This window comes from Rhizobium sp. 10PS4, from assembly GCF_032464805.1.
GTDB lineage: Bacteria > Pseudomonadota > Alphaproteobacteria > Rhizobiales > Rhizobiaceae > Rhizobium > Rhizobium laguerreae.
In genome coordinates this window covers 1-114709 of the sequence record NZ_JAWDIW010000007.1, presented here as the reverse complement: position 1 = coordinate 114709, position 114709 = coordinate 1, and the positions used below count along the sequence as shown (strand labels likewise).

General features: G+C 60.8%; 107 protein-coding genes, 1 tRNA gene and 1 pseudogene (1 of these 109 cut by a window edge). 81 read left to right on the top strand and 28 right to left on the bottom strand.

Annotated elements, in window-relative coordinates; genetic code table 11:
• From cheR to visR, 8 genes are all read left to right on the top strand, one after another.
• A protein-coding gene (gene cheR, locus RWJ89_RS15050) for a protein-glutamate O-methyltransferase CheR (RefSeq protein WP_168304739.1) crosses the window boundary here: on the top strand, positions 1-658 show its 3' portion. Its footprint begins 251 nt before the window's first position; only the last 658 of its 909 coding nucleotides appear in the window; its start codon lies beyond the left edge, outside the window; it ends in the stop codon at positions 656-658.
• On the top strand, positions 655-1695 hold the full coding sequence (cheB, locus tag RWJ89_RS15045) for a protein-glutamate O-methylesterase CheB (protein WP_064248882.1): 1041 nt from the start codon (positions 655-657) through the stop codon (positions 1693-1695). The genes cheR and cheB overlap by 4 nt, the downstream gene beginning before the upstream one ends.
• Positions 1696-2085, top strand: coding sequence for a response regulator (locus RWJ89_RS15040; RefSeq protein ID WP_003545503.1), 390 nt, complete (start codon positions 1696-1698; stop codon positions 2083-2085).
• Positions 2082-2636, top strand: a complete 555-nt coding sequence (gene cheD, locus RWJ89_RS15035; protein WP_003545509.1) for a chemoreceptor glutamine deamidase CheD — start codon at positions 2082-2084, stop codon at positions 2634-2636. Before RWJ89_RS15040 ends, cheD begins: the two co-directional genes overlap by 4 nt.
• Before the next feature lie 16 nt (positions 2637-2652).
• Positions 2653-3042, top strand: coding sequence for a chemotaxis protein CheT (gene cheT, locus RWJ89_RS15030; RefSeq protein ID WP_017958978.1), 390 nt, complete (start codon positions 2653-2655; stop codon positions 3040-3042).
• A gap of 208 nt (positions 3043-3250) precedes the next feature.
• Positions 3251-4942: a flagellar basal-body MS-ring/collar protein FliF gene (fliF, locus tag RWJ89_RS15025; protein WP_316031079.1), complete on the top strand. Its 1692-nt coding sequence runs from the start codon at positions 3251-3253 to the stop codon at positions 4940-4942.
• 447 nt (positions 4943-5389) lie between these two features.
• Positions 5390-6136, top strand: a complete 747-nt coding sequence (visN, locus tag RWJ89_RS15020) for a transcriptional regulator VisN (RefSeq protein WP_024320948.1) — start codon at positions 5390-5392, stop codon at positions 6134-6136.
• 8 nt (positions 6137-6144) lie between these two features.
• A complete protein-coding gene (gene visR / locus RWJ89_RS15015) occupies positions 6145-6891 on the top strand; it encodes a transcriptional regulator VisR (protein ID WP_131664711.1) in 747 nt (248 codons plus the stop codon).
• 202 nt (positions 6892-7093) lie between these two features.
• Here the strand turns inward: visR and RWJ89_RS15010 are convergent, their stop codons facing one another.
• The 6 genes from RWJ89_RS15010 to motA all read right to left on the bottom strand — a co-directional run bounded on the left by RWJ89_RS15010 (position 7094) and on the right by motA (position 12503).
• Positions 7094-7537, bottom strand: coding sequence for a hypothetical protein (locus RWJ89_RS15010; protein ID WP_018072559.1), 444 nt, complete (start codon positions 7535-7537; stop codon positions 7094-7096).
• Between the two features lie 5 nt (positions 7538-7542).
• Positions 7543-8622: a flagellar biosynthesis protein FlhB gene (gene flhB, locus RWJ89_RS15005; RefSeq protein ID WP_131664712.1), complete on the bottom strand. Its 1080-nt coding sequence runs from the start codon at positions 8620-8622 to the stop codon at positions 7543-7545.
• A 335-nt stretch (positions 8623-8957) separates the two neighbouring features.
• Positions 8958-9998 (bottom strand): flagellar motor switch protein FliG, encoded by a 1041-nt coding sequence (gene fliG, locus RWJ89_RS15000; protein WP_131664713.1) that lies wholly within the window; start codon positions 9996-9998, stop codon positions 8958-8960.
• A gap of 28 nt (positions 9999-10026) precedes the next feature.
• Positions 10027-10614 carry a flagellar motor switch protein FliN gene (gene fliN / locus RWJ89_RS14995; RefSeq protein WP_131664714.1) on the bottom strand — a complete coding sequence of 196 codons (588 nt, stop codon included), beginning with the start codon at positions 10612-10614 and terminating at the stop codon, positions 10027-10029.
• Between the two features lie 65 nt (positions 10615-10679).
• Positions 10680-11630, bottom strand: a complete 951-nt coding sequence (locus RWJ89_RS14990) for a FliM/FliN family flagellar motor switch protein (RefSeq protein WP_131664715.1) — start codon at positions 11628-11630, stop codon at positions 10680-10682.
• Positions 11631-12503, bottom strand: a complete 873-nt coding sequence (motA, locus tag RWJ89_RS14985; protein WP_011650470.1) for a flagellar motor stator protein MotA — start codon at positions 12501-12503, stop codon at positions 11631-11633.
• A 254-nt stretch (positions 12504-12757) separates the two neighbouring features.
• Here motA and flgF point away from each other — a divergent pair, with 254 nt between their 5' ends.
• From flgF to fliP, 13 genes are all read left to right on the top strand, one after another.
• Entirely contained in the window at positions 12758-13492 is a 735-nt protein-coding gene (gene flgF, locus RWJ89_RS14980) for a flagellar basal-body rod protein FlgF (RefSeq protein ID WP_131664716.1), read from the top strand.
• A 14-nt stretch (positions 13493-13506) separates the two neighbouring features.
• Complete coding sequence (fliI, locus tag RWJ89_RS14975; RefSeq protein WP_003545525.1) at positions 13507-14907, top strand: flagellar protein export ATPase FliI; 1401 nt, start codon at positions 13507-13509, stop codon at positions 14905-14907.
• Positions 14908-14909: 2 nt separating this feature from the next.
• Complete coding sequence (locus RWJ89_RS14970; protein ID WP_020048479.1) at positions 14910-15452, top strand: hypothetical protein; 543 nt, start codon at positions 14910-14912, stop codon at positions 15450-15452.
• A 234-nt stretch (positions 15453-15686) separates the two neighbouring features.
• On the top strand, positions 15687-16079 hold the full coding sequence (flgB, locus tag RWJ89_RS14965) for a flagellar basal body rod protein FlgB (RefSeq protein WP_017958990.1): 393 nt from the start codon (positions 15687-15689) through the stop codon (positions 16077-16079).
• Between the two features lie 4 nt (positions 16080-16083).
• A complete protein-coding gene (flgC, locus tag RWJ89_RS14960) occupies positions 16084-16500 on the top strand; it encodes a flagellar basal body rod protein FlgC (protein ID WP_003545531.1) in 417 nt (138 codons plus the stop codon).
• Between the two features lie 2 nt (positions 16501-16502).
• Positions 16503-16844: a flagellar hook-basal body complex protein FliE gene (locus tag RWJ89_RS14955; protein WP_020048480.1), complete on the top strand. Its 342-nt coding sequence runs from the start codon at positions 16503-16505 to the stop codon at positions 16842-16844.
• 19 nt (positions 16845-16863) lie between these two features.
• Positions 16864-17652 carry a flagellar basal-body rod protein FlgG gene (flgG, locus tag RWJ89_RS14950; protein WP_003545534.1) on the top strand — a complete coding sequence of 263 codons (789 nt, stop codon included), beginning with the start codon at positions 16864-16866 and terminating at the stop codon, positions 17650-17652.
• A gap of 16 nt (positions 17653-17668) precedes the next feature.
• A complete protein-coding gene (flgA, locus tag RWJ89_RS14945; protein ID WP_131664717.1) occupies positions 17669-18151 on the top strand; it encodes a flagellar basal body P-ring formation chaperone FlgA in 483 nt (160 codons plus the stop codon).
• Positions 18148-19269, top strand: coding sequence for a flagellar basal body P-ring protein FlgI (locus RWJ89_RS14940; protein ID WP_003545536.1), 1122 nt, complete (start codon positions 18148-18150; stop codon positions 19267-19269). The genes flgA and RWJ89_RS14940 overlap by 4 nt, the downstream gene beginning before the upstream one ends.
• The gene (locus RWJ89_RS14935) at positions 19266-19808 is read left to right on the top strand and encodes a MotE family protein (RefSeq protein WP_012756064.1); all 543 of its coding nucleotides are present in this window, start codon (positions 19266-19268) and stop codon (positions 19806-19808) included. The genes RWJ89_RS14940 and RWJ89_RS14935 overlap by 4 nt, the downstream gene beginning before the upstream one ends.
• Positions 19805-20521: a flagellar basal body L-ring protein FlgH gene (gene flgH / locus RWJ89_RS14930; protein WP_011650477.1), complete on the top strand. Its 717-nt coding sequence runs from the start codon at positions 19805-19807 to the stop codon at positions 20519-20521. The genes RWJ89_RS14935 and flgH overlap by 4 nt, the downstream gene beginning before the upstream one ends.
• Before the next feature lie 12 nt (positions 20522-20533).
• On the top strand, positions 20534-21040 hold the full coding sequence (locus RWJ89_RS14925; RefSeq protein WP_168283530.1) for a flagellar basal body-associated FliL family protein: 507 nt from the start codon (positions 20534-20536) through the stop codon (positions 21038-21040).
• Positions 21037-21774: a flagellar type III secretion system pore protein FliP gene (gene fliP / locus RWJ89_RS14920; protein WP_168283531.1), complete on the top strand. Its 738-nt coding sequence runs from the start codon at positions 21037-21039 to the stop codon at positions 21772-21774. The genes RWJ89_RS14925 and fliP overlap by 4 nt, the downstream gene beginning before the upstream one ends.
• Before the next feature lie 142 nt (positions 21775-21916).
• On the opposite strand, the gene RWJ89_RS14915 is transcribed toward fliP, so the two are convergent.
• Entirely contained in the window at positions 21917-23833 is a 1917-nt protein-coding gene (locus RWJ89_RS14915) for an O-linked N-acetylglucosamine transferase, SPINDLY family protein (protein ID WP_131664720.1), read from the bottom strand.
• Positions 23834-24290: 457 nt separating this feature from the next.
• Here RWJ89_RS14915 and RWJ89_RS14910 point away from each other — a divergent pair, with 457 nt between their 5' ends.
• The 26 genes from RWJ89_RS14910 to folD all read left to right on the top strand — a co-directional run bounded on the left by RWJ89_RS14910 (position 24291) and on the right by folD (position 49943).
• Entirely contained in the window at positions 24291-25196 is a 906-nt protein-coding gene (locus RWJ89_RS14910) for a flagellin N-terminal helical domain-containing protein (RefSeq protein WP_131664721.1), read from the top strand.
• Positions 25197-25475: 279 nt separating this feature from the next.
• Entirely contained in the window at positions 25476-26387 is a 912-nt protein-coding gene (locus RWJ89_RS14905; RefSeq protein WP_131664722.1) for a flagellin N-terminal helical domain-containing protein, read from the top strand.
• A 247-nt stretch (positions 26388-26634) separates the two neighbouring features.
• Positions 26635-27546, top strand: coding sequence for a flagellin N-terminal helical domain-containing protein (locus RWJ89_RS14900; protein ID WP_168256644.1), 912 nt, complete (start codon positions 26635-26637; stop codon positions 27544-27546).
• Between the two features lie 299 nt (positions 27547-27845).
• Positions 27846-28808 (top strand): flagellin N-terminal helical domain-containing protein, encoded by a 963-nt coding sequence (locus RWJ89_RS14895; protein ID WP_026264919.1) that lies wholly within the window; start codon positions 27846-27848, stop codon positions 28806-28808.
• 202 nt (positions 28809-29010) lie between these two features.
• Positions 29011-29640 (top strand): hypothetical protein, encoded by a 630-nt coding sequence (locus RWJ89_RS14890; RefSeq protein ID WP_131664724.1) that lies wholly within the window; start codon positions 29011-29013, stop codon positions 29638-29640.
• Positions 29637-30968, top strand: a complete 1332-nt coding sequence (locus RWJ89_RS14885) for a MotB family protein (protein WP_131664725.1) — start codon at positions 29637-29639, stop codon at positions 30966-30968. The genes RWJ89_RS14890 and RWJ89_RS14885 overlap by 4 nt, the downstream gene beginning before the upstream one ends.
• Positions 30969-30972: 4 nt before the next feature.
• Entirely contained in the window at positions 30973-32265 is a 1293-nt protein-coding gene (gene motC / locus RWJ89_RS14880; protein WP_222062367.1) for a chemotaxis protein MotC, read from the top strand.
• Positions 32262-33695: a flagellar hook-length control protein FliK gene (gene fliK / locus RWJ89_RS14875; protein WP_131664727.1), complete on the top strand. Its 1434-nt coding sequence runs from the start codon at positions 32262-32264 to the stop codon at positions 33693-33695. Before motC ends, fliK begins: the two co-directional genes overlap by 4 nt.
• Positions 33643-34200, top strand: coding sequence for a transglycosylase SLT domain-containing protein (locus RWJ89_RS14870; protein WP_222062404.1), 558 nt, complete (start codon positions 33643-33645; stop codon positions 34198-34200). The genes fliK and RWJ89_RS14870 overlap by 53 nt, the downstream gene beginning before the upstream one ends.
• Positions 34201-34480: 280 nt before the next feature.
• Positions 34481-35152 (top strand): transcriptional activator Rem, encoded by a 672-nt coding sequence (gene rem / locus RWJ89_RS14865; RefSeq protein WP_003545558.1) that lies wholly within the window; start codon positions 34481-34483, stop codon positions 35150-35152.
• A 125-nt stretch (positions 35153-35277) separates the two neighbouring features.
• Positions 35278-36585, top strand: coding sequence for a flagellar hook protein FlgE (locus RWJ89_RS14860; protein WP_025393171.1), 1308 nt, complete (start codon positions 35278-35280; stop codon positions 36583-36585).
• 19 nt (positions 36586-36604) lie between these two features.
• Positions 36605-38092: a flagellar hook-associated protein FlgK gene (gene flgK / locus RWJ89_RS14855; RefSeq protein ID WP_131664728.1), complete on the top strand. Its 1488-nt coding sequence runs from the start codon at positions 36605-36607 to the stop codon at positions 38090-38092.
• Between the two features lie 3 nt (positions 38093-38095).
• A complete protein-coding gene (locus tag RWJ89_RS14850; protein ID WP_131664729.1) occupies positions 38096-39148 on the top strand; it encodes a flagellar hook-associated family protein in 1053 nt (350 codons plus the stop codon).
• A gap of 34 nt (positions 39149-39182) precedes the next feature.
• Positions 39183-39530 (top strand): flagellar biosynthesis regulator FlaF, encoded by a 348-nt coding sequence (flaF, locus tag RWJ89_RS14845; protein WP_003556569.1) that lies wholly within the window; start codon positions 39183-39185, stop codon positions 39528-39530.
• Positions 39527-39976 (top strand): flagellar biosynthesis repressor FlbT, encoded by a 450-nt coding sequence (flbT, locus tag RWJ89_RS14840; RefSeq protein ID WP_017959009.1) that lies wholly within the window; start codon positions 39527-39529, stop codon positions 39974-39976. The genes flaF and flbT overlap by 4 nt, the downstream gene beginning before the upstream one ends.
• Positions 39967-40410 carry a flagellar hook assembly protein FlgD gene (gene flgD, locus RWJ89_RS14835; protein WP_017959010.1) on the top strand — a complete coding sequence of 148 codons (444 nt, stop codon included), beginning with the start codon at positions 39967-39969 and terminating at the stop codon, positions 40408-40410. The genes flbT and flgD overlap by 10 nt, the downstream gene beginning before the upstream one ends.
• A 99-nt stretch (positions 40411-40509) precedes the next feature.
• Positions 40510-40776 (top strand): flagellar biosynthesis protein FliQ, encoded by a 267-nt coding sequence (gene fliQ / locus RWJ89_RS14830; RefSeq protein WP_009992823.1) that lies wholly within the window; start codon positions 40510-40512, stop codon positions 40774-40776.
• 215 nt (positions 40777-40991) lie between these two features.
• On the top strand, positions 40992-43079 hold the full coding sequence (flhA, locus tag RWJ89_RS14825) for a flagellar biosynthesis protein FlhA (protein ID WP_025393174.1): 2088 nt from the start codon (positions 40992-40994) through the stop codon (positions 43077-43079).
• Complete coding sequence (locus RWJ89_RS14820; RefSeq protein WP_129417947.1) at positions 43076-43828, top strand: flagellar biosynthetic protein FliR; 753 nt, start codon at positions 43076-43078, stop codon at positions 43826-43828. Before flhA ends, RWJ89_RS14820 begins: the two co-directional genes overlap by 4 nt.
• Before the next feature lie 7 nt (positions 43829-43835).
• The gene (locus RWJ89_RS14815; protein ID WP_003545570.1) at positions 43836-44249 is read left to right on the top strand and encodes a hypothetical protein; all 414 of its coding nucleotides are present in this window, start codon (positions 43836-43838) and stop codon (positions 44247-44249) included.
• A 32-nt stretch (positions 44250-44281) separates the two neighbouring features.
• Positions 44282-44845, top strand: a complete 564-nt coding sequence (locus tag RWJ89_RS14810; RefSeq protein ID WP_020048494.1) for a rod-binding protein — start codon at positions 44282-44284, stop codon at positions 44843-44845.
• A 121-nt stretch (positions 44846-44966) separates the two neighbouring features.
• Positions 44967-45332, top strand: a complete 366-nt coding sequence (locus tag RWJ89_RS14805; RefSeq protein WP_003545575.1) for a hypothetical protein — start codon at positions 44967-44969, stop codon at positions 45330-45332.
• On the top strand, positions 45332-45871 hold the full coding sequence (locus RWJ89_RS14800; protein WP_027666408.1) for a hypothetical protein: 540 nt from the start codon (positions 45332-45334) through the stop codon (positions 45869-45871). Before RWJ89_RS14805 ends, RWJ89_RS14800 begins: the two co-directional genes overlap by 1 nt.
• Before the next feature lie 290 nt (positions 45872-46161).
• Positions 46162-47001 carry a WecB/TagA/CpsF family glycosyltransferase gene (locus RWJ89_RS14795; protein ID WP_131664731.1) on the top strand — a complete coding sequence of 280 codons (840 nt, stop codon included), beginning with the start codon at positions 46162-46164 and terminating at the stop codon, positions 46999-47001.
• Positions 47002-47157: 156 nt separating this feature from the next.
• Positions 47158-48924, top strand: coding sequence for a succinoglycan biosynthesis protein exop (locus RWJ89_RS14790; RefSeq protein WP_316031078.1), 1767 nt, complete (start codon positions 47158-47160; stop codon positions 48922-48924).
• A gap of 119 nt (positions 48925-49043) precedes the next feature.
• Entirely contained in the window at positions 49044-49943 is a 900-nt protein-coding gene (gene folD / locus RWJ89_RS14785; protein WP_131664733.1) for a bifunctional methylenetetrahydrofolate dehydrogenase/methenyltetrahydrofolate cyclohydrolase FolD, read from the top strand.
• Between the two features lie 846 nt (positions 49944-50789).
• Here folD and RWJ89_RS14780 read toward each other — a convergent pair.
• The 5 genes from RWJ89_RS14780 to RWJ89_RS14760 all read right to left on the bottom strand — a co-directional run bounded on the left by RWJ89_RS14780 (position 50790) and on the right by RWJ89_RS14760 (position 55415).
• Positions 50790-51791, bottom strand: coding sequence for an NADP-dependent oxidoreductase (locus tag RWJ89_RS14780; protein ID WP_131664734.1), 1002 nt, complete (start codon positions 51789-51791; stop codon positions 50790-50792).
• Positions 51792-51938: 147 nt separating this feature from the next.
• The gene (locus RWJ89_RS14775; protein ID WP_131664735.1) at positions 51939-52520 is read right to left on the bottom strand and encodes a TetR/AcrR family transcriptional regulator; all 582 of its coding nucleotides are present in this window, start codon (positions 52518-52520) and stop codon (positions 51939-51941) included.
• A gap of 220 nt (positions 52521-52740) precedes the next feature.
• The gene (gene acuI / locus RWJ89_RS14770) at positions 52741-53727 is read right to left on the bottom strand and encodes an acrylyl-CoA reductase (NADPH) (RefSeq protein WP_131664736.1); all 987 of its coding nucleotides are present in this window, start codon (positions 53725-53727) and stop codon (positions 52741-52743) included.
• Positions 53728-53766: 39 nt separating this feature from the next.
• Positions 53767-54555: an SDR family NAD(P)-dependent oxidoreductase gene (locus tag RWJ89_RS14765; RefSeq protein ID WP_131664737.1), complete on the bottom strand. Its 789-nt coding sequence runs from the start codon at positions 54553-54555 to the stop codon at positions 53767-53769.
• Positions 54556-54596: 41 nt separating this feature from the next.
• Positions 54597-55415, bottom strand: a complete 819-nt coding sequence (locus RWJ89_RS14760) for an oxidoreductase (RefSeq protein ID WP_168283538.1) — start codon at positions 55413-55415, stop codon at positions 54597-54599.
• A gap of 310 nt (positions 55416-55725) precedes the next feature.
• On the opposite strand from RWJ89_RS14760, the pseudogene RWJ89_RS14755 reads away from it, so the two are divergent.
• Positions 55726-56261, top strand: a pseudogene (locus RWJ89_RS14755) (IS5 family transposase); the annotation flags it as partial.
• Here RWJ89_RS14755 and RWJ89_RS14750 read toward each other — a convergent pair.
• A complete protein-coding gene (locus RWJ89_RS14750; protein ID WP_168283539.1) occupies positions 56258-57283 on the bottom strand; it encodes a LacI family DNA-binding transcriptional regulator in 1026 nt (341 codons plus the stop codon). The pseudogene RWJ89_RS14755 and the gene RWJ89_RS14750 sit on opposite strands and share 4 nt — an antisense overlap.
• Before the next feature lie 309 nt (positions 57284-57592).
• On the opposite strand from RWJ89_RS14750, the gene RWJ89_RS14745 reads away from it, so the two are divergent.
• The 6 genes from RWJ89_RS14745 (at position 57593) to RWJ89_RS14720 (ending at position 64649) form a co-directional block, all read left to right on the top strand.
• Positions 57593-58954 carry an ABC transporter substrate-binding protein gene (locus tag RWJ89_RS14745; protein WP_011650499.1) on the top strand — a complete coding sequence of 454 codons (1362 nt, stop codon included), beginning with the start codon at positions 57593-57595 and terminating at the stop codon, positions 58952-58954.
• 188 nt (positions 58955-59142) lie between these two features.
• Positions 59143-60156, top strand: a complete 1014-nt coding sequence (locus RWJ89_RS14740; RefSeq protein WP_025393183.1) for a carbohydrate ABC transporter permease — start codon at positions 59143-59145, stop codon at positions 60154-60156.
• A gap of 1 nt (position 60157) precedes the next feature.
• Entirely contained in the window at positions 60158-61321 is a 1164-nt protein-coding gene (locus RWJ89_RS14735) for a carbohydrate ABC transporter permease (protein ID WP_168283540.1), read from the top strand.
• A 34-nt stretch (positions 61322-61355) separates the two neighbouring features.
• Complete coding sequence (bglA, locus tag RWJ89_RS14730; RefSeq protein WP_221953984.1) at positions 61356-63008, top strand: beta-galactosidase BglA; 1653 nt, start codon at positions 61356-61358, stop codon at positions 63006-63008.
• A 22-nt stretch (positions 63009-63030) separates the two neighbouring features.
• Positions 63031-64119 carry an ABC transporter ATP-binding protein gene (locus RWJ89_RS14725; protein WP_077977651.1) on the top strand — a complete coding sequence of 363 codons (1089 nt, stop codon included), beginning with the start codon at positions 63031-63033 and terminating at the stop codon, positions 64117-64119.
• Between the two features lie 176 nt (positions 64120-64295).
• Positions 64296-64649, top strand: a complete 354-nt coding sequence (locus RWJ89_RS14720; RefSeq protein ID WP_077977652.1) for a hypothetical protein — start codon at positions 64296-64298, stop codon at positions 64647-64649.
• Between the two features lie 80 nt (positions 64650-64729).
• On the opposite strand, the gene edd is transcribed toward RWJ89_RS14720, so the two are convergent.
• The 5 genes from edd to RWJ89_RS14695 form a co-directional block, all read right to left on the bottom strand.
• Positions 64730-66553: a phosphogluconate dehydratase gene (gene edd / locus RWJ89_RS14715; protein ID WP_077977653.1), complete on the bottom strand. Its 1824-nt coding sequence runs from the start codon at positions 66551-66553 to the stop codon at positions 64730-64732.
• Positions 66554-66632: 79 nt separating this feature from the next.
• Positions 66633-67331 carry a 6-phosphogluconolactonase gene (gene pgl, locus RWJ89_RS14710; protein WP_151520231.1) on the bottom strand — a complete coding sequence of 233 codons (699 nt, stop codon included), beginning with the start codon at positions 67329-67331 and terminating at the stop codon, positions 66633-66635.
• Positions 67332-67341: 10 nt separating this feature from the next.
• A complete protein-coding gene (gene zwf, locus RWJ89_RS14705) occupies positions 67342-68817 on the bottom strand; it encodes a glucose-6-phosphate dehydrogenase (RefSeq protein ID WP_168256658.1) in 1476 nt (491 codons plus the stop codon).
• Positions 68818-68951: 134 nt separating this feature from the next.
• Positions 68952-70250, bottom strand: coding sequence for an NAD(P)/FAD-dependent oxidoreductase (locus tag RWJ89_RS14700; RefSeq protein WP_316031077.1), 1299 nt, complete (start codon positions 70248-70250; stop codon positions 68952-68954).
• 9 nt (positions 70251-70259) lie between these two features.
• Positions 70260-71696, bottom strand: coding sequence for a glutamine synthetase family protein (locus tag RWJ89_RS14695; RefSeq protein ID WP_017967073.1), 1437 nt, complete (start codon positions 71694-71696; stop codon positions 70260-70262).
• An 88-nt stretch (positions 71697-71784) separates the two neighbouring features.
• On the opposite strand from RWJ89_RS14695, the gene RWJ89_RS14690 reads away from it, so the two are divergent.
• The 4 genes from RWJ89_RS14690 to RWJ89_RS14675 all read left to right on the top strand — a co-directional run bounded on the left by RWJ89_RS14690 (position 71785) and on the right by RWJ89_RS14675 (position 78230).
• Positions 71785-73005: an NAD(P)/FAD-dependent oxidoreductase gene (locus tag RWJ89_RS14690; protein WP_077977657.1), complete on the top strand. Its 1221-nt coding sequence runs from the start codon at positions 71785-71787 to the stop codon at positions 73003-73005.
• Positions 73006-73220: 215 nt separating this feature from the next.
• On the top strand, positions 73221-73364 hold the full coding sequence (locus tag RWJ89_RS14685) for a hypothetical protein (protein ID WP_165503813.1): 144 nt from the start codon (positions 73221-73223) through the stop codon (positions 73362-73364).
• Positions 73365-73676: 312 nt separating this feature from the next.
• Positions 73677-76208, top strand: a complete 2532-nt coding sequence (locus RWJ89_RS14680) for a methyl-accepting chemotaxis protein (protein WP_316031076.1) — start codon at positions 73677-73679, stop codon at positions 76206-76208.
• A 174-nt stretch (positions 76209-76382) separates the two neighbouring features.
• Positions 76383-78230, top strand: a complete 1848-nt coding sequence (locus RWJ89_RS14675; RefSeq protein WP_316031075.1) for a methyl-accepting chemotaxis protein — start codon at positions 76383-76385, stop codon at positions 78228-78230.
• Here the strand turns inward: RWJ89_RS14675 and RWJ89_RS14670 are convergent.
• Entirely contained in the window at positions 78203-78439 is a 237-nt protein-coding gene (locus tag RWJ89_RS14670) for a hypothetical protein (protein WP_168283547.1), read from the bottom strand. The genes RWJ89_RS14675 and RWJ89_RS14670 overlap by 28 nt on opposite strands.
• A gap of 90 nt (positions 78440-78529) precedes the next feature.
• Between RWJ89_RS14670 and RWJ89_RS14665 the strand changes: the two genes are divergently transcribed.
• Complete coding sequence (locus RWJ89_RS14665; protein WP_020048519.1) at positions 78530-79399, top strand: LysR family transcriptional regulator; 870 nt, start codon at positions 78530-78532, stop codon at positions 79397-79399.
• A 141-nt stretch (positions 79400-79540) separates the two neighbouring features.
• Here the strand turns inward: RWJ89_RS14665 and RWJ89_RS14660 are convergent, their stop codons facing one another.
• Complete coding sequence (locus tag RWJ89_RS14660) at positions 79541-79777, bottom strand: SMc00767 family acetate metabolism repressor (protein WP_077977662.1); 237 nt, start codon at positions 79775-79777, stop codon at positions 79541-79543.
• 21 nt (positions 79778-79798) lie between these two features.
• Positions 79799-81088, bottom strand: coding sequence for an isocitrate lyase (gene aceA / locus RWJ89_RS14655; protein ID WP_316031074.1), 1290 nt, complete (start codon positions 81086-81088; stop codon positions 79799-79801).
• Positions 81089-81278: 190 nt separating this feature from the next.
• On the opposite strand from aceA, the gene RWJ89_RS14650 reads away from it, so the two are divergent.
• The 5 genes from RWJ89_RS14650 (at position 81279) to RWJ89_RS14630 (ending at position 86881) form a co-directional block, all read left to right on the top strand.
• A complete protein-coding gene (locus RWJ89_RS14650) occupies positions 81279-82688 on the top strand; it encodes a helix-turn-helix domain-containing protein (RefSeq protein ID WP_316031073.1) in 1410 nt (469 codons plus the stop codon).
• A 126-nt stretch (positions 82689-82814) separates the two neighbouring features.
• A complete protein-coding gene (locus RWJ89_RS14645) occupies positions 82815-83912 on the top strand; it encodes a polyamine ABC transporter substrate-binding protein (protein ID WP_316031072.1) in 1098 nt (365 codons plus the stop codon).
• An 89-nt stretch (positions 83913-84001) separates the two neighbouring features.
• Entirely contained in the window at positions 84002-85144 is a 1143-nt protein-coding gene (locus RWJ89_RS14640) for an ABC transporter ATP-binding protein (RefSeq protein ID WP_316031071.1), read from the top strand.
• A 4-nt stretch (positions 85145-85148) separates the two neighbouring features.
• Positions 85149-86060 carry an ABC transporter permease subunit gene (locus RWJ89_RS14635; RefSeq protein WP_131664763.1) on the top strand — a complete coding sequence of 304 codons (912 nt, stop codon included), beginning with the start codon at positions 85149-85151 and terminating at the stop codon, positions 86058-86060.
• Between the two features lie 2 nt (positions 86061-86062).
• A complete protein-coding gene (locus RWJ89_RS14630) occupies positions 86063-86881 on the top strand; it encodes an ABC transporter permease (RefSeq protein ID WP_131664764.1) in 819 nt (272 codons plus the stop codon).
• Positions 86882-86911: 30 nt separating this feature from the next.
• Here RWJ89_RS14630 and RWJ89_RS14625 read toward each other — a convergent pair whose 3' ends face one another.
• A complete protein-coding gene (locus RWJ89_RS14625; protein WP_131664765.1) occupies positions 86912-88801 on the bottom strand; it encodes an AsmA family protein in 1890 nt (629 codons plus the stop codon).
• A 275-nt stretch (positions 88802-89076) separates the two neighbouring features.
• On the opposite strand from RWJ89_RS14625, the gene RWJ89_RS14620 reads away from it, so the two are divergent.
• On the top strand, positions 89077-91029 hold the full coding sequence (locus tag RWJ89_RS14620; RefSeq protein ID WP_131664766.1) for an acetoacetate--CoA ligase: 1953 nt from the start codon (positions 89077-89079) through the stop codon (positions 91027-91029).
• 215 nt (positions 91030-91244) lie between these two features.
• Here the strand turns inward: RWJ89_RS14620 and RWJ89_RS14615 are convergent, their stop codons facing one another.
• Complete coding sequence (locus tag RWJ89_RS14615) at positions 91245-95117, bottom strand: ATP-binding protein (RefSeq protein ID WP_316031070.1); 3873 nt, start codon at positions 95115-95117, stop codon at positions 91245-91247.
• Between the two features lie 212 nt (positions 95118-95329).
• Here RWJ89_RS14615 and RWJ89_RS14610 point away from each other — a divergent pair, with 212 nt between their 5' ends.
• The 4 genes from RWJ89_RS14610 to RWJ89_RS14595 all read left to right on the top strand — a co-directional run bounded on the left by RWJ89_RS14610 (position 95330) and on the right by RWJ89_RS14595 (position 96748).
• Entirely contained in the window at positions 95330-95779 is a 450-nt protein-coding gene (locus tag RWJ89_RS14610) for a phasin (protein ID WP_003545621.1), read from the top strand.
• Between the two features lie 130 nt (positions 95780-95909).
• A tRNA-His gene (locus RWJ89_RS14605) sits at positions 95910-95986 on the top strand.
• Between the two features lie 95 nt (positions 95987-96081).
• Entirely contained in the window at positions 96082-96525 is a 444-nt protein-coding gene (locus RWJ89_RS14600) for a DUF4174 domain-containing protein (RefSeq protein WP_168324211.1), read from the top strand.
• Positions 96526-96580: 55 nt separating this feature from the next.
• Positions 96581-96748 (top strand): hypothetical protein, encoded by a 168-nt coding sequence (locus RWJ89_RS14595; protein WP_168324212.1) that lies wholly within the window; start codon positions 96581-96583, stop codon positions 96746-96748.
• Here RWJ89_RS14595 and RWJ89_RS14590 read toward each other — a convergent pair.
• Positions 96745-97626: a LysR family transcriptional regulator gene (locus RWJ89_RS14590; protein ID WP_131664769.1), complete on the bottom strand. Its 882-nt coding sequence runs from the start codon at positions 97624-97626 to the stop codon at positions 96745-96747. The genes RWJ89_RS14595 and RWJ89_RS14590 overlap by 4 nt on opposite strands.
• A complete protein-coding gene (locus RWJ89_RS14585) occupies positions 97623-97937 on the bottom strand; it encodes a putative quinol monooxygenase (RefSeq protein ID WP_222010043.1) in 315 nt (104 codons plus the stop codon). The genes RWJ89_RS14590 and RWJ89_RS14585 overlap by 4 nt, the downstream gene beginning before the upstream one ends.
• 193 nt (positions 97938-98130) lie before the next feature.
• On the opposite strand from RWJ89_RS14585, the gene RWJ89_RS14580 reads away from it, so the two are divergent.
• From RWJ89_RS14580 to RWJ89_RS14545, 8 genes are all read left to right on the top strand, one after another.
• Positions 98131-99627 (top strand): CoA-acylating methylmalonate-semialdehyde dehydrogenase, encoded by a 1497-nt coding sequence (locus tag RWJ89_RS14580; protein ID WP_020048532.1) that lies wholly within the window; start codon positions 98131-98133, stop codon positions 99625-99627.
• A 338-nt stretch (positions 99628-99965) separates the two neighbouring features.
• The gene (rirA, locus tag RWJ89_RS14575; RefSeq protein WP_017959053.1) at positions 99966-100448 is read left to right on the top strand and encodes an iron-responsive transcriptional regulator RirA; all 483 of its coding nucleotides are present in this window, start codon (positions 99966-99968) and stop codon (positions 100446-100448) included.
• Between the two features lie 339 nt (positions 100449-100787).
• On the top strand, positions 100788-102383 hold the full coding sequence (locus tag RWJ89_RS14570; protein WP_017992988.1) for an ABC transporter substrate-binding protein: 1596 nt from the start codon (positions 100788-100790) through the stop codon (positions 102381-102383).
• An 87-nt stretch (positions 102384-102470) separates the two neighbouring features.
• Positions 102471-103475, top strand: a complete 1005-nt coding sequence (locus RWJ89_RS14565; protein ID WP_017959055.1) for an ABC transporter permease subunit — start codon at positions 102471-102473, stop codon at positions 103473-103475.
• Positions 103476-103484: 9 nt separating this feature from the next.
• Positions 103485-104375 (top strand): ABC transporter permease subunit, encoded by an 891-nt coding sequence (locus RWJ89_RS14560; protein WP_131619305.1) that lies wholly within the window; start codon positions 103485-103487, stop codon positions 104373-104375.
• Positions 104375-105391, top strand: coding sequence for an ABC transporter ATP-binding protein (locus RWJ89_RS14555; RefSeq protein ID WP_025393213.1), 1017 nt, complete (start codon positions 104375-104377; stop codon positions 105389-105391). Before RWJ89_RS14560 ends, RWJ89_RS14555 begins: the two co-directional genes overlap by 1 nt.
• Positions 105388-106341: a peptide ABC transporter ATP-binding protein gene (locus tag RWJ89_RS14550; RefSeq protein ID WP_316031069.1), complete on the top strand. Its 954-nt coding sequence runs from the start codon at positions 105388-105390 to the stop codon at positions 106339-106341. Before RWJ89_RS14555 ends, RWJ89_RS14550 begins: the two co-directional genes overlap by 4 nt.
• Positions 106342-106368: 27 nt before the next feature.
• Positions 106369-106908: a gluconokinase gene (locus RWJ89_RS14545; RefSeq protein ID WP_316031068.1), complete on the top strand. Its 540-nt coding sequence runs from the start codon at positions 106369-106371 to the stop codon at positions 106906-106908.
• Here the strand turns inward: RWJ89_RS14545 and RWJ89_RS14540 are convergent.
• The 3 genes from RWJ89_RS14540 to RWJ89_RS14530 all read right to left on the bottom strand — a co-directional run bounded on the left by RWJ89_RS14540 (position 106898) and on the right by RWJ89_RS14530 (position 109774).
• A complete protein-coding gene (locus RWJ89_RS14540) occupies positions 106898-108145 on the bottom strand; it encodes an NAD(P)/FAD-dependent oxidoreductase (RefSeq protein WP_316031067.1) in 1248 nt (415 codons plus the stop codon). The genes RWJ89_RS14545 and RWJ89_RS14540 overlap by 11 nt on opposite strands.
• 76 nt (positions 108146-108221) lie before the next feature.
• Positions 108222-108725, bottom strand: coding sequence for an isoprenylcysteine carboxyl methyltransferase family protein (locus tag RWJ89_RS14535; protein WP_316031066.1), 504 nt, complete (start codon positions 108723-108725; stop codon positions 108222-108224).
• On the bottom strand, positions 108722-109774 hold the full coding sequence (locus RWJ89_RS14530) for a type III polyketide synthase (protein WP_316031065.1): 1053 nt from the start codon (positions 109772-109774) through the stop codon (positions 108722-108724). Before RWJ89_RS14530 ends, RWJ89_RS14535 begins: the two co-directional genes overlap by 4 nt.
• A 168-nt stretch (positions 109775-109942) precedes the next feature.
• Between RWJ89_RS14530 and RWJ89_RS14525 the strand changes: the two genes are divergently transcribed.
• From RWJ89_RS14525 to RWJ89_RS14510, 4 genes are all read left to right on the top strand, one after another.
• Positions 109943-110479, top strand: a complete 537-nt coding sequence (locus RWJ89_RS14525; RefSeq protein ID WP_222062394.1) for a tetratricopeptide repeat protein — start codon at positions 109943-109945, stop codon at positions 110477-110479.
• A 47-nt stretch (positions 110480-110526) separates the two neighbouring features.
• On the top strand, positions 110527-111132 hold the full coding sequence (locus RWJ89_RS14520) for an RNA polymerase sigma factor (RefSeq protein WP_316031064.1): 606 nt from the start codon (positions 110527-110529) through the stop codon (positions 111130-111132).
• A complete protein-coding gene (locus RWJ89_RS14515; RefSeq protein ID WP_316028822.1) occupies positions 111129-111932 on the top strand; it encodes an anti-sigma factor family protein in 804 nt (267 codons plus the stop codon). The genes RWJ89_RS14520 and RWJ89_RS14515 overlap by 4 nt, the downstream gene beginning before the upstream one ends.
• A 575-nt stretch (positions 111933-112507) precedes the next feature.
• A partial coding sequence (locus RWJ89_RS14510; protein ID WP_316031135.1) for a M10 family metallopeptidase occupies positions 112508-114709 on the top strand: 2202 nt, incomplete at its 3' end.

The window sequence follows — 114709 nt, the reverse complement described above, 5'->3', positions numbered from 1 at the left end:
CCGCGAGATGCTTTCGCATCTGACGACCAATTTTACCCGTTTCTTCCGCGAAAACCACCATTTCGACCATCTGCGCGACCATGTCCTGCCGGAGCTTCTGCAGCGGGCGAGATCGGGCGGCAGGGTGCGCATCTGGTCGGCCGCCTCCTCCGACGGGCAGGAACCCTATTCGATCGCGCTGACGGTGCTGTCGCTGATGCCGAATGTCGCGGATTACGACTTCAAGATCCTGGCAACCGACATCGATCCGAAGATCCTCGCGATCGCCCGGGCCGGCGCCTATGACGAGAGCGCGCTAGAAACCGTATCGCCCGCCATGCGCAAGCAATGGTTCAGCGAAGTCGAGGTGCAGGGCCGCAGGAAGTTCCAGGTCGACGACCGCGTGAAGCGGCTGATCACCTACAACGAGCTGAACCTGATGGCGCAATGGCCGTTCAAGGGCAAGTTCGACGTCATCTTCTGCCGCAACGTCGTCATCTATTTCGACGAGCCGACGCAGATGAAGATCTGGCAGCGTTTCGCCGGCCTGCTGCCGGAGGGCGGGCATCTCTATATCGGCCATTCCGAGCGTGTTTCGGGCGAGGCAAAACACGTCTTCGACAATATCGGGATCACGACCTATCGCTATACGGCCAAAGGTCTCGGGAGGAAGGCATGAGCGCTCCGGCAAGGGTTCTCGTTGTTGACGACTCGCCGACGATGCGGGGGCTGATCACCGCCGTCTTGAGTTCCGATCCCGAGGTCAACGTCATCGGCCAGGCCGGCGACGCGCTGGAAGCGCGCGAGGCGATCAAGCGGCTGAACCCCGACGTCCTGACGCTCGACATCGAGATGCCGAACATGAACGGCCTCGATTTCCTCGAAAAGATCATGACGCTGCGTCCGATGCCGGTGATCATGGTATCCACGATGACTCATCGCGGCGCCGAGGCGACGCTTGCGGCGCTGGAGATCGGCGCGTTCGACTGCGTCGGCAAGCCGGCGCCGGGCGAACTCAGGCCTTTCGGCGACCTCGCCGAGAAGGTCAAGGCCGCCGCGCGCACGCAACGCCAGTATTCCCAGCCTGTTGCCGCCGTGCCACCACCCTCGGTCGCCGATTTCCGCGTCGGCCGCAAGATCGTCGCGATCGGCTCGTCGACCGGCGGCGTCGAGGCACTCATTGCCGTGCTGCAGAAATTTCCGGCGAATTGCCCGCCAACCGTCATCACCCAGCATATGCCGCCGACCTTCACCAAGAGCTTCGCCGAAAGGCTGAACCGCCTCTGTGCGCCGGTGGTGCAGGAAGCGACCGACGGCGCCCGGCTCGAAATCGGCAAGATCTATCTGGCGCCCGGCGGCGAGCGGCACCTGCAGGTCAGCGGCGCCTCGGCGCCGTGCTGCCGTCTCATTGACCGCGCGCCGGTCAACGGTCACCGCCCTTCCGTGGACGTGCTGTTCGATTCGGTCGCGGAACTGGCGGGCCGCAACGCTGTCGGCGTGATTTTGACCGGAATGGGCCGCGATGGCGCTGCCGGATTGTTGAAAATGCGCCACGCCGGCGCCAGAACGCTCGGCCAGAACGAAAAAACCTGTGTCGTTTACGGAATGCCAAGGGTTGCTCACGAACTTGGCGCCGTTGAGCAGCAGCTGCCGCTGTCTGCCATCGGTGAAGAAATATTGAAAATGACAGCCGCCCGAAAGGAAGGGACCGAATAAATGTCGCTCGCGGAGAAAATCAAAGTACTGATCGTTGATGATCAGGTAACGAGCCGGTTGCTGCTCAGCGACGCGCTGACCCAGCTCGGTTTCAAGCAGATCACGTCGGCCGGCGACGGTGAGCAGGGCATGAAGATCATGGCCGAGCAGCCGCACCACCTGGTGATCTCGGACTTCAACATGCCGAAGATGGATGGCATCGGCTTCCTTCAGGCGGTGCGCACCAACCCCAACACCAAGAAGGCGGCCTTCATCATCCTGACCGCCCAGGGCGATCGCGCACTGGTGCAGAAGGCGGCCCAGCTCGGCGCAAACAACGTGCTCGCCAAGCCGTTCACGATCGAGAAGATGAAAGCGGCCATCGAAGCCGTGTTTGGAGCCCTGAAATGATCACTGAGGGGGCAGCCCGCCGCGTGCACATCATTCAGGGCGAGTATAAGGTTCTGAACGATCCGAATGCGGTCCTCTCGACCATTCTCGGTTCGTGCGTGGCTGCATGCCTCAGAGATCCTGTCGCCGGTGTCGGCGGCATGAACCACTTTCTGCTGCCCGGTTCGGCGACGTCGCCGACATCAGGCGGCGATGCCACGCGGTACGGCGTGCATCTGATGGAACTGCTGATCAACGGTCTCCTGAAGCAGGGCGCCCGGCGCGACCGGCTGGAGGCAAAGATCTTCGGCGGCGCGAAGACGATCTCGACATTCTCCAATGTCGGTGAGCAGAACGCGGCCTTCGCCGTGCAGTTCCTGAGGGATGAAGGCATTCCAGTGGTCGGTTCCTCGACCGGCGGAGAGCATGGACGCAAGCTTGAATATTGGCCGGTCTCCGGTCGTGCCCGGCAATACCCCTTGACCGGCGCCGAAACGCAGAGAACCGTCGCTCTCGAGCAGCGTCCCGCCGCTCCGCAGAAGCCCGTCGAAACCAGTATCGAATTTTTTTGATGGCGAGGATTTTCATATGACATTTACCCAGATGATGGAGCCGCCTGCGCCTGTCGAAGCGCTGAGCGACATCCTGATGCGCATCGTTTCCGAACTGCACGATGTCGCCTATCTCATCGAGCGTATCGAGCCGCAGCTTCTCGACCTCGGCGGCGCCGAAATCCTGAATTCGCCGGATGCCATGAAGGTCATGCAGGGCATCGATCTGGCTGTGCAGAAATCACGCGGCCTTGCAGAATTCATCGACACCATCACCGGCGAAATCCCGCACGGCTGGGCAGTCGACGTCGCAACCGCGCTCAGCCTCGTCAAGCTGGCGGAGATGCAAAAGGCATTGGGCGGCGCCACACGCCACGGCCACTCCCAGCCATTGAGCAAGGCAGCCGGCGACTTCGATTTCTTCTAGAACGACCCCGTTTTTTCCGAGTCACGGAAACGCTCTCTCTTTGTTCTAGCGCAATTCCGGACGCAAACCGCCGCGCATTTTTGCTGGAATTACCTTAGGCCTTTTCGCTCCCGCATACTCTCACGAAACGCTCGCACAAGTTTCGCCGACTATTCGTCTGATGAGGCAATAAGCCTGCTTTGTCTTTGACGGATCGTGCGAGAACAGAATGAATCTGTTAAATCAATTAGTTCAGATCTTTAAGAACTTCGGTTCCCTGGGCCGAACACGCCTGATGATTCTCGGAGGCGTCGGTGCCGTCTCCATCGCAATCGTCCTTGCGGCCGCCCTTTTCGTCAACAAACCGGCACAGGAAACGCTCTATGTCGGTCTGGACTCGCCGGATCTCAACCAGATCAGCATGGCGCTTGCCGAAGCCAACGTCGATTTCCAGGTTGGCACGGACGGCTCCAGCATCAGTGTTCCCACGGGGATGACGGGCAAGGCCCGCCTGATGCTTGCCGAGCGCGGCCTGCCGAACAGCGCCAATGCCGGTTACGAACTCTTCGACAATGTCGGCTCCCTCGGCCTGACCTCCTTCATGCAGGAGGTAACGCGGGTTCGAGCGCTGGAGGGCGAAATCGCCCGCACCATCCAGTCGATCTCTGGTATCACCGCCGCGCGCGTCCATATCGTCATGCCGGAGGTCGGAAACTTCCGGAAGGCGGAGCAAAAACCGACCGCATCCGTCATGATTCGCGCGAGCGCCACCACCGGGCGGAGCGCGGCGACCTCGATCCGCCACCTCGTCGCCTCGGCCGTGCCGGGGCTTGATGTCGATGACGTGACGATCCTGGATTCCGCCGGCCAACTGCTCGCTTCCGGCGACGAGGCGAGCAACAGCTCGCTGAACCGCTCGCTCAACATCGTGCAGAACGTTCAGCAGGAAGTCGAATCCAACATAGACAAGGCGCTGGCACCCTTCCTCGGCATGGACAACTTCCGCTCCAGCGTCACCGCCGATCTCAACACTGACGCCCAGCAGATCCAGGAAACGGTTTTCGATCCTGAATCCAAGGTCGAACGCTCGGTCCGCTCGACGAAGGAAGCCCAGCAGTCGCAGCAGAAGCAGTCCGATAGCGCGACGACGGTCGAACAGAACATTCCGCAGGCGGCTCCCGAGGCCGGCGGCTCCGCCGGGCCTGAATCGCAGGACAAGTCCGACAAGCGCGAAGAGCAGACCAACTACGAAATCAACAGCAAGACGACGGCGACGACCCGCAGCAGCTATAAGGTCGAAAAGCTTTCGATCGCCGTGGTGGTCAACAAGGGCCGCATCGCCAAGATGGTCGGTGAACCCGCCGATCAGACCAAGGTCGACGCCTATCTTGCCGAAATGCAGAAGATCGTCGCTTCAGCGGCCGGCATCGACGCCAAGCGCGGCGACGTCGTCACCGTGACGGCCATGGACTTCCTCGAGAACCAGTTGCTCGAAGACGCCACCGGCGGTGTCCGCGTCATGGACATGCTGAGCCGCAACCTTGCCGGCATCATCAACTCGCTGGCCTTTGTCGCGGTCGCTTTCGTAGTGGTCTGGATGGGCCTGCGGCCTCTGGTGCGCAGCATCAACGGCAACGGCAGCTCCGCGGCTTTCGGCGACGCGACGCCGGAAGCGGCTGGCCTCGAGCTTCCGGACTTCGCGCCTGCATCGGGAGCACCCGGCGGCGCTCTCATGGACGGCTTCGGGTCCGACTTCGGCTTCGACAGTACCGAGGACCTGCTCAGCCTCGGCGACGACGATGGAAACTTCAATCGTCGCGTCAAGGAAGGCCCGGAACGCAAGCTTTCCCGTATGGTCGAGATCAACGAGGAACGCGCCGCGAAAATCCTCAGGAAATGGGCGATCGACGAAGCAGCGTAAAGGAAAGGCCGGGCAACCGGCCTTTTTTCATATCGGTACAAAAGCTGGATTTCCTGACCGCTGTTGCTGAAAACCATGACCGGCTATGTGAGAGACTTGGGGCATGACAATCAGGGTTGGGAATTCGAACAACACTATAGACCCGACTCATTAAATGCGGCTGTAACGCGACATGATGAGAGGGGTTCGCGTAAAACGCGAAGCTGGTTGCGATACCGCCAGAATCACCTTAGCCTCCTTAGATCTTGAAGGCTGGAACGACTGGTCGAATCAGTGCATTGGCGACAGCGAAAGTAAATCCCTAGAAGTCGGAGATGGTGATTTGCATCGGCTGGCTTACCCTTAGGTGATTCGAAATGGGATTCGAGCGGGACTTGACCTGAATCCTTTACAGAAAAATTGCTGTTGCACCGAGTTCGATCGTTTCTCAGCCGCAGGACATTGCCAATGGATATGAATGTAATTCAGGCGAGCAAAGGCGAGAGGCATATGGCGAATTTCGCGAGTGCGGTGGTGCCGGATCTGTTGCCGCGCGATGAGCTGCTCCAGCGCCTCCACGGCGTCGCCAGCACCGGCAGGTTGCAGTCTGGTCTGCGCGCTCTGACGGACTACGTGGGTGCTTCGCACTACCTTCTGGCGCGCTGTGATCTCCTTCAGGAAAGTGGCCTCGATTTCATCGTTTCGTCGGACTGGCCTTTCGATCTGGTCAGGGACATCGCCAATGATCTGGTCCGCGGCTATGCCCGCTCGACGGAGCTGGAAAAATGCATGCAGGTCTTCCAGCCGAATTTTGCTCTTCTGCCTGACAGTGCCGAAGTTCCGGACGGCGCCAGCCGCCAATATTGTTCGGTGACCTTCAATGTCGGCCGGTCGCGACTGGCCTTGATGTTCCTGTTCGGCGAGGGGTTCATCCTTTCGCCGGAGCGCCTGCGGGACGTAGGCCTGCTTGCAGGTTATGTCGCGAGCTTCCTGCGCTGCGGCGGTACGAAGGTCGATCGTGATTTCGAATTGACCGACCGCGAGCTGGAATGCCTGTTCTGGATCGCCGAGGGCAAGACCAGCGACGAGATCGCCATGATCCTCGGAATCTCCCGCAACACCATCAACAACTACATCACCAGCGTGATGCGCAAGACGGCGACCAAGACCCGGTCCGAGGCCATTGCCTTCGCCGTCCGCAATAATCTCGTATAGGGGGATCTATGGGCTATCCAGCAGGCAGGACGATGAGCAGCGCCGAGCAGCTGCGCACGGTGCGTGTGAACAGGATTTCCAGCCGGTCCGACCTTTTTCCGCGGCTGATCGCGATGCAGAAGCTCGCCGATGCGCAAGGCTTCGCGATCTTCCGCGTCAGCGGCTCGGGCCTTCCGGCAAAGCAGAGGCTTGTCTGCGAGCTTGAGAACTGGGGTTCTTCCAATGCCGGTTTCGGCAAGGCCTTCACGGATGCCTACGGCGATATTCTTCTCGATCATATCGACAAGTCGCTGCTGCCGCTCTCATGGGCCGGCGGTTACGACCGCGCGGCACCCGGTCCGGCAGACTTCTCGCCGTTCATGACGCGACTGCAGGACGGTATTCTGCCCTTCTCCGGACTTGCCTTACCGGTGCGGCTCGGCGCCGTCGGCAATGGTTTCATCCTTTTCACAGGCGATGAGATCGATCCTTCGAGCGATACCATCGTCGAGCTGCACGGTCGCTGCTGCCATATCATGATGGATCTGCTCTCGCTCGACGAACGCCGCACGGCTGCCGCTGAGGCGCTCAGCGAACGCGAGATCGCCTGTCTGCAGCTTGCCGGCGACGGCCGCATCAGCGAAGAGATTGCTGACAAGCTTGGACTGTCGGTGCACACCGTGAACGCCTATCTCGGCTCGGCAACCATCAAGCTCGATTCCGTCAATCGCATTCAGGCGATCGCCAAGGCAATCCGGCTCGGTTATATCAGCTGAACCCGCGCAGTCCCTTACAGCGTCGCGCGTCCTTTCAGCGAGAGCATATCGCGCAAAAGTGTGCAGCGGCTTTGCGATATCGACAGGCGTAAAACAAAGACCTAAAGCGCGACAAGCGAATCTGAAAGATCGCGATGCGCTTTAGGACGCTGTAACGCTTTGAATTGCAAGGCGAATGAAAGCTTGGTTGTCTTGAAAGAGGTTAGCCGGCCAGCGCCTGAGGCGGCTGGTTGACGCTGTAACGCGCTTCCCGAAGGCTCTTTTTGAGGAAGATGGTGTTCTCGTCGGGATCGGCCGAGGGATCCTGGAAAGCGATATGATTGATCTCGATGCCGGCGTGATCTTCGGCAAGGGTGAGCTGCGCGTAGACGGTGACACCGCGCGGCTTGATTTCCAGATCGAGAACGACTTCGGGCTTGCCGCCCCACTCCAGAGTATAGTTGCCGCCCAAGCCGAAATTCACCGTGCCCGGATGAAAGAAAAGCTCCGCCGCCGAAGCGACGAGATCGGAAAGGTTGCCGTAATACTCGAAGCGCAGCAGTGAAATAAGGTCAGAAGCATCCAGAAGGCGCAGTTCAGTAGCGACCGGGCTGATCGCGTCTGCGAGGATCTTTTCACGCTGGGTAGAGTGGGGGCATTTTTTCATTCGGCTTATCTTACCCGTTTGTTCTTGGCGTCCGCAGCGTAGACCCGGTGGATGAGCTCCGCTACCGCCTTATAGAAGACTGACGGGATGACACTATCGATCGAGACTTGCGCAAACATGGAGCGCGCAAGTGGCGGATCTTCGAACACCGGTATGCCGTTCTTCTCGGCGATCTCCCTGATTTTGAGCGCAATCAGGTCCTGGCCCTTGGCCAGCACCACCGGCGCGTCGTTCTCTTCACGCGCATAACGCAGCGCCACCGCATAGTGCGTCGGGTTTGCAATCACCAGCGTCGCGCGGTCCACGTTGGCGATCATGCGCCGGCGCGCCCGGTCGCGCATCAGCGAGCGCTGCCGGCTCTTGACGAAGGGATCGCCCTGCGCCTGCTTGTTTTCTTCCTTCACCTCGTGCCGCGTCATCTTCAGTTCGGTGAACCAGTGATGGCGCGTCCAGAAAAGATCGGCGATCGCCACGATAGCCGTGGCGATCAGCATGACGATGATGATCTTGCGCATCGCCGCCGTCACGCGCACGAGGATCGTTTGCGGATCGGAGAACATCGCGTCGATTGAGCCGAAATATTCGCTCCTGAGCACGAAGAACAGGATCACCCCGACGACGACCACCTTGAACAGCGACTTTCCGAATTCGACCAGGCCGGGCACGCTGAAGAGCCGTGACCAGCCTTTGATCGGCGAGATACGCGAGGCCTGCGGGCGGATGCGTTCGAGCACCAGTGTCGGCAGATTCTGGAAGACGGAGGAGGCGACGCCGAACACCATGAACAGGATGAAGGCGGGCGCCAGCAGCGCGGCACTTGCCCAGCCGATCCGGACGAACAGCGCCAGGACATCCGGTCCCGTCTCGATCTTCCACTGGTCGGGCTGTTCGAAGATGTCGCGCAGCATTTCACTCATGCGCCCGACGCTGTCGGGAAGGAAGAATACGAGGTAAATGAAGGTCGCAAGGATGGTCGCAAAGATAGAAAGTTCGCGCGAAGACGGCACGTTGCCCTTTTCCGCGGCATCGCTTTGCTTTTTCGCGGTTGGGGCTTCTGTTTTGCTGTCCTTGTCATCGTCTGCCAAGTCGCGGCCCTCCGTCAAAGAAATAGGCCGCGCGTAATGCATGTCGCCCAAAAACGTGCAGCGCTTTTGGGGTGACGACATGCATCAGAACAAAGACCTAAAGCGCGTCGCAAGAACCGGGTTCTATGCGACGCGCTCTAGAGCACGGTCTATTGTCGGAAGGGTAGTCGTCTGTGGCACGGCGATCAACAGCCGCCTTTCGGCATGCCGGATTTGTCAACAGTCTCGAGCGCCAATCATGTCGCGCAAAAGTGTGCAGCGGTTTTGCGATAACGACATGGATAAAAACAAAGAGCTAAAGCGCGAAGAGCGAATCTGAAAGATCGCGACGCGCTTTAGGCGGCCGCCGAAGCGTCGCCTTCCTTTTCCTTGAGCTCGATCTGGCCGGAATTGGCCAGCCGAATCGCTTCCTGCGCCACGGCGCGGCGGGCAATCGCGATCTCGCGCGGATTGACGCCGCCCATGCCGCTCTGCAGATCCGATTCGATCATGCGGCGCTGGCGTGGGCTGATGGCGGAGAGAACCGATTCGCGGATCTCGGGCGGCGACCCGCGCAGCGCGACGGTGAGCACGTCCGCCGATATGTCGTTGAGCAGCATGACGCGGCTGCGCTGCGGCATGTACATGAGGTCCTCGAACAGGAAGATCTTCGGGCGAACCTTGTTGACCGACTCGCGGCTGATCGATTCGAGCGAGCTGAGCAGCGTGTCGACCTGCGGCTTGTCGAGTTCGTTCATGAGATCGGCAACCTTCGTCGAGCCGGCCGCATTGCGCTCTGCCTCAACCTCGGCAAGCAGCGTCATGACCTGGTTTTCGATGATCTGCGCAGCCTTCGGGCTGACCGCCTTCATGTTGACCGTTCTGTTCATGATGTCGGCGCGGCGGTTGTCGGGAAGCTGCAGCAGCACTTTGGCGCCGAAGGAGGAGGGCATCATCGAAAGAATATAGGCGACGGTCTGCGGATGTTCGCGCAGAAGGAACTGTGCGATGAATGTCGGCTCCGCCTCACTGAGGCGATCCCAGATCGAGGTTTCGTAGGCCTGGAATGCGGTGCGGCGGCCGAGCAGGCTGTCGACCTCGTCGGGCGTCAGGCCTTCTTCAAGAATGGCCTCGATCGCCTTGGCGTTGTCCATCAGTCCGGCGCCCTCGGTGAAGAGGTCTTCGAACTCGGAGACGAGCAACAGGAGCTCATCCGGCGGAATAGCGCGCAGCGACTGGGCGGATGAGATAATGGTCTGCAGTTCGGCCTGGGTGAAATATTTCAACAGCCGGCCGGCGACGCCCTTTCCCATAGCGAGAAGAACAGCCGCCGCCTTTTCAGCCTGGGTCAACGGTTTCCCGGCTAGTGCGCCGCCGAAATCGTCAAAGTCCATCATGGTCTAACCTCTCCGTCCCACACAGGGATCAGGCTTTTTTCGTACTCAAAACTTCAATCAGTTTTACACCGAATCGCGTGTCGTCGTTATCAAGCACCGTAATTTCGCCGCGGGCAATCCTGCGGCCATTCACCATGATCTCGACCGGTTCACCGATTTTCTTGTCGAGGGCGATCGTCGCCCCTTCATTGAGGTTCATCAGGCCGGAGACCTGCATGCGGCTGGTGCCGAGCATGATCTGGACGTCGATCGGGATGTCCATGATCAGGTCGAAGTTGGAATTCAAAGCGCTGCCGAGCGGAGCCGGCGATGCCTCGAACGAGGGGCTGCTGCCGAAATCCATGCCGGCCGCCGGGCTGGCATTGCTAGCGCCAAAATCGCCGCCGAAATCGTCGCTGCCGAAAGGACTTTCCGAAGCCTCGCCGCCAAAGGCGGCCAGGTCCGTTCCTGCTGCGAAGGGGTCGCTCTGCAGGTCGTCGCCAAACTGCGACAGGTCGCCATCGGCATCCTGCTTCAGCACGCCACGCAGATCGTCGATCGCCTGGTCGAGATCGGCTTCGCTGCCCGGAAGATCCAGGGAGAGGTCGCTGTTCTGCTGTGTTTTCTTCGTAGCCATGAAATCACTATTCCAGTTGAAACTTGCCTCAAACTGCCTTTGCAGCCCAAAAGCCAGAGAACCGATTAATTCATTAAATGACGGATGAGTTCGTCATCCGAGTTCATCGTATCCTTGACGCGGACCATGTAGTTTTCACCTGAACGCCCGAACTCGCACACATACAATTCCTTGCTGTTGGCGCTGACCTCGACGCGCACCTCGCCGTGGTCGCGGAACGGAATGACGTCGCCGACCATCAGCTTCGATATGGTGCGCAACGTCAGGTCCTGCAGCCTGATCTTGGCCTCGAGCGTGACATGTGAGCGGCGGACCTGGTCGCCAAGCTGTTCGGTCCATTCCGCTGAGTTGCTGCTGGCCTGGCGTTTCGGCTTCGGCGGCGTTACCTTGGTCTTGAGCAGTGCCGTCTGCGGAACGATCAACGTAAATTCCGAAACGATGCCGGCAAGCGTGATCGACATGTTGATGGCGGCGGCGAATTCGTCCGGACGATCCTCCTGCGGCCGGGCGCGCATGTCATGGGCGTACGGAGCCGAAAGGCTCGGTTCGAAACCGCCCGGCGCGTTGACGGCCGAGCGCAGCACCTTGGCGATCTTGTCGAAGACCATGACCGCCAGATCCAGCTCGATGATCGACAGCAGCCGGTCGGCCGGTTCCTCGATCGTATCGGCTGTGGCGCCGAGCAGATGCTCCATCAGCGTGATGACGAAGCCGTTGCCGCAGGCAAGCGTAATGTTCTGCGACCAGTTGCGCAGCGTCGCGTCGACGAGTGTGACGTTCGCGCTCAGGTCTTCGATGAGGTGGTTCTTGTAGCCGATATCGCAGCCGAGATAGTTGACCGTCACGTCGAGGCCAGTCTCGCTTTTGATGACGTCGAGAAAGAATTCGCTGTAGATTTCCCCGAAGGAGCTGCAGATCTTAGCGACCCTGCCTCTGTCGCCAAGCCCGCCTGTCAGCTTGGCGAGGAGGGTAGGATCCATTGCCGGTTTGTCGTGCGAAGCATTGCTCATAGTCATTTAAGCCGCCTTGTTTTCGCCACCTGGGTTCATCATTTCCTGCTCGACCGCATCGATGGACGGACGCTCGTAAGCCGAGATCGTCTTGCGACCGTATTCGAGAGCGACCTGCGGTACCGAGCCGTTCATATAGGCAAGCAGCGTCTGCTTGACGATGACGTAGAGGCGGTGCTGCTTGTTGCGCACGACCTTGATCTGGGAGACCAGCGGCGAGCAGACGCAGTAGGACAAGAGAATGCCGAGGAAGGTGCCGACGAGCGCCGAGCCGATCAGGTGACCGAGCACTTCGGGCGAATCGTTGATGTGGGCCATCGCCTTGATGACGCCGAGAACGGCCGCGACGATACCGATCGCCGGGAACGAATCGCCCATGATCTGGATCGCGTGGTAGGGTTTCATCTTGTCGTGCATGATGGTGTTGAGCTCTTCATCCATCAGCGCCTCGATCTCGTGGCTGCGGGCGTTGCCGATGATGATCAGGCGCACGTAGTCGCAGATGAACGCCGTCAGTTCCTTGTTCTTCAGAACGGTCGGAGCCGATTGAAAGATCGTCGATTCGGCCGGATTGTCGATATGGGCTTCGATTTCGTTTCGCGACTTGGTGCGCAGATCGCGCATCAGCGAATAAAGCACGCCGAGCGTATCGAGATAGTTACGTTCCTTCGGCACGGCATGCTTGAAGGCTTCGCCGAGTGCCTTGCCGGAATCCTTCACCACCTTCATCGGGTTCGCCATGATGAAGCTGCCGAGACCGGCGCCACCGATGATGACGAATTCGAAGGGCTGGAACAGAGCGTTCACGTCGCCGCCCATCGCCATGAAGCTGCCGATGACACAGCCGCAAGTCACTATAAATCCGATAATGATGTTCATCGTCAGCCCAATCTGAACGTTGCTTTTCATTGAGACCGATAGGGTTTCTGCCTTGCGTGAGGCTGATGAAAGGCCCGCTCGCGGGGCATTTCCGCGTGCCAGCTTCGCGCAAGCATCTGCCGTCAGTCTAAAGGGGACGAATGGGTGTCCGCGCCCGTTTCTGAGATGCCGCCTCAGCGAAATCCCGGCCGAACCACATAAGACGACGCCCGGCTTTTCGTTCCGTTCATCGCCAATGCTTGGAGCTTACCGACATGCAATCCGGTCTTTATGTTTCTCTGTCGTCGCAGATGGCCCTCGAAAAGCGCCTGACCACCATCGCAGACAACATGGCGAACGTGAACACGACCGGTTTTCGCGCCACCGAGGTGAAGTTCGACGAGATGGTGGCAGCCACCAAGAACAAGCTGAACACCAAGGTCGCCTTCGTTTCCCAGGGCAACGACTACCTGAACGAGGGAAATGGCGAGTTGCAGCACACCGGCAACATGCTCGATTTCGCCGTCAAGGGTGATGCCTGGTTTGCGCTCGACACGCCGGCCGGCCAGGTTCTGACGAGGGATGGCCGCTTTACGATCAAGGATACCGGCGAACTCGTCTCGATCCGCGGATACCCGGTTCTTGACGCCGGCGGCGCACCGATCCAGCTCAACACGACAGGCGGCGAGCCGGCCGTCGGCACCGACGGCATCATCTATCAGGGCGGCCGGCAGATCGGCTCGCTCGGCCTGTTCGAGGCCGATGTCAGCAAGGGTTACCTGCGCTACGAAAACAGCGGCATCATGACCACCGACCAGCCGCGCGCTGTCGTCGACCGCTTCAATGTCGGTGTCGAGCAGGGTTATCTCGAAAACTCCAACGTCAATGCCATGCGCGAGATCACCCAGCTGATCGAAGTCAACCGCGCCTTCGAAAGCGTCTCGTCGCTGATGCGCGACAGCGAGGATTCTTTCAAGGAAGCCGTCCAGACGCTTGGGGGCAGCCGCTAGGCTAGAGTTAAAGCATGAGCACCACATTACTGTCTGAGGACGGCCTTTCCCCGAAGCTGGCGCATCTGGCGGGCCTCGTCGACCGATACGCATCGCCGGAGTTTGCGGTTGCCCATGGCGGCCGCGTGCAGACCATCGCTGCCGGCCACTACACGGTTCACGGTCTCTCCCGCCATGTTCGTCTGGGCGAGTTCGTGGCCCATAAATCGGCCACCGGCATCCATCTCGGCGAGGTCGTGCGCGTCGAGCCGGAACTGATCTATGTCTGCCCGATCGAACCCGGCGAACCGATCGGCATCCACGATACCGTCATCCGCAAGGGCGCCTTCCGCATTTCACCGACGGACAGCTGGTGTGGGCGCACCGTCAACTCGCTCTGCGAGCCGATCGACGGGCTGGGCCCGATCACCGAGGGCCTCGATCGCCGCTCGATCTCGAATACCGCGCCGCCCTCGATGACCCGCAAGCGTGTCGAGACCGGCTTCAAGACCGGCGTGCGCGCGATCGACATCTTCTCGCCGCTCTGCCTCGGCCAGCGCCTCGGCATCTTCGCCGGTTCGGGTGTCGGCAAGTCGACGCTTCTGTCCATGCTCGCCCGCGCCGATGCCTTCGACAAGGTTGTCATTGCGCTCGTCGGCGAACGCGGCCGCGAAGTGCGCGAATTCATCGAGGATACGCTCGGCAGCAATATGAAGAAGGCGATCGCCGTCGTCGCCACCAGCGACGAGAGCCCGATGCTGCGCAAGATGGCGCCGCTGACGGCGGTCACCATCGCCGAGCATTTCCGCGACAAGGGCGAGAACGTCCTCTTCATCGTCGATAGCGTCACGCGTTTCGCCCATGCGATCCGCGAGGTGGCGACCGCCTCCGGCGAACCGCCGATCGCGCGCGGTTATCCCGCCTCCGTTTTCACCGAGCTGCCGCGCCTCCTGGAACGCGCCGGTCCCGGTCCCGAAGGCGCCGGCACCATCACGGCGATCATCTCGATCCTCGTCGACGGCGACAATCACAATGACCCGATCGCCGATTCGACCCGCGGCATCCTCGACGGACATATCGTCCTGCAGCGCAGTCTCGCCGAAGAAGGGCGGTATCCCCCGATCGATCCGCTCGCCTCGATCTCGCGTCTCGCCCGCAAAGCCTGGACGCCGGATCAGGAAAAGCTGGTATCGCGGCTGAAGGTGCTGATCCATCGTTTCGAAGAGACGCGCGACCTGCGCATGATCGGCGGTTACCGCCAGGGTGCTGATCCCGATCTCGACATGGCGATCAAGCAGGTGCCGATTATTTACGACGTCCTGAAGCAGTCTCCGGGCGATCGCGACTCGCTCGACGCTTTCGCCGATCTCGCCGGCGCGCTCAAGGCTGCAGCCGGCATGGGCAATCAGGGCGCCCCTATTCAGAGGAGAGGCTAGACGTGGCTGATTTCGACGACGAACGTATCGCTTCCCTGAAGCAGCGCAGGAAAGCCGCCATCCTGGATCGGTTTCTGACCTTCTCCGGCCTGGCGCTTGCCGGCGCCTCCGCCTTCTTTCCCTGGTACGTCTTCTTCAATGCGGACAAATTCGGCATCAATGTCGCCGCCAGCGAGAATTCGCGTGAACTGCCGGATTGGCCGGCCCGCAACGTCTTCAGCGTCTCGCCACTTGCCATGGTCAACAAGAACGAGGCGGACAAGAAGGCCCCGCCGATCGATCCGCTGACGACGGCGACGGTCTCCGATCTCGGCAAGGAGCGCGATGGCCGCGCCATACAGGAAGATCAGCCTTTCCCCGGCAAATCTTCCTTCCGCCTGCTGCATGTTTCCAACGGCCGGGCGCTGATCGAGGATCCCTCGGGCATGTATGTGGTGCGCATCGGCTCGATCCTGCCCGACGAAAGCCGTCTTGCGACACTCGAGCAGCGCGACGGCAAATGGGTGATCGTCACCTCCAAAGGCGAGATCTACCAGAACAATTGAAGCTGTCCGTAAACGCCGAAGGCAACAGGAGCTCCGCCGTGAACCGGCCGGAGCCCCTGTTTTTTATTCCGTCATTTCTTGGATCGATTCCGATTTATGGAATGACGCAGCTATTCAAAGAGTTACAGCGTCGCGGCGGCGTTCCCCCGAAAACCGCCTCGACGCCTGAATTCCCCGTAAGTCCCACGCAAGATTACCGCACTAGGTTCGGGACAGTAAAAACGGAGAGTTCTCATGCAACCGATCCAACTTTTCGACTTGGCTTCGCGGCAGGCGGAATGGCTGACGATCCGTCAGCAGGTTGTTGCCGGCAACATCGCGAATGCCAATACCCCGAAGTTCCGCGCCAAGGACGTTACGCCCTTTGATGCGGTGCTCGACAATTCCGATATCAACATGGCGCGCACCAATCCGGCGCATCTCAGCGGCAACGATTTCAGCGACAGCGGCGATATCGACGTCAAGGACGCCGCGCTCGATCAGGAAATCGGTGTCCAGGAATCCGGCAATACGGTCGGTTTGGCCGAGGAGCTCTCCAAGTCGGGCGATATCAAGCGTCAGTACGATCTGAACACCTCGCTGGTCAGTTCCTTCAACCGCATGATGTTGATGACGGTCAGGAGGTAAAGTCATGGATCCGCTTTCAGCAGCAATGAAAATCGCCGGTTCCGGGCTCGAGGCGCAGTCGACGCGCCTGCGCATCGTTTCGGAAAACATCGCCAATGCCCGCTCGACCGGCGACACGCCCGGCGCCGATCCCTATCGCCGCAAGACGATTACCTTCGGCCAGCAGATGGATCGCAGTAACGGCGTCGAGACTGTCGGCGTCAAGAAGGTCGGCGTCGACGAAGGCGACTTCAGCACTGAATTCGACCCCAGCAATCCGGCTGCGGACCAGAAGGGCGTCGTCAAACTGCCGAACGTCAATATCCTGGTCGAGATGGCCGACATGCGCGAAGCCAACCGCTCGTATGACGCCAATCTGCAGACCATCAAACAGACCCGCGATCTCATCTCCTCCACGATCGACCTCCTGAAGAGCCAATAAGAATGATCAGCAGCGTCCAGAATGTCAGCAACCTTTCGATGACCCGTGCGCTCGGCGCCGTCGACACCGAAAATTCCGCCTCCTCGTCTGCCGCCACCATGTCGGGCGCCGCAGGAGCGGCCAACGGCATGAGCTTCGCCTCTGTCATGGGCAACATGGCGAGTGAGGCGGTCAACAGCCTGAAGGGTGCGGAAAGCATGTCCTTTGCCGGTATCAAGGGCACGGCGACGACGCGTGAAGTCGTCGATTCCATGCTCCAGGCCGAGCAGACGCTGCAGACCGCGATTGCCATCCGCGACAAGGTCGTCTCGGCCTTTCTCGAAGTCACCAAGATGCAGATGTAACTGATTTGAGGACGAACACATGAGAGCGCTCGCCATCGCAGCAACGGGCATGGATGCCCAGCAGACCAATCTGGAAGTCATCGCGAACAACATCGCGAACATCAATACGACCGGTTTCAAGCGCGCCCGCGCCGAATTCTCGGATCTTCTCTACCAGACCGAACGTGCCAAGGGTGTCGCCAACCGCGCCAACCAGGCCGTCGTTCCGGAAGGTGCCAATATCGGCCTCGGCGTCCAGACCTCGGCGGTTCGCAACCTGCATCTCCAGGGCGAACTGACCCAGACCGGCAACGATCTCGACGTAGCGCTGATCGGCAAGGGCTTCTTCCAGATCCAGTCGACCGACGGTACGACGCTTTACAGCCGCGCCGGCGCCTTCAACAAGAACGACCAGGGCCAACTCGTCACCATCGACGGCTACGAGGTCCTTCCCGGCATCACCATTCCGACGGGCTCGACCGAACTGACGATCAGCCGCTCCGGCCAGGTCTCGGCCAAGCTGCCGGGAGCGACGGAGGCGACCGAGCTCGGCCAGTTGACCCTTGCCGACTTCGTCAACGAGGCGGGTCTCCAGCCGCTCGGCGACAATCTCTTCCAGGAAACGCCGGCCTCCGGCGAAGCCGTCATCGGCAATCCTGACGAGGAAGGTTTCGCCTACATGAAGCAGGGTTACCTGGAATCTTCCAACGTCGACCCGGTGAAGGAAATCACCGAGCTGATCTCGGCCCAGCGCGCTTACGAAATGAATTCCAAGGTGATCACCACCGCTGATGAAATGGCCTCCATCGTCAGCAAGAACCTGAAGTAAAGGGAAGGGCCGAAACATGATGTTTTGCCGGGCAGGACACATCGCAGGATGGGTGGCGGCAGCCACGATCGCAGTCGCGGGCATTTTCCTGCCCGCGGACGTGGATGCCGGCATGGGTTATGCCGTCGTCCCGACGACGATCATCTATCCCGGCGACACATTGTCGTCGAGCCAGCTTCAGGAGGTCGAGGTCACCAACCCCAACCTCGCCGGCGATTATGCCAAATCCATTTCGCAGGTCGAAGGCATGGTCTCCAAGCGCACGCTGTTGCCGGGCCGCACGATTTCGGTTTCGGGTCTGCGCGAGGCCTATACGGTGACGCGCGGCTCTTCGATCCGCCTGGTCTTATCGCTCGGCGCGATGACGATCTCCGCCGCCGGCACGCCGCTCGAAGACGGCACGATCGGGCAGGTCGTTCGCGCGCGCAATATGGACTCCGGCGTCATCGTCAGCGGCACTGTGCTTGCGGACGGCACGGTCCATGTGAGGGCAAAATGAAATTGTTCTTCCGTTTCGTCACCCTTGTCGCGGTTCTCGCCATGAGTTTGGCTGATGTCGCGCCCGCCTGGGCGCTGACCTCCCGCATCAAGGACATCGCCTCCCTTCAGGCCGGGCGCGACAACCAGCTGATCGGTTATGGCCTGATCGTCGGCCTGCAGGGAACCGGCGACGGCTTCCGTGCCTCCCCCTTCACCGAGCAGTCGATGCGAGCGATGCTGCAGAATCTCGGCATCTCGACGCAGGGCGGCCAGTCCAACGCCAAGAATACCGCGGCCGTGATGGTCACCGCCAACCTGCCGCCCTTCGCAAGTCCCGGCAGTCGTATCGACGTGACGGTGAGCTCGCTCGGCGACGCGACGTCGCTGCGCGGCGGCACGCTCGTCATGACCTCGCTTTCCGGCGCCGACGGGCAGATCTATGCCGTCGCGCAGGGCGCTGTCATCGTCTCCGGTTTCCAGGCGCAGGGCCAGGCGGCGACCGTGACCGAAGGCGTCACCACCGCAGGCCGCGTGCCCGGCGGCGCGATCATCGAACGTGAACTGCCGTCCCGCTTCAAGGACTCGGTCAATCTCGTCCTGCAGCTGCGCAACCCAGACTTCTCGACGGCGATCCGTATCGCCGACATCGTCAACGGTTATGCCTCGGCGCGCTTCGGCGGCCCGGTCGCCGAAGCCAAGGATTCGCAGGAAGTCGTGATCCAGAAGCCGCGCGCGGCCGATCTCACCCGGCTGATGGCCGACGTCGAAAACCTCATCGTCGAAACCGATACGCCGGCCAAGGTGGTCATCAACGAGCGCACCGGAACGATCGTTATCGGCTCCGACGTCCGCGTCTCGCCGGTCGCCGTCAGCTACGGCACCTTGACTGTCCAGGTCACCGAGACGCCACAGATCATCCAGCCCGAACCCTTCTCGCGCGGCCGGACCGCCGTCCAGCCGCAGACCGATATCGCGGCCGAGCAGACTGGTGGGCGCGTCGCCATCATCGACGGTCCAGATCTCAGGACCCTTGTCGCCGGCCTCAATAATATCGGTGTGAAACCGGATGGCATCATCGCCATTCTCCAGGGCATCAAGTCGGCAGGCGCCCTGCAGGCGGAGCTTGTGCTGCAATGATTGATATCATCAACCCTGACATGACGGTTCTGCAATTGCTGCGCCGGCTGGCGCTGCCGGCCGCAGGCCTCGTCCTTCTGTCGATCCCCAGCGCCTTCGCGCAGGAACATGCGCCGGCAGGCGACATCACCTCCCAGGACGAGATCAAGCAGTTCTGCACCAACATCGCAGAGCCTGCCCGCGACCAGCGTTACCTGCTGCAGAAGCAGGAGCTGGAAAAGCTTCGCGCCGACATCGACGCCCGCATGGCGGAAATGGACAAGCGCAAGGCCGAATACCAGGATTGGCTGAAGCGGCGTGACGATTTCCTGAAGCAGGCGGAAGCCGGCCTCACTGAAATCTACAGGAAGATGAAGCCGGATGCGGCCGCACTTCAGTTGCAGGACATGAAGATCGAGGTGGCCTCCGCCGTGATCATGCGGCTCGGCCCGCGTCAGTCGAGCCTCATCCTCAACGAGATGGACCCTGAGAAAGCCGCGGTCATCGCCAGCGTCATCGCCAGCGCGTCCGATCCCAATACGTCGAAGGATCCTTCATGAATATGCGTTTCCCGGCCGCGATCGCCGCCCTCGCACTCCTTGCAGGTTGCCAGTCTCCGACGGCGGTCAGCGAGATCGGCCGTGCGCCTGCGATGAGCCCGATCGGCAGCGGCCTCGCCTACGGCCAGACACCACAGATGGCGCTTTATCCGAAACAGCCGCGCGCCGTGGCGCAAGGCTATTCGCTGTGGAGCGATTCTCAGGCCGCCCTCTTCAAGGATGCGCGCGCGCTCAACGTCGGCGACATCCTGACCGTCGACATCCAGATCAACGACAAGGCCTCCTTCGACAACGAGACCAACCGCAGCCGCACGAATTCGAGCGGCATGAACTGGGACGTCAACGCCCAGATCTTCGGCTGGACGCCCGAGTCGAAGACCGACCTGACTTATGGCTCCGACACCAGCACCGACGGCAAGGGCAAGATCGAGCGCACCGACAAGCTCACCCTTCTGGTCGCCGCCGTCGTCACCGGCATTCTCGAAAACGGCAACCTCGTCATCTCGGGCTCGCAGGAAGTCCGCCTGAACCAGGAGCTGCGCATCCTGAATGTCGCCGGTATCGTTCGCCCGCAGGACGTCAATGCCGACAACCAGATCTCCTACGACAAGATCGCCGAAGCCCGCATCTCCTACGGCGGCCGCGGCCGCCTGATGGAAGTGCAGCAGCCTCCGCGCGGCCAGCAGGCCGTCGATCTTTTCTCGCCGCTTTGAGGCTGAACGACGATGGCAGAGCCAGACGCAAGCACAGGTCAACCGAAGAAGAAATCCGGCGCGCTGATGACGATCATCGGCATCGCCGTGCTCACCCTGCTCGGCGCCGGCGGCGGATGGGCGGTCGGCACGATCGTCGCGCCCAACGTCAAGGGCGCCAAGGAGGCCGAACAGGCCAAGGAAGCCGAGGCCAAGAAGAAGGCCGAGGAAGGTCTGGCGCGAATTTCGACTGAGGCCAACAACGTCGTCCAGCTCGAGCCGATCACGTCGAACCTTGCCTACCCGTCGGAAAACTGGGTGCGACTCGAGGTCGCGCTGCTCTTCAACGGGCCGCCGGATGTCAAGGTTTCCGAGGATATTCACCAGGATATCCTCGCTTATATCAGGACCGTTTCCCTCCAGCAGATCGAAGGGCCGCGGGGCTTTCAATATCTCAAGGATGACATTCAGGAACGTGTTGACCTTCGCTCGCAAGGGCGGGTATCGAAGGTCATGTTCAGGACATTTGTCATCGAATGATTCGTCTCATAGTTTTCCTTGCCGCCATGATGGCGGTACCGGAACTGGCGGTGGCACAGCAGCTGCCGACTGACTTGTTGAACCTACCGGTCGATGGCTCCGTCGCCGCCTGGATCATCCGCACATTCGGCCTGCTGACCATTCTTTCGGTCGCGCCGGGTATCCTGATCATGGTGACGAGCTTTCCGCGCTTCATCATCGCTTTTTCGATCCTGCGTTCAGGGATGGGCCTCTCCTCGACGCCCTCCAACATGATCCTCCTGTCGCTGTCGCTGTTCATGACCTTCTACGTCATGTCGCCGACCTTCGATCAGGCCTGGCAGAACGGCGTGCAGCCGCTGCTTGCCAATCAGATCAACGAGACCGAGGCAGTCCAGCGTATCGGCGAACCCTTCCGCACCTTCATGGCGGCCAATACCCGCGACAAGGATCTGGCGCTCTTCGTCGATCTGGCGCGCGAACGCGGACAGAATATCCAGACGACCGCTCCGATCGACTACCGCGTGCTGATCCCGGCCTTCATGATTTCCGAGATTCGCCGCGGCTTCGAGATCGGCTTCCTTGTCGTGCTGCCGTTCCTCGTCATCGACCTCATCGTCGCGACCATCACCATGGCGATGGGTATGATGATGCTGCCGCCGACCTCGATCTCGCTGCCTTTCAAGATTCTCTTCTTCGTGCTGATCGACGGCTGGAACCTGCTCGTCGGCAGCTTGGTGCGCTCGTTCAGCTGAACGGCTGCCGCCGTTTGGATATTCGCCAATGAGAAAACCCGTCGGATTGCTCCGGCGGGTTCTTTCATTATGCAGCAATTCAAGGTGCCAAGCGTCGTTTACGACTCTGAAAGACGCGTGGCGCTGCAGTGGTCGAAAAGCCTCACTCGGCCGCGAACGGCGCCGTGCGCGGTGGCAGCGCCGGAATGTCCATATGATCGGGTGCAAGACCCTGCTTGGCGCGCTCGGCCATGATTTCATAGGCTTGCTCCAGATGGTCGCAGAACCGTTCGGCATCGAAGAGCGGCGCGATATAACGCTTCTCCTTGAGATGCGCTTTGTATTCGGCGATCCGCCCGGGGTTCTCAGCCAATTCGACAGCCATATCCTCATAGGCCTGCAGGTCGGGCGCAACGAGATCGGGCAGGTCGATGGCACTGAGCAGGCTCTCGCTGACGCGTGACGCGAAGTTGGTGCCCTTGACGGTCAGGACCGGCAGGCCGCCCCAGAGCTGCTCCGAGGTGGTCGTGTGGCCATTGACCGGGAAGGTGTCGATGCCGAGGTCGGCTGCCTGCTGACGGTCTATATGTTCTTCGTAAGGGGCGCGCGGGCAGAAGATGATCCGCTTGGGCGAAATGCCCGCCGTCTGGAACTGCTTCAAGAGGTTTGCCTGGTTGCGCGGCGTATTCGCCATCAGCCAGAGCACGCTGTTCGGCGCGCGCTTGAGAATACGGCACCAGCTGTCGATCGTCTCCGGCGTGATCTTGCGGTTGCCGTTGAAGGACGCGAAGATGAAGGCGTCATCAGGCAGGCCGAGCTGCTCGCGTGTAACAGCACGTGGCTTCGGACGATGCATCGGGTCGTTCGGCTGGTAGCTCTCCGGCAGGCGGCAGAACTTCTCGTGGTAGAAGGGTTTGGCCACCTCGGGCAGCACCGAATGGTCGCCGATGACATAATCGAGATCGATATTGACCGTGCTGCCGGGAAAACCGAGCCAACCGACATGCACCGGCGCCAGCGGCAAGTTGAAGGCCGTGGCGCGGCTGCCTGACGTATGGCCCTTCAGATCGACCATGATGTCGATATTATGCTTGCGCACCGCTTCCAGCATCATCTGGTCGGAGAAGCCGTGAACGGTGACGATCCTGCCCCAACGGCTGCGGTCGGTGTCGTTGTGCTTCAGGAATTCCGGTTCGGTATGGCAGAAAAGGGTTACCTCGAACCGGTCCTTGTCGTGCAACTCGAGGATACGCTGCAAGAGCTTCATCGTCGCGTGACGATCCCAGAAGTCGGATGACATGTAGCCGATCCGGATCTTGTCCGACCATGTGTGCGGCTGGCTGCGGCGGAAGGCCACCCGTTCCGGGTTGAGGGGCGTGGTGCCGATCGTCGCATACCGGTTGAAATCCTCGTTGCCGCACCAGTGCAGATGATAGAATGGGTTGTCCTTGCGTAGGATCTCGACATCGCCCTTTGCAAGGGTGGCGTCGATCACTGCCTGATGCTTGCTTGCCTCTTCGAACTCGTTGAATTCGCGGGCGAAAACAAGATGAAGGAAGCGGAATGCGAGATTGCCGGGAAAACGCTTGAAGAGGTTGCGCGCAAGGGCCTGGTTGGTTGCGTCGTGCAGATCGTCGCTCAGCAGCAGGGCTGCCAGGCGCATATGATCGGGATTTTGGCTCTCCGACAGCACCGTCTTGAACGGCCGGATGATATCCCGCTGCTGGCGCTTCAGATAGATCGCGGTGATGATGAAGGCGAGTTCCGGGTCTTCCTGGGCCTTGCTGAGGTTTCGCATGGCGATCAGCAGGGCGTCGTCCTCGCTGCCGGTCTCGTAGTGCAGCTTGGCAGCCTGTTTCTGGTATTCGTAGGCGTTCGGTCCTTCGCAGTTGCCGGCCAGGCCATAGGCTTTCGCGGCATCGGCCTTGAAGCCGAGTTGCACGAGGTTTTTGGCCAGCAACGCATAGGTCTTGGCGTCCTGCTGGATATCCATCAACTGGTTGAGCGTCGCCAAGGACTGTGTGTAGCGGCCCATCTGGTAATCCTTTGATGCCGCAGAGAACGAAACTTTGCTGTTCAAAACTCAACTCCGTGAAGGAAATGTTCTGGCATGGCTGTCGATCGCCGAAGCGCGCATGGCTCGTCCTCCCAAAAACGGGGTCGGTCCGATGATGCTATCCCGGCATCCGCCACACTGGCATTCGAAGCTTGCTTGAAACCGGTGGCGCGATGAGCGCCTGCTTTGTCCGGAAAGCCTTCGACTGTCCCAGGAAAGCGCACCTTTCGGATGCCAAAAATTATCTTCAGCCGGCATTAACTAAGCCTTGTGAGAAGGCATTAACTATGCCCTGCAAGGAGCCGGCCCAGGGTCTGTATTTTTAAGAAGTTGGCAAGCATTGGCTGCGAAATTGCCCTGGACATGACGGGTTTGGGCCAAACAAAAAAGGCGCCGAGTAGCATGAAGCTGGTCCGTCATCGCCGGTACTACAGTCCGGTATGTCCTCCTTTTTGTATCTTGTTTTTCAGGGGACAGACTTATGACAAGCATTAACACCAATTCTTCCGCAATGGCCGCTCTCCAGACGCTGCGTGCCGTCAACCAGGGCCTCAACCAGACGCAGAACCACGTTTCGTCGGGCTATCGCGTCGAAAAGGCTTCTGACAACGCCGCTTACTGGTCGATCGCAACGACCATGCGTTCGGACAACAAGGCTCTCTCGGCTGTTTCCGACGCTCTCGGCGTAGGCGCTGCCAAGGTCGATACCGCTTACACTGCCATGGACAGCGCCATCGACGTCGTCGGCGATATCAAGGCCAAGCTCGTTGCTGCAACTGAAAGCGGCGTCGACAAGGCCAAGGTTCAGGAAGAAATCGGTCAGCTGCAGCAGCAGCTCCTGAGCATTGCTCAGTCGGCTTCCTTCAACGGTGAAAACTGGGTTGCCGGCGCGTCGGGCACCAAGAGCGTCGTTTCCTCCTTCGTCCGCGACGGCTCCAACGCTGTTTCGATCAAGACGACCGACTATGCTCTCTCGAGCGGCTCGCTCGGCAACGTCCTGTTCGGCATGAGCGGCGGTTCGGTTGAAACCTCCACGGGTATCCTCGGTACTTCGACGGGTACGGTCGGCTCGATCTACTCGATGAGCATCACCACCTTCACCGCCGGCCAGATCCAGACGGCTTTGACCAACGTTGAAGCGGCTCTGAAGGCTATGACCAGCGCCGGCGCTGCTCTCGGCTCGCTCTCCAAGCGCATCGACAGCCAGGACGACTTCGTCAACGCGCTCAGCGACTCGATCGACTCCGGTGTCGGCCGCCTCGTTGACGCCAACATGGAAGAGGAATCCTCCAAGCTCAGCGCCCTGCAGACCCAGCAGCAGCTGGCGATCCAGTCGCTGTCGATCGCGAACTCTTCTTCGCAGAACATTCTGTCGCTGTTCCGCTAGGACAGCCCACAACACTTCCAAGTTTCGCGGCCGGGTCATCCCCGGCCGCGAAATGTTTTAATATAAGGTTAATCAAAATCCTCCTAACTATCAGATATTTTTACGCTATTTCCAATTTGAATTTAGCTTTCCTTAACCATCTTGCTGTCATCTAGGCCCATCGAAACGGCGAGTTAACCCTAACAGGAATGGTTAACAGGCATGATGCTGATCGCTGTGGGCCGGCCCAAAATCCGGAATGTCCCTTCTTAAAATCTGCCAACAAGGGGCAAGTAAACAATGACGAGCATCAACACCAATAATGCTGCAATGGCAGCCCTCCAGACTCTCCGTGGCATCAACCAGGGTCTCCAGGAAACCCAGGCTCACGTTTCGTCCGGCTATCGCGTCGGCAAGGCTTCCGACAACGCTGCTTACTGGTCGATCGCAACGACCATGCGGTCGGACAACAAGGCTCTCTCGGCTGTATCAGACGCTCTCGGCCTCGGTGCCGCCAAGGTCGACACCGCTTATTCCGCCATGGACAGCGCCATCGACGTCGTCGGCGACATCAAGGCAAAGCTCGTTGCCGCCACTGAAAACGGCGTCGACAAGGCCAAGGTCCAGGAAGAAATCAGCCAGTTGCAGCAGCAGCTCCTGAGCATCGCACAGTCGGCCTCGTTCTCGGGTGAAAACTGGGTCGCCGGCGCGTCTGGCACCAAGAGCGTCGTTTCCACCTTCGTCCGCGATGCCTCTAACGCCGTTTCGGTCAAGACAACCGACTATGCTCTCTCGAACGGCTCCATGGGCAACGTCCTGTTCGGCATGACCACTACCGGTGCTGTTGAAACCTCCACGGGTATTCTCGGTACCTCGAATGGTGCGGTCGGCTCGGTCTTCGCAATGAGCATCACCAGCTTCACGCTGGGCCAGATCCAGTCGGCTTTGACCAACGTTGAATCGGCTCTGAAGGCTATGACCAGCGCCGGCGCTGCTCTCGGCTCGATCTCCAAGCGTATCGAGTTGCAGGAAAACTTTGTCAACGCGCTCAGCGACTCGATCGACTCCGGTGTCGGCCGCCTCGTTGACGCCAACATGGAAGAAGAGTCCTCCAAGCTCAGCGCCCTGCAGACCCAGCAGCAGCTGGCGATCCAGTCGCTGTCGATTGCGAACTCTTCTTCGCAGAACATCCTCACGCTGTTCCGCGGCTAATAGCCCGCCGAAACATCGGCCCGCCGGTCCCCGGCGGGCATCCAGGAATAGAGCCGCGCTTCGATGGAGCGCGGCTTTTTAATTTCTATTAACCAATGATTAACTATAATGCTGTCTTCTGCGGTCAACGAGACGGAGAGTTAACCAAGTTTAAGAACCGGTTAACAGGCATGAGGCTGCTTTCCGTTCCCGGTAGCTTTCCGGAATGTCCCTTTTTTCCCATCTGCCAACAAGGGGCAATCATTTTATGACCAGCATTTTGACGAACGTCGCGGCGATGGCCGCTCTTCAGACCCTCCGCGGAATCAACGACAGCCTTGAGACTACGCAGAACCACGTATCGTCGGGTTACCGCGTCGAAAAGGCAGCCGATAACGCCGCCTACTGGTCGATTGCAACGACCATGCGTTCGGACAACAAGGCTCTCGGGGCTGTTTCTGACGCTCTCGGTCTCGGCGCCGCCAAGGTCGACACCGCTTACTCCGCCATGGACAGCGCCATCGATGTTATCAGCGAAATCAAGGCGAAAATCGTCGCCGCGACCGAAAACGGTGTCGACAAGACCAAGGTCCAGGAGGAGATCAGCCAGCTGCAGCAGCAGCTCCTGAGCATCGCACAGTCGGCCTCCTTCTCCGGTGAAAACTGGGTTGCCGGCGTCGACGGCACCAAAAGCGTCGTTTCCACCTTCGTCCGCGACGGCAACGGCAATGTCTCGGTCAAGACGACGGACTATGTCCTGGACACGAGCTCGACGGGCAACGTCCTCTTCGGCATGACCTCGGCCGGCGTGATCGAGACGAGCTCGGGCATCATCGGCACGTCATACGGTACGATCGGCTCGATCTACTCGATGGACATCAGCACTTTCGGCTCGGCTGAGATCTCCATGGCTCTGACGTCAATCGAGGCCGGCCTGGAAGCCATGACCAAGGCTGCATCGCAGCTCGGCTCGATTTCCACTCGCATCGAGTTGCAGGAAAACTTCGTCGGCGCGCTCAGCGACTCGATCGATTCAGGCGTCGGTCGCCTGATCGATGCCGACATGGAAGAGGAATCGAGCAAGCTGACGGCGTTGCAAACGCAGCAGCAGCTGGCCATCCAGTCGCTGTCGATTGCCAACTCCAGCGCGCAGAACATCCTCACGCTGTTCCGCAGCTAAGTCGGGCGCTGAAGCTGGACCGAATCTTGCGCCGCCGTCTGGCAGCAAGCAAAAACCTCCCGGACCGCGCCCGAAACGGCGCGGTTCTTTCTTTTAGATCAATAGCTTGATCGAAATAGCAATCGGGGCGCCGCGCTCGGTGCTGCGCTCTTGCCGAACAGGTTGATATCGAGTTACCTTCGCCTTGAGTTGATTTGCTTTTGCGACACACCGGCGGAAACCCTGCCGGAGGCATGATGCCACCTCCGTCGCCGCCGGCAATCCGGCCTGCCCTTTCACCTTATTCCGAGACCCTGTCGATGACCGTTAAGATTACCAGCGCGTCCGCGGTGAATGCGCTTGCGGTGCTGCGCAGCATCAACAAAGAAGCCAGCCAGACTCAACAGCAAGTGTCCTCGGGATATCGCATCGAGACGGCCGCCGACGATGCGTCCTACTGGTCGGTCGCGACCGTCATGCGCTCGGACAGCACCAATCTCGGAACAATCGGAGATGCGCTCGGTCTCGGCGCTGCCAAGGTCGATGCGACTTACACGGCGATGACCTCCTCGATCGATCTCTTAAGCCAGATTCGCGCCAAGCTGGTTTCGGCAAGAGAGCCCGGCGCCGACAAGGAAAAGATCAACGCGGAGATCAGCGAATACAAGGAGCAGTTGCAGACGATCGTCGAATCGACATCGTTTGCGGGTGAAAACTGGTTGCTGAACGGCGACACCGCTCCGCCGCCGACATGGCAGGTCATCTCTGGCTTCGTGCGCGCTCCGACCGGCGAATATCAGGCCCAGACCATCGATTTCCCATCCTCGCAGACCATTCTCATCGACAAGAACAATGCAAGTGGCGGCCTATTGACCAAGTCGGTCGATGCCAACGCGATCAACAACAGCGGTGTGACGTCACGCAACTACTATCTTTTGAACGCCAACTCGACCACGCCGGCGACAGGTACGGAAATTGCGATCGGCAAGAACACGACGGATGCGCAACTTACTGACATGCTTGATGTGACCGATTCGCTGCTCGCCTCGCTGACGACGACGGCGGCTTCCATCGGCGTGATGAAGGCACGTATCGACGATCAAATAGACTACACCGCCGATCTGTCCGATTCGATCGACAAGAGTGTCGGCGCACTCGTCGATACCGACATGGACGAGGCTTCTATCCGGCAGAAGGCGATCGAAACCCAGAAGCAGATGGCGGTCGAAGCGATCTCGATCCTCAACACGGCCGCAAGCAAGATCCTGATCCTGCTGGAATAGGGGTGGGTGCGATCACGGGTGGCGGCGGCGCCATTCATCCTCGCGCAAGTTTGACTGCCTAGTTTCCGGCATGAAGGCATCGTCCGAATCCGTGCCGGTCCAAGGTCAGCCCCTTGCCCGTTTCGAAGGGGATGCCGGCGCCAAGGTCACTTTGAGCGGGGGCGGGCATGCCGCATGCCTCCCGAATGCTGGATGGTTTTTTATGAGCATTACGCTTTCCCGGTATTTGAAGGATTTCGGTGAACCGGAATCGTCAGCGCCGATCCTCGACATGAACGATTTCGGCGGCGACGATTTCCCCGAAATGCCGAGCGAACCGGCGATCGACGTCGAGGCGGAGCGCCGCGAAGCCTATGCGGAAGGTTATGCCGCAGCGACCGTGGAATTGACCGAGAAATACGAACGCGAGGCGCGGACGCTGGCGGAGGTCCATGCGCGTGAACTCGAGGAGCTGAAGCTGCGTTACGAAGTCGAGGCTGCGGCGGTCATCGCATCCCGCATCCGCGATATTGCAGAAGAGGTCGCTCAGCTGGTCAGCGCCGGCGCTGCCCAAGTCATCGCGCCTGTGATGACGGAAGCGCTCGCGGCCAAGGCTGTCGAAAGCCTCGCCACCCTGCTGCGTGATACGATCCTCGAAGGCGCGGCCGGAGCGATCGTCGTCAGGGGCCCGACCCGGCTTTTCGATATATTGAAGGCTGAGCTCGGCGAACATGCAGGCGGGGTTCGCCACTTTGAGACCGACGATATCGATCTTGCCATAGAAATCGGTGATTCCGTCATCGTCACCCGTATGTCCGCCTGGGCGGCCAGCTTGAAGAAAGTTCTGGAATGAGCGAAGGCGAAAACCACCACCACGGCAAGAACGAGATCATCATCGTCAAGAGACATGGCGGCGGTGATCACGATGGCGCCCATGGCGGTGCGTGGAAAATTGCCTATGCCGACTTCATGACGGCGATGATGGCATTCTTCCTGGTCATGTGGCTGGTCAATGCCGCCAACGAGGAGACCAAGGCCTCGGTCGCGACCTATTTCAATCCGATCAAACTTTCCGACGAAAAGCCGACCGAGAAGGGCCTGAAGAAGCCCGTCGACAACGCCGAGGGCGAGGAGAAGCAGGAGAAGTCGAAACAGAAGGAAGAAGATCCGAACGACGGCAAGGCCGCGGCGGATGGTGACGACCAGACATCGACCTCCGGCGACCAAACCAATTATTCCGAGGCCGATTTCTTCGAAAATCCTTATTCGGTTCTCGCCGAGATCGCCCAGGAAGTCGGTCAGCAGGCCAATGTCAGCGCAAAGGGCGATGGCGGTGCCGCCGATTCCGGCCCGGCCACCGGCGCCGATGGCGGCGAGGCCTATCGAGATCCCTTCGATCCGGATTTCTGGACGAAGCAGGTCGAGGTCACGACGGCCGGCAAGCCGTTGCCGCCCGGCAAGAGCGACGAGCAGGCGGTCGAGAGCGAGACGACCGAGATCGCCAAGCTCGAGGACGCCAAGCCGATACCGCTGACCACCGATCAGAAGGCCGCCCAGGAAACCAAGGAAACGAAAGAAACCAAGGGCCCCGTCGAGGCCAAGGACGGCAAAACGCCGGGTGGGAAGTCGACCGAGGACAAGAAGGCCGAAGCTCAGAAAGACGCGGATCATCAGAAGGATGCGGACAAGAGTGCCGCCGAGACCGAGCAGAAGCAGCAGAAGGAAGCCGAGCAGTTGCAGGCGCAGATCGCCCAGCAGATCGGCGGCGTTGCCGGCAAGCTCGCCGAAGGCCTGACCGTGACGGCGTCCGAAGGCGGATTGCTGGTCAGCATCTCCGACCAGGCCGACGATTCAATGTTCAATATTGGTTCTGCGGTTCCGCGCCAGGAAATGGTGCTCGCCATGGAAAAGATCGGCGCGATCCTGAAGGAGAGGGGTGGTGCGGTTGCCATCCGTGGCCACACGGACGGTCGCCAGTATAAGGGCACCCAGAACGAGAACTGGCGGCTTTCGATGGACCGCGCTCAGAGCGCCTACTACATGCTTGTGCGCGGCGGGCTCGACGAGAAACGCATCTCCCAGGTCTCCGGCTTTGCCGACCGTCGGCTGAAGCTGCCGTCTGACCCGTTCAACGCGACCAACCGCCGGATCGAGATTCTGGTGCAGGCGGATCAAGGATAGTCGAATGGCGCGTCGGCAGCATCGCTACGTCGGATTTGTGGCTCTCGGCCTGGCGATGCTTTCGCCGGCCGCAGCCAATGCGCAGGATCCGGACGATCTCGCGCCCTACAAAATGCTGCGGTCGCTGCAATTCGTGCAGGATTCCGTCGTTACCGGTGATCATTCGGCCGGTGAGATGCAGCGCTTCATGCTGGGCACGATCGACACGCGGCTGCGCACCGTCGAACCGTCGATCTTCGACGACGACCGCAATGTCGACGCAGCGCTGATCTACACGATGAGCGGCGGCAACCCCCAGACGCTCGAATATCTGATCGCCCACGACGTCAACGGCTATTTCGATAACCGTGTCACCGACGTGCTGCGCAAATATTTGAGCGGCAAGGGCCTCCTCGTCGCCAAGACGCTGCAGGAGACCGCCAGGGAATATCGCGACAAGAAGATCGGCCCCTACCTTGCGCTGATCGGCGGCAACGTGCTGATCGCGACGAAACCGACAGACGCGCTGGATCTCTACGACCAGGCGCGTCTTGCCGCCCCGGGCACGATCGTCGAGGAGGCGGCGTTGCGCCGCTCACTCGCCATTTGCGTCGACAAGGGGATGCTCGACAGGGGAATGGCCTATTCGCAGCGTTATGTCAGACGATTCCTGCATTCGCCCTATGCCAGCCAGTTCGCCGATCTTTTTGTCACCCTCGTCGTCGGCCACGATCACGACGTGAAACCACAGGATGTCATCGACATCCTGTCCTTCATGGACGCACCGCGCCAACGCGAGGTTTATCTGCGCATCGCCCGCGCCGCCGCGATATCAGGCAAGCCGGAGCTGGCGCGCATGGCAGTCGGACGTGTGCAGTCGCTTCGCGGCACCGACAATGCTTTCGGTCCGCTCGCGGATTTCTATGGCGGCATGGCCGGCCTTCCCACGGAGGATATCGATCAGGCAGCAAAGAATGTCAGCGGCATCGACGGCAACGCGCTGTCGCGGCGGGATCAGGCGCTGCAGGACGCGGCGCGATCCGTTGCCGAGCAGATCCTGCGCGCTCCCGACCCGGCAAGCTTGACGCAAGCCTCTAATCCTAACACTGATCATCAAGAAATCACTTCTGAAAAGGCTGCGGCGATAGCCACGCAACCGGGAGCGCCAGGCGCGCTTCCCGAGCCTGTTCCGGGAGGTGTGGCATCGACTGGCCAAAGCCAGGATACCGACCCCTCATTCAACGCATTTGTGACGACCAATCGATCCAAGCTCGACGAGATCGATGGTCTTCTGGCGCAAGAAGGCAACGAACAATGATGGATATAAGCGTCTCGGGCGGAGCCTCCGGTACGGAGACGGCTGCGGTTGCGAAATCCGCGCGACTGGCCGGAAAAGGTGATGCTGACGGCCAAAAGAACGGCTTCTTCGACGCGCTTGCCAAGGCAGGCAGCGATGCCGTCAATGACGAGCCCGACGACGCGCAGCCGGATCAGGGCGTGGCTGCCGATGGCGGCGCCGAGAAAGTGGCGCGGACGATCCGCGGCCGCAGCAGTGCAAAGCCATTGATCGACCTCGGCGACGCCGCGCTGAAAGCACAGGCCGAGGTGCAGCCGGAAACGATTGCCGGTATTGAAAAGGCCACGACAAAGGCGGTAAAGGCTGAGGTCAAAATGCCGGCCGATCTCGCCTTCGGCAAGCTCGATCCGAAGGACAGTCCCGCAGACGAGGTCGCTCCGGCAGCCAAAGGCGACAAACACACTAAGGCCGCCGCGCTGGAAACCGATACGGACAAGGTCAGCGACGATGATGATGGCGGCATTTCCGATGTTCTGGGTCTGCTGAAGCAGGAGCCTGCCGACGGGACCGTGACTTTGCCGGCGACGACCGCGCATCACGTCTCCGTCAAGGTCGACGAGGCTGGAGCGGGCGACAAGAAACTCGATGGTATCGAAGCCAAGGCGGGCGGCCATGCGTCCGACGCTCTTGCCGCGGTCAGCGGCAACGTTGAGAGCGGCAAGGCGGATGACATCAAGGTCCCCGGATCGGAGACTGCCGAAGCCGCCGATGGCAAGACATTCAGGTTGAGCCGCGCCGATGGCCGCGGCGTGTCGATGGATGTCCACATCGGCACGGATCAGGCCGGGCCGAAAGATGGCTCGAAGAAGGCCGATGTCGAAAACGTTTCGGTGCTCGAATCGCGCCGCTATATCGGCCTGATGCAGAATACGAATTCCGCCGCCGTCACCGCCGCTCTCTCCGGCGATTCCGAATGGGCGCGCGCCATGGAGCCGAGCTCGGCGCTCTCCAACGCGGCGGAATGGACGAGCACCGGCAAGGTGGTCAATACGTTGAAGATCCAGATGAACCCGCTCGATCTCGGCCTGGTGACGGCGACCATGCGCCTGTCCGGCGACGCCCTGAACATCGACCTCAAGGTCGATACCGGAGCGGCCTATCGTCAAATGAAGGAAGATCACGGCAAGATTCTCGAAGCTCTGCGCAGCCAGGGTTACGCGGTCGAAAACGTCACCATCAGCATGGCGCCGGTCGAGCGTCCCGACGCCGGAAATCAGGGCCAGGCCTCCCAGCAGCAGTCGCTCCCCCAGCAGGGGCAGGGCGGTGAGGCGCGCGAGCGCCAAAATCAGACAGCACAGCGGACGGACGGAGGCTTTAATGGCGCAGGCGATACCAGTGTTGAAGATGCTCGTTCTGGCGGCAGCAGCGGCACTGGCGGCGTTTACCTCTGAGGCGATCGCCTCCACCAGCGCCTGCGAACGCGAGATCCAGTCGGCAGCTGCCAAATACGGCATCCCGGAAGGCATCCTCTATTCGGTTGGGTTGACGGAGACCGGCCGCAAGGGCTCGCTCTATCCCTACGCCATGAACGTCGAAGGCAAGGCGATCTTTCCGCCCTCGGCGCAGGACGCGATGCGGCAGTTCGATGTCGCCCGCAGCAGCGGCGCCAAGCTCATCGACATCGGCTGCATGCAGATCAACCATTACTTTCACGGCGAGAATTTCCGCTCCGCCGAGGAGATGTTCGACCCGCATCGCAACGTCGAGTATGCGGCAAAATTCCTCCGCAATCTGCATGACCGTCACGAGACATGGACGATGGCGGTAGCCAGATACCATGCCGGACCCAACAACAATCCGGCGCAGAAGCAATATGTCTGCCGCGTCATCTCCAATCTCGTTGCCACCGGCTATGGCAAGTGGACTCTCAATGCGAGTAACTTTTGCCGAAATTGATTCAACCAAAGATGGAAGAGGCGTATTGTGACGAAACTGTGTCACAATGTGGCGGGAATCCGGCACAAAACCCGTACGCAAGTCATATTTAACCGACTGTTAACTTTTCCACGAAATTTTGGTGTGCATAATCAGGCGTACCCACTAGATATAGATCAAATCGCTACCCAGATCTTAATCAATTATTAGTTTCTGCCATTAACTTTAACGAGTTGTCGCCGATTCGTGCGATTCGTACCCATAGATCATCGAAGTGCCACACTGATTCGGAGGCGGACGAATGATCGTAGTGGTTGATGAGCGTGAGCTCGTGAAAGATGGATACACATCTCTGTTCGGTCGTGAGGGCATTCCCTCCACCGGCTTTGATCCAGCGGAATTTGGCGAGTGGGTGCAGACCGCTGCCGATTCCGATATAGCTGCAGTCGAGGCCTTTCTGATCGGTCAGGGCCAGCGCAATTTCGAACTGCCCCGGGCGATCCGGGATCGGTCGATGGCGCCGGTGATTGCGGTCAGCGACCAGCACTCGCTCGAAAACACTCTTGCGCTTTTCGATTGCGGCGTCGACGACGTGGTGCGCAAACCGGTGCATCCCCGCGAAATCCTCGCAAGGGCGGCTGCGATCCGGCGCCGGCTGAAGGCGATCACCAATTACACCGAGATCGGCGGGATCCGCGTCTTCTCGGATGGTCGTGACCCCGAGATCAACGGCGAAGTCTTCGCACTTCCCCGGCGCGAGCGCCGCATCCTCGAATATTTGATCGCCAATCGCGGTCGCCGGGTCACCAAGACCCAGATCTTCAACGCCATCTACGGCATCTTCGACGAAGAGGTCGAGGAGAACGTCGTCGAAAGCCACATCTCGAAGCTGCGCAAGAAGCTGCGCAAAAAGCTCGGCGTCGATCCGGTCGATTCCAAGCGCTTCCTTGGTTACTGCATCGATTGGGCCTGATTTCTCGGCCGGGCGGCGGCGCCCGGCTGAACATCGATATCAGGCCTCCCAGCTCGCATGACAGACAGCTTCACGCAAGGCCCGACAAATACTCTCGTGCATAACAGGTAAAACGAGGTTTTCAGATGAGCATTTTCGGCAGCATGAAGACGGCAGTATCGGGGATGAACGCGCAGGCCAACCGCCTCAGCACCGTCGCCGACAACATCGCCAACGTTAACACCACCGGTTACAAGGCTGTGTCGACGAGCTTCTCGTCGCTGGTTCTGCCCTCCTCGGGCGGCAATTACAATTCCGGCGGCGTTCAGACCTCCGTTCGCCAGGCCGTCTCCGACCAGGGCGATATTTCCTACACCACGTCGAGCACCGACCTTGCAATCTCAGGCGACGGCTTCTTCATCGTCCAGGGTCCTGACGGCACCCCGGTTCTGACCCGCGCCGGCGACTTTACCAAGGACGACGAAGGCAATCTCGTCAACGCCGCCGGCTTCATGCTGATGGGCTATTCCTACGACTCCGGCGCTCCAGCCGTCGTCGTCAACGGCTTCGATGGCCTCGTTCCCGTCAACGTCAACCAGGATGGTTTGACCGCGATCGCATCGACATCAGGCGTCTTCAAGGGCAACCTCGATTCCAACGCCAAGGTCGCTCCGGTTGCTCCTGCGACGCTGCCGAGCGACAACTTAGCCACGACGACGACCGACACCAAGAAGGTCTCGATGGTTGCCTATGACCGTCTCGGCAACAAGGTGATGTACGACTTCTACTTCACGAAGACTTCTGTCGTGACACCGCCGCCGGCGACAGGTACGGCCGCCACCTGGCAGGTTTCGATCTACCGCAACGCTGACGCGGCGGTGGGCGGCACGACCTCCTTCCCATACGCCCCCGGTGGGGCCGCTGCAGCTGTCGGCACGGGAACGCTCACCTTCGACCGCGATGGCAAGATGCTCACGGGCGGCGCCGTTAACATCGCCGATACGGTGACTGGCCAGACGATCGCCATGGATTTCTCCGGTTTCACCCAGCTCGGTGCCGACTTCTCCGGCACCGGTACGCCGAACGGTCAGGCAGCGACCCCGGTCAAGGACGTCACGGTTGATGGCGACGGCATCGTCTACGCGAAATACGAAGATGGTAGCACCAAGCCGCTCTATCGCATTCCGTTGGCCAATGTCGCAAGCCCCGACAAGCTGACGCTGATGAGCGGCAACGTCTACAGCGCCAACGGCCAGTCGGGCGTCACCGTCACCGGCTTCCCGCAGACCAACGGTCTGGGCACCATCAAATCAGGTGCTCTCGAGGGTTCGAACGTCGACCTCGCCGGCGAGCTGACCGAGATGATCGAATCGCAGCGCAGCTATACCGCCAATTCCAAGGTGTTCCAGACGGGTTCCGACATTATGGACGTTCTCGTCAACCTCAAGAGATAAGCAAGGTACCGGGTAAGCCATGTCGCTCACATCCGCACTTAATACCGCGCAGAACATATTCAACAATACAGGCACTCAGAGCAGTGTCGTATCGAACAATATCTCGAATGCCGGCAACAAAGATTACGTGCGCCGGCAGGCGATGCTCACCACGTCCTTGAATGGCGCGCAGGTCGTCAAGATCGATCGGGCGCAGGAAGAGGCGCTGCTGCGCCAATACCTGAAGACATCCTCTCAGGACAGTGCCCAGCAGGCATTGCTCGGCGGTCTTGAGGACCTCAAGTCGATCGTGGGTGGCAACGACTACGAAACGTCGCCATCCACCTATCTCGGTGTTTTCCAGCAGAAGCTTCAGGCCTTCCGCACGACGCCGGGCAGCACCGTCGCCGCTCAGGGCGCCATCACCGCCGCGCAGGACGTCGCCAACTCGCTGAACAATGCCTCGCAATCCGTTCAGAACGTCCGCGCCACAGCCGACAAGCAGATCGCCACCGACGTCGATAAGCTGAATACGCTTCTCGCCGACTTCGAGAAGGCCAACAATGCGGTGAAGACCGCCACGGCCTCGGGTGCGGATGCATCCGGCGCCCTCGACGAACGTGAGAAGGCTCTCAAGCAGATTTCGCAGATCGTCGGCGTCAACGCAACGACGCGCGACAATAACGACATGGTGCTGAGCACGTCTGACGGGACGATCCTCTTCGAGACGATCCCGCGCAAGGTGACGTTCAAGTCTCAGGATGTCTATACCGCGACCATCACCGGCAATTCGATCTATATCGACGGTGTGGCACTTCCACGCGGCAGCGGATCGACGACGACGGGGCAGGGAAGCCTTCAGTCTCTCCTCCAGGTGCGCGACGAAATTGCCCCGAACTTCCAGAAGCAGCTCGACGAAGTCGCCCGCGGCCTGGTCTCGCTCTTCAAGGAGCAGAACACGGTGGCCGGTCCGGCCTATGTGCCTGGCCTCTTCACCTGGAGCGGCGGTACGGTCGATACCGGCGGCACCGCGGTTGCCGGCATGGCGGCGACCATTACGGTCAGCAGCCGTGTCATCACCTCGCAAGGCGGCGATCCGATGCGCCTGCGCGATGGTGGCGTCAACGCCACCGGCCTCGTCCTGAACGCGTCAGGCGCCAGCGGTTATACGACTGAACTCGATCGTCTCTATACCGCATTGGGCGCCGACATCGATTTCGATCCAGCGGCGGGGACGCCGGTCGGGTTCGACGCCACGACCGGCATCGATTCAAACGTCAGCATCATGGAATTCGCCACAAATTCCCTCGGCTGGCTCGAACAGTACCGCAGCAATGCCACGACGGCGGCGGAAAATACCTCGGCGGCGCTGTCACGCTCCGACGAAGCCTATTCCAACGAGACGGGCGTCAACCTCGACGAGGAGCTGACGCTGCTCCTCGACATAGAGCAGTCCTATAAGGCGGCGACCAAGATCCTGAACGCCGTTGACGAAATGTTGAAGTCATTGCTGGATATTGCGAGTTAAGCCATGAAGAGCTCATTTATTTCAAGTTCGGCCATTCAGAATGCGATGCGGTTGACGATCCGTCAGGCGCAGAACCAGATGACGAAGGCGACAATGGAAGCGACGACCGGAGTCTATGCCGATATCGGTGTCTCGCTCGGCGGCAACGCCGCCAGGAGTGTCGACTTCAGCCGCGAGGTCGACCGGATAGCCTCGATCAAATCAAGCAATTCGCTTGTCACTGCACGCATGGAATCCTCGCAGCTTGGCCTTTCCAAGATGAAGGATGTCGGCGACGGCCTCGTTTCGAAGCTGACGGCTCTCCAGGGCAGCCACGACCCCGGCAGCATCACCGTCGCCATTCAATCGGCGACCAGCGCCCTCTCCACGATGATGGATACGGCCAACACCATGGTAAACGGCGAATATCTGTTCTCGGGCATCAACACCGATGTGCAGCCGCTGACCGACAAGACGGCCGCGACGAGTGCCGCCATCGTCACGCAGTTGAATGCCTACGCCGCAGCTCTTGTCCCACCGAAGGCGGTCAAGGACCTGACCGGCGCCGAAATGAGCACCTTCATCACCACGACGGTGGAGCCGATGTTCAACCAGGCAGCCTGGACCGACCCGACGACCGGTTGGTCGCAGGCATCGAACCAGAACATGACGAGCCGCATCAGCAACTCCGAAGTAATCGAATCCTCGACCAATGCCAATTCCGAGGGCATGCGTTACTTCGCGCTCGCCTCGGTGATGGCCTCGGCACTGTTGGGCCAGGGCCTCAGCAGCGATGCGATGAGCACGGTGTCCAAGCAGGCGATCAGCTACACGGCGAAGGCGACCAGCGGCCTGGTCACCCAGGCAAGTCAGCTCGGTCTTTCCCAAGAGCGCGTCAAGAAGTCGAACGACGCTCTCGACGCTCAATCGAACATCATCAAGAACAAGCTCGTCGATCTCCAGGGCGTCGATCCTTACGAGGCGTCGACCCTCGTCAAGACTTTGGAAACGCAGCTTGAAACGGCTTACACGATCGTCTCGAAGATCCAGCAGTTGAGTCTAGTAAACTACCTTTGATGATCAAAGGCGCGCAATAAAGAAGGATGCATGAATGTATCAGTTCTCATATGCCGAAGTCATGCAGGACTCGGTGGCCGACGCGAAAGAGCGGGAATGGCAGGTTCTTGACCGGTCCATAGACCTGCTGGCGGCGGCGCGCGAAAAGGAAAAATACGGCCGGGAAGCCATTGAAGCCCTGTTTTATACCCGCCGGGTCTGGATCAGCTTCATCGAGGATCTCAAACATCCCGACAACCAGCTGGAGATCGGGCTCAGGGCCAACCTCATCTCGATCGCGATCTGGATATTGAAGGAATGCGACAGGATCAGAAAACGTCAGTCTAATAACTACCAGGGCATCATCGACGTTACCACCATCATCAGGGATGGACTTAAATGAAAAGCACACTTCGCATTTCTCTGAAAGCCGGAGAAAGAATCTTCATCAACGGCGCCGTCCTGCGCGTCGACCGCAAGGTCGCGCTGGAATTCCTGAATGATGTGACGTTCCTTCTCGAAAACCACGTCCTCCAGCCGGAGGGCGCCACGACGCCGCTGCGTCAGCTCTATTTCATCGCGCAGATGATCCTCATCAACCCTGAGGGCAAGGACCAGTCGACGGCGTTGTTCCGCAAGTCGATCACCATGCTGCTCTCCTGCTTCAAGAACGAGGAAATCCTCGCCGAACTGAAGCGCATCGATGCGCTCGTCTCGACAGGCCGTGCCTTCGACGCACTCAAGGCGATCCGCGGCCTTTACGCCATCGAAGACAATATCCTCAACAACCACGAAATGCCGCCGACGATGGTCGAGCAGATTCGCAGGGAGATTGCACCATGGCGGTAGATGCAACATCGAACGTGGCCAAAACGAGTTCGACGACCACAACGAACACGGCCCAGACGAAGGCGACGCTGAACTACGACAATTTCCTTCAACTGCTCATCGCGCAGATGAAGAACCAGGATCCGACCGATCCGATGGATGCCAGCGAGCAGATGTCGCAGCTGGCGAGCTTCTCGCAGGTCGAACAGACGATCCAGACCAACACCAAGCTGGACACGCTTCTGGCAAGCTCGAGCCTTACTCAGGCCAGCAGCTACGTCGGCAAATACATGGAAAGCGCCGACGGTAAGGTCAAGGGCACCATCGAATCCGTCAAGGTTTATTCGGACGGAATCATTGCGACAACCACGGCTGGCGGGAATATACTCGTGCAGGCGGGAATCACTATTGCCGACAAGGCGCCGACCACGTCGACCGACACCAGCGATACCTGATACCCACGGCGCCGGCGCGCCGCATAAGTCGGGTGATACCAATCAATGGCGGTCCGGCCACGGCGGGGCCGCTTCAAGGCGATATGAGGTTGCCTTCGGATGAATGAAGCTGATGCATTGGATCTGTTTCAGGCGGCGATCTGGACCGTCCTGATTGCCGCCGGTCCCGCCGTCATCGCGGCGATGGTGGTGGGTCTCGTCATTGCCTTGATCCAGGCGCTGACCCAGGTGCAGGAAGCGACACTGACCTTCGTGCCGAAGATCGTCGCGGTGCTGATCACCGTCGGGGTCACAGCACCCTTCGTCGGCTCGCAGATTTCGATTTTTACCAATCTGGTCTTCTCGCGCATCCAGTCAGGGTTCTAGAGCAATTCCAGCAAAATTGCGCTGCGGTTTTGGCAGGCAAAGCGCGAAGCGCTTTTGCCGGGGGATTGCGTAAAAACAAAGGTTAGAGCGGGTCTACGCTTCCATGAGAAGCTGAACCGCTCTGAGCCACCTTCGCGCAAGCTTCGCCATTTAACTATCGATCCGAATTGGGCGGGCCGCATGCCCGCCTCCTCTCATGAAGAGACGGAATCGTCATGGCGCAACCACCTGCACTCCCCCTTCCAAAAGTCGCCCCCAACCTGCGCGATGTTGGATTTGCCCTCGGCATCATCGGCATCATCTGCATTCTCTTCCTGCCGATCCCGCCGTTCCTGATCGATATGGGACTGGCCTTCTCGATCGCCTTCTCGGTGCTGATCCTGATGGTCGCGCTGTGGATCCAGAAGCCGCTCGATTTCTCGTCTTTCCCGACCATTCTGCTGATCGCAACGATGACCCGGCTGGCGCTGAACATCGCGACAACACGCGTCATCCTGTCCCACGGAAATGAAGGCCATGACGCAGCGGGCGGCGTCATCGCCGGTTTCGCGAGCCTGGTGATGTCCGGCGACTTCGTCATCGGTCTGATCGTCTTCCTGATCCTCATCACCATCAACTTCATCGTTATCACCAAGGGCGCCACGCGTATCGCCGAAGTCGGCGCGCGTTTCACCCTGGACGCCATTCCCGGTAAGCAGATGTCGATCGACGCCGATCTCTCGGCCGGCATCATCGACGAGAGGGAAGCCCAGCGCCGGCGCCGGGAACTCGAGGAGGAAAGCTCGTTCTTCGGTGCGATGGACGGTGCGTCGAAATTCGTGCGCGGCGATGCCGTCGCCGGCCTCATCATCACCTGCATCAACATCTTCGGCGGCATCATCATCGGCTACTTCCGCCACGGTATGCCGATCGGCGAAGCGGCCGACGTCTTCGTCAAGCTCTCCGTCGGCGACGGCCTCGTCTCGCAGATGCCGGCCCTCATCGTTTCGCTCGCCGCCGGCCTTCTCGTCTCCCGCGGCGGCACCACCGGCTCTACCGACCAGGCGGTCGTCAACCAGTTGAGCGGTTATCCCCGTGCGCTTTCCGTTTCGGCGGTGCTGATGTTCATCCTGGCCTTGATGCCGGGTCTGCCGTTTGTGCCCTTCGTGGTCCTCGGCGGTCTTCTCGCCTTCGGCGCCTGGTTCATCCCGCGTCAGGTCGAGGCAGAGAACATGCTTCGCCGCGAGCAGGAAGAGAAGAAGGTTGTCCAGAACAAGGAACTGGAAAAGGATTCGGTCAAGGCAGTGCTGCGCACCTCCGAAATCGAGCTCGCACTCGGCAAGATGGTCTCGACGCGCCTGCTCGGCGCCCACCAGGAGCTCGCCTTCCGCGTTGGCAAGATGCGCAAGAAGTTCGCCACGCAATACGGCTTCGTCGTGCCCGAGATCAAGGTGACCGACGATATCGCCATCGCTGAAAAGTCCTATCAGATCCGCATCCACGGCACGACGGTCGCTTCCAACCTGCTACGCGTCGGCGAAGTCCTCGTCGTTACCGGTGCTGGCCGCCGGCCGAGCATTCCCGGCGACGAAATCCGCGAACCCGCTTTCGGCATGCCTGCCGTCTCCATCCTCGAAAACTTCGCCGACGATCTGAAACGTGAGGGCTTCCAGCCGATCGACAATGTCTCCGTCGTGCTGACCCATATGAGCGAGGTCATCCGAAACAACCTGCCGCAGCTGCTGTCCTACAAGGACGTCAAGGTGTTGATCGATCGCCTCGACCCCGAATACAAGAAGCTCGCCGACGAGATCTGCTCGTCGCACATGTCCTATTCCGGTCTGCAGGCGGTGCTCAAGCTACTGCTGGCCGAACGTGTCTCGATCCGCAACCTGCACCTCATTCTCGAGGCGGTGGCCGAGCTCGCCCCGCATGTCAGGAAGACCGAGCAGATCGTCGAGCATGTCCGTATCCGCATGGCCCAGCAGCTCTGCGGCGACCTCGCCGACAACGGCGTGCTGCGCGTGCTGCGGCTGGGCAGCAAATGGGATCTGGCTTTCCATCAGGCGCTGAAGCGCGACGCCAAGGGCGAGGTGATCGAATTCGACATCGATCCGCGCAGCCTGGAGGAGTTCAGCGAGCAGGCCACCAAAGTTATCCGTGAGTTCATGGATCGCGGCCTGCCATTCGCACTTGTCACGTCGCCGGAAACACGCTCCTATGTGCGCATGATCATCGAGAGGCTGTTCGCCACGCTCCCGGTCCTGTCGCATGTCGAACTGGCCAAGGGCATCGAGATAAAGATTTTGGGCTCTATTTCATGATAACAGACCCGCAAGGGACCGTTCTCGCGCTGTTTCTGGTTTTCTGCCGGATCGGTGGCTGTGTGCTGGCTCTTCCGGGTTTTTCCTCGGCGCGCGTGCCCCAACAGCTGCGGGTCTTCATCGCCGGCGCGCTCTCGATCGCCGTCATGCCGCTGCTCTGGGATACCGTCTATCCGGCCGTTCACACCGGTGCTGGAACCTATATCGGCCTGATCTTCAGCGAATCGCTGATCGGCGTGATGTATGGCATGCTGGCGAGGATCTACACGCTCGGCATGCAGTTCGCCGCTTCGATCACCGCCATGATGGTCGGCTACACCCAGCCGGGCTCCGCCGACGTCATCGAAGATACGCCGGAGACCAGCCTGTCGGCCTTTATCACCTTTGCCGGCATGATGATCCTCTTTATCATGGATTTTCATCACATCGTCTTCCGCGCGCTGATCGATTCCTACACGACCATGCCATTCGGCGGCATGATGCAGATGCGCGCAACGCTGATCTCCTTTACCGATACGCTGGAGCAGACCACCTACATCATGCTGCGGCTGGCGAGCCCCTTCCTGATCTACGGCCTGATCTTCAATGTTTCGATCGGTTTCATCAACAAGCTGGCGCCGCAGATCCCGGTCTACTTCATCTCCACGCCCTATCTGCTGATGGGCGGGCTCTTCCTGATCTACTTCTCGATTGCGGCGATGGTCAGCCAGTTCGGCCAGTCCTTCGGCTCGATCTATATCGGGCGATGAGGCTGATATGATCGAAAAGAAGCGCTCTCAGAAGCTCAAGCGGCTGCTCTCGGTGCAGCGGCATATCGAAAGAATGGCCGAGAACGACCTGGCCGAAACCAGCCGCCAGCGTGTCGAGGTCAATGTGGCGATGGACGACGTCATCCTCGCGCTCGGGTCGATGGACCCCGTCCACCACGCCTTCTCGCAGAATTACGCCGACCGATTCGGCAGGCTCACCATCAAGGACCAGCAGCTGACCGGCATGCAGCAGATCCACGAGATGCGGCTGACGCGCGAGCGCGCCAAGGGCGACCGCCTTGAAGACGGCATGAAGGAAGCCCTGGAAGTCGAGCGCCGCGAGGCCGATGACAATGCCGTCTACGATGTCATCGATCAGCAATTCGCAACGCCAGCCTCCAGCAAGCTTCAAAAACCATAGTCGTTACGATCTTAAATTCAGAGGATTGTAACGTGGCTATTTCGCCCCCCAGTGATCTGGTCCTGGACGTTGTCAAAGCTGCTGACCCCATGGAGGTTCAGGCGGCCCAGGAAAAGTTGAAGGCAAATCGTGCGGCCTTTGCCGCAACGAGTCTCGCTGAAAATGGCAAGGGCTTCTCCAACACGGTCGACGTTCTCGATCATGTCGGCCAGAAGAGCGGCCTCGCCAACATCCAGAACCGCACCAAGACTGAGGAAGCTCCGGAAAGCTACCGGAAGTTCGAGGCCATGGTCCTGCAGAATTTCGTCAAGTCCATGCTGCCGAGCGAAAGCGAAGAGGTCTACGGCAAGGGCGCGACCGGCGATATCTGGAAAGGCATGATGGCCGAACAGCTCGGCAACACCATGGCCAAGGGTGACGGCATCGGCATTGCCAAGCAGATGTACAGCGAACTTCTGCGCCGGCAGGAAGGCAAGATCGTCAATGCCTCCACAGACGACGATGACCGCAACACCGCGCTCAGCATGATCGACGACTTCCAGCGTAAGACCTTTGGCACGCCGACCGCCGAAGCCAAGACCGATAGAACAGGATGATCCTAGGCCGGTTGGCCAAAAATCCGAATCCCGTTCCAGTTAACATTTAGAGCATGCTGTTGTCCGAAAACCGCGTACGTTTTTCGCATCATGCTCTAAGCGAAGCATAACCGAGGGTACCATGGAAATAATTTCGAACGAATACAGGATCAAATCCGTTCTCGGACGCCTCGAAATGATCATCGACAATGAGAACACCCGGATCGGCAACGACCCGCAGTTCGACCTCAAGGTCTCCAATGCCCATAAGAGCCGCTGCCTCTACGAGCTGTCGATGCTTTTCCGCGACACCGATCCGGCCGAGCTTGCCGCTGCCCATCTCGATCAGCTGCACGGCCTGAAGAAGAAGCTGGTTCTCAATGCCCGTCGCGTCGAAGCGCATCTCGAAGCGGTTCGCGCTGTCGCCGACTTGCTGAAGAACGCAGTTCAGGACGCCGATGCCGACGGCACCTATTCCCAGGAACAATTCGCCGCGCGTGGAAACTGATGATCAAGCTCGTCCTCACCGGTGTCTGGGTTTGCGCCATCACCTTGGCATCGGTCTATTTCTCGGTGTACCTGGCGACCGCGCCGGCGCCCGCAGCAACAGATTCCAAGCAGAGCGCGCTCGAACTGGTGAAGGGTGAAACGATCACGGTGCCGATCATCGGTAACGGTGCGATCACCGGTTATTTCCTTGGCCGCGTTTCGTTCATGATGAACAAGGACATGCTGAAAGGCGTGACGCTGCCACTGAGCGAGATGACGACGGACGAGCTTTTCAGCCTGCTGGTCGGCAACAAGATGGTCGACATCGCCCACATCAAATCCTTCGACCCGAAGGCCTTCCGCGAAGAGATCAAGAAGGGCATGAACGAGCGTCTCGGTGGCGAATATGTCGCCGACGTGATGCTGGAGCAGCTCGACTATCTCTCCAAGGAAGAGGTCAAGGAAAGCTCGGCCGGTCAGCCGAAGAAGGTGGGCGCACCCGTCAAGATCGTCGAGACCGCACCTGCCGCCGAAGCACCGGCGCCAGCGGCCCATTGAGGACTATCATACATTGACGACAAACGGCGCCCTCGGGCGCCGTTTGTCGTTGGCGCGCGTGGTTAATAAACCACTTATACGAGCATGGAAATTCAAGGAATTTTCCTAAGGGTTGTTTGAAACCGTCCTGTTATATCAGGTGCCACAGCTTGGCATGCGTCGCTTATCCGGGATCGGAGCGACGACCACCCGGCGGGACGCGACCGGTCCTTTCGAGACCTCCGGTGCGGAAATTTGGGCTTGTTTTCCGGGATGTCGGGCGCATGCAGCACCCTCGGCAGGAGGTAGGAATGAATCTGATTGCAAACTTCGCGGTGCTCGCATCGCGGCGGACGATCTTCGATCTGCCGGTCTGCGATCTCGGCTGGGACGACGCCCTCGTTTTCATCAACGAGCTGGCCTCCATTCCCGTCGGCCAGACCGTGGTTTGCTTCGTCAACGCCCATAACATGCTGACGACGCTACGCGACGACCAATATTACCGGATCATGTCGCACAATCTGGTGCTGCCGGACGGTATCGGCCTCAACATCGCATCGCAGATCGCCCATGGCGCGCCGTTTCCCGCCAATCTGAACGGCACCGATTTCGTGCCGGCCTTCCTGACCTTCATGGAGGCTCCGCGCCGCATCGGCCTCATCGGCGGCAAGCGCTCGGTCGTCGAGGCGGCGGCGGAAAATTTCCGCAGGCACACGCCTTGGCATGAATTCGTCGTCGTTTCCGACGGCTATTTCGACAAGGTCGATTCCACTGAGGTCATCGAGGAGCTCGAGCACCAGAAGCTCGATATCCTGATCGTCGGCATGGGAACGCCGCTGCAGGAGAAATGGGTTCACAACAATATCCGCGCCGATCATGCGCGCCTGGTGCTGACCGTGGGCGCTCTCTTCGACTTCGTCTCCGGCGCCGTCCCGCGTGCGCCGAAGACGGTGCGGATGATGCGCCTGGAATGGGCTTATCGCCTGCTGCAGGAGCCGACGCGCCTCTGGCGCCGTTACATCGTCGGCATCCCGGTCTTCCTCTTCCATGTCCTGCGCTACCGCTTCCGCCGGCGCGAAAGGATCCTCAGCTATCCGGAAGAGCACGGCAGCGCGCTGCAGCCGCGGTCGGACCATAAGAAGGCGAGCTGAGCTTATAGCGCCGCGTGTCTAACAGGATGCGCGGCTTAGCAATTCTTGCCCGCTGCGGTTAACCATTTCTTTGCCATGAATATTTAGAGTCGTTTAATCATCTGCATTCGTGCGGATGAGCGAACTCGGCCATCATGTGCATGAGATGTGGCGCAAATGTACGATATCAGGGCCAGAAACAGCTTCCAGGATCGCGCAGCCGCAGGGCCGCGCCCCCATGACGATTCCTATGCTCCGCCCCAGTCGAGCCGGCCTGATATCGCGCCGCCCGAGGCCGAATTGCTGCGCGCCATCGGCCGCGCGCTGGAAGAACAGCGCGCAAGAGCGGCGCGCACCGCACCGCTGGTCGACCGCATCGAAACCATCCTCGGCAACCGCCTCCGGGCCGCCAACGACGTCGGCCATCCGCTTCCTCAGGAGCCGGCGGACGATGAAGAGCTGGGCGTTCCGGCCGACGAACCGATGATCCCACTCGAGCCGCTGGCCGCGGTCCGTGAAAAACCCGCCGAGCCCCGGCCGGTAGCGCCGCGGCGTCGGGCAAGCGGGATCGGCCTTGCGATGATGGTGGCCGCCGCGACGATGATCGGCGCGGGCTTGCCGGCGCTGATGCCAGCTTCGCCAACCCTCTACCGTGCCGAGGCGACGCTTGCGGTGAAGAGCGATGCCGCAAGCCGCGCTGCCTTCACCCAGGCCGCGGCGAAAGGGCTGCTGTCGGCGCGGGTGGTTGCTTCGACGGTGGCCGCCCTGAAACTCGATCATGATCCTGAATTTGCCGGCGCCAGCGCCAATGCGCTCGGCGTCGCTCTCGATCTCCTTTCGGCGACCGGTGCTGCTGCCGATCCGGCCTCCCGCGCTGAGGCGACGCTGAAACATGCGGTCGAGATACTGCCCGATGCCGCCGCCGGCACCATCCTCGTCAGGGTGACGACTGGCGACAGCGGAAAATCCATGCGCATCGCCGCAAGGCTTGCCGAAGCGGTTTCCGCAGCAGACGGAGCCGGCGGCAACGTCGAGACCGATACCGCCTTGCGTAAAACCTATGACGAGGTGAAAGCGGAGCTTGCCGCCTTCACCGCAAAGAGCGGCGAGGGCAATGTCAAGGTAGCGATCGATCTTCGCCGCCAGATCGACCGGCTCGATGCCGATCTGAAACAGGCCGACCAGAACATCCTTGCCGCCAAGGCGCAGGCCGACCGGCTCAAGGCCGCAAAACTTGCCGAAGTGCTCGACGGCTCGCTCCCCTCTGATATGCTTTCGCCGGCGCTGCAGGACTGGCGCGACAAATATGCCGTCGCCAAAACGACGCTTGCGCAGCTTTCGGCCGAGCTTGGCCCGCGCCATCCGCGTCTCTTGCAGCAGCAGGCCGAAACGGACGGTCTGAAGGAAAATATGGGCAAGGAGCTTACCCGTCTTGCCCAGACTGCCAACCTCACTGCTAAGGCCGCCGTCGATGCGCGCAAGGGCCTGAACGATCGCCGCAACACGCTGATCGCCCAGAGCCGGGACACCGGCGTCGATTTGTCACGCCTGACCGAACTCAGCGAAAAGGCGAATGCCGCCCGCTCGCGCCTCGAAGAGGCGACGTCCGCAGCGGTGGAAACGGCCGCCGACGGTCGTATCGTTCTCCTGAAGCCGGCGTTGGCAACCGCAGTATCGGGAAGCGATGGTCTCCGCGCGCTGACCGGTGCCGCGGCGGCCCTTGCGATAGGCCTTGCTGCGGCTTTCCTGCTCCGGCTGCGTAGGCCCGTCGCCGATTCCCCACACGAGAAAATGCCCGTATCCCGGCCGCAGGCCCCGCTGCCCTCGATGCCTGTGCCGGCCCCCGCGCCGCTCGACGAAATGGAGCTGCTGCGCTCCGAAATCTCCGGCCTGCGCGACCGGCTTCGTGTTCATGCGCTCGAAGCGCGGCAGCCGCTGCGCTGAACGAACATTTCCTTGCAAGCTTGCTATTGCCTTGCCGCTTTCCGACAGGATAGGGCGTTAGCGGGCAATTGACGCTCGCCGAGTATCCATAGATTGACGCGAACAGGGCGGAGAGACGCGTGACGACAGTAATCGACGGAAAGAACGTAGCTGCATCGGTCATTCAGACGGTCAAGAGTGCGACGGCGGCGCTGGAAAAGAGCAGCGGCGTCACCACCGGCCTTGCGGTCGTCATCGTCGGCGACGACCCGGCAAGCCACGCCTATGTCGGCTCCAAGGGCCGCATGGCCAAGGAGTGCGGCTTCAAGTCCGTTCAGCACACGCTGCCGGCCGAGACGAAACAGGAGGAGCTGGCAGCTCTCGTCGCCACCCTCAACGCCGATCCGTCGATCCACGGTATTTTGGTGCAGCTGCCCTTGCCGAAGCCGCTCGACAGCGAGGCGATCATCCAGTCGATCCTGCCGGAAAAGGATGTCGACGGCCTGAGCGTCGTCAATGCCGGCAAGCTCGCCACCGGCGACCTGAAGACCGGACTTGTCTCCTGCACGCCGGCCGGCGCCATGGTCTTCGTCCGCCGCACCCATGGCGAGGATCTCTCCGGCCTCAACGCCGTCGTCATCGGTCGCTCCAACCTGTTCGGCAAGCCGATGGCGCAATTGCTGCTCAACGCCAATGCGACGGTGACGATTGCTCATTCCAGGACCAGGAATCTCGCCGAGGTCTGCCGCAACGCCGATATCCTGGTGGCCGCCGTCGGCCGGCCGGAGATGGTCAGGGCCGATTGGGTGAAGCCCGGTGCGACAGTCATCGACGTCGGCATCAATCGGGTGGCAGCCCCCGAAAGAGGCGAGGGCAAGACCCGGCTCGTCGGCGACGTCGCCTTCGAGGAGGTTTCGGCGGTCGCCAGCACCATCACTCCGGTTCCCGGCGGCGTCGGGCCGATGACCATCGCCATGCTGATGGCCAACACGGTCATTGCCGCCCATCGCACGGCAGGGCAGACACCGCCGCAGTTTTGATTAGAGCATGATGCCGAAAAGTGTGAGCGGTTTTCGGACGAAATCATGCTCTAACTATATGATGCAGAACAGGATTCAGACCTTAGGCCGACCCGGCCTAAAATCATCCTGTTCTAGGCTCTGTTGACAAAGTTTTCCAGTTTTGAGCCACCAAGCATTTGGGGGATGCGTTGCCACCGTTTTCAGCAATTTTCGAGAAATACCGATCCGCGCTCATATCGCAACCGTTGTCAGCGGTCTGGCGAGGTCACGGCTCGGCGATCTTCTTGGAGTTTGGCCACTTGTCTCCCCGAGTGAAGCGCGACGGGTCTGTCGGAAATTCACGGGGCGACTGCACAGTCATGATCGAGTGGAGTTGGCGAATTGAAAGTGAAGACGCCATTCTGTGCGGGAGCTGGAGCGACGAAGAAGGTTGGGACCGTGTCTTCAAGTCGCTGATTGGGCGTAAGGTTTAAGATGCTTTAATCTATGGGCGGCTCCCGGAGTTCTCGATTGCGTTGACAGGTGGGCTTTATGTAGCTTCGTTCATGACCGCCGAGGGCCAGCCAGCTTGGACCATATTTGGTGGTTCCGACGAGCCTAATTCCGGTTGCATCGCAGTTCGTGATGGCAAGGTTTGCGAAGACTTCGAGATGGAAATGGCACCAGTCGTCACCAGCCCCGATTCCAAAATCGCCTGAAGCATGATTCAAGACTTCCTTTTAGGAGGATGCTTTGGCTCGTGGAGACCTGACCGATTCAGAGTGGCGCATAATTGAGACGCTGTTACCTGCGGAGCGTGGAAGGAAATCCCGACCCGCCTACCCGCGGCAGGATTGCTGCCTCTGCACTACCGTCAAAGCGACACTACAGGACCTTGATCACAACCTTGCCCTTCACACGACCCGTCTCGACATAGGCCAAAGCCTCGGGCGTTTGCTTGAAGGGGAAAATCTTGTCCACGACGGGGCGCAAGGCCCCACTGTCGATCAACTCGGCGATCTGTTCGAGTTGCCGACCATTGGCCCGCATGAACAGGAAAGAATACTGAACACTACGGCTCTTCGCCTTCTTGCGCACGCTGCGGCTCAACAGCCGGACGACAAGCTTCAAGAGCGCGTTCAGACCAAGATCTTTGGCGAACGCCGGGTCCGGCGGGCCTGAAATCGACACGAGGTGGCCGCCCCGCTTCAGGACGTTCAGGGATTTCGCAAGCGTCTTCGGATCCTGGCTGTTCAGCACGACATCATAGCCGGAGAGAATCTTTTCGAAGTCCTGGCTCTTGTAGTCGATCACCACATCCGCGCCGAGGCTTTTGACAAGAGCGGCGTTCTTGGCACTCGTCGTCGTCGCGACCGTCGCGCCCAGATGCTTGGCAAGCTGGATCGCGATCGTACCGACGCCGCCCGAACCAGCCTGAATGAAGACTTTCTGGCCCGGCTTCACCTTGGCGACATCGACAAGCGCCTGCCATGCCGTCAGCGCGACCAGCGGGATGGACGATGCATCTTCCATCGTCAGCGTTCGGGGTTTCAGCGCGACATCGTCTTCGTGGATGGCGATGAATTCCGCGAACGTGCCGACGTGGTGATCCCTCGGCCGTGCATAGATCTCGTCGCCGACCTTGAAGCGGTTGACACCAGAGCCGACCTTGACGACAGTCCCGGCGACATCATGGCCAAGCACGAAGGGCGGACGGTAAGGCAGGAAGATCTTGAAAGCGCCGTCCCTGACCTTCGAATCGAGCGGGTTGACGGATGTGGCATGGACGCGAACGAGGACGTCGCCGTTTTGAACCTGCGGATCCGGCAGTTGGGCAAGGCGCAGCGCGCCCTTCTTCTTGTACTTGTCGACGACATAGGCTTTCACTGGAAATCTCCGGTCTGTTGGTTCGTTGCTGGCAAGGTTTTGATTCGCCGCGTAGCGGCAAAGTTCAGGTGTTGTCGGAGGCAATGACGCCAAGTGTGACCCCGTCCGAACACTTATAGAGCGCGTGCTCTTGTATGGATTTCAGGCTCAAAAGGCCGGTGAGTGCGTAAGACCCGCCAAGGCGCGTAAGGCGTTCTTTCCAGCCTGCAGAATGCGGCCCGACACTTCATTATTGACCGCCCGTGCCAGTTGGAGTGTCCCGATCAGTGTCGCAAAAAATGCGTATGCCACGTCCTCCCTCGCTTCGACATCTGCTGGAAGCGCTTCGGCAAGCAGGAGCACAAGGATGCGGGACTGTTCGGCATACATGCCGCGCGTCTCCTCCGGCTGCCGCGCAAGCTCCGGCAGCAGAGCTGCGGAGGCGCAGCCCAGTCCTGGATTGTCCCGATGTTCTGGCGAGAGGTAGAAGTCGATCACGCCGTCGAGGCCCCCTTCGTCCAACACCTCGCGCAGCCATACTGCTTGCTTGCTCAGGGCATCCGACAAGGTTTCCCGGACGAGATCGGCTTTCGAGGGAAAGTGGGGATAGAAGGCGCCATTGGTCAGACCGGCATCCTTCATGATCGTCGCAAGACCCGAGCCCGCAATTCCATCCGTGCGAAACCGCTCGATAGCGACATCGATGATCCTTCGGCGTGACGTGTCTTTTCGGCCTTTTTCGTATCGCATGAGGCGCCCTTCAAATCTCCATTACATTACGATCATAATATCACGAGGTGAGCGCAATACAACTGCCCAATTGGCACCGCTGCGGCCGCACACGTCGTGCGCGGAGCGGCTGCAAAACCGCTTGGAGTCCGCCTAGTTCGGGCTAGACCGGGCTGACTCCTGCTTCTTCAGTGATCGCGTGTCATTACGGGAAAACCAAGTTCCGCTTCTCCTGACAACCCTAAAGATTGACGTCGACGACCGTGCGGCCCTGAACGTGCCCGCCCAGAATGCTCTCGGCGACGCCGGGGACCTGCGCCAGACCGATGACTGTCGTCGTGCGCGCGAGTTTCGCGAGATCGAGATCGCGGGCGAGACGCGCCCATGCTTCCAGACGCACTGCCTGCGGGGCATTAACCGAGTCGATGCCGGCAAGGGTGATGTTGCGGAGAATGAACGGGAGCACCGTGGCGGGAAGGTCGCGACCCTGGGCAAGCCCACAACTGGTCACGACGCCACGATACTTCGTCTGTGCCAGGACGTTTGCCAGCGTATGACTGCCGACGCTGTCGATCGCACCGGCCCAGCGTTCGGCCGCAACGGGGGCTCCTGATTCCGACAATGTGTTCCGATCAATGATCTCAGCCGCTCCGAGTTCCCGCAGATAGGCTGTTTCCTCAAGTCGGCCCGTGGAGGCGATGACGCGGTATCCGAGCCCCGAGAGCAGTGCAATGGCGATCGATCCGACGCCGCCATTGGCTCCCGTCACGAGGATGTCGCCTTTATCAGGCGTGATCCCGCCATGCTCAAGTGCCAGCACGGACAGCATGGCCGTGTAGCCAGCAGTGCCGATGGCCATCGCATCCTCCGTGGAGAGCGATTCGGGGAGCTTGACGAGCCAGTCGCCGCTCAACCGGGCCTTCTGCGCATATCCGCCGTGATGGGTCTGACTCAGCCCCCAGCCGTTGGCAACCACCCGGTCACCAACCTTGAAATCAGGATGGGAGGACGCTTCCACCGTTCCGGCGAGGTCTATGCCGGGAACGAGCGGAAACGTCTGGATCACCGGCAGTCGTCCGGTTACGGCCATCCCGTCCTTGTAGTTCACGGTCGAGTAATCCACAGCGACTGTCACGTCGCCGTCCATCAGATCGGCCTCGGTCAGGTCTACGATCGTCGCGGAGAGCGTATCGCCATCCTTGGAGGCGAGCAAAGCTTTGAACGTCATTGTCTTCGTCCTGTCGAATTGAGGGTGTGGCGATGCAGATTATCCGGCGACGCGATAGCGTTCGGCGGCATGCTGCTGACGGGTGTTGGGAAGCATGGCCTGCCGGGCCGCCTGATACGCATCCCACTGCGTTGGGTCGGGAAGCGGCGGGATCGTCACCGCCTCGCGGCGATCATAGCCGACGAGGGCCGCATCCACGAGATCGCCGACCTCCATGACGCCGGTCATCGTGTTAACGTCGATGCCGGAGTGCTCCCAGATTTCTGTCCGCGTCGCGGCGGGAAGAACGGCCTGGACGTAGACGCCCTTTGGACCGAGTTCGAGGCTGAGGCCCTGCGACAGGAAGGTGACGAAGGCCTTGGTCGCGCCATAAACGGACATGGCGAACTCGGGCGCGATACCGACGACCGACGAGATGTTGACGATGGAGCCGGTCCCTGCGTCCGCAAACCGCGGTGCGACCGCATTTGCGAGGCGAACGACAGCGGTGGTATTCAGCGCCACGAGACGGGCTACGTCTTCGGTTTTCTGATCGAGGAAGCCGCCGCGTAGATTGCCGCCGGCGTTGTTGATGAGAACGCCAATAGTGTGATCCTCGCGCAGGCGGGTCTCCACCGTCTCGAGGTCGGCGATCTCGGTGAGGTCGGCCTGAATGATGTCGATCGCGACGCCGGTTTCTTCGTGCAGACGCGCCGCAACGGCATCGAGGCGGGTCTTGTTGCGGGCCACGAGAACGAGATCATGCCCGCGACGAGCAAACCGCTCCGCATAGACTTCGCCAATGCCGGTCGATGCGCCGGTGATGAGAACAGATGGACGGTCGGACACAATAAGTACCTCGCTTTGATCAAAGGTTGTAAACATAATGATTATCTTCCCGGCATGCGGAACTGCTGGCGCAAGGCCTTGTCGAACAACGTCGCAGGCAAGAGACGCCGCAGCAGGCTGACCTGCCATGCGACCTTGCCGACGGTGTAACGCTGCCGATGGCGCTTGGCCGTGGCCGCCAAAAGGACTGCCCCCGCTACGTCCTCGGGCGTATCAGCCGTGAGCTTCGACTTCTCGTAAAAATCATGCACCCAGGCACGCCCTGCGTCATACTCCGCCATCTTGGCATCCGGCTCCAGCGAGCTGTGGTCGAAACTGCCTTGGACGGTGCCCGGCTCGATCAGCGAGACGCGGACGTTGAAACCGCGGATTTCGTGATCGAGCGACTCCGAATAGCCTTCGAGCGCATACTTGCTCGCGGCGTAATGCGCCGAGTACGGTGCCGGTACGAACCCCAGCGCCGAACTGAGGTTGACGATGCGCCCCTCTCCGCGACGCCGCATTGAAGGCAGCACGGCGTTGGTCATCCGCATGACACCGAACAGGTTGACGTCGAACAGGCTCTGAACCTGAGCAATGGAGGACTCTTCGGCCCCGCCAAACATCCCCAGGCCGGCGTTGTTGACGAGAACGTCGATACGTCCGGTGCTTGAGAGCACCGTCGAAACGAGCGACGCCACAGAGTCTTCATCGGTCACGTCACAAGCCAGCATCGAGATCTGGCCCGAGCTCCCGCTACTAGGCTTGCGGCTCGTGCCGAAGACTGTGAAGCCGGCTCGTGCCAAGGCCTCGGCACTCGCGCGACCGATACCGGATGAGGCTCCCGTTACAAGGGCGGTCTTTTTGGAATTTAAGGTCATTACTGTCTCCAAACCGCTGAGTTTTTACCATTGGCGTACTATTGCAGTACGATCACTTATCCATATTACGGTCGTAATGCAATGATGAAAATTGCAAAGAGTGGGGATGCGTTACGAAAAGGGCCGAAACGACAGCTTCAGATGCGGCATGGTGGGGATTGCAGCGCAGAAGTTCCGAGCCGACGGCATTGCCGCCACGGAGCTCGCCGGCATCGTGAGCGAAGCGGGGCCGAATAATGGGGCTTCTATCTCCGCTTCAAGTCGAAGGCGGCCCTGATCTTCAACAGAAGCTGCCGACACGATCGCGAACCTGGAATTGGGGCTGACCGATGACTGGCAGCATATGATCGACAGCACGACGGTTCGAGGCCATTCACAGGCAGCGGGCGCTAAAGGGGGACTTATAAGGAGATTTTTGGTCGATCACGCGGCGGCTTTACGACAAAAATCCATGCCCGCACAGACGGTCAAGGACGCCCTCTTGGCTTCGTCCCGACGGGCGGCGAAACCTCAGATTACGCCGCTGTGCCTGACTTGCTGGCAATGCCAGTCGGCAAACCAAGACTGTTTCTGGCCGATAAAGGCTATGATGGTGACGCCATTCGCGAAGAGCTTTTAATTCACGGCATAAAGCCAGTCATTCCACCCAAAGCGAACCGCAAAAACCCGCCATCGTGCGATTTCAAAACCTACAAGGATCGCAATCTTATCGAGCGGATGTTCAATAGACTTAAACAATTCCGACGCATTGCTATACGTTACGACAAGACCCGAAAATCCTTCGAAGCCTTCCTAGCTTTAGCCGCGGCAAGGATTTGGCTGCCACACTTTGTCAACAGGACCTAGGCCTGCGGTGCAGGACCGGTCGAGGCCCTGACGATCAGCTCGGTCTTCCAGAGCTCCTGGTCGGGGAAGGGGCCGGCCTGCTTCACGGTGCCGATCAGCCGCTGCGCGATGCGAACGCCCGCCGCCCGCAGTGAAGAGCGCGTCGTCGTCAGCGGCACGGAAAAGCTTTCCGGTTTCAGCAGCGGCAGCACGTCGTCATGGGCGATCAGCGAGATATCCTCACCGAGCCGCAATCCGGCCTGGTTGACCGCGCGGATCGCGCCAAGCGCCAGCACCGTGCTGGAGCAGAGGATCGCCGTCGGCCGCTCCGGCAATTGTAGGAAATGTTCCATCGCCAGCAGGCCTTGCTCGTCCGTCATCAGCGCGTGGCTCATGCAACCCTCCTCGAGCGCGAGCCCGCGCTCGGCAAGGGCTGATATGACGCCGTTCTTCCTGCGGATGGCGAAATCGAGATGCATCGGTCCGTTCATCAGCGCAAAGCGCGTATGGCCGAGTTGAAGCAAGAGCCGCGTCGCATCGTAGAAGGCGCCTTCATTGTCGATGTCGAGATAGGGATAGTCCGGCTCCGAACCGAAGGAACGGCCGTGCACGACATAAGGCATAGAGAGCGATTTCAACATGGCGAGCCGCGGATCGTGGCCGCGCATATAGGCGACGAACAGGGCATCGACATTGCCGCTGATCGCAAGGCGGCGCAGCGCCGCCACCTCGTCATTCGGGTCGGCCGGCATGATGACGAAGTGGAAATCGTGGCGCACGGCCTCTTCGCCGAGCCCGGCCAGGAATTCACCGAAATGCACGTCGGACTGGTGGCCGGGCGCCGTCGGCATGACGAGACCGATGGAGCCTGCCTTGCCGGTCGCAAGCCGCTGCGCCGCCTTGTTCGGCCTGTATCCGGTTTCCTTGACGGCCTGAAGCACGCGCTCCCGGGTCGCCTCATTGACCTCGGGATAGCCGTTGAGCGCCCGGCTCACCGTCGTCTGAGACAGCCCCAGCAATTCCGATAGCTGTTTGAGATTCACCTGCTATGCTTCCTCCCAGCCCGCCCGTCAGCCGTCTTGAAAAGGCCTGCTGCCTCCCAGCGGCATCCAAAGCGCTTTCAATTATGTATCATCTGCCGCGCTTGACTCAAGAAAAATCGCTCCATATTTCCCGATAGGCGCTGTTGCGCCGCGATATGCCGCGATATCTGGCGTGTTTGCCGCGGCTGCTCGCGAATTAACTTGACTCCATTCCACCGAAAGTGGAATGAGTTTGGTGTCAAAGCGCTTTGAAATTTCTTTATTTGCGGGAATTCGGCGCGGTTGGGATTGTGATGGGAGGTTGATCACATGAAAAAGTCATTTTTGATGGGCGTTGCCGTGGCAGCGCTTTTTGCCGGTGCTGCGTCCGCGGCCGATTTGAAATTTGCCCCGGGACAGGACTCCAAGTTCAACTGGAAGAGCTATGACGAGTTCAAGGCTGCTCATGCCGATCTGAAGGGTCAGCCGCTGACGATCTTCGGGCCGTGGCGCGGCGAGGACGAGGCGTTCTTCATGAGCGTGCTTGCCTATTTCACCGAAGCCACCGGCATCGATGCCAAATACTCCTCTTCCGAAAACTACGAACAGCAGATTGTCATCGACACGCAGGCGGGTTCGCCGCCGAACATTGCCGTTCTGCCGCAGCCCGGCCTCCTGGCCGATCTTGCCAGCAAGGGCTTCCTGACGCCGCTCGGCGATGACAACTCCAAGTGGATCAAGGACAATTACGGCGCCGGCGACAGCTGGGTCGGTTACGGCACCTACAAGGGCAAGGACGGCAAGGAAGCCTTCTACGCCTTCCCCTACAAGGCCGACGTAAAATCGCTGGTCTGGTACGTGCCGGAGAATTTCGAGGAAGCCGGTTACAAGATCCCGACGACCATGGAAGAGCTGCATGCCCTGACCGACCAGATCGTCAAGGACGGCGGCGTTCCCTGGTGCATCGGTCTCGGTTCCGGCGGCGCCACCGGCTGGCCGGCGACCGACTGGGTCGAGGACATCATGCTGCGCATGCAGCCGCCGGAAGCCTACGATAAGTGGACGACCAACGAGCTGAAGTTCACCGATCCGGCCGTCGTTGCCGCGATCGACGAGTTCGGCAAGTTCGCCAAGAACGCCAAATACGTCGATGGCGGCGTCGCAGCCGTGGCTTCGACCGATTTCCGCGACAGCCCGAAGGGCCTCTTTGCGGTTCCGCCGAAGTGCTACATGCACCATCAGGCCTCGTTCATCCCGTCCTTCTTCCCTGAGGGCACGAAGCTCGGCCAGGATGCCGACTTCTTCTACATGCCGACCTTTGCTTCGCATCCCGAACTCGGCAAGCCGGTTCTGGGCGCCGGCACGCTCGTCTCGATCGCCAAGGACTCGAAGGCTGCTCGCGCCTTCATCGACTTCCTGAAAACCCCGATCGCCCATGAGGTCTGGATGGCGCAGTCGAGCTTCCTGACGCCGTATAAGAGCGTCAGCACCGAGGCCTATGCCAACCCGCAGATGAAGAAGGAAGGCGATATCCTGACCTCCGCCACCACCTTCCGCTTCGACGGTTCCGACCTGATGCCGGGCAAGATCGGCGCCGGCGCCTTTTGGACCGGCATGGTCGATTTCGTCGGCGGCAAGTCCGCTGAAGAGGCTGCAGGCGAAATCCAGAGCGCCTGGGACGGCATCAAGTAATCTTCTAAAATTATGCCGCCGGCTTGCCGGCGGCATGGCTTTGCATGACTGGCCGGACTCGCAAAGAGCCCGGCCATCGCAGGATATATTGTGATTGGGCAATACAAATAAATTGACGATGACCGGCGTTGACCCGTCAGAATAAAAACCGGTCGGAATAAGATCAGGGGAAGCAGGGGAGGGACGAAATGCTGTTGCAGATAGTGTCCGCTTTAAGCGTCGTGGTCGTCGCCGTTGTCGCGTGCTCGGCCTATTTCTATTTTTCGAACAAGATCCTGGATCTCGCTCTGCCGGTGAAGGATGGCGACATCCGCGCCGCATCGCGCAATCTCAACCGGCGTGCACTCGTCCGGCCGTGGTTGTTCATCGGCCCGGCGCTCTTCCTGCTCATCGTCTATCTCGTCTATCCCGTCGTTGCGACCTTCATCCTCTCCTTCTACGACCGCGCCGGTCTGCAGTTCGTCGGCCTCGCTAACTACAAATGGGCGCTCGGCGACCGCGAGTTCCGCCAGTCGATCTTCAACAACATTCTCTGGCTCGCCGTCGTGCCGGCTGCCTGCACCTTCTTCGGCCTCGTTATCGCCGTGATGACCGATCGCATCTGGTGGGGCAATATCGCCAAGAGCATCGTCTTCATGCCGATGGCGATCTCCTTCGTCGGCGCCTCGGTCATCTGGAAATTCATTTATGAATATCGCGGCGGCAACGACGTCCAGATCGGCCTGCTGAACGCCATCGTCCAGACCTTCGGCGGCACGCCGGAGGTGTGGATCTCCATTCCCTTCTGGAACAACTTCTTCTTGATGATCATTCTGATCTGGATCCAGACCGGTTTCGCCATGGTCATCCTGTCGGCGGCTCTTCGCGGCATTCCGGAAGAGACGATCGAAGCGGCCGTCATCGACGGCGCCAATGGCTGGCAGATCTTCTGGCGCATCATGGTGCCGCAAGTCTGGGGCAGCATCGCCGTCGTCTGGACGACGATCACCATCCTCGTCCTCAAGGTCTTCGACATCGTGCTGACCATGACCAACGGCCAGTGGCAGACGATGGTGCTGGCGAACCTGATGTTCGACTGGATGTTCCGCGGCGGCGGCGATTCCGGCCGAAGCGCGGTCATCGCCATCATCATCATGCTCGCCGTCACGCCGATCATGGTCTGGAACGTGCGCCGCGCCAATCGCGAATTGAAGGGGCACTGAGATGACCGCTATCGGAAGCTACTTCAAGATCGGCCCCGCCCGGCTCTTCGTTCACGCAGCCGTTCTCTTAATCGTCATCATCTGGCTCATCCCGACGCTCGGCATCTTTGTCAGTGCGCTGCGCGACAAGGACCAGATCGTCGTCTCCGGCTGGTGGACGGCCTTCGTCGGCTCGACGCAGACCGTTGCCGTTCGCTTGGGCACACCGGACCAGCAGCAGCAGGAAGGTGCCGCCTATGTCATTGTCGGCAATGTGCTGGAAGGCCAGACCGGCCGCGAGGTGAAGGCCTTCGGCAACCGCGTGCAGCAGCCGGCCGCCTTCAAGGCCGGTGAGACCGCCGATCTCGGCGACGGTGAAACCCTCCAGATCAACAGCGACGGCAGTTATCGCTATGTGAAGAACGCCGCCTTTTCGCCCGACCAGCGCCCGCGGCGCATCTATGCATCCGTCTCGGCACCGCCGGAATTCACGATGCAGAACTACAACACGGTTCTAAGAGGCGAGGGCATTGGCCAATCCTTCATCAACTCGCTGACCGTGACGATCCCGGCGACGATCATCCCGATCCTGATTGCCGCTTTCGCCGCTTATGCCCTGAGCTGGATGGAGTTTCCCGGCCGCGCGCTGCTGATCGCGCTCGTCGTCGGCCTCATCGTCGTGCCGCTGCAGATGTCCCTGATCCCGCTGCTGCGTCTCTACAACGAGATCGGCAACATGCTCGGCCAGCCGTCGAAGACCTATCCCGGCATCTGGCTGGCTCATACCGCTTTCGGCATGCCGCTCGCCATCTATCTCTTACGGGCCTATATCGCCGGCCTGCCGAAGGAGATCATCGAATCCGCCCGTGTCGACGGCGCGAGCGATTTCGAGATCTTCGTCCGCATCGTATTGCCTCTCTCCTTCCCGGCACTCGCCTCCTTCGCCATCTTCCAGTTCCTATGGGTGTGGAACGACCTGCTCGTCGCCATGGTCTTCCTCGGCACCGACAAGGACCACATCGTGCTGACCGGCAGCCTGAACGCGCTGCTCGGCTCACGCGGCGGCAATTGGGAGATTTTGACGGCGTCAGCCTTCGTCACCATCATCGTGCCGCTGCTCGTTTTCTTTGGGCTTCAGCGTTACCTGGTGCGCGGTCTGCTGGCGGGTTCGGTCAAGGGAGGCTGACCATTCCCGAACGTGACTTCAAACAGGATATTCCATGAACGTGGCTTCCCAATCGATCTCGACCCCTGACAAGGACTGGTGGCGCGGCGCGGTGATCTATCAGATCTATCCGCGCTCCTACCAGGATTCGAACGGTGACGGCATCGGCGACCTGAAGGGCATCACCGCCCGCCTGCCCCATGTGGCAAGCCTTGGCGTCGATGCGATCTGGATCTCGCCTTTCTTCACCTCGCCGATGCGCGATTTCGGTTATGACGTTTCCGATTACGAGAACGTCGATTCGATCTTCGGCACGCTGGTGGATTTCGACACGATGATATCAGAGGCCCATCGCCTCGGCATCCGCGTAATGATCGACCTCGTCATCTCCCACAGCTCGGATCAGCATCCCTGGTTCGTCCAAAGCCGCTCCAGCAAGACCAACGCGAAGGCCGACTGGTATGTCTGGGCGGACGCCAAACCGGACGGCACGCCGCCGAACAACTGGCTGTCGATCTTCGGCGGCTCGGCATGGGCGTGGGATCCGACGCGCATGCAATATTACATGCACAATTTCCTGACCTCGCAGCCGGACATGAACCTGCATAACCCTGAGGTGCAGGACCGTCTGCTCGATGTCGTGCGCTTCTGGCTCAATCGCGGCGTCGACGGCTTCCGCCTCGACACCATCAATTTCTATTTCCATGACACGCAGCTGCGCGACAATCCGGCGCTTGCGCCCGAGCGCCGCAACGCCTCGACGGCGCCGGCGGTCAATCCCTATAATTTTCAGGAGCATATCTACGACAAGAACCGGCCCGAAAACCTTGCCTTCCTGAAGCGTTTTCGCGCCGTTCTCGAGGAGTTCCCGGCGATCGCCGCCGTCGGCGAAGTCGGCGACAGCCAGCGCGGCCTCGAAATCGTTGGCGAATACACCTCCGGCAACGACAAGATGCACATGTGTTATGCCTTCGAGTTCCTGGCACCCGATCCGCTGACGCCGGAGCGGGTCGAGGAGGTGATGCAGGATTTCGAAGCTGCGGCGCCGGATGGCTGGGCCTGCTGGGCCCTCTCCAATCACGACGTCATGCGCCATGTCAGCCGCTGGGGTGGGCTGGTCGCCGATCACGACGCCTTTGCCAAGCTCTATGCCTCTTTGCTGTTGACGCTGCGCGGCTCCGTCTGCCTCTATCAGGGCGAGGAACTGGCGCTGACCGAGGCCGATCTCGCCTATCAGGATCTGCAGGACCCCTATGGCATCCAGTTCTGGCCGGAATTCAAGGGCCGCGACGGCTGCCGCACGCCGATGGTCTGGGACAGCCAGGTCGCCCAGGGCGGCTTCTCGACGGTCAAGCCCTGGTTGCCGGTGCCCGTCGAGCATATCCTGCGTGCCGTCAGCGTTCAGCTGGGCGACGAGACTTCGGTGCTGGAGCACTATCGCCGCTTCATCGCCTTCCGCAAGCTGCACCCGGCTTTTGCCAAGGGCGAGATCGAATTCGAGGAAACACAGGGCGATAGCCTGGTCTTCACCCGTGAATACGGCAATGAGAAGCTGCTCTGCATCTTCAACATGAGCCCGGCCGAGGTCGGCGTCATCTTGCCGGCGGGAGAATGGCAGGCATTGACGGGCCATGGCTTTACCAGCAACAACTATGGCGACAAGATCGATATTCCGGCCTGGGGGGCGTATTTCGCCCGTCTCGCCTAAAGAACGCAGGGGAGAGAGAGAAATGACTGGACTGACGCTGAAGGATATTCGCAAATCCTACGGTTCCGTGGACGTTCTCCACGGTATCGACCTCGATATCAAGCAGGGCGAATTCATCGTCTTCGTCGGTCCGTCCGGCTGTGGCAAATCCACGCTTCTGCGCATGATCGCCGGTCTTGAGGCGATCACCGGCGGTGAGATGTATATCGATGGCCATCTCGTCAATGACGTGCCGCCCTCCAAGCGCGGCATCGCCATGGTCTTCCAGTCCTATGCGCTCTACCCGCATATGACCGTCTTCGATAACATGGCGTTCGGCATGAAGATCGCCGGCGAAAGCAAGCAGGAAATCGATCGCCGCGTCAAGGCGGCGGCCGAGAGCCTGCAGCTGACCCAATATCTCGGTCGCCTGCCGAAGGCGCTTTCCGGCGGCCAGCGCCAGCGCGTGGCGATCGGCCGCGCCATCTGCCGCGATCCCAAGGTCTTCCTGTTCGACGAGCCGCTCTCCAACCTCGATGCCGCGCTGCGCGTCGCGACCCGCATCGAGATCGCCCGTCTGAACGAACAGATGGCCGATACGACGATGATCTACGTCACCCATGACCAGGTCGAGGCGATGACGCTCGCCGACCGCATCGTCGTACTCTCCGCCGGCAATATCGAGCAGGTCGGTGCGCCGCTGGACCTCTACGAGCGCCCGGCAAACCTCTTTGTTGCGAAATTCATCGGCTCGCCGGCGATGAACATCATCCCCGCGACGATATCAGGGACTGGAAGCCAGACGACGGTGACGCTGACCGGCGGCATGTCGGTGACGCTCGATATCGCGACCGATGCGTCCGAAATGGGCAAGCAGGCAAGCTTCGGCGTTCGTCCGGAGGATCTCGGGGTTGCCGACGGCGCCGACTACCTTTTCGAAGGTGAGGTGTCGATCGTCGAAGCGCTCGGCGAAGTGACGCTGCTTTATATCGAGGGCCTGGTTCCCGGCGAGCCGATCGTCGTCAAACTGCCCGGCATCTATGATGTGAAGAAGGGCCAGAGGATGCGGTTTGCCGCCGACAGGCAGAAGTTGCATCTCTTTGACGCAACCGGTCATACCTACCGGAAATGAGGCGGCCATTTTTGGGGTGATCACCCCAGGAATTGTGCAGGACGGGCCGAATTCTCACTTTCTGTTAAAGATCGGCTGCTACCTTTTCCTCGTCAATTTATGAGGGGGATAAGCACGTGGCCGCTTCCAATCCGTCACAGCCAAAATCTCATTTCCTGAGCAAGGAAGAATCCTTCATGTATGACCGCGAGGCGCGGTTCAAAATGGAGGACACGATGAATGCCGCGCGCATCGAATATACGGAAAAGGGCGTCATGCACGCGGCTTCGCGCCGCTGCGACATTGTCCGGATCTCGATGAGCAGCGCGACACTCGCGATCCTGACCCAGTTCAGCCTACCGAAGCAGTTCTATCTGGATATTCCGGATGCCCGCATCACCAAGGTCGGCTGCCTGCTGATGAAGGTCAACGCCAACAATACGATCGACGTGCGCTTCCTGCGCCTGCTGACGCAAAAGGAGCTGAACAAGATCTTCGTCTACAGCACCCATCCGGCCCACCGTGACTACGTTCTCGACGTCCGGGCCTGAGGGACCATTCGACTGAAATCAAAAACCCACGGGGTGCTGCGCGCGCCCCGTGGGTTTTTGTCTGTCTCCAGTGACCACGCTCAGTGGTGGAAGAGCACGCTCGCACCCTGGTCCGAAGGTCCGACGGCGCGGCGGAACGGTGCGAAGAGCTCGCGGCCCATCCCGAATTCATTGTCGGAAAGATCGACGACGACAGGTTCACGCTCGGCCATGTCGGCCGCATCGACGAGCAGCTCGAGCGTGCCCTTGATCGCGTCGAGGCGAATGATGTCGCCCTCGCGGATGCGGGCGATCGGACCGCCGTCGACCGCTTCCGGCGTGACGTGGATCGCGGCCGGCACCTTGCCGGATGCGCCGGACATGCGCCCGTCGGTGAGCAGCGCTACGCGGAAGCCGCGGTCCTGCAGCACGCCGAGCGGTGGCGTCAGCTTGTGCAGTTCCGGCATGCCGTTCGCCTTTGGGCCCTGGAAGCGCACGACGGCGATGAAATCGCGGTTGAGCTTGCCTTCCTTGAAGGCATCCTGCAGCTCCTGCTGGCTGTGGAAGATGACCGCTGGCGCTTCGATGATGTGACGCTCCGGCTTGACGGCCGATATCTTGATGACCGCCTTGCCGAGATTGCCGCGCAGCATCTTCAACCCGCCATTCGCCTGGAACGGCGTCTCGATGCTGGAGAGCACTTTGGGATCGACGCTTTTTTCCGGCGACGGCTCGCGCAGGACGGCGCCCTTTTCGCCGAGACGGGCGTCGACCGTATAGGCTTGGAGACCTTGACCGAAGACGGTGCGAACGTCGTCATGCACCAGGCCGTGTTTCAACAGTTCCTTGATGAGGAATCCCATGCCGCCGGCCGCCTGGAAATGGTTCACGTCGGCCAGTCCGTTCGGATAGACGCGGGCAAGCAGCGGGACGATTTCCGAAAGCTCGGCAATGTCCTGCCAGGTGAGCTGGATGCCGGCTGCCCGCGCCATGGCGACGAGGTGCAGCGTATGATTGGTCGAGCCGCCGGTCGCATGCAGGCCGACGACGCCGTTGACGACCGAGCGTTCGTCGATCATCTCGCCCGCCGGCGTGAATTCGTTGCCGAGCGCGGTGATCGCCAGCGCCCGCTTGGCAGCTTCGCGCGTCAGCGCTTCGCGCAGCGGCGTGCCGGGATTGATGAAGGAGGAGCCCGGCATGTGGAAGCCCATGATCTCCATCAGCATCTGGTTGGAATTGGCGGTGCCGTAGAAGGTGCAGGTGCCGGGGCCGTGATAGGATTTCGATTCCGCTTCCAGCAGTTCGGCGCGTCCGACCTTGCCCTCGGCGAAGAGCTGGCGCACGCGCGACTTCTCGTCGTTCGGCAGGCCTGTGGTCATCGGGCCGGCCGGAACGAAGATCGACGGCAGGTGCCCGAAGGACAGGGCTGCGATCACCAGGCCTGGCACGATCTTGTCGCAGACGCCGAGGAAGAGGGCGGCATCGAACATATTGTGCGACAGGCCGACGCCCGCAGACATGGCGATCAGATCGCGCGAGAAGAGCGAGAGCTCCATGCCCGGCTGTCCCTGGGTGACGCCGTCGCACATCGCTGGCACGCCGCCGGCCACCTGCGCCACGCCGCCTGCTTCGGCGGCTGCCTCACGGATAATCGCCGGATAGGTCTCGAACGGCTGGTGGGCCGAGAGCATGTCGTTATAGGCGGTGATGATGCCGAGATTGGCGATGCGGTCGCCGGCAAGCGCATCCTTGTCGGCGGGGGAACAGACCGCGAAGCCGTGGGCGAGGTTGGCGCAGCCAAGCACCGAGCGCTGCACGCCCTGCGAGGCGGCCGCGCGCAGGCGTTCGAGATAGCGTTCGCGGGTGGGCTTCGAGCGTTCGACGATGCGATCGGTGATCGCAGAGATGCGTGCATGAGCGGACATGGAAAATCCCTGCCTTGTTCGTTGTCTCTATCTGTTTCGGCGGCTCCGGCCTAGATCTGAATTTCAAATCTACGGCGGATCAGGGAGCCCAGTAGATCTCGACCGGGGAAGTGGCCCGGCGCAGAATGGCGCGGATCGGCATTTCTGCCTCTTCACCGCTGCCTTCCGCCTTGGCGAGAACGTCTTTTTTGCCTTCGCCCTCGATATGGAGAACCAGGAGTGCGGCATCCTCAAGACTGGAGAAGGTGAAGGTCAGGCGCGGCTCGCCGGCCCCTTCCGCTTCCATGGTGATGATGCCGCGCGGCGTCGATGCGTCGAGCGCCTTGGCAAGATTGCTGCCGCCGGGAAAGAACGAGGCGGTGTGGCCGTCGCCACCCATGCCGAGGATGACGATGTCGAAGGGGATGCCGATCTCGGCGCTTTTTGCCGTCGCAAGTCTTGCAGCTTCCTCGACGGAAGGTGCCGGCTGGTAAAGCGGCACGAAGCGCGCCGCCTTTGCCTTGTTTTGAAGCAGATTGGCGTCGACCAGCAGATGGTTCGAGCGCGGATTGTCGGCCGGCACGAAGCGTTCGTCGACAAGCGTGATCGTCACTTTTTCCCAGGCGATGTCGCGCGTCGAAAGCGCCTGGAAGAAGGCCTTCGGTGTGGAGCCGCCGGAAACGGCGATGGACGCCGTTCCGCGGGCGGCGATCGCTGCCGAAAGCGTATCGGCGACCTTATCGGCGAGACTGCCGGCGAGGTCTGCGGCGCTGGCGAAGGAATGCAGGGTCGATGCCATCGATTTCGTCCTAGATTTCGTCATGCCAGGTGCGGCCGTCACGCTCGATCAGCGCGATGGCCTGGCTCGGTCCCCAGGTGCCGGCCGTATAGCCCTGCACCTGCTGGCCGGTCGTTTCCCAACCCTTGAGGATCGGATCCACCCATTTCCACGCGGCTTCGACTTCGTCGCGGCGCATGAACAGCGTCTGGTTGGAACGGATCACGTCCATCAGCAGGCGCTCGTAGGCGTCCGGATTGCGGACGTTGAAGGCCTGGGCGAAGCTCATGTCGAGCGAGACGTTGCGCAGGCGCATGCCGCCCGGACCCGGATCCTTGATCATCAGCGACTGCTTGACGCCCTCATCAGGCTGCAGGCGGATGATCAGCTGGTTGGCGACGATGCGCCCGGCCGCCTGGTCGAAGATCGCGTGCGGGATCGGCTTGAAGGTGATGACGATCTCGGACATGCGCCCGGTCAGGCGTTTGCCGGTTCGTATATAGAAGGGAACGCCGGCCCAGCGCCAGTTGTTGATCTCGGCCTTGATGGCGACGAAGGTCTCGGTGTTCGAGACGCCGCCTTCCAGCTCTTCGAGATAGCCCTTGACCGGGCCGCTGCCCGATGCGCCGGCGCGATACTGGCCGCGGACCGTCGCCTGCTCGACGTTGGAGGCATTGAGCGGCTTCAGCGCGCGCAGCACCTTCAGCTTCTCGTCGCGCACGGCTTCGGAGTCCATCGACGAGGGCACTTCCATCGCCGTCAGGCAGAGCAGCTGCAGGATGTGGTTCTGCACCATATCGCGCAGTGCGCCCGCCGTGTCGTAATAGCCGGCGCGGCCTTCGAGGCCGACCGATTCAGCCACGGTGATCTGCACGTGGTCGATGTAGTTGGCATTCCAGAGCGGCTCATAGAGCGCATTGGCAAAGCGCAGCGCCATCAGGTTCTGCACCGTCTCCTTGCCGAGATAGTGGTCGATGCGGAAGATCTGCTCTTCCTTGAAGGCACGGCCGATCGTGTCGTTGAGCTGCAGCGCCGAGGCGAGATCGCGGCCGATCGGCTTTTCGACGACGATGCGGGTCGACTTGGTGATCAGCTTATGGTCTGCGATTTTCTGCGAAATATCGCCGAAGATGCCGGGCGCGACCGCGAGATAGAAGGAGCGCACGCGATCCTTGCCTTCGTCGAGCAGCTTCTTCAGCTGATCCCAGCCAGTATCCGTGCGGGCATCGACCGAGACGTAGTAGAGGCGGGCACAGAACTTCTCCACCTCAGCCTCGTCATATTCGCCCTTCTTCAGGTGTTCCTTCAGCGCATCGCGGGCAAAATTGCGGTATTCCTCGTGGGTCAACGGGCTGCGCGAGGCGCCGATCACGCGGGTCGGTTCGCTGAACTGGCCTTCGATCTGGCGATGATAAAGGGCGGGCAGCAATTTGCGTTCGGCAAGGTCGCCGCTGCCGCCGAAAACGACGTAATCAAAAGGCTCAACGGGAATGATTTGGCTGCTCATGAGCTTGTCTCTCAATCAGGCTTGTTGACGGCTCTTTTAATCTAATCGATTTAAAAAAGCCAGTGTGCAGTGCAATGAATCTCTCAGGCACCGGTTTTAGAGCGAATTTCCGGAAGATGAAATCCGCAATCGGACTAAAACTTGTCGCGAAGCGCAAACCACGACAAGGCGAGGAAAAGCAACGGCGCCCGCATGCGCGCACCACCGGGAAAGGGTGGAATATCAAGCGATGTGAAGAGGTCGAGATCGCGAGATTTTCCAAGCACCGTGTCCGCGTAGAGCTTGCCACAGTAGTTTGACAGCATGACGCCATGGCCGGAATAACCGCCGATCGAGATGACACCGGGCATGACCTCGCGCACGAAGAGCTGGCGCGGCATGGTGATACCGACGTTGCCGCCCCAGGCATGGGTGATCTCGATGTCCTTGAGGTCCGGGTAGATCTCGGCAATCTGCCGGCGGATGTGCAGCGAAATGTCCCGCGGATTGTCCGAGGTATAGGCCTCGCGTCCGCCGAACAGCAGACGGCCGTCGCCGAATTTGCGGAAGTAGCGCACGACGAAGCGCGAATCGGCCACGGCCTCGCCCCCGGGCAGCACATCCGGATGCCCGTCGAGCGGTGCCGTGGCACCGATGAAGGAGCGGATCGGCATGACGTGGCTTGCCGTCACCGGCTCGAGGTCGCCGATATGGCCGTTGCAGGCGATCAGCGCGCGCTCAGCGGTGATCGTTCCCCTTTCGGTTTCGATCGTCACCTTGCCGCCGCTTTGGCGGATCGCCGTTGCCTTGGTCATCTCGAAGATTTCAGCACCGGCATTGGCAGCGACCCGCGCCAGCCCGACCAGCAGCTTCAGCGGATGGATATGGCCGGTGCCGACATCGCGCACGCCGCAATGGAAACGCTTCGAGCCGAGCCTCTCTTGCGTTTCCTCCTCGTCCATGAAGCTGAGATACGGATAACCGTAGCGTAAGGCGGCGATTTCGGCATTTTCGTAGTAGTCGCGTTTGTAGCTCGCCTTGTGGGCGACGTTGAGCTGGCCGGGCACATAGTCGATCTCGATCTGGTGCTCGCGGGCGAAATCGATGAGATGGCACTTGGCCGCTTCGGCAAGATCGAACAGCGCCTTCGAGCGTTCGTAGCCGATCTTCTCCTCGAGTTCTTCCGGCCACCATCGCTGACCGGTGCCCAGTTGGCCGCCATTGCGCCCGGACGCCCCGTCGCCGAAGCGGCAGGCCTCGATCAGCACCACTGAAACGCCTGCTTTGGCAAGATTATAGGCGGCCTGCAGGCCGGTATAACCGCCGCCGACGATGGCGACGTCGCATGTTCTCGAGCCGTCGAGAGCGGCATAAGTGGGCCGCTCCCCGACCGTTGCCTGATACCAGGACAGCCCGGGCGCGATCGGGCTCTGCCATGTCTCCTGCGATGCCATGATGGTCCCTCACACGTTGAGCAGAAGGAATTCCCGCTCCCAAGGGCTGATCACCTGCATGAAGGTTTCGAACTCGCCGCGCTTGACGCCTGCATAAAGGCCGATGAACTGCTTGCCGAACATCTCCTCGAAGGCGGGTTCGTCCTCGAGCAGCGCCACGGCCTCCAGCAGGCCGCGCGGCAGGTCGATCGAGCCCTCATTGGCCGAATCCTCCGTCGGCGCCGTCGGCTCGATCTCGTTCATGATTCCGAGCAGGCCGGAGGCGAGCGAGGCGGCGAGTGCGAGATAGGGGTTGGCGTCCGAGCTCGGCAGCCGGTTTTCCACGCGCCGCGCCTGCGGATCGGAGACCGGGACACGGAAGGCGGTCGTCCGGTTGTCGTAACCCCAGGCATTGTTGACCGGGCAGGACATATCGGGCTGCAGGCGCCGGTAGGAATTGACGTAGGGTGCAAGCATCGCCATCGCGCTCGGCACGAATTTCTGCATGCCGCCGATGAAATGGAAAAATTCCTTCGAAGCCGATCCGTCGGGATTGGAGAAGATGTTCTTGCCCGTCTCGATATCGACCACCGACTGATGGATATGCATCGCCGAACCCGGCTGGCCCTGCATCGGCTTGGCCATGAAGGTCGCGTAGATGTCGTGTTTCAGCGCCGCCTCGCGGATCGTTCGCTTGAACAGGAACACCTGGTCGGCAAGTTCGATCGGATTGCCGTGGCGCAGGTTGATCTCCATCTGCGCCGGTCCCTCTTCATGGATCAGCGTATCGATCTCCAGCCCCTGCTTCTCCGAGAAATGATAGACGTCGTCGATCAGCTCGTCGAACTCGTTGATGCCGGCGATCGAATAGCCCTGGCCGCCGAGGATCGAGCGGCCGGACCGGCCTTTCGGCGGGTGCAGCGGATAGTCGGGATCGTCGTTCTTGGCGACGAGGTAGAATTCGATCTCGGGCGCCACGATCGGCTTCCAGCCGCGCTCATGATAGAGGCTCATGATCCGCTTCAGCACGTTGCGCGGCGTATAGGGGACTTCCCCACCGTCCGAATCGACGATGTCGCAGATCACCTGCGCCGTCGGGTCGGTCTCCCAGGGCACGACGGAAAGCGTCGAAAGGTCGGGCATCAGCTTCAGGTCGCTGTCGCGCGGCTCATAGCGGAAGCTCTCCGTCTCGTCGGGATATTCGCCCGAAATCGTGTGCCGGTAGATTGCCGAAGGCAGCGCCAGCGAGGTGTTGGAGGTGAATTTCGAACTCGGCATCATCTTGCCGCGCGCAACGCCGGCAAGGTCCGGCGTGATGCATTCGATGTCTTCGATGCCCCTGTCCCTCAGCCACCGCGCTGCTTCCTTCCAGTTCGCAACGCCACGCAGGGATCCGGGTTCCGGGGGAGTTTTCTTCGAGGCGGGTACGTTTCTGGCAGGCTTCAGCGTCGTCTTTTTTGGGGACATGACACACCGGTTTGCGTTGATCGTGGCGCCATCATAACCAGACTTTGCCAATTGGCGAGGGGTTGAGAACGTTGACTTTCGCCCTTTGATGGAAAAGAAGACGCGGGGTTTGATCGGGGAAACGGGTTTGCAGCGCAAAAGCGACGTTATCGTCATCGGCGCCGGAGCGGCGGGCATGATGGCCGCCATCCGTGCCGGAAAACGCGGCCGCTCGGTCGTCATCCTCGACCATGCCAGGGCGCCTGGCGAGAAGATCCGCATATCAGGCGGCGGCCGCTGCAATTTCACCAATATCCATGCCGGCCCGAAGAATTTCCTCTCCGCCAACCCGCACTTCGGCAAGTCGGCGCTTGCCCGTTTCACGCCCGCCGATTTCATCGCCATGGTCGACCGCCACGGCATCGCCTGGCACGAAAAGACGCTGGGCCAGCTCTTCTGCGACGATAGCGCCAAAGACATCATCCGCATGCTGCTAGCGGAGATGCGCATGGCCGGTGCGGCGCTGCATCTTGGCACCGAAATATCAGCCGTCGAAAAGACCGAATCCGGCTTCCGGGTATCGACGAGCGAAGGTCACTGTGAAGCATCGTCGCTGATCGTCGCCACCGGCGGCAAGTCGATCCCGAAGATGGGCGCCACCGGCTTTGCCTATCGCCTCGCCGAGCAGTTCGGCTTGGCCGTGCTCGAAACCCGACCCGGCCTCGTGCCGCTGACGCTCGATCCCGGCCTGCTGGAAAGCATCGCGCCGCTCGCCGGCATCGCAGTCCCGGCCGAAATCCGCCACGGGAGGACCGCCTTCCGCGAAGCGCTGCTTTTCACCCATCGCGGGCTGAGCGGCCCCGCTGTCCTGCAGATCTCTTCCTTTTGGCGCGAAGGCGGCGAGGTCGTGGTCTCGATCGAACCGGATATCGACATTGCCGCCCATCTGAAGACCGCAAAACAGATCAATGGCCGTCAGTCGCCGCAGACGGCACTCGGCGAGATCCTGCCGAAGCGGCTGGCACAATTTCTCGTCGAGCGCGAAAAGATCTCCGGCAACATGGCCGACCTGCCGGACAAGGTGCTGCTGCGTCTTGCCGCCGGCGTCCAGAACTGGGCGGTGAAACCGTCAGGCTCTGAAGGTTACCGCACCGCCGAAGTGACGCTCGGCGGCATCGACACGGCGGCGCTCGATTCCCGCAGCATGGAAGCCAAAGCCGTGCCCGGCCTTTATTTCATCGGCGAATGCGTCGACGTCACCGGCTGGCTCGGCGGCTATAATTTTCAGTGGGCCTGGGCTTCCGGTTTTGCCGCGGGCGAATGCGTTTAAAGCTCTTTGTTTTGATGCATGTCGTGGGCCCCAAAACCGCTGCACATTTTTTGACATGCCTTGGAAATATCTGGAGATACCGATTCAAGACTTCTTAATAGAGGTGCGCCATCCTGTCTCAATTGGCGGTTTGTAAGGTCGTCCCTAAATTAAGCTTTACCGGCAAGCCGATTTGTTGGATTGTTGTTGTGTTAGAGAGAAGTGAGGTTTCGCCCATGAACAGAAACGCACGACGCGCCCGCGCCATCGCAATTGCCGAGGCAAAGCCGAACGCTCGAATGGTCGCCCTGCGCTATCTGATGCTTGCAGCCGGCGCCACCGCCGCCTGCCTCGCGCTGCTGCTCTCGCACTTCATCTGATCCTTTCACCAGACCTGGAATCAATGTTGCGACATGCTAGTTGTCGCACTGCGGCATCGCGGTCCATAATTTGTAACTATTTCACTGCCTTGGCTTAACCCGCCATAACCGCTTATCCGAAAATTAATATCTAATCTGACACAATTGCTCGCGAATATTTGGGCATCTCCAAGTTGTTTGGACATGAACTGGCAATGACTGCCGCCTGGCCTCCGGGTTCCCCAATGTAAAATAAGAACAGCTCGATGTGCACCCGGCTGGCGCCGTGTGGCCGCCTGCGGGAGGAGTGGTGTATGAAAGGCCCGGAACGCCATGTTGATTGACAAGATTCTTTCCCGCTTCAGGATCAAGACCAAGGTTTTGATCTTCGTTCTGCCTTTCGTCGTCACCATTTCGGCGGTGGGCCTGACGGGCCTCTACGCTTCAGGACTTCTGCAGGGCCGCATGGAAATATCCAACAGCGTGCTGCAGTCGCTGAGTGGCTTCAAGGATCTCTATGGTTCGATGGACGATTTCCTGCGCGTCACCAGCCCTGAGGCGCGCGACAAACTGATCGCGGATCTGAAGACCCAGCAAGGCGTGCTCGATCAGACGCTGAGCCAGGTTGGTGACGAGGCCGCCGGTCGCGACAGCCTTGCGGAAGCATCGCGCCGCACCAAGGAAATTTCGGGCGTCGTCGACAAGCTGTGGGCCCTGCACGAGCAGGAGAAGGCATTGCATCAGCAGATCGACGCCGCCCAGAAGAGCGTGATCAGCACTCGTTTCACCGTGTCCTACCAGGCCGAGGAATTGCAGAACACGGTCCAGAGCGATGAGAGTGCCGCCACCGCTACCCTTCGCACCGCTGATCGCCTGCTGAAGGGCGGGGATTTTCTCGGCACCGTCGCCAGCGGCTTCAGCAAGCCGCAGACACCGCAGGACAAGATCGCCTTCATCAACGAACAGATGCCTGAGATCATCAAATCGCAGCGTCTGATCGCCATCTCGGTTCCAAGCAATCAGAAGAATGTCGTCGACGCGCTGGCTGCGACCATCGACGGCATCAAGACGATCGCCCAGACGCCCAATCCGACCGACGAGACCGCCACCGAACTCGGCCGTCTCGTTTCGCGCTTCCGCCAGACCGCGACCTATACGCAGTTGACCGCGACGCAGAAAATGCGTGACGCGACGCAGGAATTTGCCGCGCTCGACGGCCGGATTGCCCAGGCCAACTCGGTCCTGCAGGATACGAGGCGTCTCGAAAATTCGGTCTATTCGCTTCAGATCGTTCTTTCCGACTTTCTCGCCGATTCCAGCAAGGAAAATCTCGTGCGGCTGCAGCAGCAGGCCGGCACGCTCGGTAAGGACATGCAGGTGCTGGTCACCAGCGCCAAGGGCATGGGCTTTGCCGAAGGCATATCCGGCGCGATCCAGCCGGCGCTGGACGTTATCTCCGGCGGCGGTTCGAAGATCGTCGACACGATCGGCCAGCGCGTCGCGGCCTATGCCGCGGCCCGCCAGGAGCTTGACCAGATCTGGAAAAAGCTGACCGATTTCGCCGAACTGCAGAAGCAGACGGCCGGCACCGAGCGCACCCAGGCAAACAGCATCTCCGTCATGACCACCGGTCTCGGCATCCTGCTGTCCATCCTCGGCGGCATTGCCCTTGTGCTGACGCTGCAGCGCCCGATCAGCCATATTACCGGCGCCATGCGCCGCATCGCCGAAGGGGCACTGGATACCAGCATCTCCGGCGAGCAGCGCCACGATGAAATCGGCGACATGGCCCGCGCGCTCGGCATCTTCAAGGAAAATGCCATCTCGAAGATCCGCATCGAGGAGCAGAGCGACGAGGAACGCGCCGCCGCCGAACACGAGCGCCAGCGCAACGACGCCGAAAAGCGCGAGATGGATCGTCAGATCGAATTCGCGGTCAATGCGCTTGCCGCCGGCCTCGAACGCATGTCGCAGGGCGATATCTCGACGACGATCGAAACGCCCTTCATCGGCCGTCTCGAACAGCTGCGCCAGGATTTCAACGGCTCGATGATGCGCCTGCAGGCGACGATGAGCCAGATCCGCGACAATGTCGAACTGATCCAGGGCAATGGCAACCAGATGGCCCAGTCGGCCGAGGACCTCTCCAAGCGTACTGAACAGCAGGCTGCCTCGCTCGAAGAGACCGCGGCCGCCGTCGATCAGATCACCGTCACGGTCCGCTCGTCGGCCGAACGCGCCAAGGATGCCGACCAGATCGTCCGTCAGGCCAAGCGCAGCGCCGACGATTCCGCCGTCGTCGTCAGCAATGCGATCGACGCGATGAGCCGCATCGAAGGTGCCTCGCGCCAGATCGAGCAGATCATCGGCGTCATCGACGAGATCGCCTTCCAGACCAACCTCCTGGCGCTCAACGCCGGCATCGAGGCGGCGCGCGCCGGCGAAGCCGGTAAAGGCTTCGCGGTGGTCGCGATGGAAGTCCGCGAACTGGCTCAGCGCTCCGCAGCCGCGGCGCAGGAGATCAAGGGACTGATCAACAAGTCGACCAACGAGGTCAATTCCGGCTCGCAATTCGTGCAGGAGACCGGCACGGTGCTCGCCAAGATCAGCGCCCAGATCGTCACGATCAGCCAGCATGTCGAGATGATCGCCCGCGCCAGCCACGACCAGTCCACCGCGCTGCAGAGCGTCAACGCGACGGTCAACCAGATGGACCAGATGACCCAGCAGAACGCCGCCATGGTGGAGGAGACGACTGCCGCCAGCCGCGAACTGGCCGACGAGGCCGACTCGCTGCGCAGGCTCATCCAGCAGTTCAAGATCGACGGCGAGGCGGCGGCCGCACCAGTTTACCGCGCCGCCTGATCAGGGCTCGATTGCAAATTTTCGAACGGCCTCGGTTTTCCGGGGCCGTTTGCGTATTGCGTAGAGAGCGACCGGAAACGGGGCGACGAATATCGCGGGCGGCCGAGATTTACAGAACATTTTCCTTAACGCTTTTCGTCTAATTTAGCCCTCATTGTTCTGTCGGGGGTTTTGATGCTGCGCCTTTTCTCTACGTCGATCGTCCGCCAGATCGTTGCGATCACGCTGTTTCTGCTGGCCATCAGCACGGCCGCCATCGTCGGCGTGACCTATTACAATCTGAGCCACCATGTGATGGAGGGGGCCGTCTCCGACGCCAGGGATGCCACCCGCGCCATGGCCGTCCTCTACGGCGCGGCCGATCAGGCTGCAAAGATCGAGCTGAAGGACAATCAGCTCTCCGCTGTCACGGAAGACGCCATTCCCGCCCTTGCCGACCATTCGCTCGTCGACCGCACGGCGCAATCGATCGCCGGCGTTGCGACCATCTTTCAAAAGCAGGGCAGCGACTACGTCCGCATCTCCACCAACGTCAAGAAGGAAAACGGCGACCGCGCCGTCGGCACCAAGCTGGTCGCCGAGCACCCCGCCCAGCCGGTTCTCGCCAGGGGCGAGGCTTATTACGGTCCGGCGGAGCTTTTCGGCCGCAAGTTCATGACTGGTTATTTCCCGATCAAGAATGCCGCGAACGCCAATGTCGGCATTCTCTTCATCGGCATTCCGATGGAGGTCTATTACCAGCGCATGTATGAGCTGCAGATACTGGTTCTCGGTGTCGGTGCCATCGTCATGCTCATCGTCGGCGTTCTCGCTTTTTATGCGATCCGCCTGTCGGTGAAGCCTTTGCAGGCGCTGACCGCGAGCGTGCACTCGATTTCCGCGGGCAATCTCGAAGGGGCGATCCCTTGTGTCGAAAAGAGGAACGAGTTCGGCGACATCGGCCGGGCCTTGGCGCTTTTCCGCGACAGTGCCCGCGCGAGGCGCGACCTGGAAACCCAGGCTGGCGAACAGCGCGAATTGAGCGATGCCGAACGCGCCAGGAACGATGCCGACAAGCGCTCGCTCGACGGCCAGATCGACTTTGCCGTCAACCAGCTTGCCGCCGGCCTCGGGCGCCTGTCGCAGGGCGATGTCTCGCAGACGATCGGTACGCCCTTCGTCGGCCGGCTGGAGCAGCTGCGCGTCGATTTCAACGCCTCCCTCTTGCGGCTCCAGGATACGCTGTCCGGTATCCGCGACAGCGCCTCGACGATCCAGCGCAACAGCGGCGCCGTCTCCGCCTCTGCCGGCGAGCTTTCCAAACGCACCGAGGCGCAGGCGGCGAACCTCGAGGAGACTGCGGCCGCGGTGGAAGAGATCACTGTGACGGTTCGTTCTTCCGCCGAGCGTGCCCGTGAAGCCAACAATGTCGTGGCTGCGACCAAGAAGACGGCCGACAATTCCGGCGCCGTCGTCGGCGATGCCGTTGCTGCCATGGATCGCATCGAGCAGGCATCGCAGCGTATCGAGCAGATCATCGAGGTGATCGACGACATCGCCTTCCAGACCAATCTTCTGGCGCTGAATGCCGGCATCGAGGCGGCGCGGGCCGGCGAAGCGGGCAAGGGTTTTGCCGTCGTCGCCCAGGAAGTCCGCGAACTCGCCCAGCGTTCGGCCGATGCGGCGCGCGAGATCAAGTCGCTGATCGAGACATCGAGCCGCGAAGTGACGGCAGGGTCGGAACTGGTCCAGAAGACCGGCAGCGTCCTTGCCTCGATCAGCCAGGAGATCATCGCGATCAGCGGCCATGTCGAGACCATCGCCACCGCCAGCCGCGATCAGTCGGCCGCGCTGCAGGAAGTCAACGGTTCGGTCAACGCCATGGACCAGATGACGCAGAAGAACGCGGCGATGGTTGCCGAGACGACGCAGGCAAGCCGTTTGCTTGCCGGCGAGGCCGATACGCTGATGGCGCTGATCGAGCGGTTCCGCATCGTTGCAGAATCGGCACCGGCTCATCTCGGAGCAAGAAGAGTCGCCTGAACTGCGCAGCCGCTGCCGCTGCGGGATTGCGCCGCGCCCTTGCGCCGCCTTCCGAGGTTGAGGTCGAGCGACGTCAGCCAGGCGGCAAAGCCAATAAGGCTATTGTTTCCGAACTCGGCATAGAATCTGTCCTCTTCCGCCTTGCCGCCGCTTCGCTGGGGATAATGCCGACGGCCGATGGTGCCTGCGATGGTGAGCATGTCGATCATGACAATGTCCTTTCCTGTGTAAGACATCACCTGATTTAGGCGTCGAATTTCTCTTTATAAACGGGAAAAATCCCGCTATGTTTTTCATCCATGAAAAATGCGAGTTGGGATTCCTATCAGCTTTTCCTGCAGGTGGCCCGGCTCGGCGGGCTGACGGGGGCAAGCACTGCAAGCGGGCTCAGTCCTGCGACCGTCGGCCGGCGCATGCTCGATCTCGAGCAGGAAATCGGCCGCGCATTGTTTTCGCGCAGCCAGACCGGATACCGTTTGACCCAGGATGGCCAGGCGCTGCTCGATCACCTGCAGGAAATGGAGGCCGCCGCCCGCAAGGTGGCGGCGTGGCGGCAATCCGGCGAGGGCGGCACCACCGTCAGGGTCACCGCCGGCACCTGGCTCGCCTGGCTGCTGACCGAGAATTTCGCCGCAATCCGCATGCCGGGCGATGCCTTCGCCATTTCGCTCACGATTGGCGAGGCGCGGGCGAGCCTTGCCTACCGCGAAAGCGATATCGGTATTCGCGCCTTCGAGCCTGAGGAGGCCAATCTCGCTGCACGTCAGCTCGGGGAGGTGGCCTATGCCGTCTATGTCAGGCGCAATGCCGCCGAGACCGACGAGCGTTGGATTGCAGTCGCTGAGGAGGAGGCCATATCGGGCTATCTGCGCTGGCCGCACGCCCATTCGGCAGCGGGGATCGTCGCCACCGTCAATCGGCCGCGCTCGCTGCCGGATCTGGTGCGTGCCGGCGCCGGCAAAACCGTGCTTCCCTGTTTCGTCGGCGATCTCCATCCCGAATTGCAGCGGCAGGGCGGCGAGTTGCCGGAGTTGCGCCACCGGCAATGGATCGTCATGAATGCCGAGGACCGCCACCGCCCGGAGATCCGCACGGTCGCCGACCGCATGACCAAGCTCATCAAAAGTTATGCCGATCTCTTCGCCGGAAAACGACCGAGCCGCGGCTAGAGCATGATGCCGAAAACTGTGCAGCAGTTTTGGGACCGCGGCTGCATCCAAGAGGGACGTCGAGCGCCGCACGCCCGATAGGTCGCGCGGCGATTGAAGAAGCGGGCCGACGTCACCGGCCCGCCAACGGTCGGCTTTTCGTCAATGCCGGTTGGTGACGACGACGGGGATCAGCAGGTCGCCCCAGTGGCCGTCGCCGCCGTGATGACGGGCCGAGCGCACCAGTTCGACCGAGACGCCGGCCTCGACGGCTTTCATGACCGATTGGTTCAGCCGGTGCAGGTCGTTGGCGAGCATGCGGATCGTCGTCTGCTGATCCTCGTTCATGCTGCTTGCCTGCTCTTCGGCCCGTTCTCTGACGCGTGTAATGGATGCCATGATCTTCTCCTCCTCTTCGATTTATTCCGCAGCCGGCTTGAACTGCGCATGTTCGGTCGAGCCGAGCATCGCTGTTGTCGAAGACCGGCCGCCGGTGATGGCGAGCGACACGGCGTCGAAATAGCCGGTGCCGACCTCGCGCTGGTGTTTGGTCGCGGTATAGCCATTGACCTCGGCGGCGAATTCCGCCTGCTGCAGCTCGGAATAGGCCGACATCTGCCGCTGCCGGTAGCCGCGCGCCAGTTCGTACATGCCGTAGTTCAACTGGTGGAAGCCGGCGAGCGTGATGAACTGGAACTTGTAGCCCATCGCGCCGAGTTCGCGCTGGAACCTTGCGATCGTCGCTTCGTCGAGGTTCTTCTTCCAGTTGAAGGAAGGCGAGCAATTATAGGCGAGCAGCTTGCCGGGATGGACCTTGTGCACGCCTTCGGCAAAACGCCGCGCCTGATCGAGGTCCGGCTTCGAGGTCTCGCACCAGATGAGATCGCAATGCGGCGCATAGGCGACGGCGCGCGCGATGCAGGGCTCGATGCCGTTTCGCACCTGATAGAAACCTTCGACCGTGCGGCCGGCATCATAGTCGACGAAGGGCTGGTCGCGCTCGTCAATGTCTGACGTCAAGAGCTTTGCCGCTTCCGCGTCGGTGCGGGCGATCACCAGCGTCGCAACGCCCATGACGTCGGCGGCAAGCCGCGCGGCGTCGAGATTGCGGATATGGGCGGCCGTCGGGATCAGCACTTTGCCGCCGAGATGGCCGCATTTCTTCTCCGAGGCGAGCTGGTCCTCGAAGTGAACGCCCGCGGCGCCTGCCTCGATATAGGCCTTCATGATTTCGAAGGCGTTGAGCGGTCCGCCGAAGCCTGCTTCGGCATCGGCAACGATCGGTGCGAACCAGGTCTCGACGGAAAGACCCTGGGCCTCCGCGGTCTCAATCTGATCGGCGCGCTGCAGCGTGCGGTTGATGCGTTTGGCAAGTTCCGGACCGGCATTGGCCGGATAGAGGGACTGGTCGGGATACATCGCCGATGCCGTATTGGCGTCGGCCGCCACCTGCCAGCCGGAGAGATAGATCGCCTTTAGCCCGGCGCGCACCATCTGCATGGCCTGATTGCCGGAAAGTGCGCCGAGCGCATTGACAAAATCCTCCTGGTGAATGAGCCGCCACAGCCGGTCTGCGCCCATTTCGGCCAGCGTATGGCGAAGCGCCACGGAGCCTCTGAGCCGCTGCACGTCCTCGGCCGAGTACGGTCTCTCGATGCAGTCGAAGCGGCCTGCTGATGCGTTTGGAACAAGCTTGTAAAAATCAGTCATGCTGCTCTCCTCACTAAAAAGCCCGACAAAGGTGCTGCGTGACAAGATTGACAATATGAGCCGATATGACCAGAAAAACCTTTGATTTCTTGCCCGGAAAGAGGTTAAGATGACGAGGATTGACAGAGCGGCGCTGTGAATTTGTAAAATTTTGTAAATACAGCGCTCCTTCGTTGTCAAAGGGTGTGACATGGCGGAACGAAAGATATTCGCAGGCCCGAAAGTCAGGCGCATCCGCAATGCGCTGGCGCTGACGCAGACCGCCATGGCCGAGGCGCTTGAAATATCACCGTCCTACTTGAACCTGATCGAGCGCAACCAGCGGCCGCTGACGGTGCAGCTCCTTCTCAAGCTTGCAAGCGTCTACAGGGTCGATCTGGAGGAGTTGCGGGGCCAGACCGGCGGCAGTCTCGACCAGCTCAAGGAGGTGTTTGCCGATCCGCTGCTGTCGGGCGAGTTGCCGGGTGATCAGGAACTGGTGGAGGTAGCCGAGGCCGCACCCAATGCGGCAAGCGGCATGATCAAGCTCTACCGCGCCTATCGCGAGCAGGCGGCAAGACTGTCCGATCTGACGGCGCTGATGGCCGCCGAAGGGCATGCGCCGGTCGCCGCCGGCCGCTTGCCGCTGGACGAGGTGCGCGAGACGCTGGAGCGTAGGTCCGGCTATTTCGGACAGATCGAGACGGCGGCGGAAGCCTTTGCTGCAACGCTCCCCGGCGGCCTCGATCTTGCTGCCGGGCTGAAGGACTGGTTGCGTTCCGAGCGCGGTATCGCGGTGCGTGTCTTGCCCGTCCACGTCATGCCGGATCTGCGCCGCCGCTTCGATCGCCATTCGATGCGGCTTTTCATCTCGGAGCGTCTGTCGCCGGCCGACCGTGCACACGAGATCGCCGTTGAGGCTGCGACTCTCGCTTTGCTGCCGGCAATCGATGCCGAGCTCGACGATCTCTCGCTCTCCTCCGCCGAGGCGCGCCGCATCGCCCGCTTCGAGCTTGCCCGCATCGCGGCCTTAGCGCTTGCAATGCCCTACGAGGCATTTCTATCGGCGGCGAAGGCGACGCGCTACGATATCGATATTTTGCGTGCGCGCTTCGGCGTCTCCTTCGGCCAGGCGGCTGCGAGGCTTGCCATGCTGCAGCGGCCTGGGGCGGCAGCCATTCCCTTCTTTCTGATCGAGACCGATGCCGCCGGCCACCGGCTGCGCAGGGCCGGCGCGCAGGGCTTCCCGCAGGCCCGTTTCGGCGGCGGCTGTCCGAAGCTCAACATCCATGCCGCCTTCCTGCAGCCGGGCCAGATCCTCGCCGAAACGGTCGTCATGCCTGATGGCGCATCCTTTCTGACGGTCGCCCGCACCCTGGAGGGACCAAGCGTCGAATTCGGCGAAAGGGTCAGGCGCACCGCGATCCTCATCGGCTGCGACGCTGCCCTTGGCGAAGGCGTGGTCTACGGGCAGGCGACGGCGCTCGAGCCGGTGGCGATCGGTCCCGCCTGTCGCCTTTGCGAGCGGCGCGGCTGCCTTTCCCGCGCCGAGCCGCCGGTGACGAGACCGCTCGGGCTCGACGAGATGGTGGCAGGCCTCAGCGCCTTCGACTTCCAGTGATTGTGAAATCGTTGAGCGCGCAGGATTTTGCGCTTGTGGGCTTAGAAATTCCTTCTTAGTCTGCGTCGAAAACCAGAGGGAAAAGATGCCCCGGGTGCGGTATCTTTGAACAAAACAGGAGAAGTCATGAGGTCAACCATTCTATGCGTGACGGCCGCCGCCGTTACCGCACTCCTTGCTGCCGCGCCGGCCTATGGGCAGGAGCGCGTGGTCAACGTCTACAACTGGTCGGATTATATCGACGACTCCATCCTGACCGACTTCACCAAGGAAACCGGCATCAAGGTCGTCTACGACACCTTCGATTCCAACGAGACCGTGGAAACCAAGCTGCTTGCCGGCGGCACGGGTTATGACGTCGTCGTTCCCACAGCCGACTTCCTGCAGCGTCAGATCCAGGCCGGCGTCTTCCAGAAGCTCGACAAGTCGAAACTGCCGAACCTTTCCAACATGTGGGATGTGATCCAGAAGCGCACAGCCGAATATGACGCGGGTAACGAACACGCGGTCGATTACATGTGGGGTACGGACGGCATCGGCTACAACGTCAAGAAGGTCGCCGAAATCCTCGGTCCCGATGTCAAGCCCGGCCTCGAAGTGATTTTCGATCCGAAGGTCGCCGAAAAGTTCAAGGATTGCGGTATCTACGTTCTCGACACACCGAAGGACGTCATCTCCACAGCGTTCCGTTATCTCGGCCTCGACCCGAACTCCACCAAGGCTGAGGATTTCAAGAAGGCCGAAGAGCTGCTGACGGCCGTCCGCCCCAATATCCGCAAGTTCCACTCGTCCGAATACATCAATGCGCTTGCCAACGGCGACATCTGCATCGCCTTTGGCTATTCCGGCGACATGCTGCAGGCTCGCGACCGTGCGGCCGAAGCCAAGAACGGGGTCGAAGTCAATTATTCGATCCCCTCGCAGGGCGCCCAGATGTGGTTCGACATGATGGCGATCCCCGCCGATGCGCCCCATGTCGCGGAAGCCCACGAGTTCCTGAACTACATGATGAAGCCCGAGGTCATCGCCAAGGCGAGCGACCATACCTTCTATGCCAACGGCAACAAGGCTTCGCAGCAGTTCGTCAGCAAGGAGATTCTGGAGGATCCGGCGATCTATCCGACCGAGGAGGTGATGAAGAACCTCTTCACGGTCAAGCCGTGGGATCCAAAAACGCAGCGTCTGGGGACGCGCCTCTGGACGAAGGTCGTCACCGGCCAGTAATTCAACCTTAGGCCCGGACGGAAACGTCCGGGCCTTTCAGTTACCGGCCGGGGTGGAGGCCGGCAAAACCTTGTATTTCGGGGAATAATATGAAGTCTCTCGGCAATATCCGCCGCGCTTTTGCGCCTTGGACCGATCCGTCTGCAAAACCCTTCATTGCTTTCAAGAATGTCACCAAACGCTTTGGCGATTTTACCGCCGTCGACGATCTGTCGCTTGATATCTATCACCGCGAGTTCTTCGCGCTGCTCGGCGCTTCGGGTTGCGGCAAGTCGACGCTCCTGCGCATGCTCGCCGGTTTCGAGCAGCCGACCTCGGGCGAAATCGTTCTCGACGGCACCGACATGGCCGGCACGCCGCCCTACAGGCGGCCGGTCAACATGATGTTCCAGTCCTATGCGCTTTTCCCGCATATGACGGTCGAGAAGAATATCGCCTTCGGCCTGAGGCAGGACGGCATGTCGAAGGACGAGATGACTGACCGCGTCTCGCAGATGCTGAAGCTGGTCAAGCTGGAGCAGTTCGCCTCCCGCAAGCCGAACCAGCTTTCCGGCGGCCAGCGCCAGCGCGTGGCGCTTGCCCGCTCGCTTGCCAAGCGCCCGAAGGTGCTGCTGCTCGACGAACCGCTCGGCGCGCTCGACAAGAAGCTGCGCGAGGAAACCCAGTTCGAACTGATGGACCTGCAGCAGAACCTCGGCCTCACCTTCGTCGTCGTCACTCACGACCAGGAAGAGGCGATGACAATGGCCGACCGCATCGCCGTCATGAGCCACGGCAAGGTCGTGCAGGTGGCGACACCCGCCGAGATCTATGAGGCGCCGAATTCCCGCTTCGTCGCGGATTTCATCGGCGACGTGAACATCTTCGACGGCAAGGTCGCCTCATCGGGCGATGGCACCGTGGAGATCGCCATCGACGGCGGCTTCAGCGTGCGCGTCGCCGCCTCCGAGACGCCATCGGCCGGCAGCGCGGTCGGCTTCGCCATCCGGCCGGAAAAGATGCGGGTCGGGCGCACGCCTCCCGCCAACGCTTCGGTCAACGCCGCCAGGGGCGAACTCTGGGATATCGCCTATCTCGGCGACATGACCGTCTTCCATGTGAAATTGCAGAGCGGCAATATCGTCAAAGCCTCGTCCCTCAATGCGCAGCGCTCCGTCGACGACCCCTTCACCTACGATCAGGAAGTCTGGGTCTCCTTCGATGAGAACGCCGGCATTCTGCTGAAGGATTGACATCATGGGCAAGCTCACGTCCGGCCTCTACAATCGCCTCGTCATCGCCATCCCCTATACCTGGCTGCTGCTCTTCTTCCTGGCGCCCTTCTTCATCGTCTTCCGCATTTCGCTGTCGACGACGGCGATCGCCATGCCGCCTTACGAGCCCGTCTTCTCACTTGCCGACGGTTGGGCCGGGCTCTGGAGCAAGATCGGGGCGCTCTCCTTCGACAATTACAGCTACCTCACCGAGGACTCGCTCTATTTCAATGCCTATGTCTCGAGCGTGGTGATTGCCGGGATCTCCACTTTCCTCACATTGCTGATCGCCTATCCGATTGCCTATGGCATGGCACAGGCGCCGCGCAGCATCCGTCCGACGCTGGTGATGCTGGTCATCCTGCCGTTCTGGACGAGCTTCCTGATTCGCGTTTATTCCTGGATCGCGATCCTGAAACCGGAGGGGCTTCTCAACCAGCTTCTCCTGTCGCTGCACGTCATCGACAGCCCGCTGATCATCCTCAACACCAATACCGCCGTCTATATCGGCATCGTCTATTCCTATCTGCCCTTCATGGTGCTGCCGCTCTATTCGGCTCTGGAGAAGATGGACGGTACGCTGATCGAGGCGGCGCAGGATCTTGGTTGCACACCGATCAAGGCCTTCTGGCGCGTCACCTTTCCGCTGTCGATCCCCGGCGTGGTGGCCGGCTGCATGCTGGTCTTCATTCCCGCCGTCGGTGAATTCGTCATTCCCGACCTGCTCGGCGGATCGCAGACGCTGATGATCGGCAAGACGCTCTGGAACGAATTCAACGCCAACCGCGATTGGCCGGTCTCCTCGGCGGTCGCAACGATCCTGCTGATGATCCTGGTGATCCCGATCGTCTTCTTCCAGAACGCCCAAGCCAAGGCCGAAGAGCGGGGGAAATAGTCATGCTGAAATGGACCCGTTTCAACATCATCTCCGTCACGCTCGGCTTTGCCTTTCTCTACCTGCCGATCGTGCTCCTGGTGATCTTCTCCTTCAACGAATCGAAACTCGTCACCGTCTGGGGCGGCTTCTCCACCAAGTGGTATGTCTCGCTGCTCTCGAACCAGGGCCTGCTCGACGCCGCCTGGGTGACGATCCGTGTCGGCCTGCTGTCGGCGACGGTCGCAACCATCCTCGGCACGATGGCGGCGCTGACGCTGGTGCGCTACACCCGCTTTCGTGGCCGCATGCTGTTTTCGGGCATGATCTACGCGCCGCTCGTCATGCCCGACGTCATCACTGGCCTGTCGCTGTTGCTGCTCTTCGTCGCGATCGGTTTCGACCGCGGCTTCTGGACGATCACGCTCGCGCATACGACGCTGACCATGTGCTTCGTCGCCGTCGTCGTGCAGTCGCGCCTGTTGAGCTTCGATCAATCGATCGAGGAAGCGGCACAAGATCTCGGCGCGCCGCCGGTGCGTACTTTCTTCGAGATCACCCTGCCGATCATCGCGCCGGCTGTGCTCTCCGGCTGGATCCTTGCCTTCACCCTGTCGCTCGACGACCTGGTGATCGCCAGTTTCACGTCGGGGCCGGGCGCCACCACGCTGCCGATGAGGATCTACAGCCAGGTGCGCCTCGGCGTGACGCCTGAGATCAATGCGGTGTGCACGATCCTGATCGCGATCGTGACCGTTGGTGTCATCTGCGCCTCGGTCGTCACCAAGCGCCGTGAAATCCAGCGCCAGCGGGACGAGCGTGCGGCAGCCGCCGGCACGTGAGGTCTAACTAAAGCGCGAGCTCCTCGCGCTTTATTGCGCCTGAGGCGTATTGCCGAAAAGTGGAACCGGCGAGATCACCGGGTTCGGCCATGAGCCGCCGATGAAGAACGGCAGAAGCGGCAGCTCCGCCGCCTTGGCCGGATCGGTTGCATCAAGCGATCCGGAAAGCGCCAGCCCGTTCGACTGATAGGTGATGACGCCGGAAAGCGTCAGCGTCTGCGTGGCGCCGGCGATGCGGGCGTCGTGCATTTCGGCGGAGCCGTTGGCGAAGTCGGCCTGAAGGTTGAGCTGGTTGAAGGCGAAGGCGCCGCCTGCCGCCGCGCTCAGCGGAAAGAACGGTTTTTCGGCCGCCTGCGTCCGGAGTGCTGCGGCATCGATGCCGGGAATCGTGCCTTCCCCCGTCCAGAAGTGCAGCCTGCCGCTGACGTCGGCAAGGCCGGTCGTCCAGATCGCCTTCGGCGACTGCAGGTCGAGATCGAGCGATCCGGTTGCAAGCGGCAGCGGACCCTTCAGCTGCAGGCGCTCGGCAAGGGCTGCGAAGTCGGCATTGCGGATCGACAGCTGCAGCTTGCCGCCGCCGTCGAAGTCGCGCTGTGTCGCTTCCAGATGCGCGGTCATTTCACCGCCTTCGAACTGGCTGTCGCCAATATCGAATTTCGCCTCGCCGCCGGCAACGATCATGCTGGCGCCGACATCGGAGAGCTCGAAGAGACCCATCTGCGCGCGCCGCGCCGAAACCCTGACGTCGACATCGAGCACCCGCAGCGGCCCGCTTATGCCGGAGACTTCCTCCGCCTCGCCGGCCGCGAGCCTGAGCGCGAAGGCGTCGAGGAAGGGCTTGAGGTTCATCTGGTCGAAGGCGAGCGTGCCGCCGATCTTCGGTCGTTTGCCTGGTTGGGTGAAAAGGTCCATCACCCCGGTGGCGCTCGCTTCGTTCAGCGAGAGGCTGAGATTGTTGAAACGCAGACCGTTGCCCGACGACATGATATCGGATTCCAGCGAGGCGCTCTTCAGCGTTGCGATGCCGGGGATCGATTTGCCCGACCATGCCAGCAGTGCGGGCACATCGGGAATGCTGGCGGTGATATTGCCGGAAAGGGCCGAAAGGCTGGCGATGCTGGCAATGCCCTGGAAGTGCGCGGTCAAAAGGTTTGATGTGAGCGACGTCCGTGTCTCGGCATTCCTGCCGGCAAAGGCGAGCAGCGGCTGGCGCGAGGCGAAATCGACCTTCAGGTCCTCGCCGTTGATACGGGCGATGATGACCGCCGAGATCGCGCCGGAGAGTCTCGGCCAGGCGATATCTGCGGTGACGCTGTCGAAATGATAGGCCTTGGCGGACTTGATGTCGGTGACCACAAGCGTGCCGTCCTCGACGGTCACTGCGCCGATCTCGGCATCGAGATCGGGATCGAGCACCTCAGCTCCGTTTTCGTAACGCACGCCGCCGATCGCGCGTGCGAGCAGGCCGGCATAACTCCAGTCGATCAGCCCTTTCTCGTCGCGCGTCAGCGCCAGGTTAGGGCGCACCAGATGGAATTCGTGGAAGCTCGTCCGGCCTCTCAACGCATCGATGAGGCTGAAATCGGCCGACAGGCTTTCAATGCTGCCAAGCAGCTTGTCGCCGCTTTCGCGCGGCTGGCGGATGGTGATCTGGTTCAACGTGATGCGCGGCGTCGGCCAGAATTCGAGAACCGGACTACCCTTGATCTCGGCATGGTAGCCAGTCCATTTCGACAGCGCGTCCTCGATGCCGGAGCGCACGAAGCCGGTCGAGATGAGATAGGGTGCGGCTACCCTGAGCGCCACGAAAAGCGCCAGCGCGATCAGCAGGAACACCGTCGACAGACGGGCGAAGGCCGGAAGCCAGCGCGAAACGGGTCCGATCTTCCTGCGCCACCTGCGATGTCTTGACGTGCTCATGATCTCCGCCGGCAAATTCAGCCGGTCATCCCGTTATGCGCTGATTTCGCCGGATATAGGAAATATCAGGCATATGCAAATCCCTACAGCGCCGCGCGTCTTTTCAGACGCGCAAAGGACGCTGTAGCACTTTCAATTAAATGGTTGGAGCATGGTATCGTCCGAAAACCGCTCACACTTTTCGGCATCATACTCCAGGCGTCGGATCGCGTCGGTTCCACGCTTTATAATGCAATGCAGCATGATATAAGGACGGTATTGGGGAGGAGGATTGAATGCAGGATAACAGACCACTCTGGGTGCCCTCGGCGGATGCCGTTGCAAAAAGCCCGATCCATGCCTTCATGGAGCGCTGCAATGCCGATTTCGGGCTTTCTCTTTCGGGCTTTGAGGATCTGCATGCATGGTCGGTGGCCGAGCGGGAGAATTTCTGGTCGACCGTCTGGGATTTCTGCGGCGTCAAGGGAGAGCGTGGCGCAGAGGTGCTTGCCAATGGCGACCGCATGCTGGAAGCCCGCTTCTTTCCCGATGCGACGCTGAACTTCGCCGAAAACCTGCTGTCGGGCCGCGGCGAGGGCGATGCGATCATCTTCCGCGGCGAGGACAAGGCCGAGGATCGCTGGTCGTGGGACCGGCTGCGTGTGCTGGTCTCGAAACTGCAGCAGGCCTTTACAGCACTCGGCATCGGCAAGGGCGACCGCATCGCCGCGATGATGCCGAACATGCCGGAGACCGTCGCCGCCATGCTCGCCGCCGCCTCGATCGGCGCCATCTGGTCGTCCTGTTCTCCTGATTTCGGCGAGCAGGGTGTGCTCGACCGCTTCGGCCAGATTGAGCCAAGGCTGTTCATCGCCTGCGATGCCTATTGGTATTCCGGCAAGCTGCAGGATGTCGGCGCCAAGGTCGCCACGGTCGCAAAAAATCTGGGTGTCCCGACCGTCATCGTCCATTACGCCGGCGATGCGGAGGCCGTGGCGCGTAAGACGCCGGGGGCTTTAACGCTTGACGCTTTTGTCGCGCCCTATGAGGCAAGGGAGGTCGAGTTCACGCGGCTTGGCTTTTCGCACCCGCTCTACATCCTCTTTTCGTCGGGCACGACAGGCGTGCCGAAATGCATCGTGCATTCGGCCGGTGGCACGCTGCTGCAGCACCTCAAGGAGCATCGGCTGCATTGCGGCCTGCAGGCGGGTGAGAAGCTGTTCTATTTCACCACCTGCGGCTGGATGATGTGGAACTGGCTGGTCAGCGGTCTTGCCAGCGGTGCGACGCTCTGCCTGTTCGACGGTTCGCCCTTCGCCCCCGATGGCAACGTGCTGTTTAACTATGCCGAGGCCGAAAAATTCGCCATCTTCGGCACCTCGGCGAAATATATCGACGCGGTGCGCAAGGGCGGGCTGACGCCGCGCGTCAGCCACGATCTCTCCAGCCTGCGGCTGATGACCTCCACCGGTTCGCCGCTATCGCCGGAAGGGTTCACCTTCGTCTACGAGGGCATCAAGGAAGACGTACAGCTCGCCTCGATCTCAGGCGGTACCGATATCGTCTCCTGCTTCGTGCTCGGCAATCCGCTGCAGCCGGTCTGGCGCGGCGAAATCCAGGGGGCCGGCCTCGGCCTTGCGGTCGACGTCTGGAACGATGACGGCAAGCCGGTGCGTGGGGAGAAAGGTGAGCTCGTCTGCACCAAGGCTTTTCCGTCGATGCCGGTGATGTTCTGGAACGACCCCGACGGCGCCAAATATCGCGCCGCCTATTTCGACCGGTTCGACAATATCTGGTGCCATGGCGATTTCGCCGAATGGACGGAGCATGGCGGCCTTGTCATCCACGGCCGTTCGGATGCGACGCTCAATCCCGGCGGCGTGCGCATCGGCACGGCCGAGATCTACAATCAGGTCGAGCAGATGGAGGAGGTGGCCGAGGCGCTCTGCATCGGCCAGGAGTGGGACGACGACGTGCGCGTCATCCTCTTCGTCCGCCTTGCCCCGGATGTGACGCTGACCGAGGATCTCGTCAAGGCGATCAAGACCCGCATCCGCACCGGCGCCTCGCCGCGGCACGTGCCGGCGAAGATCATCGCGGTTGCCGATATTCCCCGCACCAAGTCCGGCAAGATCGTCGAGCTTGCCGTGCGCGAGGTCGTTCACGGCCGGCCGGTGAAGAACCAGGAAGCGCTTGCCAATCCAGAGGCGCTGGGGCTCTTCGCCGGGCTAAGAGAGCTGAAGGATTGACAGCGATCGTAGATTACAAGCTCTCACCCTTTATCAATTTCCTGTCATGGAAACCTTTCGTTAAGAAAGGTTTGTCAAAGGTGAAGCTAACTTGGGGGCCGCACATGAACGATGCCGCCTGGGGCCTTCGGGCCTCCGAAACATGACGTTGATCGACTGAGCTCTTGTTGAACAGCACCAAATTCAAAGGCGGCCTCCTGGCTGCCTTTTCTTTATCAACCGGCCAGCACCCGCTGCGACGGGAAGGTGATCTCGACCAGCGTGCCCTCGTTCGGCGCCGAATTGATCGAGAAGGTCGCTCGGTTGGCATCCACCATCGCCTTGGTCAACGGCAGGCCGAGCCCGGTGCCGTCGCCGCGATGACGCGATTGGGTCGAGGAGACCTGCCGGAACGGCTTCATCGCCTGGTCGAGCTCGCTGCGCGTCATGCCGATGCCGGTATCGCGGACCCTGAGGACGACGCTGCCATTCGCCTCATAGGAGGTGGAAACGACGATCTGCCCGCCTGACGGGGTGAAGCGGATGGCGTTCGACAGGATGTTGAGCGCGATCTGCTTGATCGAGCGCAGATCCGCCACGACCTCGGGTACCGCATGCGACAGCGCCGTGCGGATGATGACGCGCTGGCCGTTCGCCTGCGGCTGTACCAGAGCCACGGCCTCGGAGACCGCCTCATTGAGGCCGACGGCGGCAAAATCGAGATCCATCTCGCCGGCCTCGATCTTTGAAATGTCGAGCAGGTCGTTGACGATATCGAGCACATGCCGGCCGGAGCGGCCGATGTCGTTGGCATATTCGATATAACGCGGATGGCCGATCGGCCCGAAGCGTTCGCCGGCCATCATGTCGGAAAAGCCGATGATGGCGTTGAGCGGCGTGCGGATCTCGTGACTGACGCGGGCGAGGAAATCGGTCTTGTGGGCGTTGGCGGTTTCGGCTGCACCCTTGGCGTTGCGCAGCTCGTCCTCGGTGCGCTTCCACTGGGTGATATCGCGGATGACCGCGCAATAACCGTTGGAGGAGGTGAGCTGGCCCATCGTCATGAACAGCGGCACGAAGCCGCCGGCGGCCTCGCGGCCGATCACTTCGCGCCCGTCGTTCAATACGCTTGCCACGCCATGGTCGGAGAGACCGTTCAAATAGTCGATGACTGCCTTCTGGCTCTCATGGGCAAACAGCATGACGAAGGGTTTGCCGCGCGTCTCCTGTTCGTCGTAATTGAAAAGCGCGCTGGCCGACCGGTTCATCGAGCGAATGTCGCCCTCAGTGCCGATGACGACGACGCCGTCGGTCGCCGTTTCCAGGATCGAGCGCAATTCTTCCACTTCGACCTGGAGTTTAGCGACCTTCTCGAGCATCCGTTCGGGGCGGCCTTCGGAACGGCCCTCGGACCGGCCATCGGACCGGCTTGCGTCGCCGCGGCCATCTTCCTTGCCTTCCACCGGCATCAGCGCCAGCATCAGGGCGTTGGCGTCTTCCCAGCGCACCGATTGCAGCCGCGCGGTCACCGGCGCCAACGTATCGTCGGCCTTGACGAGCATCATGGTGCCGGAGCCTGCGGCCTTCTCCTCGAGTTCGCGGCGCTGCAGCAGCGCTTCGATACCGCCCACTTCGCGCAATGCCTCAAGCGAACCGTAGCCCGTCAACCGCATGAATTCCGGATTGGCATGGATCAGCGCATCGCCGATATGAATGAGTACGGCAACAGGCAGTTGATCGACGGTTCCCACCGAAAGCCCGTCCGTCATCTTGATGCGCGGCGGGATGAAGCTGGTGAGAACCTCGATCTGGCTGGTGGTCTCCTCCAGCCCTTCCGTCGCCTCGTCGTCGGCGATGATCGAAGGTTCTTCGGTGGCGCCATCGTCTTCGCGCTCAGCCTCGACGGCATTCTCGAAGATTGCTTCCTGCGGCGCGATCTCCTCGACCGACGGTATGTCCGCCTGCTCAGTGGCGGGTGTTTCGGCCTCGAACGCTTCGGGTCCGGAGGCCTCTTCGAAGCCGGCCGTTTCCGCGGCGCTGGATTCCATCGGCGCTGCGGCGGCAGGCTCTTCCTTGCGGGTGCCGAAGGCTTCGAGCCGCTTGGCGATCTCGCGGAAATTGGCCTGTTCGGCAGCCGTCAGTCCAGCGCCGGTGTTGTGGAGCTGAACGATCTTGTCGGAGAAACGGCGATTGGGCGTTTCCGAAATCCGAAGCGCCCGCGGCTCTTGCGAAAGTTCCGCTACCGGTTCGGCGGCGGAAACGTCGCCGGCATCGGCGCTGCCTTCCGCTTTTTCGGCTGCACTTTCCTGGGCAGGCGTCTCGATGGCCGCCTGCTCGGTGGCAATCTCATCCGGCGTTGGCTCCGCCTGTGTTTCGCTTGTCGTAGCCGCCTGATCCTCGACCTCCTGCGCCGGGGCGGGATCGATCAGGGGCTCTTCAAGCACTGTCTCCGCTTCGTGTAGCACCTCGGCATTGGTCTCGGCGGGCGGGCCGAGGCTCGCTGCATCATGGCCGATACCATCAGGGCCGAGCGTCAGGCCGAGCGCCAGCGGATCTTCCTGTGCATCGGAAAGCCGCACAACGCCGAAGCCGCGGAAACCATCGAAGTCGCGGTTGCGGGTATAGGTCGGCAGCGCCGCCAGATCGACCGGAACGACGAGGCTGGTGCCTTCGACCGGCCAGAGGATCGTCTTGCCCGACCATGTGTCGCGGCGGGCGAGCGCCTCGGAAAGCTTGCCGTCGGGATCGAGATTGAAGAGGGCGGCGACATCGCCGAAGGCAGAGCCGATGATGTCGGACGCATGCGGACCGACGGCCTCGGCAAATTCGTGGCTGACCTCGTTGAACCGGCCTTCGGCGTCGATCTTCCAGACGAAGCGCGTGGCGCGGCTGTTCGGCCTGAAGACGAAGCCGGGCTCAGCTGCAAGCTGAGGAGCAGGGGTAGCGTCTTGGACCACTGGCGTTGCGACGGCGGTCTCTTCGTGGACCGCTTCCGGCGTTTCTTCGACAGATGTTTCACCGGCTTCGGCAGGCGGTTCCGCCGTCGTCGCCGTTTCCACCGTCTCCGCAATGGAGGTCAAATCGTCCTCGATGACCGCGGCGGGCTCGGTGGCCTCATCCGCGCTGCGATCGATCATGCCGCCGTTGCTCTCCGGCTCCGCATCCGCGGCAGGGTAGGTTTCTTCAATTGCCTCGTCTGCGGATGCCGCGGCTGTCTCGGCTGGCTGTTCGTTTTCGCCGGCGATCTCTTCGAGCGTCTCCTCGACCTCTTCGATCCCCGAGACCGCGTCGATGATTTCGATGAAGCCTGCGGCGGCGACAGGTTCGTCCTGAAGCGCTTCGGCCGGCGGCGCGTTTTCTTCCTGTGCGGGCGCATCGACCGGGTCGAGCGTGGGCGCATCGACTGGATCGAGCGCGGGCGCGTCCAGCGGGTCGAGATGACCGATCGCGGCCTCCACCGCAAAGAGCAGATTGAGCGCCGGATCGTCGCTGAGCTTGCCGACCGCGGCCGGAAGATTGCCTCTGCCGGTCGCGACAGGTCGCTTCACCAATCGGTCGGGATGCGCGCCGGCAAGGTTGATCAAGGTCTTTGCCGTCTGCTCGGAGATTCCGAGCGAGGCAAAGCCCGGCGAAGCCGCGATGACCTCGCCATTGGCGCCGATCACCGCCATATGCGTGTCGGGATCATCAAGTCCCTGCAGCATCTGGGCCGCCGATGCGCCGGCCGCGAGCGGCTTTGCCGAGACCGGCACCGAAAACAGGATGGCCCTTTCGCCCTGGGAAAGCCGGATCAGTTCGGCAGCCGCCTGTACCTGCGCACGCTGAAAGCCCTTGGCAACGCGGATCATCAGGCTGCGGCTGTCGCCGATATCTGTGAGCTGGCGCGCCGCCGTTTCCAGCTGGCGGAAGGTGATGTCGGTGCGGTCGGCCCCCTGATCGAGCAGGTCGTAGACAGCCGAATGGCCGAAAAGCTCGGCACCCGCACCGTTCGCCCAGAGCAGACGAGCAAGATCGGCCGAAAACAGCACCATGGCCTCGCCGCGTGAAAAGCGTTCCCGCACCCGTGCATGCACGGCGATATCGATGAACGGATATTGGACTGCGGGCATGATCGAACCTTGTCGCTGTCGGCCTTCTTAAATTAACGGCTTATTAATAACTGCGCGGCGCATGCCGGTCCAGAAGAGGAGGGTGTTTTCGGGCGGAAAGGTTAACGTCTTGTGCACTGCACAATAAATGTTGCAATGCACAATGGAATGTCTTATATAAGCATCATCCCAACTACCAGGCAGCGACTGCCTCAGCCCAAAGGATGCGACCCATGGCTACCATAAAGACCGACGACGTTTTTTCAATCGCTTCTTTCGACCCGTCCAAGTTCACGGAATCCTTCCGTGAATTCGCCGAAAAGGGCGCTCAGCAGTCGAAGGATGCCTATGCCAAGCTGAAGACCGCTGGCGAGGAAGCCGGCAAGACGCTCGAAGCCACCGTCCAGACGGCACAGGCCGGCTCGGTCGAGATCGGCCTGAAGGCGATCGACATCCTGCGCATCAATTCCGAGAACTCGCTGTCGCACTTCGAAGCGCTGCTCGGCGTCAAGTCCCCGGCCGAATTCTTCGAGCTGCAGACCTCGTTCATCCGCAAGCAGGCCGAACTCACCGTCGAACAGGCGAAGTCGATCCAGGAAACCACCAAGCAGGTGGCCGAAAAGCTCGCAAAGCCCTCCAAGGACGCCGCCGAAAAGGCCATGGCTTCCTTCAAGGTTGCCTGATCGGTCTTTACCGATCGGAGATAAAAGGCTGGACCTCGCGTCCAGCCTTTTTGTATATTGACGAGGAATGGGACTTGAATTCCTCGCCAAGTCCTCGTATGTGACCCCCGTCGCGCCAAGCGCGATTTATGCGGTTGTAGCTCAGTTGGTTAGAGCGCAGGTTTGTGGCACCTGAGGTCGGAGGTTCGAGACCCCCCAACCGTACCATTTCCCCCCACCACCAGAATGAAAACTTGGTTCCTGTCGTTTCGATGGAACCCATGTCGCACCGGACCGTTCTCCATGTTAACGGGAGAATATGCATGTCGAAAACCCTGCTCTACGGTGCGACCAAAATCGACGAGACCAACAGCGCTTATGCGCCGGTCGAAAGCCTCGCCCGGTTTCAGTGGAAGAACCGCGTCTTTATCCTATTCGCCGACAGGGATAATTCCCGCGCCGCCCGGCAGGAAAATCAGCTGCTGGCCAACCGCTCGGCCCTCGATGAGCGCGACCTGGTGGTGCTGAAGATTTCTGGCGCCGGCGTCCGTCCGCTCTTCGGTGCGGCCGACGGCCTCGACGGCGAAGCGATCCGCCGCGATCTCGAGGCGCCGGAGGTCGGCGAATTCGCCGCTTTCCTTCTCGGCAAGGATGGCACCGTGAAGCTCAAGGCCAGCGAGCCGATTACCGATGGCGAGCTCTTCGCCATCATCGACAGCATGCCGATGCGCGCTGCCGAATCGCTGAAGCCGGACAAGTTGTCCTGATATCGCTGAGAATCAAGATCACGAAGCAGACCAAGATCATGAAAGGGAGGCGGTCATGTCCGTGCCCAACGAACCCATTCCAGACCAGCCGCCGATGCCCGGGCCTGGCTGGAAGCCAGAGCCTCCGATCAAGGAACCGGAGCCTGACCGGCTGCCCGACGAAGCGCCGGTTCCCAATCCCGACGAGAACGACGAACCGGCAAAACACACTTTCGAGCCTTAGAGAAAGATGTGCCGTTCGGCGCTGACGAGTTCCTGAAGAAAATCGGCGACGCTCCTGACGCGTAGCAGGTCGCGCGCGGTTTCGTGATAGGTCGTCCAGTAGGCGCGCCGGATCGAAACCTCCGGCAGAATGCGCTGGAGTTCCGGATATTGCCTGGCGATATAATCATGCAGGATGCCGATGCCGGCGCCTGTTCGCACCGCCTCCGTCTGTCCGATCGCCGTCGAAATCTCAAAGCCTGCATCCCAGCTCCGCATGACTGCGCCGGAAAAATTCAGGGACGCGGTGAAGATCAGGTCTTCGACATAGCCGATGCGGCGATGCGCCTTAAGCGCGTCGATATCGGCAGGTGTTCCCTGGGACGCCAGATAATTTCGCGAGGCATAAAGGCCGAGCGTGTAATCCGTCAGCTTCGAGGAAACGAGCCGCCCTTGGTCGGGTCGCTCGAGCGTGATGGCGATATCGGCCTCGCGCAGCGAGAGCGAGAAAGAGCGTGGAACCGGCACGAGTTGGATCTTCAGTTCCGGATGGCGCTCGATCAACCTGCCCATGCGCGGCGCAAGAAAGGAAACACCGAAGCCGTCGGGCGCGCCGACGCGCACAGTCCCGGCAATTGCCGTATCTGTGTGGCCGAGGCTGGCCTGCACGGCCAGCATTTCCGTTTCCATCCGCTCTGCGGATGCCAGGAACACTTCGCCTTCGGCCGTCAGCTCGCAGCCATTCGTGCGACGGATGAAAAGCCGCGTCTTCAACGCCTCTTCCAGCGAAGTCAGTCGGCGCGAGAGCGTGGCGTGATTGAGCCCCAGCCGCTTCGAGGCGGCAAGGATCTGCCCGGTGCGGGCGACGGCGAGGAAAATACGAACATCGTCCCAGTTCATGGCTTGGCACGCATTGCGATCGGATCGACCTCGATAAGCGTCAGCGATGTCACCATGTGCGCCGTCTGGTTCTTGTACTTAAGGAAATGCGGTGTTCGCAGATGGGCCTCGTATGCTTCCTGGTGGGCGTAAACTTCAAGGATCCGGATCCGGTTTGGGTTGTCCCTGATGGAAACAGCGCTCAGGGAAAGGACGCCGTCTTCCAGCGCGACGGATGCTTCGATTTCTTCCGTGAGCAATGCACGATAGGTTTCAAGCGTGTCCGGATCGATCTCCAGCTCCGCCATTCTGACGACGGGTTTCCGGCTCATCGGTTTGACCTCCCCCAGGGTTTGACTTGTCGGCGTTTGACTTGTTGGCGTGCCGTGCCAAGTTTGGAAGCAACGGCAGCGCCTGATGCAATGATGGAGCTATAATTTGCGCACAACGGTTGCTTACATCAGCGCATTGATTTGTGCAAATTGAAGTGCGATTGTCGGCCATCCAAAAACAGGAGGAACACCCATGCGTGAGATCGGTCATTTCATCGGCGGCAAACAGGTTGCCGGCACCAGCGGCCGCGTAAGCAATGTCTACAATCCGGCAACCGGCGAAGTCCAGGCGACGGTCGCGCTCGCAAGCGTCGAGGAATTGCGCGCCGCCGTCGAAAATGCCAAGGCTGCGCAGCCGAAATGGGCTGCCACCAATCCGCAGCGCCGCGCCCGGGTCTTCTTCAAGTTCGTCGAACTCCTGAACAAGCACATGGACGAGCTTGCCGAAATCCTCTCCAAGGAGCACGGCAAGACGATCGAGGATGCCAAGGGCGACGTGATCCGCGGCCTCGAAGTCTGCGAGTTCGTCTGCGGCATTCCCCATCTCGCCAAGGGCGAGTTCACCGAAGGCGCCGGGCCGGCGATCGACATGTATTCGATCCGCCAGCCGGTCGGCATCGGCGCCGGCATCACCCCCTTCAATTTCCCGGGCATGATCCCGATGTGGATGTTTGCGCCGGCGATCGCCTGCGGCAACGCCTTTATCCTGAAGCCCTCCGAGCGCGATCCTTCCCTGCCGATCCGACTCGCAGAACTGATGATCGAGGCCGGTCTGCCTGCCGGCATCCTCAACGTCGTCAATGGTGACAAGGGTGCGGTCGACGCGATCCTTACCGATCCCGATATCGGCGCCGTCTCCTTCGTCGGCTCGACGCCGATTGCCCGCTACGTCTATGGCACGGCGGCGATGAACGGCAAACGCGCCCAGTGCTTCGGTGGCGCCAAGAACCACATGATCATCATGCCCGATGCGGACCTGGATCAGGCCGTCAACGCGCTGATGGGCGCAGGCTACGGTTCGGCCGGCGAGCGCTGCATGGCGATCTCTGTTGCCGTTCCGGTTGGCGAGGAGACCGCCAACCGCCTCGTCGAGAAGCTGACGCCGAAGATCGAATCCCTGCGCATCGGCCCCTATACCGACGACAAGGCCGACATGGGCCCGCTCGTCACCAAGGAAGCCTATACCCGTGTTCGCGGGTTGATCGACCGCGGCATCGAGGAAGGCGCCAAGCTCGTCGTCGACGGCCGCGATTTCAAACTCCAGGGCTATGAAGACGGTTATTTCGTCGGCGGCTGCCTGTTCGATCACGTCACGCCGGAGATGGATATCTACAAGACCGAAATCTTCGGACCTGTCCTCTCCGTCGTTCGTGCCCAGAACTATGAGGAAGCGCTGTCGTTGCCGATGAAGCACGAATACGGCAACGGCGTTGCGATCTACACCCGCGACGGCGATGCCGCCCGCGATTTCGCCTCGCGCATCAATATCGGCATGATCGGCATCAACGTTCCGATCCCGGTTCCGCTCGCCTACCACTCCTTCGGCGGCTGGAAGGCATCGAGCTTCGGCGACCTCAATCAGCACGGCACGGATTCGATCAAGTTCTGGACGAAGACCAAGACCGTCACCGCCCGCTGGCCCTCCGGCATCAAGAGCGGCGCGGAATTCGTCATGCCGACGATGAAGTGATCGTCACGACAGCCCAATCTGCTATCTGTAATTCGGGGGCCTTTTGGCTCCCGAATTTTTCCTCGTGATGGTGATTGCCGGCGATATCGGCCCGGCGTCGAGGATGTCCGGAGACAAGGTCTGCTCACCATCTGCTTTTCCCCAGTGCCGAGGTCAAACTGGTGCGCAAAGGCACGCCCGAGCGCAAGCAGGCGATCCTCGATTATGTCGAGATCCTGAGGCGGGATTGACGTCGCGGCAAATGGCCTCATAAGCTGAATGCGAATTTCATATTTTGGAATTGTTCAAAACTAGCAAACCGCCTATATAGGTCTGAACAGACGAGTCAGGAGAATGGCATGCGGTTGACGAAGCAGACCAACTATGCGGTTCGCATGTTGATGTATTGTGCTGCCAACGACGGGCACTTGAGCCGGATTCCGGAAATCGCCAGGGCCTATGGCGTTTCCGAGCTCTTTCTTTTCAAGATCCTCCAGCCGCTCAACAAGGCGGGCCTGGTCGAAACGGTGCGCGGTCGCAACGGCGGTGTGCGCTTGGGCAAACCGGCCGCCGACATTAGTCTTTTCGACGTCGTTCGGGTGACGGAAGACAACTTCGCCATGGCCGAATGCTTCGAGGACGACGGTGAGGTCGAATGCCCGCTGGTCGATAGCTGCGGTTTGAATTCGGCGCTGCGCAAGGCGCTTAACGCCTTCTTCGCCGTGCTTTCGGAATACTCCATTGACGACCTCGTCAAGGCGCGTCCGCAGATCAACTTCCTTCTCGGAATCACCGGCGAGCCGGCCTATCGCAAACCCGCGATCGTTGCCCCCGCCGCCTGATCAAAAGACCAGGATGAACTTCTGAACCGCGGTTGCCCCCAGCAACCGCGGTTTTTGTTTTTGCGGGCATCTCACATAGCCTCCGGAACGGAGAAATGCCGGCTGCGTGTCGCGATGGGCGCGTTTTTATACCAAATGCGACAAAATTTCGGTCTTTTTTGTGCGAATATTTCCGAATGGGGCTGATTTTTGACGGAAAATTTCTAAAATTGTCCAGCTGGAAAAATTTTCTGCGTAGCCCGTTGCTTTCAGTAAATAAATATCGTTCCATCGAGCGTCGACCGGGATGGCAATCTACGGTCTCCAAACATCAAAAAAGAACAACCGGGAAACAATATTATGAAAAAGATCTCTGTCCTGCTGGCAGCGACGGCCTTGATTTCCGTCATGGCGACGTCGGCCTGGTCCAAGACCCTTGTTTATTGCTCCGAGGGCTCGCCGGAAGGCTTCGACCCCAGCCTCTATACGGCAGGCACGACCTTCGACGCGTCGTCGCGCACGGTCTATAGCCGCCTCGTCGAATTCAAGCATGGCGGGACCGAGATCGAGCCGGGCCTGGCCGACAGCTGGAGCGTTTCGGCCGACGGCACGGAATACACCTTCAAGCTTCATCCTGGCGTCAAGTACCAGACCACCGACTTCTTCACCCCGACGCGTGACTTCAATGCCGACGACGTCATCTTCTCGTTCGAGCGTCAGCTCAAGGCTGACAATCCGTGGAACAAGTATGTCGAGGGTGGCTCTTACGAATACGCCGCCGGCATGGGCTTTCCCGAGCTGATCAAGTCGATCGAGAAGGTCGATGACCTCACCGTCAAGTTTGTCCTTAATCATCCCGAAGCGCCGTTCCTCGCCGACCTGGCCATGGACTTCGCCTCGATCGTCTCCAAGGAATATGCCGACAAGCTTGCCGCCGACGGCAAGATGGCGCAGCTCAACCAGCAGCCGCTCGGCACCGGACCGTTCACCTTCGTCGCCTACCAGCCGGATGCCGTCATCCGCTACAAGGCGAACGAAACCTATTTCAAGGGCAAGGAAAAGATCGACGATCTGGTTTTCGCGATCACCTCTGATGCTGCCGTCCGCGCGCAGAAGCTGAAGGCCGGCGAATGCCACCTCATTCCGTATCCGAATGCGGCCGACGTCTCCGAACTCAAGAAGGACGAGAACCTGACCGTGCTCGAGCAGGCCGGCCTGAACGTTTCGTATCTCGCCTACAACACCTTGATTGCTCCCTTCGACAAGGCCGAAGTCCGCAAGGCGCTGAACATGGCAATCAACAAGCAGGCGATCGTCGACGCCGTCTTCCAGGGTGCCGCAGCCGTTGCCAAGAACCCGATCCCGCCGACGATGTGGTCCTATAACGATGCCGTCGTAGACGACAAGTACGATCCCGATGCGTCGAAGAAGATGCTGGCAGATGCCGGCGTCAAGGATCTGAAGATGAAAATCTGGGCGATGCCGGTTTCGCGTCCGTACATGTTGAACGCGCGCCGCGCCGCAGAATTGATGCAGGCCGACTTGGCCAAGGTCGGTGTCGATGCGGAAATCGTCACCCATGAATGGGCCGAATATCTGAAGCTCTCGTCCGACAAGAATCGCGACGGTGCCGTCATCCTTGGCTGGACCGGCGACAACGGCGACCCTGACAACTTCATGGATACGTTGCTTGGCTGCGACGCTGTCGGCGGCAACAACCGCGCTCAGTGGTGCAACAAGGAATTCGACGATCTGATGACGAAGGCCAAGCTGACGGCCGACGTCGCCGAGCGCACGAAAGCCTATGAGCAGGCTCAGCTGATCTTCAAGAAGGAAGCTCCCTGGAATACGCTCGACCACTCATTGGTCTTCGTTCCGATGAGCAAGAAGGTCTCGGGCTTCCTCATGGACCCGCTCGGAATTCACCGCTTCGACGGTGTGGACATTTCCGAATAATAAAAAATCTGTAAACTGCCCGGTCAACGCCGGGTGCGGCCGGCGGTCAGGTTCCCCTGACCGCCGGAAACTATTGGAAAACCTGCTATGTTGCGTTTTTTCATCGGCCGCCTCGCGGTGCTGATCCCGACATTCCTTGGCGTTTCGCTGATAGCCTTCTCGTTTATCCGCATGATCCCCGGCGACCCCGTCATGCTTTTGTCGGGTGAACGTGTGATGGCGCCGGAACGTCACGCCCAGATCATGCACGATCTCGGTTTCGACCGGCCCATATATGTGCAGTATTTCGATTATCTCGGAAAAGTGCTGCAAGGCGATCTCGGCACCTCGATCGTCACCAAGCGGCCCGTTCTCGGCGAGTTCTTCACATTGTTCCCGGCAACGCTGGAGCTTTCGCTCTGTGCCATCATTATCGCCGTCTGTCTTGGCGTGCCCGCCGGCGTCTTTGCGGCCGTCAAGCGAGGCACGTGGTTCGATCAGAGCGTGATGGGTGTGGCGCTCATCGGTTATTCCATGCCGATTTTCTGGTGGGGTCTGCTGCTCATCATCTTCTTCTCCGGTTATCTCGGCTGGACGCCGGTTTCCGGCCGCATCTCGCTGATGTATTTCTTCAAGCCAGTCACCGGATTCATGCTCGTCGACAGCCTGCTGTCGGGCCAGAAGGGAGCCTTCGCCTCGGCCGTCAGCTACCTCATTCTGCCGACCATCGTGCTGGCAACCATCCCGCTCGCCGTCATCGCACGCCAGACGCGTTCGGCGATGCTCGAGGTGCTGGGTGAGGACTATGTCCGCACCGCGCGCTCCAAAGGCTTGAAGCCACTGCGTGTCGTCGGCGTGCACGCGCTGCGCAACGCGATGATCCCTGTCATCACCACGATCGGTCTTCAGATCGGCGTTCTTCTTGCCGGCGCCATCCTCACCGAAACGATCTTCTCCTGGCCGGGCATCGGCAAATGGATGGTCGATTCGGTCTTCAAGCGCGATTACGCCGTCGTCCAGGGCGGCCTTCTGCTGATCGCCGGCGTCATCATGCTGGTCAATTTGATTGTTGATGTTCTCTATGGCTTCATCAATCCGCGCATTCGTCACTAGGAGCGGTCCATGAGCACGGTCACCGTCAAAACCGGCCAGCCATCCGCTCTTGCGGAGTTCTGGCATTATTTCTCCCGCAACAAGGGCGCCGTCATCGGCCTCGTGGTGTTCAGCATCATCCTGGTCGTTGCAGTCCTTGCGCCGCTCTTTGCGCCGCATGCGCCGAACGAGCAGAACCGCCAGGTGCTGCTGGCCGTACCGTTCTGGATGGAGGCGGGCAGCGCCTCCTACCCGCTCGGAACGGATGCCGTCGGCCGCGATATCCTCTCGCGCCTGATCTACGGCGCGCGGTTCTCGCTCTTCATCGGCGTCGTCGTCGTCACGCTTTCGGTCATTTCAGGCGTCCTGATCGGCCTCGTTGCCGGATTTTTCCGCGGCAAGATCGATACCGCAATCATGCGCCTGATGGATATCATCCTGGCCTTCCCCTCGCTGCTGCTGGCTCTCGTTCTGGTGGCCGTGCTGGGACCCGGTCTCACCAATGCGATGATCGCGATTTCGCTGGTCAACCAGCCGCATTTCGTCCGGCTGACGCGGGCCTCGGTCATTTCAGAGCGCGAGAAGGAATATGTGATCGCCTCGCGGGTCGCCGGTGCGGGCACCTTCCGGTTGATGTTCAAGACGATCCTGCCAAACTGTCTTGGGCCACTGATCGTTCAGGCGACGCTCGCCTTTTCGGCGGCGATTCTCGATGCCGCTGCCCTCGGTTTTCTCGGCATGGGTGCCCAGCCGCCGACACCCGAATGGGGAACGATGCTGGCCGAATCCCGTGAGTTCATCTCGCGCGCCTGGTGGGTGGTGACATTCCCGGGTCTTGCCATCCTCATCACCGTTCTCGCCATCAACCTGATGGGTGACGGCCTGCGCGACGCGCTCGATCCCAAACTGAAGAGGTCGTGATGTCACTCCTCGAGATTGAAAATCTGACGGTCGAATTCCAGACCTCTTCCGGTCTATTCCGCGCCGTCGACGGCGTGTCGCTTGCCTGCGATAAGGGCGAGATCCTGTCGGTCGTCGGCGAATCCGGCTCGGGTAAATCCGTGGCCATGCTGGCCCTGATGGGGCTTCTGCCGTGGACGGCGAAGATCACCGCCGACCGGATGCAGTTCGACGGCAAGGACCTGCGCGGCATCTCCGCCCGCCAGCGCCGCAGGATCATCGGCAAGGATATGGCGATGATCTTCCAGGAGCCGATGTCGAGCCTCAATCCGTGCTTCACGGTCGGCTTCCAGCTCGGCGAGACCCTGCGCTTTCATATGGGCCTCAACCGGAAGGAGCGCCGCCAACGCTCTATCGAGCTCTTGAACCTCGTCGGCATTCCGGCGCCGGAAGACCGCCTGTCGAACTTTCCGCATCAGATGTCCGGTGGCATGAGCCAGCGCGTCATGATCGCCATGGCGCTCGCCTGCAATCCGAAGCTCCTGATCGCCGACGAGCCGACGACCGCGCTCGACGTGACGATCCAGGCGCAGATCCTCGATCTGCTCGTTCGCCTGCAGAAGGAGCAGGGCATGGCGCTGGTGCTGATCACCCACGACATGGGTGTCGTCGCCGAAACCGCCGAGCGCGTGCAGGTGCAATATGCCGGCCAGAAGGTCGAGGAACAGCCGGTGAGGGCACTGTTCCGCGATCCGCATCATCCCTATACCGCAGCTCTGCTGGCAGCCCTCCCCGAACGCGCCAAAGTCGGCCAGCGTCTTCCCTCGATCGCCGGCGTCGTTCCCGGCCAGCATGGTCGCCCGACAGGCTGTCTTTTCGCGCCGCGCTGCGGTTATGCCACGGTCGAATGCGATCGCGGCGTGGTGCGCCAGGGCCCGGAGCTCGGCCAGGCTTTGTGCAATTATCCATTGAAGGACGGCAAGCCGCTGGGGCATCCCGGTGTCATCGCCGTTGAAACTGCAGGAGACCTGGTATGACGGGCGCTGTTCTTGAGGGCAGGGATCTCGCCCGTTTCTACACGGTCAACCGCGGTCTCTTCAAAGCCGACGCAACCGTCAAGGCGCTGAACGGCGTCAGCTTCAGCCTGCATTCCGGCAAGACGCTCGCCGTCGTCGGCGAATCCGGCTGCGGCAAGTCGACACTCGCCCGTCTGGTCACGATGATCGAGGATCCGACGGCCGGCGAATTGCTGATCGACGGCAAGCCGGCGCGCGTCGGCGACCGCAGCTTGCGCAGCCAGGTGCAGATCGTCTTCCAGAATCCTTACGGCTCGCTCAACCCGCGCCAGAAGGTCGGCGCGATTCTTGAAGAACCGCTGAAGATCAATACCGATCTCGATGCCGCCGCCCGCCGTCGCAAGGTGGAGGAGATGATGGCCCGCGTCGGTCTGCGTCCGGAGCATCATGGCCGTTACCCCCATATGTTCTCCGGCGGCCAGCGCCAGCGCATCGCCATTGCCCGCGCCCTGATGCTGCGGCCGAAAGTGCTGGTGCTCGACGAGCCGGTTTCGGCCCTTGATCTGTCGATCCAGGCGCAGGTGCTGAACTTGCTGATGGACCTGCAGAAGGAGATGGGCCTTGCCTATCTCTTCATCTCGCACGGTCTCTCGGTCGTCCATCACATCGCCGACGAGGTGATGGTGATGTATCTCGGCCGCCCGATCGAAACCGGTCCTGCCGCCGAAGTCTTCGCCCGGCCGCGCCATCCCTATACGGCCGCCTTGTTGTCGGCGACCCCGATCGCCGATCCCGAGCGCGAGAAGACCCGCATCCGCCTTCAGGGCGAACTGCCGTCGCCGTTGAAGCCGCCGACGGGCTGCCACTTCAACCCGCGCTGCTGGAAGGCGCAGGACTATTGTCGCCAGGTTTCTCCCGAATTAAGGGGAGAAGGCGCACAACAATATGCCTGTCATTTCCCGCTCGACTGAGCGGGAAGCAAAGTTTGAGGAGGAAGCATGCCGGATGAGCGGACAAACAAAGCCCATGCGATCATCGTCATGGGGGTCAGCGGCTGCGGTAAATCCTCCGTCGGCGAGAAGCTTGCCGAAGCCCTGCACCTGGCCTTCGTCGAAGGTGATGCGCTTCATCCCGCCGCCAATGTCGAGAAGATGTCGAAGGGCATTCCGCTGACCGATGAGGACCGGATGCCCTGGCTCGACCGGATCGGCGAAGACATCAAGGCCTCGCTGGAGAAGAGCGAGGGTATCATCGTCTCCTGCTCGGCGCTGAAGCGCCTTTATCGCGACAGGCTGAGGGTCGCTGCCGGCGGCAATTTGTTCTTCGTTTATCTCGAAGGTTCCAGGGCGCTGCTGATGAAGCGTATGGGCGAGCGCAAGGGACATTTCATGCCAGTCTCGCTGCTCGACAGCCAGCTGGCGACGCTTGAGGTGCCCACAGGCGAGCCGGGCGTCGTCACCGTCGATATCGACGACACGGTGGAAGGCATTGCGGCGACCGCTCTCAAAGGTCTCGCTTCTCTCGGCATCACGGGTTGAAACGCTGCGGCGAATAGGCCGCAATATCGATGAACGGTGTCTCGCCGGTGATGAGTTCGGCAAGCACGCGGCCGGTCACCGGCCCGAGCGTCAGCCCGTGATGGGCATGGCCGAAGGCAAACCACAGGCCCTGATGGCGCGGCGCCTTGCCGATAACAGGCATCATGTCCGGCGTGCAGGGGCGCGCGCCCATCCACGGTTCGGGATCGAGCCTGCCTCCGAGTGGGAAGATGGTGCGCGCCACGGCCTCGGCGCGGTCGAGCTGGACCGGCGTCTTCGGCGCGTCGAGCGTAGCAAATTCCGCCCCGGTCGTCAGGCGGATGCCGCGGTTCATCGGCGCAAGGAGATAGCCGCGTTCGGCATCCAATGTCCAGTTGTTGAGCACGGCATTACCCTCGGCGGCATAGTGCATGTGATAGCCGCGCTTGACGCCGAGCGGGAAGGAATAGCCGAGCCGGCGCGTTGCAACGGCCGCCCAGGGGCCGAGTGCCATCACGGTATCGTCGGCTTCGAGCGGACCTTCCGCGGTCATGATTTTCCAGCCGGAGCCGAACGGACCGAGCAAGGCGGCGTCGCCCGTGACGAACCGGCCGCCGAGACTTTCGAAATAGCGGCGATAGGCCGATGTCAGCGCATGCGGGTCGAGCACCGACCAGGGATCGCGCCAGCGAATACCGCCGGCGAAATCGCCGGTCATATCAGGTTCCATGCGGGCGATATCAACAGAAGTCAGGCTGTCATACTCCACCCCGAATTCATTCTGCCAAAGTGCTGCCTCCGCAAGCGCTTGGTCGCGCTTGGCTTCAGTGCGGAAAATCTTTATCCAGCCGTCCTTGCGGATCAGCCCTTCGGCCTGCGACGCCTCGATCAGATCCTTGTGTTCGACAACCGAATTTTCGATCAGCGGTGCATAGGCCCGGGTAATGATCGCATGGCGCGGCGCATTGGAGTTCCACCAGTAGCGGCCGAGAAAGGCGATCTGGCTCGGCAGCGTGCGCAGGTGATAATGCGCGTCGATGCGGTTATTCAGCGCATAACGCAGCAAAAGCCCGAGCTGCTGGGGAAAGCCGTAAGGTGCCACACCTTCCCGCTGGATCAGGCCGGCATTGCCGAACGAGGTTTCATTGCCCGGATCCTTGCGGTCGATCAGCGTCACCTGCCGGCCGCGGCGCTGAAGATGGATGGCCGTGGAAACCCCGACGATGCCGGCGCCGAGCACGATTGCGTTTTTCGCCATTTCCGCTTGCATTCCGCTTTGTTTATCGGGGTGAAAATGCCCGTGCCGATACCGCGACGCAAACGGAAAATCGCATTCATTTCAAAATCATTGCGCTTTTCAGTGCGGCATTTTCAGCCTTCACGCGGACATGGAGGATAAGCGCGTTGAGAATAGAAAAAACGATCGCGTAAAGCGGCAGACCGAAGGCGAGGGGAAGGGCGGCGATCTCGCCGACGACGATCGCATAGTTCGGATGGCGGAGGAAGCGATAGGGCCCGGATCTGACGAGCGGCGCGCCGGGCAGGATGATGATGCGCGTCGTCCAGCGGCCTTTCAGCGTCGCCAGCACCCAGAGCCGCAGCGCCTGCAGCCCCATGAACATCAGAAACCAGAAGAGCGCGGCAGGCCTGCCCGGTGCAATGAGCCAAAGGCCGATGATCCAGCCGGCATGCAGCGCCACCATGACGGGATAATGATCGGGTGCGACCTCTCTGGCGCCTCTGGCAAGAAGCGCCGCCGTATTGCGCCGGGCGAGCACAAGTTCCCCCAGCCGCTGCAGCGTCACGAAGGCAAGGAGCGCGACCGACGGCCACATCATGCGATCCTCCTGAGCGTCACGCAGCTGGCCGAAAAGCCCGGCCCCATGGCGATCATCGCGGCCCGCTCCGGCAACCCGGCGCGGATCGCCCGCTCCAGCACGAACAGGATGGTCGGCGAGGACATGTTGCCATATTCGGCAAGCACGGCCCGCTCGTGATCGAGCGTGCCCGGCACCATCGAAAGCGCGCTCTCCATCGCGGCTAGCACCTTCGTGCCGCCGGGATGGCAGATGAAGCGGTCGATATCCTCCACCTTCAACCTGTTGCGCGCCAGAATAGCCCCCACCGCCGGGCCGAGCTCCTTTTCGGCAAAGGGCGGCAGCGATTGCGCCAGCACGATACCGAAGCCGCCGTCGTCGATCTTCCAGCCCATGATATCGAGGGTGTCGGGAAAAAGATGCTCGCCGGTCGATTCCACCTCCGCCAGCCCGTCTTCGCCTGATCGCAGCACGCAGGAGGCAGCGCCATCGCCGAAAAGCGCTGTCGCGATGATGTTCGGCCGCGTCAGCTCGTCCAGCCGGAAGGCCAGCGTGCAAAGCTCGATCGAGACGAAAAGCACAACAGTGCCCGGCCGATTTCGCGCCAGCCGCGAGGCGATCGCAAAGCCCGACACGCCGGCGGCACAGCCGAGCCCGAAGACCGGCACGCGCTCGATGTCGGGTCTGAAACCCATCCGGCCAGCTAGCTGCGCATCGAGGCTCGGCGTCGTAAAGCCGGTGGAGGAGACCGTCACGACACAATCGACATCGCCGGCCTCAAGCCCTGCCTGACGAAGGGCCGAGCTGGCAGCCTCGACGAAAAGCCCGCCTGCCACCGCTGCAAAGGCCTGCATCCGGTCGTGCCAGCCATGCGGCTCGTCGAACCAGGCAAGCGGCCGCGCCGCATGGCGCTTTTCGATGCCGGCGCTATCGAAGACGCGGGCAAGATGGCGGAAATCCTCGAAGCGGTCGGCAAACAGCCGGGCCGAGGCTTCGACCGCCTGTTTTTGGAAAATGACATGTTCGGGTGTGGCAACGGCGAGGCTGACGAGTTTGACGGTGTCGGTCACAGAATTCTCCTTGTCCCTCCGGCGGAACGAAGGAAAACACGCGGACGCCCAATTTATTCAGCTCTGAAGCTTCACGAAAGGGTGAAGAAGGAAATGCAAGCAGCAGCCGAATAAAGCTGGATGCAGCGGTGTTCTCTCGTCGCAACGTCACTTTCGAGGAGTTTCCCCATGACGATCATGACAGCCCGCATCGCTTCCATCATTCTCGGCGGCTGCCTTGCCGCTTCTGTTGTCTCCGGCCCGGTTTTTGCGATCGGCGATGATAGCAGCACGACACCCACCTGCAAGAAGGGCGAGATCTACGACCAGAAGACCAAGAAATGCGTCAAGCAGCAGAGCGCCAACGTCTCCGACGAGAACCGCGCCGACTATGCCTATTCGCTGGCCAAGGCCGGTCGTTATGAGGAGGCGCTTGTCGTGCTCGACACGGTCAAGGATCAGAACACCGCCGAAGTGCTCAATTATCGCGGCTATGCCACCCGCAAGCTCGGCCGCACCGACGAAGGCATCTCCTATTATCTGCAGTCGGTGAAGATGGACCCGCAATACGCCAAGGTCCGCGAATATCTCGGCGAAGCCTATGTCATCAAGGGTCAGCTCGATCTCGCCAAGGACCAGCTGAAGTCAATCAAGGCGATCTGCGGCACGGCTTGCGAGGAATATCAGGATCTGAACGCTGCAATCCTCGATCCCTCAAAGATCTGATCAGCAGGCCACGGGCAGGAAAATGGAAGCACGAAAGGGATGTCAGAATGTCGGTCGCGCGCACGCATTTTCCTGCCTATAGTCGCGCCAGAATGGAATCGCCGGTTCATTCGGCGGTTTCGAGGGATGCAGGATCGGCGGAGGCGGCCATCGCGAGCGAAGCGGATATCAGGAGCGGCCTGACGGAAAATCTGGCAAGGCTCTGGCGTTATGGTCTCGTTCTCTCGCATCAGCGCGATGTCGCCGACGACCTGGTCCAGGCGACCTGCCTTCGTGCGCTGGAGCGCGCCGATCAGTTCATCCCCGGCACCCGGCTCGACCGCTGGCTGTTTTCGATCCTGCATTCGATCTGGCTGAACGAGATCCGCTCCCGCCGAGTGCGCCAGGGCCAGGGTTTCGTCGATGCCGGGCAGACGCTGACCTTCGACGGTGCGCACGATACCGAAACCCATGTGATGGCGGGTCAGGTGCTGAAGCAGGTGAATGCGCTGCCCGAGGCGCAGAGGACGGTGGTTTTCCTCGCCTATGTGGAAGGGCTTTCCTATCGCGAGGTTGCAGGCATATTGGATATCCCGATCGGAACCGTGATGAGCCGGCTGGCGGCGGCCCGCGCCAAGCTCTCCGACGCTGGACCGGAAGGGGGACGGCAATGACGACGAAACAGACCATTCCCTCCGACGAGGAACTGACCGCCTTCATCGACGGCGAACTGACGGCCGAAGAGGCTGCGCGCATTGAAGCCATCGTGAACGAAGACGAGAGCACCGCTGAACGGCTGGAATTCCTGGCGCGCGCCAGCCTGCCGTTCAAGCAAGTCTTCGCTCCGCTGCTCGCCGAAGCCCCACGCGAGAAGCTGGAGGCGATCCTCGCCGCCATCCCCGTCCAGCAACGCGCAAAATCCGCCTCCGCACCCCTATTCGCCAGCCGCCGCCGCTTCCTCGGCGCGCTCGCCGCCTCGCTGGTCGCCGGCATCGCCATCGACCGCGCCGTCATCGGCATCGGAGCACGCTTTTCGGCAAAGGATGAAAACAGCGAGTGGCGCGCCGTGGTCGCCGACTATGTCTCGCTCTATACTCCGGAAAGTCTGGCCGGCCCCGTGCCAGCCAGGGAGGACCAGGCCGCCCAGCTCGCCGGTCTTGACGAGAAGCTCGGCCTCTCACTCTCCCCCGAGGCCATCTCGCTCCCGGGCATCGATTTCAAACGCGCCCTGTTGCTGCAATATGACGGTAAGGCGCTCGCCCAGATCGCCTATCTCGACCCCGAGACCGGGCCGATGGCGCTCTGCATCGTCAAGTCTGACGCGGGGCCGAAGGCGCCGGACCTCGAAAGCCGCAAAGGTATGAATGTCGTCTACTGGTCGAATGCGACGCATGCCTTCATGCTGATCGGCCGCATCCCGGTAGACCGGGTGCAGGAATTGGCGGAGAACGCCCGGAGCAGGCTTTCAAGCTGACCAGCTCAGCGGGACTTCAGCTTCGCCGGGTTTTCTTGGGGAGCGCGTTTGAGCTCGAAATTGACGCTTTCAAGAAGGACATCGGCTTCACCACGGTCGGACAGGACGCCGTCGTCAAGCTCGAAGTTTTCCCTTCACTCGCTATGGAACGATCACAGCCGCGTCACCGAATTGCGGCAGATGCGATCCTCGAACCCGACGCGGGCACGCCGGAGACGACCCCGCGGCACAACAGCCGGAGACGACGTTCGGCGGCGCCGAAACAATGCGGACCTCTCGCTTTCCCGATATCACCGAGCCTGAGACTTAATAAATTTCAGCATATGACTGTAACGTCAATTTAAGTGCCGTCGTGGCAGCAATTGCGAAGGTTCGAACGGGCGAGCACAGGATCCTGGAATATGTCTTCTGGCCTTCGGTAGAGGTTGCGGCGGAAGCGCTTCATGAGCGTTAGTTACTGACGTCAAAAACTTTCCTTCTAAGAAATAAAGCTTTTAGTTGAATTTTCCCCTGAATTGGGGCAGAGGGAAACTGGCATTGGGCGCGGCTGTATGAGATGCGCAAACGGGGATTTTATGACGGACCTTATTACTCCGACGAAGATCGTCAACTGGACTGGCGATAACAAAGTTGACGGGCTTCTTGATCTCTTTGCCTGGGACGGAACGATAACCTATGCGTTTCCCACGACTTCGTCATCGTATAGCTATGGCCCCGAAAAATACTATTCTTTCACTCCAATTTCGTCGCAGCAGCAGTCTCTCGCCTTATTCTTTATGGAGCAGTCCTATGGGAATGCTGCAAACGACGGCTTCTCCGTAGAGGGGTTCACGAACGCCAACTTTGAGGCCGGAAGCGCGGGTACCGCAACGGTGCGGTTCGCTCAATCGTCGGATCCCTCTCTTCCGACGGCAGGGGCCTATATGCCAGCTGCCTATGGACGGGGTGGCGACGTCTGGTTCGGGACGCGATATGCTGGCACCGAAGATGATTATCGTTTCCCAAGGTTCGGCAACTATGCGGGCCATACCCTGGCGCATGAGTTGGGTCACGCTCTCGGACTGAAACATGCTCACGAAGGGGGAACAGTCGTTCCGAGCGCCTACGACTCGCTCGAATATACGATCATGACCTACCACACATTCATCGGAGACGATGAGAGTGGGGCCAAGTATGAGCATGATGGCGCGCCACAAAGCTTCATGATGCTCGACATTGCCGCCCTGCAGGAAATGTATGGTGCGGACTATACGACGAACAGTGGCGATACCGTCTATAGGTGGAATCCCAACCAGGGCATCACCTATGTCAACGGGGTGGCGGCCATCACGCCCGCTGCCAACAGGATCTTCGCAACAATCTGGGACGGCGGCGGTACCGACACCTATGATTTGAGTGCCTATACGACCGGCCTTAAAATCGATTTGCGAGCAGGGGGGCACTCTGTTTTTTCCCAGGGCCAGCTGGCCGACCTGGGAGGAGGCCCAAATAATGGCTATGCCCGCGGCAACATTTTCAACGCCCTTCTTTATCACGGCAATGTTGCATCGTTGATTGAGAACGTTCAGGCCGGCTCCGGCAACGATTCGATTGTAGGCAATGAGGCGGACAATACGCTCTGGGGCAATGCCGGAAATGATTCGCTTTCCGGCGGTTCCGGCAATGACACACTGATCGGCGGAACAGGCAACGACACCTATAATGTCGACAGTCTGGCCGACGTGGTGACTGAGGCGCTGAATCAAGGGACCGATCTGATCAGGACGTCGCTTTCTTCCTTTGCCTTGACCAATATTGCCAATGTCGAAAACCTCACCTTCACCGGCACTGGCGCTTTTACCGGAACTGGAAGCGGCCTCGCCAACACGATCACCGGCGGTGCCGGCAATGACTTGCTGGATGGCGGTGCCGGCAATGACACACTGATCGGAGGTGCTGGCAACGATATCTACGTGGTCGACGCTGGCGTCGATTTTGTGGTCGAGAGTGCGAACAAGGGGACGGACACCGTCCGGACGGCGCTTTCAAGCTCTATTCTCAGCAACAATGTCGAGAATTTGATTTACACGGGATCCTCCAACTTCACCGGCACTGGCAATGCGCTGGCCAACACGATCACCGGCGGCGCCGGCAATGATGTGTTGGATGGCGGGGCAGGCGCCGATACGCTGATCGGCGGTGCGGGCGACGACACCTATATCGTCGACAATGCCGGCGACAGCGTTGCCGAGAACGCCGCCGCGGGAACCGACACGGTCAGGACCGTGCTGGCAAACTATACGCTTGGCGTCAATGTCGAGAACCTCACCTATATCGGCACGGCAGCCTTTGTCGGGACAGGCAATAGCCTCGCCAACACCATCACTGGTGGTGTCGGCAACGACACGCTGAATGGTGGGGCCGGCGCTGACACGCTGATCGGCGGAGCGGGCAACGACATCTATGTGGTCGACAGTGCGAGTGACGTCGTCACCGAGTTGGCCAGCGCCGGCACAGACGAAATCCGCACGTCGCTTGCGACCTACTCGATCGCGGCACTGACCAATGTCGAGAACCTGAGCTACACGGGATCGGCCAGCTTCACCGGCACCGGCAATGCGCTCGCCAACAGGATCACCGGCGGCGGTGGCAATGATCTGCTGGACGGTGGCGCCGGCAATGATACGCTGATCGGTGGTGCTGGCAACGACATCTATGTGGTCGACAGTGCGAGCGACGTCATCACCGAGGCGGTCAGTGCCGGCACCGACGAAATCCGCACGGCGCTTGCAGCCTAC

Excerpts from the sequence above, each read along its gene's own strand:
- flgB (WP_017958990.1), top strand. The coding sequence starts at position 15,687 with ATGCAACCGATCCAACTTTTCGACTTGGCTTCGCGGCAGGCGGAATGG.
- RWJ89_RS14745 (WP_011650499.1), top strand. The coding sequence starts at position 57,593 with ATGAAAAAGTCATTTTTGATGGGCGTTGCCGTGGCAGCGCTTTTTGCC.
- rirA (WP_017959053.1), top strand. The coding sequence starts at position 99,966 with ATGCGGTTGACGAAGCAGACCAACTATGCGGTTCGCATGTTGATGTAT.
- RWJ89_RS14955 (WP_020048480.1), top strand. The coding sequence starts at position 16,503 with ATGATCAGCAGCGTCCAGAATGTCAGCAACCTTTCGATGACCCGTGCG.
- motC (WP_222062367.1), top strand. The coding sequence starts at position 30,973 with ATGGCGCGTCGGCAGCATCGCTACGTCGGATTTGTGGCTCTCGGCCTG.
- RWJ89_RS14760 (WP_168283538.1), bottom strand. The coding sequence starts at position 55,415 with ATGACCTTAAATTCCAAAAAGACCGCCCTTGTAACGGGAGCCTCATCC.
- RWJ89_RS14900 (WP_168256644.1), top strand. The coding sequence starts at position 26,635 with ATGACCAGCATTTTGACGAACGTCGCGGCGATGGCCGCTCTTCAGACC.
- RWJ89_RS14990 (WP_131664715.1), bottom strand. The coding sequence starts at position 11,630 with ATGACTATGAGCAATGCTTCGCACGACAAACCGGCAATGGATCCTACC.
- flbT (WP_017959009.1), top strand. The coding sequence starts at position 39,527 with ATGAAAAGCACACTTCGCATTTCTCTGAAAGCCGGAGAAAGAATCTTC.
- RWJ89_RS14935 (WP_012756064.1), top strand. The coding sequence starts at position 19,266 with ATGATTGATATCATCAACCCTGACATGACGGTTCTGCAATTGCTGCGC.
- RWJ89_RS14615 (WP_316031070.1), bottom strand. The coding sequence starts at position 95,117 with ATGCCCGCAGTCCAATATCCGTTCATCGATATCGCCGTGCATGCACGG.
- RWJ89_RS14670 (WP_168283547.1), bottom strand. The coding sequence starts at position 78,439 with ATGATCGACATGCTCACCATCGCAGGCACCATCGGCCGTCGGCATTAT.
- RWJ89_RS14690 (WP_077977657.1), top strand. The coding sequence starts at position 71,785 with ATGGAAAAGAAGACGCGGGGTTTGATCGGGGAAACGGGTTTGCAGCGC.
- RWJ89_RS14790 (WP_316031078.1), top strand. The coding sequence starts at position 47,158 with ATGTACGATATCAGGGCCAGAAACAGCTTCCAGGATCGCGCAGCCGCA.
- RWJ89_RS14925 (WP_168283530.1), top strand. The coding sequence starts at position 20,534 with ATGGCAGAGCCAGACGCAAGCACAGGTCAACCGAAGAAGAAATCCGGC.
- edd (WP_077977653.1), bottom strand. The coding sequence starts at position 66,553 with ATGTCCGCTCATGCACGCATCTCTGCGATCACCGATCGCATCGTCGAA.
- RWJ89_RS14590 (WP_131664769.1), bottom strand. The coding sequence starts at position 97,626 with ATGAACTGGGACGATGTTCGTATTTTCCTCGCCGTCGCCCGCACCGGG.
- flhA (WP_025393174.1), top strand. The coding sequence starts at position 40,992 with ATGGCGCAACCACCTGCACTCCCCCTTCCAAAAGTCGCCCCCAACCTG.
- RWJ89_RS14890 (WP_131664724.1), top strand. The coding sequence starts at position 29,011 with ATGAGCATTACGCTTTCCCGGTATTTGAAGGATTTCGGTGAACCGGAA.
- RWJ89_RS14535 (WP_316031066.1), bottom strand. The coding sequence starts at position 108,725 with ATGATGTGGCCGTCGGTCGCGCTCCTTGCCTTCGTGACGCTGCAGCGG.
- RWJ89_RS14610 (WP_003545621.1), top strand. The coding sequence starts at position 95,330 with ATGGCTACCATAAAGACCGACGACGTTTTTTCAATCGCTTCTTTCGAC.
- zwf (WP_168256658.1), bottom strand. The coding sequence starts at position 68,817 with ATGAGCAGCCAAATCATTCCCGTTGAGCCTTTTGATTACGTCGTTTTC.
- RWJ89_RS14800 (WP_027666408.1), top strand. The coding sequence starts at position 45,332 with ATGATCAAGCTCGTCCTCACCGGTGTCTGGGTTTGCGCCATCACCTTG.
- RWJ89_RS14540 (WP_316031067.1), bottom strand. The coding sequence starts at position 108,145 with ATGGCGAAAAACGCAATCGTGCTCGGCGCCGGCATCGTCGGGGTTTCC.
- RWJ89_RS14685 (WP_165503813.1), top strand. The coding sequence starts at position 73,221 with ATGAACAGAAACGCACGACGCGCCCGCGCCATCGCAATTGCCGAGGCA.
- RWJ89_RS14560 (WP_131619305.1), top strand. The coding sequence starts at position 103,485 with ATGAGCACGGTCACCGTCAAAACCGGCCAGCCATCCGCTCTTGCGGAG.
- RWJ89_RS14680 (WP_316031076.1), top strand. The coding sequence starts at position 73,677 with ATGTTGATTGACAAGATTCTTTCCCGCTTCAGGATCAAGACCAAGGTT.
- RWJ89_RS14820 (WP_129417947.1), top strand. The coding sequence starts at position 43,076 with ATGATAACAGACCCGCAAGGGACCGTTCTCGCGCTGTTTCTGGTTTTC.
- RWJ89_RS14645 (WP_316031072.1), top strand. The coding sequence starts at position 82,815 with ATGAGGTCAACCATTCTATGCGTGACGGCCGCCGCCGTTACCGCACTC.
- flgC (WP_003545531.1), top strand. The coding sequence starts at position 16,084 with ATGGATCCGCTTTCAGCAGCAATGAAAATCGCCGGTTCCGGGCTCGAG.
- fliF (WP_316031079.1), top strand. The coding sequence starts at position 3,251 with ATGAATCTGTTAAATCAATTAGTTCAGATCTTTAAGAACTTCGGTTCC.
- RWJ89_RS14600 (WP_168324211.1), top strand. The coding sequence starts at position 96,082 with ATGTCGAAAACCCTGCTCTACGGTGCGACCAAAATCGACGAGACCAAC.
- RWJ89_RS14735 (WP_168283540.1), top strand. The coding sequence starts at position 60,158 with ATGACCGCTATCGGAAGCTACTTCAAGATCGGCCCCGCCCGGCTCTTC.
- cheT (WP_017958978.1), top strand. The coding sequence starts at position 2,653 with ATGACATTTACCCAGATGATGGAGCCGCCTGCGCCTGTCGAAGCGCTG.
- flgG (WP_003545534.1), top strand. The coding sequence starts at position 16,864 with ATGAGAGCGCTCGCCATCGCAGCAACGGGCATGGATGCCCAGCAGACC.
- flgD (WP_017959010.1), top strand. The coding sequence starts at position 39,967 with ATGGCGGTAGATGCAACATCGAACGTGGCCAAAACGAGTTCGACGACC.
- RWJ89_RS14550 (WP_316031069.1), top strand. The coding sequence starts at position 105,388 with ATGACGGGCGCTGTTCTTGAGGGCAGGGATCTCGCCCGTTTCTACACG.
- fliQ (WP_009992823.1), top strand. The coding sequence starts at position 40,510 with ATGAATGAAGCTGATGCATTGGATCTGTTTCAGGCGGCGATCTGGACC.
- RWJ89_RS14660 (WP_077977662.1), bottom strand. The coding sequence starts at position 79,777 with ATGGCATCCATTACACGCGTCAGAGAACGGGCCGAAGAGCAGGCAAGC.
- RWJ89_RS14570 (WP_017992988.1), top strand. The coding sequence starts at position 100,788 with ATGAAAAAGATCTCTGTCCTGCTGGCAGCGACGGCCTTGATTTCCGTC.
- RWJ89_RS14720 (WP_077977652.1), top strand. The coding sequence starts at position 64,296 with ATGTATGACCGCGAGGCGCGGTTCAAAATGGAGGACACGATGAATGCC.
- RWJ89_RS14695 (WP_017967073.1), bottom strand. The coding sequence starts at position 71,696 with ATGTCCCCAAAAAAGACGACGCTGAAGCCTGCCAGAAACGTACCCGCC.
- RWJ89_RS14885 (WP_131664725.1), top strand. The coding sequence starts at position 29,637 with ATGAGCGAAGGCGAAAACCACCACCACGGCAAGAACGAGATCATCATC.
- RWJ89_RS14520 (WP_316031064.1), top strand. The coding sequence starts at position 110,527 with ATGTCGGTCGCGCGCACGCATTTTCCTGCCTATAGTCGCGCCAGAATG.
- bglA (WP_221953984.1), top strand. The coding sequence starts at position 61,356 with ATGAACGTGGCTTCCCAATCGATCTCGACCCCTGACAAGGACTGGTGG.
- rem (WP_003545558.1), top strand. The coding sequence starts at position 34,481 with ATGATCGTAGTGGTTGATGAGCGTGAGCTCGTGAAAGATGGATACACA.
- RWJ89_RS14640 (WP_316031071.1), top strand. The coding sequence starts at position 84,002 with ATGAAGTCTCTCGGCAATATCCGCCGCGCTTTTGCGCCTTGGACCGAT.
- RWJ89_RS15040 (WP_003545503.1), top strand. The coding sequence starts at position 1,696 with ATGTCGCTCGCGGAGAAAATCAAAGTACTGATCGTTGATGATCAGGTA.
- flgH (WP_011650477.1), top strand. The coding sequence starts at position 19,805 with ATGAATATGCGTTTCCCGGCCGCGATCGCCGCCCTCGCACTCCTTGCA.
- fliK (WP_131664727.1), top strand. The coding sequence starts at position 32,262 with ATGATGGATATAAGCGTCTCGGGCGGAGCCTCCGGTACGGAGACGGCT.
- fliG (WP_131664713.1), bottom strand. The coding sequence starts at position 9,998 with ATGATGGACTTTGACGATTTCGGCGGCGCACTAGCCGGGAAACCGTTG.
- flaF (WP_003556569.1), top strand. The coding sequence starts at position 39,183 with ATGTATCAGTTCTCATATGCCGAAGTCATGCAGGACTCGGTGGCCGAC.
- RWJ89_RS14775 (WP_131664735.1), bottom strand. The coding sequence starts at position 52,520 with ATGCGATACGAAAAAGGCCGAAAAGACACGTCACGCCGAAGGATCATC.
- RWJ89_RS14585 (WP_222010043.1), bottom strand. The coding sequence starts at position 97,937 with ATGAGCCGGAAACCCGTCGTCAGAATGGCGGAGCTGGAGATCGATCCG.
- RWJ89_RS14595 (WP_168324212.1), top strand. The coding sequence starts at position 96,581 with ATGTCCGTGCCCAACGAACCCATTCCAGACCAGCCGCCGATGCCCGGG.
- RWJ89_RS14805 (WP_003545575.1), top strand. The coding sequence starts at position 44,967 with ATGGAAATAATTTCGAACGAATACAGGATCAAATCCGTTCTCGGACGC.
- RWJ89_RS14910 (WP_131664721.1), top strand. The coding sequence starts at position 24,291 with ATGACAAGCATTAACACCAATTCTTCCGCAATGGCCGCTCTCCAGACG.
- RWJ89_RS14580 (WP_020048532.1), top strand. The coding sequence starts at position 98,131 with ATGCGTGAGATCGGTCATTTCATCGGCGGCAAACAGGTTGCCGGCACC.
- RWJ89_RS14555 (WP_025393213.1), top strand. The coding sequence starts at position 104,375 with ATGTCACTCCTCGAGATTGAAAATCTGACGGTCGAATTCCAGACCTCT.
- flgF (WP_131664716.1), top strand. The coding sequence starts at position 12,758 with ATGCAATCCGGTCTTTATGTTTCTCTGTCGTCGCAGATGGCCCTCGAA.
- RWJ89_RS14665 (WP_020048519.1), top strand. The coding sequence starts at position 78,530 with ATGAAAAATGCGAGTTGGGATTCCTATCAGCTTTTCCTGCAGGTGGCC.
- RWJ89_RS14725 (WP_077977651.1), top strand. The coding sequence starts at position 63,031 with ATGACTGGACTGACGCTGAAGGATATTCGCAAATCCTACGGTTCCGTG.
- acuI (WP_131664736.1), bottom strand. The coding sequence starts at position 53,727 with ATGACGTTCAAAGCTTTGCTCGCCTCCAAGGATGGCGATACGCTCTCC.
- RWJ89_RS14635 (WP_131664763.1), top strand. The coding sequence starts at position 85,149 with ATGGGCAAGCTCACGTCCGGCCTCTACAATCGCCTCGTCATCGCCATC.
- RWJ89_RS14740 (WP_025393183.1), top strand. The coding sequence starts at position 59,143 with ATGCTGTTGCAGATAGTGTCCGCTTTAAGCGTCGTGGTCGTCGCCGTT.
- cheB (WP_064248882.1), top strand. The coding sequence starts at position 655 with ATGAGCGCTCCGGCAAGGGTTCTCGTTGTTGACGACTCGCCGACGATG.
- fliP (WP_168283531.1), top strand. The coding sequence starts at position 21,037 with ATGATTCGTCTCATAGTTTTCCTTGCCGCCATGATGGCGGTACCGGAA.
- RWJ89_RS14860 (WP_025393171.1), top strand. The coding sequence starts at position 35,278 with ATGAGCATTTTCGGCAGCATGAAGACGGCAGTATCGGGGATGAACGCG.
- flgK (WP_131664728.1), top strand. The coding sequence starts at position 36,605 with ATGTCGCTCACATCCGCACTTAATACCGCGCAGAACATATTCAACAAT.
- RWJ89_RS14905 (WP_131664722.1), top strand. The coding sequence starts at position 25,476 with ATGACGAGCATCAACACCAATAATGCTGCAATGGCAGCCCTCCAGACT.
- RWJ89_RS14700 (WP_316031077.1), bottom strand. The coding sequence starts at position 70,250 with ATGGCATCGCAGGAGACATGGCAGAGCCCGATCGCGCCCGGGCTGTCC.
- RWJ89_RS14795 (WP_131664731.1), top strand. The coding sequence starts at position 46,162 with ATGAATCTGATTGCAAACTTCGCGGTGCTCGCATCGCGGCGGACGATC.
- RWJ89_RS14525 (WP_222062394.1), top strand. The coding sequence starts at position 109,943 with ATGACGATCATGACAGCCCGCATCGCTTCCATCATTCTCGGCGGCTGC.
- visN (WP_024320948.1), top strand. The coding sequence starts at position 5,390 with ATGGATATGAATGTAATTCAGGCGAGCAAAGGCGAGAGGCATATGGCG.
- pgl (WP_151520231.1), bottom strand. The coding sequence starts at position 67,331 with ATGGCATCGACCCTGCATTCCTTCGCCAGCGCCGCAGACCTCGCCGGC.
- visR (WP_131664711.1), top strand. The coding sequence starts at position 6,145 with ATGGGCTATCCAGCAGGCAGGACGATGAGCAGCGCCGAGCAGCTGCGC.
- RWJ89_RS14565 (WP_017959055.1), top strand. The coding sequence starts at position 102,471 with ATGTTGCGTTTTTTCATCGGCCGCCTCGCGGTGCTGATCCCGACATTC.
- flgA (WP_131664717.1), top strand. The coding sequence starts at position 17,669 with ATGATGTTTTGCCGGGCAGGACACATCGCAGGATGGGTGGCGGCAGCC.
- aceA (WP_316031074.1), bottom strand. The coding sequence starts at position 81,088 with ATGACTGATTTTTACAAGCTTGTTCCAAACGCATCAGCAGGCCGCTTC.
- RWJ89_RS15010 (WP_018072559.1), bottom strand. The coding sequence starts at position 7,537 with ATGAAAAAATGCCCCCACTCTACCCAGCGTGAAAAGATCCTCGCAGAC.
- RWJ89_RS14630 (WP_131664764.1), top strand. The coding sequence starts at position 86,063 with ATGCTGAAATGGACCCGTTTCAACATCATCTCCGTCACGCTCGGCTTT.
- RWJ89_RS14815 (WP_003545570.1), top strand. The coding sequence starts at position 43,836 with ATGATCGAAAAGAAGCGCTCTCAGAAGCTCAAGCGGCTGCTCTCGGTG.
- RWJ89_RS14515 (WP_316028822.1), top strand. The coding sequence starts at position 111,129 with ATGACGACGAAACAGACCATTCCCTCCGACGAGGAACTGACCGCCTTC.
- RWJ89_RS14650 (WP_316031073.1), top strand. The coding sequence starts at position 81,279 with ATGGCGGAACGAAAGATATTCGCAGGCCCGAAAGTCAGGCGCATCCGC.
- RWJ89_RS14545 (WP_316031068.1), top strand. The coding sequence starts at position 106,369 with ATGCCGGATGAGCGGACAAACAAAGCCCATGCGATCATCGTCATGGGG.
- RWJ89_RS14625 (WP_131664765.1), bottom strand. The coding sequence starts at position 88,801 with ATGAGCACGTCAAGACATCGCAGGTGGCGCAGGAAGATCGGACCCGTT.
- cheD (WP_003545509.1), top strand. The coding sequence starts at position 2,082 with ATGATCACTGAGGGGGCAGCCCGCCGCGTGCACATCATTCAGGGCGAG.
- RWJ89_RS14620 (WP_131664766.1), top strand. The coding sequence starts at position 89,077 with ATGCAGGATAACAGACCACTCTGGGTGCCCTCGGCGGATGCCGTTGCA.
- fliI (WP_003545525.1), top strand. The coding sequence starts at position 13,507 with ATGAGCACCACATTACTGTCTGAGGACGGCCTTTCCCCGAAGCTGGCG.
- motA (WP_011650470.1), bottom strand. The coding sequence starts at position 12,503 with ATGAACATCATTATCGGATTTATAGTGACTTGCGGCTGTGTCATCGGC.
- RWJ89_RS14940 (WP_003545536.1), top strand. The coding sequence starts at position 18,148 with ATGAAATTGTTCTTCCGTTTCGTCACCCTTGTCGCGGTTCTCGCCATG.
- RWJ89_RS14895 (WP_026264919.1), top strand. The coding sequence starts at position 27,846 with ATGACCGTTAAGATTACCAGCGCGTCCGCGGTGAATGCGCTTGCGGTG.
- RWJ89_RS14675 (WP_316031075.1), top strand. The coding sequence starts at position 76,383 with ATGCTGCGCCTTTTCTCTACGTCGATCGTCCGCCAGATCGTTGCGATC.
- RWJ89_RS14850 (WP_131664729.1), top strand. The coding sequence starts at position 38,096 with ATGAAGAGCTCATTTATTTCAAGTTCGGCCATTCAGAATGCGATGCGG.
- fliN (WP_131664714.1), bottom strand. The coding sequence starts at position 10,614 with ATGGCTACGAAGAAAACACAGCAGAACAGCGACCTCTCCCTGGATCTT.